General features: G+C 61.2%; 102 protein-coding genes and 8 pseudogenes (1 of these 110 cut by a window edge). 49 read left to right on the top strand and 61 right to left on the bottom strand.

What is annotated here, in order from left to right; all coding sequences use genetic code 11:
- Nucleotides 1-5057 (top strand): Ig-like domain-containing protein (locus HNQ71_RS07365; RefSeq protein ID WP_210333757.1); only part of this gene is annotated, 5057 nt, incomplete at its 5' end.
- 90 nt (nt 5058-5147) lie between these two features.
- On the opposite strand, the gene HNQ71_RS07370 is transcribed toward HNQ71_RS07365, so the two are convergent.
- Together HNQ71_RS07370 and HNQ71_RS07375 are read right to left on the bottom strand one after the other, a co-directional pair.
- Nucleotides 5148-6494 carry an HlyD family type I secretion periplasmic adaptor subunit gene (locus HNQ71_RS07370; RefSeq protein WP_184871854.1) on the bottom strand — a complete coding sequence of 449 codons (1347 nt, stop codon included), beginning with the start codon at nt 6492-6494 and terminating at the stop codon, nt 5148-5150.
- Nucleotides 6481-8250 carry a type I secretion system permease/ATPase gene (locus tag HNQ71_RS07375; RefSeq protein ID WP_281391360.1) on the bottom strand — a complete coding sequence of 590 codons (1770 nt, stop codon included), beginning with the start codon at nt 8248-8250 and terminating at the stop codon, nt 6481-6483. The genes HNQ71_RS07370 and HNQ71_RS07375 overlap by 14 nt, the downstream gene beginning before the upstream one ends.
- 369 nt (nt 8251-8619) lie before the next feature.
- On the opposite strand from HNQ71_RS07375, the gene HNQ71_RS07380 reads away from it, so the two are divergent.
- Together HNQ71_RS07380 and HNQ71_RS07385 are read left to right on the top strand one after the other, a co-directional pair.
- The gene (locus tag HNQ71_RS07380) at nt 8620-9288 is read left to right on the top strand and encodes an ankyrin repeat domain-containing protein (protein WP_246461246.1); all 669 of its coding nucleotides are present in this window, start codon (nt 8620-8622) and stop codon (nt 9286-9288) included.
- A 28-nt stretch (nt 9289-9316) separates the two neighbouring features.
- Nucleotides 9317-9829 carry a YHS domain-containing (seleno)protein gene (locus HNQ71_RS07385; RefSeq protein ID WP_246461248.1) on the top strand — a complete coding sequence of 171 codons (513 nt, stop codon included), beginning with the start codon at nt 9317-9319 and terminating at the stop codon, nt 9827-9829.
- 42 nt (nt 9830-9871) lie between these two features.
- Here HNQ71_RS07385 and HNQ71_RS07390 read toward each other — a convergent pair whose 3' ends face one another.
- Nucleotides 9872-12091 carry an adenylate/guanylate cyclase domain-containing protein gene (locus HNQ71_RS07390; protein WP_184871856.1) on the bottom strand — a complete coding sequence of 740 codons (2220 nt, stop codon included), beginning with the start codon at nt 12089-12091 and terminating at the stop codon, nt 9872-9874.
- A gap of 211 nt (nt 12092-12302) precedes the next feature.
- On the opposite strand from HNQ71_RS07390, the gene HNQ71_RS07395 reads away from it, so the two are divergent.
- A complete protein-coding gene (locus HNQ71_RS07395) occupies nt 12303-13274 on the top strand; it encodes an AI-2E family transporter (protein WP_184871857.1) in 972 nt (323 codons plus the stop codon).
- Nucleotides 13275-13776: 502 nt separating this feature from the next.
- On the top strand, nt 13777-14931 hold the full coding sequence (locus HNQ71_RS07400; RefSeq protein ID WP_184871858.1) for a sulfite oxidase: 1155 nt from the start codon (nt 13777-13779) through the stop codon (nt 14929-14931).
- Between the two features lie 192 nt (nt 14932-15123).
- On the opposite strand, the gene HNQ71_RS07405 is transcribed toward HNQ71_RS07400, so the two are convergent.
- The 10 genes and pseudogenes from HNQ71_RS07405 to HNQ71_RS35795 all read right to left on the bottom strand — a co-directional run.
- A complete protein-coding gene (locus tag HNQ71_RS07405) occupies nt 15124-15849 on the bottom strand; it encodes a YihY/virulence factor BrkB family protein (protein WP_425492184.1) in 726 nt (241 codons plus the stop codon).
- Between the two features lie 224 nt (nt 15850-16073).
- On the bottom strand, nt 16074-17762 hold the full coding sequence (locus HNQ71_RS07410; protein WP_184871859.1) for an ABC transporter ATP-binding protein: 1689 nt from the start codon (nt 17760-17762) through the stop codon (nt 16074-16076).
- Complete coding sequence (locus HNQ71_RS07415) at nt 17762-18706, bottom strand: acetamidase/formamidase family protein (RefSeq protein WP_184871860.1); 945 nt, start codon at nt 18704-18706, stop codon at nt 17762-17764. Before HNQ71_RS07415 ends, HNQ71_RS07410 begins: the two co-directional genes overlap by 1 nt.
- A gap of 97 nt (nt 18707-18803) precedes the next feature.
- A complete protein-coding gene (locus HNQ71_RS07420) occupies nt 18804-20432 on the bottom strand; it encodes an ABC transporter substrate-binding protein (protein WP_184871861.1) in 1629 nt (542 codons plus the stop codon).
- 28 nt (nt 20433-20460) lie between these two features.
- Nucleotides 20461-21381 (bottom strand): ABC transporter permease, encoded by a 921-nt coding sequence (locus tag HNQ71_RS07425; RefSeq protein ID WP_184871862.1) that lies wholly within the window; start codon nt 21379-21381, stop codon nt 20461-20463.
- Between the two features lie 2 nt (nt 21382-21383).
- Nucleotides 21384-22232 (bottom strand): ABC transporter permease, encoded by an 849-nt coding sequence (locus HNQ71_RS07430; RefSeq protein WP_184871863.1) that lies wholly within the window; start codon nt 22230-22232, stop codon nt 21384-21386.
- An 8-nt stretch (nt 22233-22240) separates the two neighbouring features.
- Nucleotides 22241-22825 carry an ANTAR domain-containing response regulator gene (locus tag HNQ71_RS07435; RefSeq protein WP_184871864.1) on the bottom strand — a complete coding sequence of 195 codons (585 nt, stop codon included), beginning with the start codon at nt 22823-22825 and terminating at the stop codon, nt 22241-22243.
- Complete coding sequence (locus tag HNQ71_RS07440; RefSeq protein WP_343068082.1) at nt 22822-23961, bottom strand: transporter substrate-binding protein; 1140 nt, start codon at nt 23959-23961, stop codon at nt 22822-22824. Before HNQ71_RS07440 ends, HNQ71_RS07435 begins: the two co-directional genes overlap by 4 nt.
- A 408-nt stretch (nt 23962-24369) precedes the next feature.
- The gene (locus HNQ71_RS34765; RefSeq protein ID WP_246461250.1) at nt 24370-24747 is read right to left on the bottom strand and encodes a hypothetical protein; all 378 of its coding nucleotides are present in this window, start codon (nt 24745-24747) and stop codon (nt 24370-24372) included.
- A 71-nt stretch (nt 24748-24818) separates the two neighbouring features.
- Nucleotides 24819-24992: pseudogene (locus tag HNQ71_RS35795) on the bottom strand (hypothetical protein); the annotation flags it as partial.
- 181 nt (nt 24993-25173) lie between these two features.
- Here HNQ71_RS35795 and HNQ71_RS07450 point away from each other — a divergent pair.
- The gene (locus HNQ71_RS07450; RefSeq protein ID WP_184871866.1) at nt 25174-25635 is read left to right on the top strand and encodes a phasin; all 462 of its coding nucleotides are present in this window, start codon (nt 25174-25176) and stop codon (nt 25633-25635) included.
- Nucleotides 25636-26021: 386 nt separating this feature from the next.
- Here the strand turns inward: HNQ71_RS07450 and HNQ71_RS07455 are convergent.
- The 4 genes and pseudogenes from HNQ71_RS07455 to HNQ71_RS35800 form a co-directional block, all read right to left on the bottom strand.
- Nucleotides 26022-26651, bottom strand: a pseudogene (locus tag HNQ71_RS07455) (oxidoreductase); the annotation flags it as partial.
- A 40-nt stretch (nt 26652-26691) separates the two neighbouring features.
- A complete protein-coding gene (locus HNQ71_RS07460; RefSeq protein ID WP_184871867.1) occupies nt 26692-27165 on the bottom strand; it encodes an SRPBCC family protein in 474 nt (157 codons plus the stop codon).
- Between the two features lie 37 nt (nt 27166-27202).
- Nucleotides 27203-28066, bottom strand: a complete 864-nt coding sequence (locus HNQ71_RS07465; RefSeq protein ID WP_184871868.1) for an SDR family oxidoreductase — start codon at nt 28064-28066, stop codon at nt 27203-27205.
- 423 nt (nt 28067-28489) lie between these two features.
- Entirely contained in the window at nt 28490-29044 is a 555-nt protein-coding gene (locus HNQ71_RS35800) for a histidine kinase dimerization/phosphoacceptor domain -containing protein (RefSeq protein WP_425492185.1), read from the bottom strand.
- Nucleotides 29045-29545: 501 nt separating this feature from the next.
- On the opposite strand from HNQ71_RS35800, the gene HNQ71_RS07475 reads away from it, so the two are divergent.
- Entirely contained in the window at nt 29546-29977 is a 432-nt protein-coding gene (locus HNQ71_RS07475) for a potassium channel family protein (protein WP_184871870.1), read from the top strand.
- 11 nt (nt 29978-29988) lie between these two features.
- Here HNQ71_RS07475 and hemN read toward each other — a convergent pair whose 3' ends face one another.
- Nucleotides 29989-31338, bottom strand: coding sequence for an oxygen-independent coproporphyrinogen III oxidase (gene hemN, locus HNQ71_RS07480; protein WP_184872274.1), 1350 nt, complete (start codon nt 31336-31338; stop codon nt 29989-29991).
- A gap of 156 nt (nt 31339-31494) precedes the next feature.
- Between hemN and HNQ71_RS07485 the strand changes: the two genes are divergently transcribed.
- Nucleotides 31495-32223 (top strand): Crp/Fnr family transcriptional regulator, encoded by a 729-nt coding sequence (locus HNQ71_RS07485; protein ID WP_184871871.1) that lies wholly within the window; start codon nt 31495-31497, stop codon nt 32221-32223.
- A gap of 67 nt (nt 32224-32290) precedes the next feature.
- On the opposite strand, the gene HNQ71_RS07490 is transcribed toward HNQ71_RS07485, so the two are convergent.
- On the bottom strand, nt 32291-32701 hold the full coding sequence (locus HNQ71_RS07490; RefSeq protein ID WP_184872275.1) for a hemerythrin domain-containing protein: 411 nt from the start codon (nt 32699-32701) through the stop codon (nt 32291-32293).
- Between the two features lie 253 nt (nt 32702-32954).
- On the opposite strand from HNQ71_RS07490, the gene ccoN reads away from it, so the two are divergent.
- From ccoN to HNQ71_RS07535, 9 genes are all read left to right on the top strand, one after another.
- The gene (gene ccoN, locus HNQ71_RS07495; RefSeq protein WP_184871872.1) at nt 32955-34565 is read left to right on the top strand and encodes a cytochrome-c oxidase, cbb3-type subunit I; all 1611 of its coding nucleotides are present in this window, start codon (nt 32955-32957) and stop codon (nt 34563-34565) included.
- Nucleotides 34566-34576: 11 nt separating this feature from the next.
- Nucleotides 34577-35308 (top strand): cytochrome-c oxidase, cbb3-type subunit II, encoded by a 732-nt coding sequence (gene ccoO / locus HNQ71_RS07500; protein ID WP_184871873.1) that lies wholly within the window; start codon nt 34577-34579, stop codon nt 35306-35308.
- A gap of 13 nt (nt 35309-35321) precedes the next feature.
- Complete coding sequence (locus HNQ71_RS07505) at nt 35322-35471, top strand: CcoQ/FixQ family Cbb3-type cytochrome c oxidase assembly chaperone (protein WP_023759205.1); 150 nt, start codon at nt 35322-35324, stop codon at nt 35469-35471.
- A gap of 2 nt (nt 35472-35473) precedes the next feature.
- Complete coding sequence (gene ccoP, locus HNQ71_RS07510) at nt 35474-36337, top strand: cytochrome-c oxidase, cbb3-type subunit III (RefSeq protein ID WP_184871874.1); 864 nt, start codon at nt 35474-35476, stop codon at nt 36335-36337.
- Nucleotides 36338-36547: 210 nt separating this feature from the next.
- On the top strand, nt 36548-38107 hold the full coding sequence (gene ccoG, locus HNQ71_RS07515) for a cytochrome c oxidase accessory protein CcoG (protein ID WP_184871875.1): 1560 nt from the start codon (nt 36548-36550) through the stop codon (nt 38105-38107).
- Nucleotides 38104-38601 carry a FixH family protein gene (locus HNQ71_RS07520; protein WP_184871876.1) on the top strand — a complete coding sequence of 166 codons (498 nt, stop codon included), beginning with the start codon at nt 38104-38106 and terminating at the stop codon, nt 38599-38601. The genes ccoG and HNQ71_RS07520 overlap by 4 nt, the downstream gene beginning before the upstream one ends.
- Nucleotides 38598-40886, top strand: coding sequence for a cation-translocating P-type ATPase (locus HNQ71_RS07525; RefSeq protein ID WP_184871877.1), 2289 nt, complete (start codon nt 38598-38600; stop codon nt 40884-40886). The genes HNQ71_RS07520 and HNQ71_RS07525 overlap by 4 nt, the downstream gene beginning before the upstream one ends.
- Entirely contained in the window at nt 40883-41038 is a 156-nt protein-coding gene (ccoS, locus tag HNQ71_RS07530) for a cbb3-type cytochrome oxidase assembly protein CcoS (RefSeq protein WP_184871878.1), read from the top strand. Before HNQ71_RS07525 ends, ccoS begins: the two co-directional genes overlap by 4 nt.
- A 96-nt stretch (nt 41039-41134) precedes the next feature.
- Nucleotides 41135-41836: a Crp/Fnr family transcriptional regulator gene (locus HNQ71_RS07535; protein WP_184871879.1), complete on the top strand. Its 702-nt coding sequence runs from the start codon at nt 41135-41137 to the stop codon at nt 41834-41836.
- A gap of 3 nt (nt 41837-41839) precedes the next feature.
- Here the strand turns inward: HNQ71_RS07535 and HNQ71_RS07540 are convergent, their stop codons facing one another.
- The 3 genes from HNQ71_RS07540 to HNQ71_RS07550 form a co-directional block, all read right to left on the bottom strand.
- Complete coding sequence (locus HNQ71_RS07540) at nt 41840-42055, bottom strand: DUF1858 domain-containing protein (protein ID WP_343068083.1); 216 nt, start codon at nt 42053-42055, stop codon at nt 41840-41842.
- 159 nt (nt 42056-42214) lie between these two features.
- Nucleotides 42215-42910, bottom strand: coding sequence for a VIT1/CCC1 transporter family protein (locus HNQ71_RS07545; RefSeq protein WP_184871880.1), 696 nt, complete (start codon nt 42908-42910; stop codon nt 42215-42217).
- Nucleotides 42907-43227, bottom strand: coding sequence for a cytochrome b/b6 domain-containing protein (locus HNQ71_RS07550; protein ID WP_246461255.1), 321 nt, complete (start codon nt 43225-43227; stop codon nt 42907-42909). Before HNQ71_RS07550 ends, HNQ71_RS07545 begins: the two co-directional genes overlap by 4 nt.
- A 655-nt stretch (nt 43228-43882) precedes the next feature.
- Between HNQ71_RS07550 and HNQ71_RS34775 the strand changes: the two genes are divergently transcribed.
- Genes HNQ71_RS34775 through HNQ71_RS07565 form a run of 3 tightly spaced genes read left to right on the top strand, consistent with a single transcriptional unit; the run spans nt 43883 to nt 46441 of the window.
- On the top strand, nt 43883-44185 hold the full coding sequence (locus HNQ71_RS34775) for an FMN-binding protein (protein ID WP_246461256.1): 303 nt from the start codon (nt 43883-43885) through the stop codon (nt 44183-44185).
- A 25-nt stretch (nt 44186-44210) separates the two neighbouring features.
- Nucleotides 44211-44933, top strand: coding sequence for an FAD:protein FMN transferase (locus HNQ71_RS07560; RefSeq protein WP_246461259.1), 723 nt, complete (start codon nt 44211-44213; stop codon nt 44931-44933).
- A complete protein-coding gene (locus tag HNQ71_RS07565; RefSeq protein ID WP_184871883.1) occupies nt 44930-46441 on the top strand; it encodes an RnfABCDGE type electron transport complex subunit D in 1512 nt (503 codons plus the stop codon). Before HNQ71_RS07560 ends, HNQ71_RS07565 begins: the two co-directional genes overlap by 4 nt.
- A gap of 7 nt (nt 46442-46448) precedes the next feature.
- Here the strand turns inward: HNQ71_RS07565 and HNQ71_RS07570 are convergent, their stop codons facing one another.
- Genes HNQ71_RS07570 through HNQ71_RS07580 form a run of 3 tightly spaced genes read right to left on the bottom strand, consistent with a single transcriptional unit; the run spans nt 46449 to nt 48771 of the window.
- On the bottom strand, nt 46449-47792 hold the full coding sequence (locus HNQ71_RS07570) for a sensor histidine kinase (RefSeq protein ID WP_184871884.1): 1344 nt from the start codon (nt 47790-47792) through the stop codon (nt 46449-46451).
- Entirely contained in the window at nt 47792-48457 is a 666-nt protein-coding gene (locus HNQ71_RS07575; RefSeq protein WP_184871885.1) for a response regulator transcription factor, read from the bottom strand. Before HNQ71_RS07575 ends, HNQ71_RS07570 begins: the two co-directional genes overlap by 1 nt.
- Entirely contained in the window at nt 48457-48771 is a 315-nt protein-coding gene (locus tag HNQ71_RS07580) for a PepSY domain-containing protein (RefSeq protein WP_246461261.1), read from the bottom strand. Before HNQ71_RS07580 ends, HNQ71_RS07575 begins: the two co-directional genes overlap by 1 nt.
- Nucleotides 48772-48911: 140 nt before the next feature.
- Between HNQ71_RS07580 and HNQ71_RS07585 the strand changes: the two genes are divergently transcribed.
- The 3 genes from HNQ71_RS07585 to HNQ71_RS07595 all read left to right on the top strand — a co-directional run bounded on the left by HNQ71_RS07585 (nt 48912) and on the right by HNQ71_RS07595 (nt 50561).
- Nucleotides 48912-49145 carry a hypothetical protein gene (locus HNQ71_RS07585; RefSeq protein WP_184871886.1) on the top strand — a complete coding sequence of 78 codons (234 nt, stop codon included), beginning with the start codon at nt 48912-48914 and terminating at the stop codon, nt 49143-49145.
- 119 nt (nt 49146-49264) lie between these two features.
- Entirely contained in the window at nt 49265-49732 is a 468-nt protein-coding gene (locus HNQ71_RS07590; RefSeq protein ID WP_184871887.1) for a DUF2231 domain-containing protein, read from the top strand.
- Between the two features lie 130 nt (nt 49733-49862).
- On the top strand, nt 49863-50561 hold the full coding sequence (locus HNQ71_RS07595; protein ID WP_184872278.1) for a CBS domain-containing protein: 699 nt from the start codon (nt 49863-49865) through the stop codon (nt 50559-50561).
- Between the two features lie 95 nt (nt 50562-50656).
- Here the strand turns inward: HNQ71_RS07595 and HNQ71_RS07600 are convergent, their stop codons facing one another.
- The 5 genes and pseudogenes from HNQ71_RS07600 to HNQ71_RS07620 all read right to left on the bottom strand — a co-directional run bounded on the left by HNQ71_RS07600 (nt 50657) and on the right by HNQ71_RS07620 (nt 55616).
- On the bottom strand, nt 50657-51205 hold the full coding sequence (locus tag HNQ71_RS07600) for a LysE family transporter (RefSeq protein ID WP_184871888.1): 549 nt from the start codon (nt 51203-51205) through the stop codon (nt 50657-50659).
- A gap of 111 nt (nt 51206-51316) precedes the next feature.
- Nucleotides 51317-51586 (bottom strand): DUF6455 family protein, encoded by a 270-nt coding sequence (locus HNQ71_RS07605; protein ID WP_184871889.1) that lies wholly within the window; start codon nt 51584-51586, stop codon nt 51317-51319.
- Nucleotides 51587-51707: 121 nt separating this feature from the next.
- Nucleotides 51708-52151 (bottom strand): annotated as a pseudogene (locus HNQ71_RS07610) (NUDIX hydrolase); the annotation flags it as partial.
- A gap of 23 nt (nt 52152-52174) precedes the next feature.
- A pseudogene (gene mgtA, locus HNQ71_RS07615) lies at nt 52175-54804 on the bottom strand (magnesium-translocating P-type ATPase).
- Nucleotides 54804-55616: a universal stress protein gene (locus HNQ71_RS07620; RefSeq protein WP_184871890.1), complete on the bottom strand. Its 813-nt coding sequence runs from the start codon at nt 55614-55616 to the stop codon at nt 54804-54806. Before HNQ71_RS07620 ends, mgtA begins: the two are co-directional and overlap by 1 nt.
- Nucleotides 55617-55883: 267 nt before the next feature.
- Here HNQ71_RS07620 and HNQ71_RS07625 point away from each other — a divergent pair, with 267 nt between their 5' ends.
- Together HNQ71_RS07625 and fixJ are read left to right on the top strand one after the other, a co-directional pair.
- Nucleotides 55884-57374, top strand: coding sequence for a PAS domain S-box protein (locus HNQ71_RS07625; RefSeq protein WP_246461377.1), 1491 nt, complete (start codon nt 55884-55886; stop codon nt 57372-57374).
- The gene (gene fixJ, locus HNQ71_RS07630; RefSeq protein ID WP_184871892.1) at nt 57361-57975 is read left to right on the top strand and encodes a response regulator FixJ; all 615 of its coding nucleotides are present in this window, start codon (nt 57361-57363) and stop codon (nt 57973-57975) included. Before HNQ71_RS07625 ends, fixJ begins: the two co-directional genes overlap by 14 nt.
- 338 nt (nt 57976-58313) lie before the next feature.
- On the opposite strand, the pseudogene HNQ71_RS34785 reads toward fixJ, so the two are convergent.
- Nucleotides 58314-58421: pseudogene (locus tag HNQ71_RS34785) on the bottom strand (short-chain dehydrogenase); the annotation flags it as partial.
- 265 nt (nt 58422-58686) lie between these two features.
- Here HNQ71_RS34785 and HNQ71_RS07635 point away from each other — a divergent pair.
- A complete protein-coding gene (locus tag HNQ71_RS07635) occupies nt 58687-58935 on the top strand; it encodes a lipoyl domain-containing protein (protein WP_184871893.1) in 249 nt (82 codons plus the stop codon).
- A gap of 65 nt (nt 58936-59000) precedes the next feature.
- Nucleotides 59001-59387, top strand: coding sequence for a translational machinery protein (locus HNQ71_RS07640; protein ID WP_184871894.1), 387 nt, complete (start codon nt 59001-59003; stop codon nt 59385-59387).
- 82 nt (nt 59388-59469) lie between these two features.
- Here the strand turns inward: HNQ71_RS07640 and HNQ71_RS07645 are convergent, their stop codons facing one another.
- Both HNQ71_RS07645 and HNQ71_RS07650 read right to left on the bottom strand, forming a co-directional pair.
- On the bottom strand, nt 59470-59823 hold the full coding sequence (locus tag HNQ71_RS07645) for a c-type cytochrome (RefSeq protein WP_246461264.1): 354 nt from the start codon (nt 59821-59823) through the stop codon (nt 59470-59472).
- A 24-nt stretch (nt 59824-59847) separates the two neighbouring features.
- Nucleotides 59848-60231: a phasin family protein gene (locus tag HNQ71_RS07650; protein ID WP_184871895.1), complete on the bottom strand. Its 384-nt coding sequence runs from the start codon at nt 60229-60231 to the stop codon at nt 59848-59850.
- Nucleotides 60232-60450: 219 nt separating this feature from the next.
- Between HNQ71_RS07650 and HNQ71_RS07655 the strand changes: the two genes are divergently transcribed.
- The 4 genes from HNQ71_RS07655 to HNQ71_RS07670 all read left to right on the top strand — a co-directional run bounded on the left by HNQ71_RS07655 (nt 60451) and on the right by HNQ71_RS07670 (nt 62967).
- Nucleotides 60451-61275, top strand: a complete 825-nt coding sequence (locus tag HNQ71_RS07655) for a universal stress protein (RefSeq protein ID WP_184871896.1) — start codon at nt 60451-60453, stop codon at nt 61273-61275.
- A 97-nt stretch (nt 61276-61372) separates the two neighbouring features.
- Nucleotides 61373-61807: a DUF2267 domain-containing protein gene (locus tag HNQ71_RS07660; protein ID WP_184871897.1), complete on the top strand. Its 435-nt coding sequence runs from the start codon at nt 61373-61375 to the stop codon at nt 61805-61807.
- Nucleotides 61808-61810: 3 nt separating this feature from the next.
- Nucleotides 61811-62500, top strand: a complete 690-nt coding sequence (locus HNQ71_RS07665) for a phosphoribosyltransferase (protein ID WP_184871898.1) — start codon at nt 61811-61813, stop codon at nt 62498-62500.
- 20 nt (nt 62501-62520) lie between these two features.
- A complete protein-coding gene (locus HNQ71_RS07670) occupies nt 62521-62967 on the top strand; it encodes a pyridoxamine 5'-phosphate oxidase family protein (RefSeq protein ID WP_184871899.1) in 447 nt (148 codons plus the stop codon).
- Nucleotides 62968-63039: 72 nt separating this feature from the next.
- On the opposite strand, the pseudogene HNQ71_RS07675 reads toward HNQ71_RS07670, so the two are convergent.
- Nucleotides 63040-63877 (bottom strand): annotated as a pseudogene (locus HNQ71_RS07675) (universal stress protein).
- A gap of 174 nt (nt 63878-64051) precedes the next feature.
- Here HNQ71_RS07675 and HNQ71_RS07680 point away from each other — a divergent pair.
- Together HNQ71_RS07680 and HNQ71_RS07685 are read left to right on the top strand one after the other, a co-directional pair.
- Nucleotides 64052-64447, top strand: a complete 396-nt coding sequence (locus tag HNQ71_RS07680; RefSeq protein ID WP_184871900.1) for a c-type cytochrome — start codon at nt 64052-64054, stop codon at nt 64445-64447.
- A gap of 48 nt (nt 64448-64495) precedes the next feature.
- Nucleotides 64496-66049, top strand: a complete 1554-nt coding sequence (locus HNQ71_RS07685) for a bifunctional aminoglycoside phosphotransferase/ATP-binding protein (protein ID WP_184871901.1) — start codon at nt 64496-64498, stop codon at nt 66047-66049.
- Nucleotides 66050-66072: 23 nt separating this feature from the next.
- Here the strand turns inward: HNQ71_RS07685 and HNQ71_RS07690 are convergent, their stop codons facing one another.
- Nucleotides 66073-68754: a GNAT family N-acetyltransferase gene (locus HNQ71_RS07690; RefSeq protein ID WP_184871902.1), complete on the bottom strand. Its 2682-nt coding sequence runs from the start codon at nt 68752-68754 to the stop codon at nt 66073-66075.
- A gap of 154 nt (nt 68755-68908) precedes the next feature.
- Here HNQ71_RS07690 and HNQ71_RS07695 point away from each other — a divergent pair, with 154 nt between their 5' ends.
- From HNQ71_RS07695 to HNQ71_RS07720, 6 genes and pseudogenes are all read left to right on the top strand, one after another.
- A complete protein-coding gene (locus tag HNQ71_RS07695; RefSeq protein WP_184871903.1) occupies nt 68909-69295 on the top strand; it encodes a DUF302 domain-containing protein in 387 nt (128 codons plus the stop codon).
- Nucleotides 69296-69326: 31 nt separating this feature from the next.
- On the top strand, nt 69327-71180 hold the full coding sequence (locus HNQ71_RS07700; protein WP_184871904.1) for a heavy metal translocating P-type ATPase: 1854 nt from the start codon (nt 69327-69329) through the stop codon (nt 71178-71180).
- 27 nt (nt 71181-71207) lie between these two features.
- The gene (gene trxC, locus HNQ71_RS07705; protein ID WP_184871905.1) at nt 71208-71657 is read left to right on the top strand and encodes a thioredoxin TrxC; all 450 of its coding nucleotides are present in this window, start codon (nt 71208-71210) and stop codon (nt 71655-71657) included.
- A 14-nt stretch (nt 71658-71671) separates the two neighbouring features.
- Nucleotides 71672-72925 (top strand): MgtC/SapB family protein, encoded by a 1254-nt coding sequence (locus HNQ71_RS07710; RefSeq protein WP_184871906.1) that lies wholly within the window; start codon nt 71672-71674, stop codon nt 72923-72925.
- Nucleotides 72926-73011: 86 nt separating this feature from the next.
- Nucleotides 73012-73398 carry a hypothetical protein gene (locus HNQ71_RS07715; protein ID WP_184871907.1) on the top strand — a complete coding sequence of 129 codons (387 nt, stop codon included), beginning with the start codon at nt 73012-73014 and terminating at the stop codon, nt 73396-73398.
- Between the two features lie 32 nt (nt 73399-73430).
- Nucleotides 73431-74020 (top strand): annotated as a pseudogene (locus HNQ71_RS07720) (NAD(P)H-dependent oxidoreductase).
- Between the two features lie 117 nt (nt 74021-74137).
- Here HNQ71_RS07720 and HNQ71_RS07725 read toward each other — a convergent pair.
- The 4 genes from HNQ71_RS07725 to HNQ71_RS07740 all read right to left on the bottom strand — a co-directional run bounded on the left by HNQ71_RS07725 (nt 74138) and on the right by HNQ71_RS07740 (nt 77456).
- Nucleotides 74138-74662, bottom strand: a complete 525-nt coding sequence (locus tag HNQ71_RS07725; RefSeq protein WP_246461266.1) for a cupredoxin domain-containing protein — start codon at nt 74660-74662, stop codon at nt 74138-74140.
- A gap of 287 nt (nt 74663-74949) precedes the next feature.
- Entirely contained in the window at nt 74950-76359 is a 1410-nt protein-coding gene (locus HNQ71_RS07730; RefSeq protein ID WP_246461268.1) for a bifunctional serine/threonine-protein kinase/universal stress protein, read from the bottom strand.
- A gap of 17 nt (nt 76360-76376) precedes the next feature.
- Nucleotides 76377-77120: a metallophosphoesterase family protein gene (locus tag HNQ71_RS07735; RefSeq protein ID WP_184871909.1), complete on the bottom strand. Its 744-nt coding sequence runs from the start codon at nt 77118-77120 to the stop codon at nt 76377-76379.
- 87 nt (nt 77121-77207) lie between these two features.
- The gene (locus tag HNQ71_RS07740; protein WP_184871910.1) at nt 77208-77456 is read right to left on the bottom strand and encodes a hypothetical protein; all 249 of its coding nucleotides are present in this window, start codon (nt 77454-77456) and stop codon (nt 77208-77210) included.
- A 214-nt stretch (nt 77457-77670) separates the two neighbouring features.
- Between HNQ71_RS07740 and HNQ71_RS07745 the strand changes: the two genes are divergently transcribed.
- Together HNQ71_RS07745 and HNQ71_RS07750 are read left to right on the top strand one after the other, a co-directional pair.
- Nucleotides 77671-78318: a helix-turn-helix domain-containing protein gene (locus HNQ71_RS07745; RefSeq protein ID WP_184871911.1), complete on the top strand. Its 648-nt coding sequence runs from the start codon at nt 77671-77673 to the stop codon at nt 78316-78318.
- Between the two features lie 71 nt (nt 78319-78389).
- Nucleotides 78390-78905: a GNAT family N-acetyltransferase gene (locus HNQ71_RS07750; RefSeq protein ID WP_184872281.1), complete on the top strand. Its 516-nt coding sequence runs from the start codon at nt 78390-78392 to the stop codon at nt 78903-78905.
- 463 nt (nt 78906-79368) lie between these two features.
- Here HNQ71_RS07750 and HNQ71_RS07755 read toward each other — a convergent pair whose 3' ends face one another.
- From HNQ71_RS07755 to HNQ71_RS07765, 3 genes are all read right to left on the bottom strand, one after another.
- A complete protein-coding gene (locus tag HNQ71_RS07755; protein WP_184871912.1) occupies nt 79369-80535 on the bottom strand; it encodes an acetate/propionate family kinase in 1167 nt (388 codons plus the stop codon).
- Between the two features lie 42 nt (nt 80536-80577).
- Nucleotides 80578-83001, bottom strand: a complete 2424-nt coding sequence (locus HNQ71_RS07760; protein ID WP_184871913.1) for a phosphoketolase family protein — start codon at nt 82999-83001, stop codon at nt 80578-80580.
- 125 nt (nt 83002-83126) lie between these two features.
- Nucleotides 83127-84728 carry an MBL fold metallo-hydrolase gene (locus HNQ71_RS07765; RefSeq protein WP_184871914.1) on the bottom strand — a complete coding sequence of 534 codons (1602 nt, stop codon included), beginning with the start codon at nt 84726-84728 and terminating at the stop codon, nt 83127-83129.
- Between the two features lie 976 nt (nt 84729-85704).
- Here HNQ71_RS07765 and HNQ71_RS07775 point away from each other — a divergent pair.
- Nucleotides 85705-86478, top strand: a complete 774-nt coding sequence (locus HNQ71_RS07775; protein ID WP_184871915.1) for a substrate binding domain-containing protein — start codon at nt 85705-85707, stop codon at nt 86476-86478.
- A gap of 6 nt (nt 86479-86484) precedes the next feature.
- On the opposite strand, the gene HNQ71_RS07780 is transcribed toward HNQ71_RS07775, so the two are convergent.
- Entirely contained in the window at nt 86485-87153 is a 669-nt protein-coding gene (locus HNQ71_RS07780) for an NAD(P)-dependent oxidoreductase (protein ID WP_184871916.1), read from the bottom strand.
- A 120-nt stretch (nt 87154-87273) separates the two neighbouring features.
- Between HNQ71_RS07780 and HNQ71_RS07785 the strand changes: the two genes are divergently transcribed.
- Nucleotides 87274-88164: a LysR family transcriptional regulator gene (locus HNQ71_RS07785; protein ID WP_184871917.1), complete on the top strand. Its 891-nt coding sequence runs from the start codon at nt 87274-87276 to the stop codon at nt 88162-88164.
- 466 nt (nt 88165-88630) lie between these two features.
- Here HNQ71_RS07785 and HNQ71_RS07790 read toward each other — a convergent pair whose 3' ends face one another.
- A complete protein-coding gene (locus HNQ71_RS07790) occupies nt 88631-89392 on the bottom strand; it encodes an SDR family oxidoreductase (RefSeq protein WP_184871918.1) in 762 nt (253 codons plus the stop codon).
- A gap of 80 nt (nt 89393-89472) precedes the next feature.
- Here HNQ71_RS07790 and HNQ71_RS07795 point away from each other — a divergent pair, with 80 nt between their 5' ends.
- A complete protein-coding gene (locus HNQ71_RS07795) occupies nt 89473-90402 on the top strand; it encodes a helix-turn-helix domain-containing protein (protein ID WP_343068086.1) in 930 nt (309 codons plus the stop codon).
- Between the two features lie 117 nt (nt 90403-90519).
- Here HNQ71_RS07795 and HNQ71_RS07800 read toward each other — a convergent pair whose 3' ends face one another.
- From HNQ71_RS07800 to HNQ71_RS07820, 5 genes are read right to left on the bottom strand one after another with little or no spacing between them, the layout of a single operon-like run.
- Entirely contained in the window at nt 90520-91524 is a 1005-nt protein-coding gene (locus HNQ71_RS07800) for an ABC transporter ATP-binding protein (protein WP_184871919.1), read from the bottom strand.
- 40 nt (nt 91525-91564) lie between these two features.
- Nucleotides 91565-92395 (bottom strand): carbohydrate ABC transporter permease, encoded by an 831-nt coding sequence (locus HNQ71_RS07805; RefSeq protein ID WP_184871920.1) that lies wholly within the window; start codon nt 92393-92395, stop codon nt 91565-91567.
- A complete protein-coding gene (locus tag HNQ71_RS07810; RefSeq protein WP_184871921.1) occupies nt 92392-93312 on the bottom strand; it encodes a carbohydrate ABC transporter permease in 921 nt (306 codons plus the stop codon). Before HNQ71_RS07810 ends, HNQ71_RS07805 begins: the two co-directional genes overlap by 4 nt.
- Nucleotides 93313-93372: 60 nt before the next feature.
- Nucleotides 93373-94641 carry an ABC transporter substrate-binding protein gene (locus HNQ71_RS07815; protein WP_184871922.1) on the bottom strand — a complete coding sequence of 423 codons (1269 nt, stop codon included), beginning with the start codon at nt 94639-94641 and terminating at the stop codon, nt 93373-93375.
- Between the two features lie 48 nt (nt 94642-94689).
- Nucleotides 94690-95880, bottom strand: a complete 1191-nt coding sequence (locus HNQ71_RS07820) for a glycoside hydrolase family 30 protein (protein WP_343068089.1) — start codon at nt 95878-95880, stop codon at nt 94690-94692.
- A gap of 352 nt (nt 95881-96232) precedes the next feature.
- Here HNQ71_RS07820 and HNQ71_RS07825 point away from each other — a divergent pair, with 352 nt between their 5' ends.
- Complete coding sequence (locus HNQ71_RS07825) at nt 96233-97450, top strand: ROK family transcriptional regulator (RefSeq protein WP_184871923.1); 1218 nt, start codon at nt 96233-96235, stop codon at nt 97448-97450.
- 80 nt (nt 97451-97530) lie between these two features.
- Here the strand turns inward: HNQ71_RS07825 and HNQ71_RS07830 are convergent, their stop codons facing one another.
- Nucleotides 97531-98520: a quinone oxidoreductase family protein gene (locus HNQ71_RS07830; protein ID WP_184871924.1), complete on the bottom strand. Its 990-nt coding sequence runs from the start codon at nt 98518-98520 to the stop codon at nt 97531-97533.
- Between the two features lie 17 nt (nt 98521-98537).
- Nucleotides 98538-100187, bottom strand: coding sequence for an ABC transporter substrate-binding protein (locus tag HNQ71_RS07835; protein ID WP_184871925.1), 1650 nt, complete (start codon nt 100185-100187; stop codon nt 98538-98540).
- 120 nt (nt 100188-100307) lie between these two features.
- Between HNQ71_RS07835 and HNQ71_RS07840 the strand changes: the two genes are divergently transcribed.
- Both HNQ71_RS07840 and HNQ71_RS07845 read left to right on the top strand, forming a co-directional pair.
- Nucleotides 100308-101192 (top strand): LysR family transcriptional regulator, encoded by an 885-nt coding sequence (locus tag HNQ71_RS07840; protein WP_184871926.1) that lies wholly within the window; start codon nt 100308-100310, stop codon nt 101190-101192.
- Between the two features lie 157 nt (nt 101193-101349).
- A complete protein-coding gene (locus HNQ71_RS07845; RefSeq protein ID WP_184871927.1) occupies nt 101350-101763 on the top strand; it encodes an ester cyclase in 414 nt (137 codons plus the stop codon).
- Between the two features lie 487 nt (nt 101764-102250).
- Here the strand turns inward: HNQ71_RS07845 and HNQ71_RS07850 are convergent, their stop codons facing one another.
- The 4 genes and pseudogenes from HNQ71_RS07850 to HNQ71_RS07865 form a co-directional block, all read right to left on the bottom strand.
- On the bottom strand, nt 102251-102463 hold the full coding sequence (locus HNQ71_RS07850; RefSeq protein ID WP_184871928.1) for a GntR family transcriptional regulator: 213 nt from the start codon (nt 102461-102463) through the stop codon (nt 102251-102253).
- Nucleotides 102463-102940 (bottom strand): annotated as a pseudogene (locus tag HNQ71_RS07855) (Arm DNA-binding domain-containing protein); the annotation flags it as partial. The pseudogene HNQ71_RS07855 and the gene HNQ71_RS07850, both read right to left, overlap by 1 nt.
- Nucleotides 102941-103233: 293 nt before the next feature.
- Nucleotides 103234-104796, bottom strand: coding sequence for a glutamine-hydrolyzing GMP synthase (guaA, locus tag HNQ71_RS07860; protein ID WP_184871929.1), 1563 nt, complete (start codon nt 104794-104796; stop codon nt 103234-103236).
- A gap of 55 nt (nt 104797-104851) precedes the next feature.
- Nucleotides 104852-105355: a MarR family winged helix-turn-helix transcriptional regulator gene (locus HNQ71_RS07865; RefSeq protein ID WP_184871930.1), complete on the bottom strand. Its 504-nt coding sequence runs from the start codon at nt 105353-105355 to the stop codon at nt 104852-104854.
- A gap of 85 nt (nt 105356-105440) precedes the next feature.
- On the opposite strand from HNQ71_RS07865, the gene HNQ71_RS07870 reads away from it, so the two are divergent.
- Nucleotides 105441-105758 carry a hypothetical protein gene (locus tag HNQ71_RS07870; protein WP_184871932.1) on the top strand — a complete coding sequence of 106 codons (318 nt, stop codon included), beginning with the start codon at nt 105441-105443 and terminating at the stop codon, nt 105756-105758.
- 12 nt (nt 105759-105770) lie between these two features.
- Here the strand turns inward: HNQ71_RS07870 and HNQ71_RS07875 are convergent, their stop codons facing one another.
- From HNQ71_RS07875 to HNQ71_RS07885, 3 genes are all read right to left on the bottom strand, one after another.
- Entirely contained in the window at nt 105771-106406 is a 636-nt protein-coding gene (locus tag HNQ71_RS07875) for a 5'-methylthioadenosine/S-adenosylhomocysteine nucleosidase (protein ID WP_184871934.1), read from the bottom strand.
- A gap of 4 nt (nt 106407-106410) precedes the next feature.
- A complete protein-coding gene (locus HNQ71_RS07880) occupies nt 106411-106869 on the bottom strand; it encodes a PaaI family thioesterase (protein ID WP_184871936.1) in 459 nt (152 codons plus the stop codon).
- Between the two features lie 141 nt (nt 106870-107010).
- Entirely contained in the window at nt 107011-108300 is a 1290-nt protein-coding gene (locus HNQ71_RS07885) for an RsmB/NOP family class I SAM-dependent RNA methyltransferase (RefSeq protein WP_184871938.1), read from the bottom strand.
- Nucleotides 108301-108623: 323 nt separating this feature from the next.
- Between HNQ71_RS07885 and HNQ71_RS07890 the strand changes: the two genes are divergently transcribed.
- The gene (locus HNQ71_RS07890) at nt 108624-109301 is read left to right on the top strand and encodes an MIP family channel protein (RefSeq protein ID WP_184871939.1); all 678 of its coding nucleotides are present in this window, start codon (nt 108624-108626) and stop codon (nt 109299-109301) included.
- 127 nt (nt 109302-109428) lie between these two features.
- Here the strand turns inward: HNQ71_RS07890 and HNQ71_RS07895 are convergent, their stop codons facing one another.
- The 3 genes from HNQ71_RS07895 to HNQ71_RS07905 all read right to left on the bottom strand — a co-directional run.
- Nucleotides 109429-110076, bottom strand: coding sequence for a class I SAM-dependent methyltransferase (locus tag HNQ71_RS07895; RefSeq protein WP_184871941.1), 648 nt, complete (start codon nt 110074-110076; stop codon nt 109429-109431).
- A gap of 66 nt (nt 110077-110142) precedes the next feature.
- Entirely contained in the window at nt 110143-111246 is a 1104-nt protein-coding gene (locus tag HNQ71_RS07900) for a calcium:cation antiporter (protein ID WP_184871943.1), read from the bottom strand.
- A 169-nt stretch (nt 111247-111415) separates the two neighbouring features.
- A protein-coding gene (locus tag HNQ71_RS07905; RefSeq protein WP_184871945.1) for an AMP-binding protein crosses the window boundary here: on the bottom strand, nt 111416-112085 show its 3' end. 1103 nt of this gene lie beyond the right edge of the window; only the last 670 of its 1773 coding nucleotides appear in the window; its start codon lies beyond the right edge, outside the window — the gene reads right to left on this strand; its stop codon occupies nt 111416-111418.

Consider the following 112085-nt stretch of genomic DNA (forward strand, 5'->3'; position numbering starts at 1 on the left):
ACGGCGGCACCAGCACCCATGTCGACACCTTCACGGTGACGGCCGCCGACGGCACCTCCCAGCTCGTCAGCTTCACCATCCACGGCACCAACGACGCCGCCGTGATCGGAACCCCGACGGTCGCCGACGTCACCGAAGACACGCCCAACAGCGCGGCCGTGACGCTCACCGCCGCGGGATCGATTTCGATCAGCGATGTCGACGCCGGCGAAGATCATTTCCAGACCACCGTCAGCGGCGCCGGCACCAATCTGGGCAGCCTCGTCCTGGCCGCCAACGGCTCCTACACCTACTCGGTCGCCAACGCCGCCGTGCAGTTCCTCGCCGCCAGCGACGCCAACGGCGGCACCAGCACCCATGTCGACACCTTCACGGTGACGGCCGCCGACGGCACCTCCCAGCTCGTCAGCTTCACCATCCACGGCACCAACGACGCGCCGGTCAATGGTGTGCCAGCTTCCCAATCAACCGACAGCAACATAGCAAAGGTGTTCAGTTCGGCGAACGGCAACGCGATCAGCATTTCCGACGTGGACAATTCAAGCCATACGGTAACGCTGACGTCGAGCAATGGTACACTAACGCTTAGCGGCCTCGCCGGCCTGTCCTTCTCAGTGGGCGACGGCAGCGCAGATGGGACGATGACTTTCAGTGGTACGGATGCGACCATCAACGCGGCGCTGAATGGCCTGAGCTTCGCACCTACGAACAACTTCCACGGTTTGGCGTCGATCCAGATCACCACGAATGATGGAAGCCTGTCCGATACGGATACGGTGAACATCACGGTCGTTGATACGGTCGCACCGAATGCGCCGGTCATCACCTCCGTCACGGACGACGTGTCTCCGGTCACGGCGACCTATGCGACCTCCGACGTGACAACCAATGACACTGATCTGACCGTCAAGGTTACGCTGCCGACCAGTGGTTCACCGGCCGAGGCGGGCGATACGATCCGGCTCTATAACGGCACTGGCACAGGCATCCCGCTGGGAGGCGCCTACACACTGACCGCAGCGGATATCGTCAGTGGCTTCGTCAGCCTCCAGACGGGCACGCTGACGAATGGGACCACTTACAACCTGACGGCCAGGATCACCGATGCAGCCACCAATCAGAGCGCGGCGTCGAACACCTTCGTGGTCACGGAAGACACGACCGCTCCGTCCGCGCCGACGGCCCTCGATCTGGCGGCAGTCGACGATAGCGGTTCGAGCAGCACCGACAACATCACCAAGAACACCTCAGCCCTGACCATCAGCGGCTCGGGCGAGAACGGTGCGACGGTCACCCTGTTCGACGACGCCAACAACAACGGCATAGTCGAAGGAGGCGAGAGCCTAGGGACCACGACGGTGAGCGGCGGTGCATTCAGCCTCGACGTCTCTCTTGCGCAAGGCACGCACAACGTGCGGGCGATCCAGACCGATGTCGCAGGCAACGCCAGCGCGGCCTCGACCTCGCATGCGCTCGACATCACCGTCGACACGACCGCTCCGGCGGCGCCGACCATCACTTCGGTGACGGACGATGTCCTGCCCGTGACCGGGACAGTGGCGAACGGCGGGACGAGCAACGACACGACGCCGACCTTGAATGGAACGGCCGAGGCGAATAGTACGGTCACGATCTTCGACGGTGTGACGCAACTCGGCACGGCAACGGCGGACGGCAGTGGCGCGTGGACCTTCACCACCTCCGCGCTGGGCCAGGGCAGCCACAGCTTCACGGCGACTGCCACCGACGCCGCCGGCAATGTGGGCTCGGTCTCGAGCGCCTACGCCGTCACCGTCGACACCACCGCTCCGGCGGCGCCGACCATCACCTCGGTGACCGATGATGTTCTGCCCGTGACCGGGACAGTGGTGAACGGCGGGACGAGCAACGACACGACGCCGACCTTGAACGGAACGGCCGAGGCAAACAGCATCGTGACCATAAAGGACGGCATCACCACACTTGGCACTGCAACGGCCAATGGCGCCGGTGCGTGGACCTTTACCACCTCTGCTCTGGGCCAGGGCAGCCACAGCTTCACGGCGACTGCCACCGACGCCGCCGGCAATGTGGGCTCGGCCTCGAGCGCCTACGCCGTCACCGTCGACACGACCGCTCCGGCGGCGCCGACTATCACTTCGGTGACGGACGATGTTCTGCCCGTGACCGGGACAGTGACGAACGGCGGGGCGAGCAACGACACGACGCCGACCTTGAACGGAACGGCCGAGGCAAACAGCATTGTGACCATCAAGGACGGCGCCACCACGCTTGGCACGGCAACGACCAACGGCGCCGGTGCGTGGACCTTCACCACCTCTGCGCTGGGCCAGGGCAGCCACAGCTTCACGGCGACTGCGACCGACGCCGCCGGCAATGTGGGCTCGGCCTCGAGCGCCTACGCCGTCACCGTCGACACCACCGCACCGGCGGCGCCGACCATCACTTCGGTGACGGACGATGTCCTGCCCGTGACCGGGACAGCGGCGAACGGCGGGACGAGCAACGACACGACGCCGACCTTGAATGGAACGGCCGAGGCGAATAGTACGGTCACGATCTTCGACGGTGTGACGCAACTCGGCACGGCAACGGCGGACGGCAGTGGCGCGTGGACCTTCACCACCTCCGCGCTGGGCCAGGGCAGCCACAGCTTCACGGCGACTGCCACCGACGCCGCCGGCAATGTGGGCTCGGTCTCGAGCGCCTACGCCGTCACCGTCGACACCACCGCTCCGGCGGCGCCGACCATCACCTCGGTGACCGATGATGTTCTGCCCGTGACCGGGACAGTGGTGAACGGCGGGGCGAGCAACGACACGACGCCGACCTTGAATGGAACGGCCGAGGCAAACAGCATTGTGACCATCAAGGACGGCGCCACCACGCTTGGCACGGCAACGACCAATGGCGCCGGTGCGTGGACCTTCACCACCTCCGCGCTGGGCCAGGGCAGCCACAGCTTCACGGCGACTGCGACCGACGCCGCCGGCAATGTGGGCTCGGTCTCGAGCGCCTACTCCGTCACCGTCGACACGACCGCTCCGGTGACGCCGACGGCCCTCGATCTGGCGGCCGCGGACGATACCGGTTCGAGCAGCACCGACAACATCACCAAGAACACCTCGGCCCTGACCATCAGTGGCTCGGGCGAGAACGGTGCGACGGTCACGCTCTTCGACGACGCCAACAACAACGGCATAGTTGATGGAGGCGAAAGCCTCGGGACCGCGACGGTGAGCGGCGGGGCATTCAGCCTCGACGTCTCTCTCGCGCAAGGCACACACAATGTGCGGGCGATCCAGACCGATGTCGCAGGCAACGCCAGCGCGGCCTCGACGTCGGGCGCGCTTTCCATTCTCGTTGACACGACTAATCCATCCACGACTTTGACAATCGGAAGTGGACGGAACTCAGCATCCGGAACCGCGTCGGACACCGGCGGCTCCGGTTTGTGGAAGGTGCAAGTCACATATGGGGCCGAATCGTACCTGATCACGAGTTTCAGTTCCGGCGCATGGAGTGTCACCTTTAACAGTCCAAAACCTACAAATGGGCAAACCGTCACCGCCACAATCTTTGATTTTGCCGGCAACACGAGTATTGCAACTGCGGTTGCTCCCGCCGGCGTCGCGGGCGAGGTTTTGAACTTGGCGCTCGGCGATCTGGTCCCGCATGGACTGGACGGGATCCACATCACCGTCTCCGGCGTCCCCGCTGGTTGGACGCTGAGCGAAGGCGCGCTGAACGCCGACGGCACTTGGACGGTAACGACAGCCGATCCTGGAGCGCTCACCGTCACCTCACGCGCCGACTTCACGGGCGCTATCGTCCTCGACGTGCACGCGACGTGGATCAATGCCGACGGCACCACAGGAAGCATGTCGGTTTCCGACAACGTCGAAGTCTTCGCGCCAGGCAATCCGATCTACGCCCTCTCGTCCGACGACCACCTCACCGGCTCCTCCGGCGCCGATCTGTTCGTCTTCGGTCAGCCGATTGCCGCGGATACACTGCACAATTTCGATGTGGCGGCAGACAGGATCGACCTGATCGGGTTCGACGGCGTCAACGGCTTCGGTGATCTCATCATCGCCGACGACGGCAACGGCAATGCCTTGATCACCGTCGGCACGGGTGAGACGATCACCGTGCAGGGCGTCTCGGCCTCAGGGCTCGGTGCCGGCAACTTCCTCTTCAATCAGGAGCCGGTCACCCACAATGCCGGCACGTTGTCGATCGCCGACGGCGCGGTCATGCCGCTCGGCGGCGCGGTCGACAACACGGGTACGATCGCCCTCAACGGTGCGGGCGCGACCACGCTGCTCGAGGTGATCGCCAGCGGCATCACGCTGCAAGGTGGTGGACAGATCGTCCTGTCCGACAGCGATGCGAACGTGATCTCCGGCACGGCTGCCGATGTCACCTTGACCAATGTCGACAACACCATCTCCGGCGCCGGTCAACTCGGCGGCGGTCTGCTGGGTCTGAACAATCAGGGCACGATCATCGCCACCGGCACCCATGCACTGGTTATCGACACCGGCAGCAGCACCGTCGTCAACTCGGGAACGCTTGAGGCGACGGGGTCCGGTGGCCTGACGATCAACGGTGCCGTCGCCAATTCCGGATTGATCTGGGCCAACGGCGGCAACGTCGCTATAGGTGGTCAGGTTACCGGCGACGGCGATGCCATCATCGGAAACATGTCGCAGCTGGAGTTTCACGCCGCCTCGTCCGCAGACGTCATTTTCGGGGCGGATGCAGCTGGCACATTGCGGCTGGACGATTCATTCGATTTCAGCGGCAGAATCGCGGGGATAACCAACGACGACAAAGTGGACCTCGGAGATATCTGGTACGGCACCGGAACATCCGCTGTCTATCAGGCAAACCAGGATGGGAGTGGAGGAACGTTGACCGTTTCGGACGGCACTCATGATGCCGCGCTCCACCTGGTCGGCGCTTACGATGCGGGCAGCTTCACCTTAGCCGACGACGGCACTGGGCGGACAGTAGTTGGTTATAATCCGGCGGACGACTTCCACTTCGTGTGACGTTGAAGGCCGCAGACCATGCGAAAGCGGGCGCCGGATCATTCCGGCGCCCGCTTCACATCCGGGTTTCCGATATCCAGAGGTGGGGGCCTACCTCTCCCGGAAGGCGCGTTGGAACGAATCCACCAGGGGTTTGGTCAGATAGGCCAGAAACGTTCGTTCGCCCGTTGAGATGAATGTTTCGACCGGCATGCCCGGATAGATCTGCTCGGGCTTGACCTGCGGTGGCAGCTTGTCGGCCATTTTCAGCCGGACGGTGAAGTAGGGCAGTCCCGTGCTGGGTGTGATCAGCCGATCCGCCGAAATGTAGAACACCTTTCCGGGCACCTTCGGCGTCGTACGCGCGTTGAGCGCCGTGAACATCATGTTCGCATCCTGCCCCACCCGGATTGAGTCGATGTCTTCGGGCTTTATCCTGGCCTCGATGATGAACTCGTTCGTGGTCGGCAGAAGCTCCATCACCACCTCCCCCGCTCGGATGACGCTGCCTTCGGAATTGTAGAGCGAGCGCACGATGATGCCGTCCACCGGGGCACGGATAGTTGTTCGGTCGAGGACCGATCGAGCAGCGTTGATTTGCTCCTCGAGGTCCGCGACCTGCGCCCGTGCTTTGTTCAGTTCCGTGACGGCATCCTCGACCCGGCTGGTTGTAAGCCTTTCAATCTGCTGGCGCGCTTCCACGGTCTGGGTCGCCGAGCTGGCAATCTGCGCTTCCAGAGATCCTGCCTGGCCGACCAGTTCGGCGGTGCTGCGCAGAAGATCGGTGTATTCAGAGCGATTTGTGAGCCCTTTTTTCAGCAGGTCTTTTTTTCTTTCCGTCTCCTCGTTGACGATCGCAAGCTGATTTTCCGCTGCCTCCTTCTGAGCCTTTAGCCCGACAACGGCGTCCTGAAGAGCTGCCACCCTTTGCTTCAGAATCCCCTGTTCCGCGCCATAACGCGCCAGCCGCGCCTGAAATTCCTTGTTTTGTTCTGCGAAAACACCGCTGTATTCGGAAGCGCCTGAATAGGCTCCGAGGTCACTGGACAAGACAATTTTCTCAAGGCCGTCGCGCTCCGCTTCGAGCCGAGAAATTTCAGCTTTTTGTGCCACCCACTGCTTGAGAACGCGGTTGAGCTGGGACTGCGCCACCGTCGGATCGAGCACGATCAGGGCCTGGCCTCTTAGTACCCGGTCGCCCTCCTTGACCTTGATGCTGCCGACCACGCCTCCTTCGAGGTGCTGGATCATCACATTCTGCCCAGCTGCTGCGACCACACCTGGCGCAATCGTTGCTCCAGCAATTGGTGCCATAGCTGCCCAGAATCCAAAGCCGAGCAAGAAAACCGCCACGCTTCCATATCCCATCAGCGTGATCCGATCTGTGCGGGTGTCGACGTTGCGTTGCCAGCGATACGTCTTGGCGTCCCTCTGAATGGGTTGGCTAGGAACCGTCATTCGCGACCTTTACCTCCACGCGAGCAGGGGACGGGAAAGGCACCACTCCTTCGCTATCATGCGACTGAGCGGCCGCGGCCGTCGCTGCTTGGCCCCGTCGCTCGGCTAGTTGGTCGAGCACGTCCTTGGTCAATCCGTAGATCTCGACCTGGCCATTGCGCAGCATGAGGATGCGATCGCATTTGGCTGCGAGCGAAGGCCGATGGGTTATGACAAGGACGGTCGTTTTTCGTGCACGCGCCTGGAGGATCGCCCGCTCGAGTGCGGCTTCGCCGTCGGAATCAAGATTTGCATTGGGTTCGTCGAGAACCAGTACCTTGGGATCGCCGTAAAACGCGCGCGCAAGTCCAATGCGCTGACGCTCGCCGCCCGAGAGTCGAACGCCGGTCGGGCCGATCACCGTCGAATATCCATCCCTTTGACCCAGGATGAGCTCATGCACTTGGGCCCGTTGGGCTGCCTGGATTAGTTTCTCATCAAGCGCATCCGGCTCAAAACGCGCAATGTTCTGGCCGATGGTTCCAGGGAAGAGTTCCACATCCTGCGGAAGGTAGCCAATATGACGGCCGAGTTCCTCCGGATCCCAGTTTCGAATATCGCCGCCATCGATACGGATTACCCCGGAACGCGGCTCAATGCCGCCGACTATGAGGCGCGCCAGCGTCGATTTTCCAGCCTGGCTTGGGCCAATGATCGCGACTGTTTCGCCAGCGGCGACTTCAAAGGTCAAGCGCTTTATCAACGGCAGCGACCCGTCGGCCGAACCTGGAACATGATAGACTATTTGATCTGCGCTCAACGCCCCTTGAGGCGTTGGCAAGGCAACATTCTCTTTTGGTCCGGACCTTGATTGGACAGCTGAAAGTCGCTTCCATGCAAGATTGGCGTCGATGACCTGCCGCCAACTTCCAATGATCTGATCAAGCGGCTGCAATGCCCGCGCCGAAATCATCGACGATGCAAATATCATACCGGCGGTTATCTCGTTGTGGAGAACCAGATAAGCACCGACGCCCAATATCGCGATTTGCAGTACCGATCGTGTGGTGCGGGACACACCGCCGTAAAATGCGTTGGTGCGAGCGAGCCCATCGGAGGCGTGCAGGGAACCGGCAAAACGACTGCCCCAGAACTCTATCGCATTGGACACCATGCCGAGTGCGCGGACCGTTTCGAAGTTTCGCGCGAAGGCCTGCGCCGAATTCATTGCCGCGCCGAGACTCTCCGCCGCCTCCTTGCTAGGCCGCGAACTCGCGACCTGGTTCAGCACGGCGATGGAAACCATGAGAACCGCTCCAACGACCGTTACAAGGAAGAGCAACGGGTGGATGAAATAAAGCAGGCCCACGAAGATGGGCCCAAAAGGGAGGTCGAAGAGAAAGAAAATCGTTCGTGAAGCGATGAAACCTCGCAGGGTGGCTAAGTCCCGCAAGGCCTGGACATCGCCGAGTCCAGCACGGGGCCCACTCATTGCGGCAAGAAAAGACGATGTGCCCAAAGATACATCCAGTCGCGCGGCGAGTCGGCTTGCATACACGCCACGAACGACTTCGAGCACTCCGAAAAGCAAAAGCGACGAAAGCGCAAGTAAGGTTAGGTAGGTGAGAGTATCCAGGTTGGCGGCGGGCAAAACTCGATCATATACCTGCAGCATATAGAGAGGCAGAATTAACACCAGGGTGTTCATCACCGCGGAGAAGAGGCCCATTTCGACCACGCTCCTCGACAGCACCGATCTGTTTGTAGAACTGGACATCCCCAAAATTGCCTCCCCCCCGGGATAAGCGGTCAAATTAGACAATCTTTATATATCATACGGGGTCGCCACGCTATCGGTTGGGATTCTTTCGATAGCCATAGTAAAGAGCGCCAACGCGAGCCGAGGCCCGATGTCATCACCCCTTTTGCGGACAAGAGCCGCGGCTCGATCGCGAAGCGACAGCGCGCGGCCACCGGCGTGGTGCAGGTGCTGCCCGATTAGCCCGCTGCTGGGGGTGACACAGGGCATCTCGCGCGACTTCGACTCGCGTACAACCTAGAACCCTATGGCTCCGCCGCGCCGAATGTATTAGACTTGTCTCATACACGTCCATCCGCGGGCGAGCGGCGCCCGGAGAGTTAGACGATGACGGTCTCTAGGCGATTGTTGCTGCCGAGGGCCTTCCCGATGCGGGTCCGGCCTTTTGGGACCGGCTGTCTTCGGACTTTCGGTCGGGCTCTCGTCGTTACTTTCATTTGCTGGTTTCTCGCCGGTGCGGTGATTGCCGGGCCGCTCCACGACGCTGCGCGGGAGGGCGATGCTGGCAAGGTCGCCGCGCTCCTGGCACACGGCGTCGATGTGAATGATCGCAACGAGAGTCGCGAGACCCCCCTGATCGATGCTGCGCTTGCCGGCAAGACCGAGGTCGTCGTTGCGTTGATCGGGGCTAAGGCCGACATCGAAGCCCGTAACGATCGCGGCTTCACCGCGCTTCATGCGGCAGCCTACTCAGGAAGCCTGGACATCGCAAAATTGCTGCTCGACCACGGGGCCGCGGTCGACGCGTTGAGCACGCACAAGATCACGCCCCTGCATGTGGCAGCAGAAGAGAACCAGACAGCCATCGCGGAGCTGTTGATCTCGCACGGCGCACAGGTCGAGGCAATCCAGGAATACGGGTACACGCCTCTCAGCCGAGCGACGTTCTATCAGAGCACCGACGTGATGGTTTTGCTCAAGAAGCACGGCGCAAAATGCCAACCCAAGGAAACAATGGGGTCGTCGTACAAGGTGTGCATCGCCCTCGGCAACTGACATCGAGAAAGGGTTACTGGAGGAGAACATGACAGAGAACCGTTCCAGAACGTTCGACAGTTTGCTTTGCGCGGGAGTAGCCGCTTCCTCCCTCCTCCTCTTCGGCACCGGTGGATCCCACGCCGGCGAGGGAGTGAACACCGGATACTTCGGCAATGTCGCCATCCTGGGTTATGATCCGGTAGCATATTTCACCGACGGTCGCGCGACGATGGGTTCGCCCAAGATCTCGAGGAAGTGGCTCGGAGCGACGTGGTACTTCGCCAGCGTCCAACACCGGGAAGCCTTTGTTTCCGAGCCGGTGCGCTATGCCCCTCAGTTCGGCGGCTTCTGCACCGGGGGAATGTCAGTTAAGGAGGCATCCGCGAACCTTGACCCGGAAGCCTTCCGCATCGTCGATGGCAAGCTCTTCCTGTTCTCCGGAAAGGAGGGCCTGGAGGAAGACTTCGATGCCAACCCGGCGCCTGTCATTGCGAAAGCGGAAGCCGAATGGCCCGCAGTAGAGGCGAAGGAATTCGAGGCTAGAGCGGCCGCCAACTAGCTCCGGCGCGATGTCGTGAGCCCGCAAGTTGAATGGCGCCCGTCACGGAGACACCGAGAAATACCAGACTGTGACGGAGTCTGGCCAAGCGTACTCGTCCTGCGTATCGCTGCTCCCTTGGGGATTGCGATAGACCGGGGCGCAGAACTTGCGGCCGAGCAAGGTCGCGGTGGATTGCGTGCAGAAGAGGTCGCCATCCACGCTGGACGTGCCGGTGATGATGCTGCTTTGCGAGCTCAGTGCGACATCTCCATTTGCACTCAGCTCCATGACGAACGCTGCGCCATTGTGTTGATGTCCTACCCATGTCCGATCGCCCGTTAGGGCTCGGATCGCGGCGGCGCCCAGGCGGTCCTCCTTCCGCCCGCGAAAATCGAAGCTCCGCTCGGGAATCCCCGCGGCGCGAAGGGCGCCCAGCCGGTGATCGAGGTCCTCTTGCCGCCGATGGTGGGCGTAAACGACACGATAACCAGCGAGGTTCTGTTCGGGCATCTTTTTCAGGATTGCTGCAGCCGCATCGTGCGCCTCGGCCATGCGTCCAAGCCGCGCATTTGTCATGGCCAGCGTTTCGAGACCAAGGTCGCTGCGCTCTCCCGGCTGAACCTCGCCCAGCGCCTGCAAAGCCTTCTCATACTGATGGTTCATGTAGAGCACGAAGCCGTAATAGTCGAAGACCTGAGCGCGCGGCTTTGGATCGAGCCGCAACACGCGTTCCATCGCTGCCAGCGCCTCCCGGTTCTGTCCTGCGTAGGTCAGCACGATCGCCCGATTGAGCTCCGCCTCCGCGCCGTTCGGGTCCAGCGCGACGGCTTTCTGGACCGACGCGATCGCCTGGTCCCATTCGCCGTCCAGCATCTGCAGGATGCCGAGCACGGCATAGGCGCGCGCAGATTGCGGATTGAGCTCCAGCGCCCGCCCTGCCGCTTCGTAGGAGCGCTGGCGAGCGACGGCGCTGAGCATGAGCACCTGGTAGTCGAAGCCGAGCACGTCCACCGTGGCGCGGGCATAGCCCGAGTAAGCATCTGCAAACGTAGGATCGAGCTTGATCGCCTTTTGATACAGGGACAGGGTCTCTCCGAGAGACCTGTTGTCGACCACATAAACCTTCTGCTCGGCTCGGGTGTAGAAATCGTATGCCTCCAGGCTTCGCGTGGGGAGGCGAGCAATCTGCGCTCGTTCGCCTTCCGTCAGACGCACCGAAAGTGCCTCAACGATACGCCCGATCACTTCGTCTTGAAGTGCAAATATCCTGGAGTAGTCGCGGTCGTATCGCTCGGCCCAGATGTTGCTCCCCGTTTGGGCATCGATGAGCTGGACATTGATGCGGACTAGATCTTCCTCCCGCCGGACGCTGCCCTCGACCACGTAACGGACGTTCAACTGAGCCGCGATCTCGTCGACGTCGAGGGATCGATCCTTGAAAGAGAACGCCGAGTTGCGTGCGATGACGAGGAGCCCCGAGATCTTCGAGAGATCGGTGATGAGATCGTCTGCGAGCCCTTCCGCAAAATAATCCTGGCCTGCCTTCTGGCTAAGATCAGTAAACGGTAGCACGGCGATGGAGGGCTTGCCGACCGACGAACCGACCGGGGTGGAACCGTGACCGGGCAGCAGGGCAATCGCTTGCGGCCAGAGCATCACCGCAATCCCCGCTATCAGAGCCAGAACGAGCACCGTGGCGCCGATCACAGGCCATCGCCGAGAGCGCGACTTCCTGGTTCCTCCGGTCTGTTCCAGCAGCACGCGATACGCACGGACCCGCTCTGGAATGTTCTTGAGGCGCTGTTCGCCGAGCGACTTGAAAGTCAGGCCGAGCTTGTTGTGGGCCTGGTCGTAGGCCGTTCCCGAGATGACGATGCCGCCCGGATCGCTCAGTCCTTCCAGGCGGGCTGCGATGTTGACGCCGTCGCCGTAGAAGTCGTCCTTGTCGGGGATCACGTCACCAAGGTTGATCCCGATGCGGAACACGATCTGGGTATCTTCGGGAATACCGAGGTTCTGCTGCGCGGTGACCCGTTGGATTTCAACGGCGCATGCTAAGGCATCGACGACGCTCTCGAACGCGACCAAAGCGCCGTCGCCCATGAGCTTGACGATGCGGCCATGGTAGCCCTCGATCGAGGGTTCGATGAATTCGCGCCGGAGCGCCTTGAGCCGCGAGAGTGTGCCCGTCTCGTCCAGCCCCATCAGCCGGCTGTACCCCACCACGTCGGCGGCGAGGATAGCGACCAGCTTCCGTTCGAGATGTTGTACCTGTTCCACAGCGCATGACTATACGGAAAGCCTTATGGCAAGACCATATGCCGGAGGTTAGCCGGGGCGGTGGCTATCGACCTGACTAGCGTCACAAACGTATTGGGCGCTTGTTTGCTTGCGCATCACCGGGTATCAAATTAATTGAAACCGAAGAGGACTTGGCTGCCTCTGCAGGTGAAAAGTGCTGACCTTCCCAGGGTTCTATCTCGCGTCGTGCATGCTCGCGCTTATTGCGCTCGTCGCCGTTCTCGAGCTCGGCCTGCTTCCGGCACTGCTTTCGGGCCTTCTCGTGTTCAACCTCGTTCATTTCGCCGCACCGATGCTCCATCGAATCGGGGTCTCCAGCAGCCTGACGAAAAGCCTTGCGCTGACCTTGGTGGCATTGATTTTCATGCTCCTGATAGCCGCTGCTATCTTTAGCGGCGTGTCGCAATTGACTGGCGGCTCGGAGAACGTCGTGACGCTCCTCAAGAAGATGGCCGAGATCATCGATACCGCGCGCGTCCATCTCCCAACTTGGGCGATGGACTATTTTCCGTCGAACATCGAGGAATTGGAAGTCTTCGCTGCCCGATGGCTCCGCGAGCATGCCGGCCAGCTTCAACTCGTCGGTCGGGATTTCGGCGTCCTGGTGGTCCACGTTATCGTCGGCATGGTGATCGGCGGCTTGATCGCGGTAAGCTCGGCGGCACCATCGGGCGAGCCCGGTCCATTGGCGGACGCGCTGGCGGATCGTGTCAACTTACTGAGCAAGGCCTTTCGCAACATCGTGTTCTCGCAAATCCGGATTTCGGCGTTGAATACGTTTCTAACTTCGATCTATCTCGTCGCTGTTCTGCCGTCCTTCGGCATCGATCTGCCATTTATCAGGACGATGATAGCGCTGACTTTCGTCGCCGGCCTTCTGCCGGTCATCGGCAATCTGATCTCCAACACGGTGATCGTGGTTGTCAGCCTCAGCATCTCCTTCCTTGCAGCGCTAGGCTCGCTTGCCTTTCTCATCGTCATTCACAAGCTCGAATACTTCGTAAACGCCAAGATTATCGGTTCGCGGATCAATGCGCGTGCCTGGGAGCTTCTTCTGGCGATGGTTTTCATGGAGGCCTGGTTCGGCATACCGGGTCTTGTTGCTGCGCCGATCTATTATGCCTATCTGAAGGCTGAACTGACGATGCGCGGGCTGATCTAGGATTACTGCAGCTGGCGATTTGGTGACGCAAGCATGCCGTGCGCGAAGACAGAGCTTGAGCTTGAACCACGATTGCCGTTCCATAGATTATGTTCTGCGACTTCAACGACCGGCTAAAGCGCCAGAAGCAGCCAATCGGATGCGACGTCGCACATGACGGCAATTGGCCGAAAGCGGAATGGCGGGCCTTGGGCGTCCGAAGAACGATAGCGGACGGTCTGCCCAGTCAGACCAAGTCTGGAGCTGAATCGGCGTAGAATGCCACAAAGTTATGATGTCCCGTCCAGGTTGTGGACACTTCCTCTTCGAAGGCGCACTCTCCTAGGACGAAACCCAAGCAGAGTTTCGTCCAATGCTTCACATGCTTGAGATGCCTCGCTGATGGCCTGACCTGTCCGGAGATCCGGGTGGAGCAGTCGTTCATTGTGCGCCTGTCCGTGATCAGGCTACGGCCCAATACGCACGCTGCAGCCCGTTCCGGATCAACTGGGAGGAAAACAGCATGCCTCATCTTCAACGCAGAGAACTTATTCAAGGGAGCGTGGCTCTTGCCGCAATCGCCGCCCTTCATGCCTCGCGGGCTTACGCTTTTCCGACACGGCCCGGCGAGGAAGTCGTCAAATGGCTCGATCAACTGCCACCGAACCCGGTGCCAGAGGTCATCAAGAATCAGATTGTCTGGGAGGACCTCGATTCATGGGTAACGCCCAATGACAAGTTCTTTTCAATCGCGCATTTCAACAGACCAATCATCGACGCAGGCACGTGGAAGCTCGAAATCGCCGGCCTGGTCAAAAAGCCGATGGCCCTGACGCTTGCCGACATCAAGGCCCGGCCGCGCGAGGAAGTCACCTTCACGATCGAATGTTCGGGCAATACCGGCCTGCCGTTTTTCAACGGCGGAATCGGCAATGCCCGCTGGGCGGGTACGCCGCTCGCCCCGATCCTGAAGGAGGCCGGGGTCCTCGACAGCGGCATCGAGGTCGTCTTCTGGGGCACCGACGAAGGCGAGATCAAACGAGCCGACGAGGTCACGTTCAAGCAGAATTTCGCGCGCAGCATGTCGCTGGCCGACGCCATGGATCCAAAGAACATCCTTTGCTACGAGATGAACGGAACTTCCTTGCCGGCCGACAACGGCTTCCCGCTGCGGTTGATAGCGCCGGGCTGGTACGGGATCGCGAACGCGAAATGGCTCAAGCGCATCGAGGTGCGCGACCAGCGCTTCGAGAGCCGGTTCATGGGACGCGACTACGTCACGGTCCGCGAGGAAGACCATAATGGCGAGACCGTGTGGGCGGAAACCTCCGTCGGACGGGCACGCCTCAAATCGGCGCCGGCTCGGGTGACCCATATCGGCAGCGATTATCGGATCGTCGGAGCCGCCTGGGGTGCGCCGATCGACCGGGTCGAGGTGAAGATCGACGATGGGCCGTGGATGCCGGCGACCGTGGACGGCACCGAAGAGGCGGAGTTCGCCTGGAAGATGTGGTCTCTGGACTGGCCCAAGCCGTCCGCCGGGGAGCACACAGTCACCTCGCGCGCTATCGATAAGAGCGGCAACATTCAGCCGGCGATGAGCGATCCATGGATTGCCAAAAAACACACTTATTGGGAGAGCAATGGACAGGTGACCCGCCGTATTCAGGTCAGTTGACGGCTCGGCGCCGCGAGCGAAGCCGCCTGGAAGCTGTGTGGCGACGGGATTGAGTGCGACCCCGTTGCGTCCGTGGCATAGCTTTGTAGGCTAACTTGAGAACGCAGCCGATAGCATTGCGGAACCTCGCTCGCGATCTGCAGATCGTACTGGCGCCGGACGGCACCGTCGCCGCGGTGGAGATGTTTCGGTTCAACAGGCCGTGAGTGCTTCAACACGCCACGGACGGCTAAGGACAAGCAAAAGCGCGGTCATCGTGGCGCTGGCGGACGCAACCGCTATCAGCGCTACAACGCCACTGGAGTTGGATCTTTGCGTCGCGTGAAAGGGGACGTCTGTTGCGGGCGAAGCTGCACTGTGAACCAGGGCGTCCAGATCGGACCTGCTGCCGTGTCGAACGGAATAGCCACGAGTGAATTCGGCTCCGAGAAGAAAGGTTTCCGATGAGTAGTAAACCCAGAGAAGGATGACGAGCAGTCCACCGGCGGCGCCATACGAGGATGCGATCGCGCTAGTGCCGATATACCAACCGATAAGAGATTTTCCAATCGTGAAGAGGGCGGCGGTGATAATTGCGCCAATCCCGACATCGCGCCATTCGAGCGCTCTGTCGGGCAAAACTTTGTAAATGGCAGCAAACAGCAGGGAGATAAGGGCAAACGAAACGATTGCGTTAATCATGCTGAGGATAAGCGTGCCGAAGGGCAGATAAGCGTTGATAAAATTGCCCAGAGCCGAAATCGCAGCACTTGCAATAAGAGAGACCAGCAATAGGAAACCGAGCGCGGCCACCAAGCCCAGACTGGCAGCGCGTGCCCGCATCAGACGCGACAAGGAACTGCCCTGCGGTTCGACCTTCCATATCGTATTCAGCGATTGCTGCATTTCACCAAAGACGCCAGACGCGGCTACCAACAAGGTGACTAGCCCGATTACTGCGGCCCAGGTTCCGTATAAGCGCTTTCTCGACTGAACTGAAAAGCTCGCCCTTGCCGTATCGCCTGATGAGCACCGCGGGCTTCGGAGCGCGAAGCACCGCTTCCACGGGAGGAACGCCCAGATACTGACCCGGTTGGGTTTTGGGCCGATAGCGGAATGGCGCCTTCCGGTTTGCGAGGAAGCTATCAGCAGTAGAAGTAACACTACTTGTGTAGGTTTGCGATGCGTGGGTCCGGTATGGGCACGGCGGCGATCAACTCCCGTGTGTACGCCTCGTGTGGCGACGACAACACTGCGCGGCGCGGGCCGGCTTCGACGATGCGGCCGGCGCGCATCACGGCGACGTTGTGGCTCATGCGCTCGACCACAGCCATGTCGTGCGAGATGAACAGATAGGAGAGCCCGAGCGTCTCCTGAAGCTCCAGCATCAGGTCGAGCACGCGCGCCCGCACCGACACGTCGAGCGCGGCAACGCTCTCGTCAGCGACGATCAGCTTCGGCTCGAGCGCCAGCGCCCTGGCGATACAGATACGCTGGCGCTGGCCGCCGGAAAATTCGTGCGGATAGCGCGAGGCATGATCGGCGGCGAGCCCCACGCGTCCGAGAAGCGAGGCCACTCGCTCGCGCCGCTCGCTCTTGGTGCCGATGCTATGAATGGCGAGCGGCTCGGCAATTGCCGCACCGACCGTCATGCGCGGGTCGAGCGAGGCGTAGGGATCCTGAAAGATCATCTGCGCGGCGCGCCGCACCGGCCGCATGGCGGCAGCGGAGAGGCCCTGAATGGCCTTGCCGCCGATGGTCACCGACCCAGTGAAAGGGACCAGGCCGAGCACGGCCTTGCCGGTGGTGGACTTGCCTGAACCGCTTTCGCCGACGAGGCCGAGCGTCTGGCCCGGCATGATGTCGAAGGAGACGTCCTGCACCGCCGGCGCCTCCGAGGCGCGGCGACTAAAAAGGCTGGAGGATGCGCCGTAGTCGACGACAAGGTTCTTGACCGCAAGCACCGGAGTGGCGCCGTTTGGTACAGGTGGCGGAGCGCTGGCCGTGATCCTGGGCGGCGCGTCGGTCGCCGCGAATGCGCCAAGACGCGGCACGGCGGCGAGCAGTTCGCGCGTGTAATCGGCTTGCGGCCGCTCGAAGATGTCGAGCACCGGGCCGGCCTCGACGATGCGTCCATCGCGCATGACGGCCACGCGGTCGGCCATCTCGGCGACGACGCCCATGTCGTGGGTGATGAGGATGATCGCGGTGCCGAACTCCCGCTTCAGCTCGCGCATCAGTTTCAGGATCTGCGCCTGCACGGTCACGTCTAGCGCCGTCGTCGGCTCGTCGGCCAGAAGCACCTTCGGCCGGCAGGAAAGCGCCATGGCGATCATGACGCGCTGGCGCATGCCACCGGAGAGTTCGTGCGGATATTGCTTCATGCGCCGCGCCGGGTCGTTGATCTGGACGACGTCGAGCATGGCGCGGGCGCGGTTTTCGACGCTGGCGCCTTCGGCGCCCTGATGGGTCCGGATCGCCTCGGTCAACTGCGCGCCGATCGAGTGGACCGGGTTGAGCGAGGTCATGGGCTCCTGGAAGATCATGGCGATCTCCCCGCCCCGTACGTCGCGCATGGCGCGCTCGGACAGGCGCGGCAAGCTCTGGCGTTCAAGCCTGATGTCGCCGCCGGCGATGCGCAGCGAAGTGCGCGGCAAGAGCCGCATGATCGAAAGCGCCGTCACCGACTTGCCCGAGCCGGATTCGCCGGCAATGCACAATGTCTCGCCCGGCGCCAAGGCAAAGCTGATGTCGTCGATGACGCGCCTGGCGCCTTCAGGCGTCAGCGCGTCCACCGACAGATTGTCGACGGTCAGGACGGCGTCCTGCTCCTGCCCAGAACCGTCCGGCATCAGTTGAAGACGATTCTGGGGAAATAGAACGAGACCACCCAGTTCGGCATGTCGACGATCTCGCTGATGCGCAGGTCGCCGCAGACCGAACAAAGCATGTAGGCGTCGACGGGCTTCAGCCCATGCTCCGCCGCAAGCAGATCGACCATGCGCATGACGCTTTCGCGCGCAGCGGTCATCAGGTCAGGCCCGATGCCGGTGGTAGCCTCATAGCCGGCCGCGTCGAGATGACGGGTCACCGGCCCCGGCGTGGTGAAGCGCGGGCTTTGCAGTCGCGCGTCCTTGACGAGCTCGATCGACGCCTCGACATCCATGCGGCTCTCGATGGCCGTGCCGCAGACCTCGCCGTCGCCCTGGGCGGCGTGGGTGTCGCCGATCGAAAACAGCGCGCCCTCGACCTCGACGGGCAGATAAAGCGTGGTGCCGGCCGCCAGGTCGCGGATGTCGAGATTGCCGCCGACACGGCGCGGCGGCACCACCGAGTGCAGGCCGGGTTCGGCAGGTGCCACGCCGATCGTGCCGGCGAAGGGTTTCAGCGGCACGCGGCCACCTGGACCATAGAGCGCCGGCGTCATCGAGGCGGCGTCATATTTCCAGATGTGCAGCGCCGGCTCCTCAAACTGGTCGGCAAGCAGGCCGAAGCCCGGAATGTTGGCGGTCCAGCCGAGGCCCGAAGGTTCGAAATGGCGCAGCGTGATCTTCAGCGCATCGCCCGGCATTGCGCCTTCGACATAGACCGGTCCGGTCACCGGATTGACCTTGCCGAAATCCATCGTCTTGACATGCTCGACCGTGGAGCTGGCGTTGAACTGCCCGCCCGAGGAATCGAGACATTCGAAATGGATGGTCGACCCCGGCTTGGCCGTCAGCACAGGCTCAAAATCACGGTTCCAGCCGAAATGATGGCTGGCGCGATGGATGGTGTAGTCGCACTTCACGCACATGGTTGCTTCTCATTTGTCTTGGGCAAGCCGCCTCCCGTTTGGGCGGCATTATGGAAAGGTCCCGGCGGTCGCCGAACGCTCGCCGCCGGGGAGCGGTCTATTTGTTGACGTAGATCGCTTCGTAATCGATGACGCGGGTGGGATCGATGTAGATCTCGTCCGGACCGCCCATGCGCTTGGACTTGGCCACCACGCGGCGCTCGTTGAAGACCGGGATCCAGGGCGCGTCATTGGTCTGGATGTCGGTGAATATCTGCGCCCAGGCCTTGTTGCGCTCCTCGGCCTTGGCCGGCACCGGCATGGCGTCAGCGGCCTGGCCGCGGGCGTCGATCTCCTTGTTGCAGTACCACGACCAGTTCCAGCCGCCGGCGACCGCGCTGCCGCAGCCGAGGATCGGCCCGTAGAAGTCGGAGGGATCCGGGAAGTCGGCGATCCAGCCGAGGCCGCCGGACCAGACCATCGGCGCCTGCCCCTGCGTGCCGCCGGCGGCAATCACGTTGGGGTTGGCCACCGCCTTGATCTCGGCCTTGACGCCGATCGCCGCCAGGTCCTGCTGGATCGCCTGGGTGATGCGCGGCTGCGGGTCGGTGTTGGAGGTGTAGATCTGGGTCGAGAAGCCATCCTTCAATCCGGCTTCGGCAAGCAGCGCCTTGGCCTTTTCGGGGTCGTAGGCGTAGCCCTTGTAACTCTGGTCATAGCCCGGCATCAGCGGCGGCAGCACCTGGCTGGCCGGCGTGGCGCGGCCGTTGATGATGCGCACGATGCGGTCCTTGTTGATGGCCATGTTGACGGCCTGCCGCACCTTGGCGTTGTCGAAGGGTTTTACCTGGGTGTTCAAGGTGACATAGCTCGTCTCGAGCTGCTGGCGGTCGACGATCATGCCCTCGAACTCGGGCGACTTCTTCATCTCTAGGTATTTGGCCGGCGGAATGCCGTCGCCGGCGATATCGACTTCGCCCTTCTGCAGGCGCAGCAGCGCCACCAGCGGCTCCTGGCCGACTTCGACCGTGAAGGAATCGACATGCGGACGCTCCTTGATGAAGTAGTCGGGGTTCTTCTGGAAGACGAGACGCTGGCCGATGGTCCATTCCTTCAGCGTGAAGGCGCCGCTGCCGACCGGGTGCTTGCCGAAATCGCCATTGGCGGCTTCCACGGCCTCCTTCGGCACGACGGACGCGAAGTTGAGCGCCAGCACGTTGAGGAAGGTGGCGTCGGGCTGCGACAAGGTGAACTTGACAGTGTGTTCGTCAACCGCGGTGATGCCGTCCATCGTGTCGGCGGTGCCGGCGGTCATCTTGTCGGCGCCGACGATGGAGTGGAAGAAGCCGGCACCCGGGCCTTGCGTCTTGGGATTGACCGCGCGCTCGATCGACCACTTCACGTCTGCCGCTATCACCTCGCGGCCGTTGGTGAACTTGACGCCGGGATGCAATTTGAACGTATAGATCTTGCCGTCGTCAGAGACATCGTAGCTATCGGCAAACGACGGGCCAAGCTCCGTCGTGCCCGGCTTGTAGTCGACCAGGCGCGAGAACAGCGCGTTGATCATCGACCAGTTCTGCCAGTCATAACCGACGGCCGGGTCGAGCGTGGCGATGTCGTCCTTGTAGGTGACGATGATGTCGCCGCCACTGGTCGGTGTGTCAGCGAAGGCGAGCTTTGCCGGCACCAGGGCAGAGGTGGCGAGCAAGGCCGCCAGGCCGATTCTTTTGACGAATTTATTCATGAGTTCATTCCTCTGTTGGTTTTGTTGGTTATTGGCTGCGTATGCGCGGGTCGACGAACGGAGCGACGAAGTCGGCAAGCAGGTTGCCGAGCACGATGGCCAGCGCTGAAACCAGCGTGACGCCCATGATGATGGGCACGTCGACCTGCTGGATGGCCTGCCAGGCAAGCTGGCCGATTCCGGGCCAGCCATAGACGGCCTCGACCACGACCACGCCGCTCATGAACTGGCCGATGTCGATGCCGACCATGGCGATAATCGGCAAAAGTGCGTTGGGCAGCGCGTGGCTGAGCACGACGCGACGACCGCTGAGGCCCTTGGCGTGGGCCGTGCGCACATAGTCCTGGCGCAGCACCTCGATCATGGCCGAGCGCACCATGCGCGCATACCATCCGGCGCCGAGCACGCCGAGCGTGAGCGCCGGCAGCACGACATGCCGCGCGGTGCCGAAACCGGACATCGGGAACCAGCCGAGCGTGGCGGCAAAGACGTATAAAAGCAGCAGCGCGACGACGAATTGCGGTGACGAGACGCCGACGAAGGACAGCATCATGATTGAGCGGTCGACGAAACCGCCGCGCCAGACCGCCGAAATGATGCCAAAGGTCAGACCAAGTGCCACCTCGACGACGATGCCGGCGGCCATGAGCAGCAGCGTCGCCGGCAGTCGCGCCAGGATCAGCGGCAGCACCTCGGTCTTCTGCGTATAGGAGCGGCCGAGATCGCCATGCAGCAAAGAGCCGACATAGTGCAGGAACTGCATGACCAAGGGCTGGTCGAGGCCGAGCTCATGCCGGATGGCGGCCACCATCTGCGGCGTCGCGGAGCGGCCGGCGATCAAGACGGCGGGGTCGGCCGGCAGGTAGTAGAGCAGAAGGAAAGTGATGGCGGCGACGCCGAGCAGGATCAGCACGGCCTGGACGAGACGGCGAGCTAGGAAGACGGTCATCGTCACAGCCTCCCGCGCTGCGTCGGGTCAAGGATGTCGCGCAACGCGTCGCCGATCAGGTTGAAGGACAAGGCTGTGGCAAGGATGATCGCGCCGGGGATGAACACCAGCCAGGGCGCATCCTGGAAATAGCTCTGACTTTCGAAGATGATGTTGCCCCAGGAGGGCTGTGGCGGCTGCACGCCGATGCCGAGGAAGGACAAGGTCGCTTCCAAAAGCACCGTGGTGGCGATGCCGAGCGTGCCCCAGACGATTGCCGTCGGCATCAGATGGGGAAGGATGTGCAGAAAGATGATGCGGCCGTTGCCGGCGCCGAGCGAACGCTCGGCGACGATGAAGTCGCGTTCCACCAGGCCGCGCGTTTCGGTGTAGACGATGCGGGCGACCTGCACCCAGTTGACCAGGGCGATCACCATGGCGACGATCCACAGGCTGGGCTTGAGCAGCGCCGCGAGCGCGATGGCTAGCAGCAGAGCCGGGAATGCCATCATCAAGTCGGTGAAGCGCATCAGCAAATTGCCGACAGTGCCGCGCAAATAGCCAGCGAGAAGCCCGACCAGAAGCCCGATCGCAACGGCCACGCCATTGGCGACGAGACCGATGATCAGCGACGTGCGGGCGCCGAACAGCACGCGAGAGAAGAGATCGCGGCCGAGCGTGTCGGTGCCGAACAAATGCTCGCCGCTGGGTGGCAGCGGCGCGCCTTCGAGCGACAGGCCGTCGGTGAGCTGGTTGTCTGGCGAAAAGTGCACGATCCACGGCGCGAACAGCGCCGCCAGCAAAACGATCGCGACCACGATCAGCCCGAACAGGGCGGATGGCCGTCTGATAAGTTCGCGCAAAACCCGCATACCGGCGCCTACATCGCCCGCGGCACGGGCTCATGCCCGGCGACGATGGCGGCCGCGACATGCTCGACGATGAGCCGGCGCTGCATGGCGAGGTGACACAGGATGCGATAGGCGCCGGCCTCATCCGTGCCCTGCGCGGCCATGATCGAGCGCATCGCGTCATAGACGATCGGCCGCAGCCGTAGGCGCTCCTCAAGGCCGGCGATGCGCGCCTGTACAGCCGTGCGTTCGTGGTGCGCGTGCGTGGCGAGTACCAGCGCCGGGTAGACCGAGGAGGCGATGACCGGCTTTGCCATGATCGCGCCGGCGCCCTTTGCCAGCGCCCAGGCGATGCGGCCCGGCGCTTCAGAGCCCAAGAGCGCGACCATCGGAACCGGCGCGTCGTCGCCATCCCATGGCAACAGATCGTCCCAGCCCTGGTCGGCGTCGACGAGGACGATATCGGCCGGCGTCTCGGCAAGCTCGAGCGGCTTCCACTGTACCAGCACGGTGACGCCGAGACGTTCGAGCTGCCGCTTCAGGCGCTCGATATTGTCGTCGGCGCGATGCAGGATCGCGGCGCGCCAGGAAACGAAACTCGGTGTGCGCGTCATTGCACCACCCTCAGATGCGGGGCGTGCTGGATGGGCAGCGTACCGACGAGATAAGGGTCGGCGGCGATGGCGCCATGCGAAGCGATGATGTCGAAGCCCGCCCGCTCGTTGATGCGGCCAAGGTGGAAGGGCAGGGCGGCATGGTTGGTGCGCGGATCGATGGCTAGGGCCCCGAGCACGGTCTGCCGCGGCCGGGCATGCAGGAAGCCGCGCACGCTGGCGGGGTCGTCGCGGTCGGCCTCCGACACCGCCTCGGCGCAAAGTTTCACGGCGGCGTAGGCGCCGGCAAAGAAGCTGGAGACGCGCCGCTCGGCGCCGAAACGGGCGGCGACGCGTTGCTTGAAGGCGCGGTTCTCGAACGACGCCAGGCTTTCGAAATAAGAGGCCGTGGAGAGCTGGCCGATGGCCACGCCCGGCTCGATCTCGCCGAGCTCGCATTCCGTCAGATCGCAGCTCAGCACCGGACAGCGTTCCGGCGCGAAGGCGGGATCGCGCTCGGCCAGCCGCTTGACGGCGGCAAGGAAGGCATAGCTCGAAGGGCCGACCATGTTGTTGAGGATGAAGTCCGGCCGGTGGCGCTCCAGATCGGTGATCAGCAGGCCGACATCGGTCTCCTCGATCGGCAGATAGCGTTCGCCCAACACCGCGCCGCCGGCGCGCAGCAGCAGCTCGCGCGCCAGCCGGTTCATCTCCCAGCCCCAGACATAGTTGGCGCCGGCAAGATAGACGCGCTTGCCGTGGCGCGGCAGCATATAGTCGAACAGCGGTATCAGATGCTGGTTGGGACAGGCGCCGGTGTAGATGACGTTCTCGTTGGCCTCGAAACCCTCGTAGGGGCAGATGTACCAGAGCAGCCCGTCATATTTCTCGACCAGCGGGATGACGTCCTTGCGCGACAGCGAGGTGATGGTGCCGATGACATTGCGGCAGCCCTCGTCGCGCAGCATGGTGCGGATCAGATCGAGGTAGCGTTCCGGCTGTCCGGCGGGATCGCCGAACACCAGCTCGATGCGCACGGGGCTGCCGGCCTTCTCGAGTTCCTCGATGGCGAACTCGGCCCCGGCGCGGCAATCGCGGCCGATCGCCCCGTAGGGGCCGGTGGTCGAATAGAGGATACCGACCCTGAACGTCTTCACCCGGACCTCAAAAAACAAAGGCCCCACACGCATCTCATGCTCCATGAGACGCGGCGAGGCCATGCTGCCCTTGCCCGGCCAAGCCGGACGCGATGTGTTACGCGGAAAAATGTGCGCTTGCGAAATAGAACACGAGCAGGCGCACGCTTGTCAACGGCGACTTGCTCGAATCGGCCGGGCTACTGAAGGCCGCCGGTTAGAATGCGAGCCGATCGACTGCCTTCAATCCGGCAAGGGGAATGCCCGATCCTGGCGTAGTCACGACCTCCAAGTGGTCGCAAGCATGTCCGCTTTCGTGAAGCAGCGAGGCTGACCTCTACGACCGAGATGAGGCGCGAAGCAGTCGTTCGAGATGGGTGGCCAGGAAAGGATTGGTACGGACTACCTGTCGCTCCAGTCTTGTTGTGGCTAGTTCGAGGCATGCGACCAGGCGCCCACTTCCGAGCGACTCACGATCACACTACCCGCCTCGATTTCGCGCTGCATGCGCTGTCCCAAAGTTTCAATATCGACCTCAGCGACCGTCGCAACTCCCCGGCTTTGGATTTCCAGCAGCATCGTGACAATGAGTTCGGCGGTCTGGTGTGACCATTCGAATCCGCCCTTGGTTCCCCGACGACCGCCTCCATGTGCATTGAGGGCGCGGGCAATACAGCCGCACGGAATGCTGCATCGAGCTTGATGCCCATATTGGTCTCGATACCGCTGTGCCGAAACGTGTCGACGATCCATGGACAGCAATGGTGGTAGGTCGGCGCCGGCGGGCTGGATCGACAGCCGTCCCAATCCCGCTCATGGAAGACGATGGTCCCTCCAGGCCTGACATGACGAGCGACGCCACGCACCATAGCGACAGGATCAGGTTGAAACATCAGAACGTAGCGGCCGATCACGGCGTCGAACGGTCGGTCGAACGTGAGTGCCGCGGGATCGCCTTCACGAAAGCTGACATTCTGGATCGGATGCTCCGCCGCGCGCCAAATAGGGACATCGCGTTCGTCGACGACACTATGCGCCGATGCGGCAGCCAGTCAACGAGACTCGCTGAACCGGCCGGGGCCGGGTAGTCCGTTCCGCTCCGTGCGGGACGGGTGGTCAAAAGTCATGGTGCAGCGCAACAAAGATGTTGCATTGCACACAAACTTCCGTTAGGTAATGCTAATACAAATGCGAAGGCTTCTTAAAAGTCGCCCCCAAACAAAGGATGGAACGATGTCCAAGACCACTGAAAAGACCGCTGAATTTATCGAAAACGCGTACCCCGCTTTTGATGCATCCAAGGCCATCGAGCAGGTCAGCGCTTTCACGGAAAAGGGCGTTGAGCAGTCGAAAGAAGTTCTCGCCAAATTCAAGGCGGATTCGGAGACGACCCAGAAGGCTCTCGAGACGAGCTTCGCATCCGCCAAAGCCGCTTCCAGCAACCTGTCGCTCAAGACAATTGCCGTTCTGCGCGCCAACACTGAAGCCGCCTTCTCGCATTTCGAAGCCCTAATTGCCGTAAAGTCGCCTTCCGAATTCGTTGAACTGCAGGCCGCCTTCGTCCGTAAGCAGGTTGAAAGTGCCGTCGAGCAGACCAGGGAACTTCAGGCCGTCACGACCAAAGCCGTCGAGGACGTATCCAAGCCGATCAAGTCCGCCTTCGAGAAGGCGGTCAAGGACCTCAAGGTCGCCTAGCTTTTTCTGGGGCGGATAGAGCGGGGCGGGTTGTCGCGGCTCTCCATTAGGAGAGCCGCGACTACCTTAAGAGCGGCGTCCGCCAGCATACCTATTTGCCTCCTGAAAAGTACCAGTACAATTTCGAGGCTCAGTGGCAGGCAATTCCCTTTTCCTTCAATGCCTTAAGGCGCAAAAAAGTACCGTCACGAGCCTCATTGGCTCTGACGGTACTTAGAAAAATTCGGGTGGGCAATATGCGGGAGGTCCGTCAGACGGTCCGTCAAAGCCAATCTCTGCGTGCCGATTGTCGCTGATTGTCCCTGAAGAGATTTATTTTTGTTTTCAGTGTGTTACGTCGCAGATTGGCGTATTTTCGGCGGCGTTCGAGCGGGTCTGAATCATTCCACCTCAATCGCGAACCGTGCGCGGTTCTCAAGAGAACCACCGAATTCGTCGGTGCGCTTATTGGCGTTCGGCGCAAGAAACTGGTGCACCAGATACCCATTCGCACCGTGAACTTCGACACCGTCGGCTCCCGCTTCGATCGCGCGCTTGGCGGCGTTTGCGAAATCGGCGATGGTCTGCCGAACTTCAGCGGTTGTGAGCTCGCGAGGTTCCGGAACCGGCAGCATGCCTTTAACCGTGAACATGTTTTCACCGGAGGCAATCGCCGAAGGCGCAACCGGCTGGCGATGGTGCGGCGTGTTTTCCGGATGGGATCTGCGGCCGACATGCATGAGCTGGATGAACAGACGACCGCCCGCCTCATGGACGGCGTCGGCAACCTTCCGCCACCCTGCCACGTGATTGTCGTTGTAGATCCCTGGTGTGGCCAGATAACCCTGCCCGTCTTCGGACGGCTGGGTGCCCTCGGTGATCAGAAGACCCATCGTGGCGCGCTGTGCGTAATACTCGGGAGCCAGATCACCGGGTGTTCCGGCGGGCTTGGCCCGGCTTCGGGTCATCGGCGCCATGGCGAGGCGATGCGGCAGTTGCCGGTTGCCGAGTTTGAATGTGGACCAGACATAGGTCACGTGTTTTCTCCTCGTTGTTGGGTTTGTCGGGGGCTGAGAATTAGAGTCTGCCTGCGGCAAGCAGCTCACGGGTGCGTTTCAGCGTCGACAGCAGAGCGGATTTGTAACCCTTCTCGCTATCCAACTGCGTTTGCTCAGCCTGCTCCTCGGGGCCATTCGGTTCTTTGCCGCGAAGACCGATGTAACAATAGAACTTGAGCTGCAACTCACCGGCATCATCCTCGAACAGCTCGTTGATGATCGCGCCTTCGCGTGGGCCGGTCGCCTGGAAGAAGGTGACCTTGCTTTGCGGCTCAAGGGTGATGATTTCGCGGAGGTCGGCGCCAGCGATCGTGGCTTCGCGCACGAAGTGGGTCGCGCTCTCTTCCACGACGTCGCAGCGCGTGCAGAGGCCGGGCGGGAGGAACAGGCGCGCATCACGCGCCTTCAGCTCAAGGCCCTTCCAGACCTGTTCGCGCGTGAGCGTGGTCTCGCCGGCGGGGTTCACCGGAACGGTTGCAGTTGAGTAGATCATAGTGTGTTCCTTGGTTGGGTGTTGTGGACAGCACCGCTCATGCAGCGATCTGAGCGGCGTAGTCGCGGTACGACCGCAGCGGGCGGCCCAGCAGGGTGGTCAGTCGATCGACATCGCCGGTTTCCGGGATCATTCCGTCGGTCAGGAAGCGCTCGGCCATCAGCCGCATGTCGAGGGCCATCCAGCTCGGCATGAACTGTCGCAGGTTCTGCTCAAATCCCGCGGTGTCATCGCCGGGGTAGGCGATCGGGCGGCCGAGGACGCCCGTCCAGATCGCCGCGGCATCGGCGCCCGTGAGCGTATCCGGGCCGACCAGGTTGATGCGGTTGAGCGGGAGCGGCGTGGACGACCGCTCGCGGCGGATGAGCTCGATCGCAGCGATCTCGCCAACGTCGCGGGCGTCGATCATGGCAAGGCCCTTGCTGCCGACCGGCATGGGGTAGATGCCGTAGCCGGTGATCACGTCCTTAATGGTGATGTCGTTGTCCATGAAGTAGGCGGGGCGCAGAATGGTGGCGTTGAGGCCCATCTGCTCGATCATCCGTTCGACGCCGAACTTGCCCGCGAAGTGCGGCACGTTCACGTAGATGTCGCTGTGGATCACCGAGAGATAAACAATCCGCTCGATGCCGAGTTCGCGAGCAACGGCCAAGGCGACGAGCGCCTGGGTATATTCGTCGGCCACGACCCCGTTCAGCAGGAACAGCGTGGATACGCCTGAGAAGGCGCTGCGCAGCGCGTCGACGTCGAGCAGGTCGCCTTGGGCGACTTCGACGCCGGCCGGGAAATTGGCCTTGGACGGGTCGCGAACCAGAACGCGCACGTCGGCGCCGCGGTTCACAAGTTGTTCGACAACGTTGCGGCCTACATTGCCGGTCGCGCCAGTTACGAGGATGGTCATAGAGGTTACTCCTGGTTGGTTGTTAAGTCTGGTAACAATCTAACGACCCAAATTTATACCCACTAGCCGACTAATGTAGACGCACCGTCTCACTGGTGGAACGATAGAAGCCTTGATCGGAGGAACGAGGCGGCAGCGTCGAGTGCTGCGGCTTGGGCGTCCAGCATGGCAAAGTTTGCCGGGAACACCTGGACCATGCCTGCCCAAACGTGCACTTCGCATGTGGATGGGCCACAAACGGTTTCATGGAGTTCTGGTGCGCAATGCTTCAGCTCAGGTCACCAGAGGAACGGTGAGTGTGACGTTCGTTCCTGGATGCACGTCTGACCAGATCACCTCGGCCTGGATTTGCCGCAGCATTCGGACGAGACCATCCTGCTTGGGCTCGCGGGAGCCTTCATGCCGGGTCCGTCGTCACAGATGTCAAGGATGCCTCGGCGGCCCTCGGATCGGCTGACGATTGTGAGCATGCCGGCGCGAACGTTGGCATAGGCGTGCTTGATCGCGTTGGCCACCACCTCGTTGGGGATTAGCCCGACGGCGGAGGATTCGGCCGATGAGGGGAGCAGCCGTGGCGACGAGGCTAGCGTCCGTGCGCCCGCTAATATCGGTGACGTCGCTCCCAAGATTTTCGGCGAAAGCGGAGACGTCGAAACGCCGCATGTCATCCGACTGATAGGCCCGCCGATGAACGGTCGCTACGACATCGACGCGCTCCAGCATTGTTTCGAGCTTTGCGGACATCGCAGGACCTTCGATGGTGTGCGCCTGCAAGCGCAGCGCGCTGATCAGCGTCAGACTGTTCTTAACGCGGTGATCGAGTTGCTGGAGCAGTAGGATCTTCGGCTCAAGCACAGCGGTCAGCTCCGCAATGGCGCCAGCGGCCGCGTACGCGCTCACTCGAGAAGTGGCTTCATAGGTTGCACCGGTCCGCTCGACGAGCCCGGCGCAAAGTGCACGTGGGCCCTCACGATGCATTCCAGCAACGCGCCGCTACAAGATCGGCGCAATGCACCGCAGTGTCCCTATATCGCGACAATTAGCCGGCCTTGCTGTTGAGTGTCGTGGGCAGCAACGCGCCGACGTCAAAGTCGCCGTCCGTTTCTGCCCTTTCGTGTGCCAGATTTGTTTCGCACGATGGATTGACGCCGCATGTCAGATCCGGTGTTTCCGCCATATATTCAATATTATCTACTAAAAACAGGAACTTAATTCAGATTGTTCCTGGGACCAACCATTGGACCCACCATAAATCCAGCAGTTGCGTGCTGGTTTCTGAATAGCATCGTCGACGTCCGATTTTGGAGCTGATCGAGCTCGATCGAGGAGCTCAGGTACGTGCCTAGTGCTTGCTTGGGCGTACCGGTCAATTAAAAGCTCACGCTCCCATCGCCAGTGCGTGTCTGAAAACCACAGTTCGGTCTATCGAACTTGATCCGGCACAATGTAATCAACGATACTCACCGGTACGGTCCGCGCATGATCCTCAATCTGCTCATCGGCACCATCGTCATAAGCCTGACGGTCCTGATCCATACCTTTGGTCTGATCGCCGTCACACATGCGATGGGGCACCTGGTCGCCCGGTTTCGTATGCACGGGCGCCGCAGCCGAATTATCGCGATGATCAGCGTTGTGATGGGTCTCTTTGCGGTGATGACCGCAGAGGTGTGGCTCTGGGCAGGACTATATCGATTGCTCGATATCTTCGCCGATTTCGAAACCGCCCTTTACTTTTCCACCATCACCTTCTCGACGGTTGGCTACGGCGACATTGTGCCCGCTCACGCGTGGCGTGTCCTGGCGGCGCTCGAGGGTGTGAACGGGTTCCTGCTCATTGGCTGGTCGACCGCCTATCTGATCGCGGCAGGCACCCGCATCGGTCCGTTCAAGGCCGGCGAGCATTTCTGACCGCTCGATGTTCAGACCGCGACCGAATGCCTGGCCTTGCCAGTTTCGAAATATTTGTCGAACTTTGCCGCGATGCTCCTGACAAAGGGCCGGCTTTCCGCAGGCACGACGAAGCGATCACCATCAAGTTCAAGCAAGCGTGCAGGATCGTGAAGAGCCGTGGAACTCGCTTTGGCGAGGAGTCTTTGTCCGGCTTCGCCAAAGCGTTCCACCAGCTCGATCGCCGAAAACCCGAAATCGCACATCAGTCGCTCGATGATCCAGCCGCGAACGCGGTCATCGTCGGAAAACGCAATCCCACGGACCGCGGCCAACCCGCCATCTGCGACCATGCGCCCATACTCGGTGGTCGAAGGCATGTTCTGTGCATAGCCTTGCCGGAACTTGCTGATGGACGACGGGCCGAAGCCGATCAAGGTTTCGCAACGATCCTCGGTGTAACCCTGAAAGTTCCGGTGCAAAGTCCCGGCGCGTGCCGCAATCGCCAGCGCATCGCCCGGTTTGGCGAAATGGTCGAGCCCGATTGCCTCGTATCCATTGTCTACAATCGCCTGGGCAGCCAGTTGCGACTGGGCAAAGCGCTCCGCGGGACCCGGCAGCCAGGCATCGTCGATCATCGTCTGATGTTTCTTGAACCACGGTACATGCGCGTAGCCAAAGAGCGCGATCCGATCCGGTTCCAGGGTCAGTGCCTGCGTGACCGTAGAAGCGACGCTCTCCCTGGTCTGGTGCGGCAGACCGTAGAGCAGGTCGAGATTGACCGATTCGACGCCGCGCGAACGAACGCCGTCGACTACCGTCTTGGTCTGCAGGAAGCTCTGCTCGCGGTTGATCGCCTTTTGCACCTTCGGATCGAAATCCTGAACGCCGAGGCTCGCCCTTGTCATGCCGATTTCCGCAAGCGCATCGAGGCGGGCATCGTCCATATCGTTGGGTTCGATTTCAACGCTGATCTTGGCGCCGGGAAGCAAGGAGAAGCTGTTGCGCAGGGCGGTTCCCAGCGCCACCATATCTTCGGGTTTGAGCATCGTCGGGGAACCGCCGCCGAAATGGATGGCACGCACGCGGCCCTTGCCTGCGACAAGACCGGCGACGGTGGCGATCTCCGCATGCAGCGAGCGCAGATACGTGGTCACCGGCTCGTAATGGCGTGTCTGCTTGGTATGGCAGGCACAGAACCAACAGAGCTTGTCGCAGTACGGGATGTGCAGATAGAGCGAGATTTCGTCGCCCTCGTCGAGCGCCCGCAGCCAGTCACGGCAGACGGCAGCATCAATACCTGAATGAAAATGCGGCGTTGTCGGGTAGCTGGTGTAGCGCGGCACGTTCTCACCAAGTCTGGCAACTAATTCTGGCCGCATGTCGCTATTCGCTCCCCTTTGCATGGCGCGATATTGGCCACATTGGATGCCCGCGGCCTTGATTTCGGTCAAAGCTTCCCCCGGACAAACTGCCACAACGTTTTCTTGTCCGCCGATGTTACTTTGCGGGCACATGGAATCCTTTGGACGATCAAGATGACGGTGCGCCAAGACGTTCACAGTTCCGGCATCCCAGTGCTCTGCCAATCTTGCGAGGCACGGCATCGCGGTGTTTGCGGCGCGCTCGATCCCGATCAACTGGCAGGCCTGGCCAAGACCTCGTCGAAACATACCGTTGAACCGGGCGCAGAACTGATAGGCGACACTGAGACCGTCGACAGTTATTCCAACGTGCTTTCCGGCGTGGTGAAGCTCACCAAGAGCCTGCCGGACGGACGCCAGCAGATCGTCGGCCTCCAGTTCGCGCCCGATTTTCTGGGGCGGCCGTTCAAGGTGGAAAGCGCAATCAACGCCGAAGCCGCCACCTCCGTTTCCGTGTGTTCGTTTCCAAAGGCCGCCATCGAACGGATGATGAAGGAATCGCCGGAACTCGAGCATCGTCTGCTCAAGCAGACGCTGAACGAACTCGATGAAGCCCGCGACTGGATGGTGACGTTGGGGCGCAAGAGCGCTTCGGAAAAGGTGGCGAGCTTTCTCCTGATGATCGCCAGGAACATCGACCCCACACTTGACCCAGCCGCCCAGTCGACAAGTTTCGATCTGCCGCTGACCCGCGCCGACATCGCCGATTTCCTGGGTCTGACGATCGAGACGGTGAGCCGCCAGCTGACCAGGTTGCGGTCGGATGGCGTGATCCGGATCGAGAACAACCGGGAAGTCACCGTCGACAACTTGACCCGGCTGCAGCGACGCTCTGGCGTCTAGAACAATTCCAGGAAAGTGTGAAACGGGTTTCCCCGGGAAAAGCGCATGGCGCTTTCCCTAGCTAGGATCAGTCCACGACCCCTATCATCGGCAAGACGTGCTCGCGTTCAAAGGCGATATGCCGGCGCAAGCTTTCGAAGAAGCCGCGCAGCATGAAGCCGACAGCCTCGGCATTCTCGACCGTCTCGCCATGGCCGATTGCCAGCAGAATTTCTGTCACCTCGCTGGCAAAGCATTCGTCCTCGACGTGCTCGGCGCGCAACCGCCGGGTTGAAGCAAGGTTGGCATCGCTACCGGTCAAAACAGCCTCGTAGACCGGAAAGATGACCCTCTCTTCGTATTGATGGATGCTTCGCAACAGCGGCACAATTGCGTTTGCCGTGCTCAGGCATTTCAAACGATCAACCTTCGGCAAGGTGTCGGCGATTCTTTCGAGGGCCTCGCAGAGTTGCAGCTTTTCCAGATGGGCACGTTTCATCACCGCCGCCGGGACCGCCTCCCGGCCAGATCGACCTACCAGTATCGAATTCTCGCGGCTTGTTTCGCTCGCCGACGATCCCAGTTCCTTCTCCCTGTTCAACGGCAGCCTCCTGATCGCTTGTGCGACCGACGCTGCTCAATCCAAAGTCAAATGGCCTTGACATAAATCAAGGCGGCGATGGGCCGACTGCTGAATTTGTGTCGACGCGGATTGGCGTCCGCACATCACAATCCGAGGTCGGGGACATCTCATGAAGTTCGGCACTCAAATCTTTGCTTTGGGCCTGTTCACGTTTGCAGCTCTTGTGGCCGCTGGCTTCGGGGTGGACGAGCCTTTCCGGCAGCATATGTGGGTGCTGTTTTTTGTGCTGCTTGGCTTTGTCGCCATCCTCATTCGCAACACGAGCTTCGAAGCTGCCGCTCCGATCGACCCTTCCGCCTATATGGACGGGCCAGTCCGCTACGGCACCATCGCCACCATGTTCTGGGGTGTTGTCGGCATGCTTGTCGGCGTAGTCATCGCGCTGCAGCTTGCCTATCCCGATCTCAACATTCAGCCCTGGTTCAATTTCGGCCGCCTCCGTCCGCTGCACACATCCGGGGTTGTCTTCGCTTTCGGCGGCAATGCTCTGCTTTGCACATCGATGTATGTCGTCCAACGCACCTGCCGCGCCAGGTTGTTCGGCGGCGATCTCGCCTGGTTCGTGTTCTGGGGTTACCAGCTCTTCATCGTCATGGCCGCGACCGGCTACCTGCTCGGCATCACCGAGAGCCGCGAATATGCGGAACCCGAATGGTATGTCGACATCTGGCTGACCATCGTGTGGGTCGCCTATCTCGTCCTGTTCCTCGGCACGATCCTGAAGCGCAAGGAACCGCACATCTACGTCGCCAACTGGTTCTACCTCTCCTTCATCGTCACCATCGCGATGCTGCATGTGATCAACAACCTGTCGATGCCGGCCTCCTTCCTCGGCTCCAAGAGCTACTCCGCCTTTTCCGGGGTCCAGGACGCCTTGACGCAGTGGTGGTACGGCCACAACGCCGTCGGCTTCTTCCTGACCGCGGGCTTCCTCGGCATGATGTATTATTTCGTGCCCAAGCAGGCGAACCGGCCGGTCTATTCCTACCGCCTGTCGATCGTCCATTTCTGGGCAATCATCTTTCTCTACATCTGGGCCGGGCCCCATCACCTGCACTACACCGCCCTGCCCGACTGGGCGCAGACGCTCGGCATGGTGTTCTCGATCATGCTGTGGATGCCGTCATGGGGCGGCATGATCAACGGTCTAATGACGCTGTCGGGCGCCTGGGACAAGCTGCGCACCGATCCCATCATCCGGATGATGGTGATGGCCATCGCCTTCTACGGCATGTCGACCTTCGAAGGCCCGATGATGTCGATCAAGACGGTCAATTCGCTGTCGCACTATACCGACTGGACCATTGGCCACGTGCACTCCGGTGCGCTCGGCTGGGTCGGCATGATCTCGTTCGGCGCAATCTACTTCATGGTGCCGAAGCTGTGGAACCGTCAACGTCTCTACTCGCTGCGGCTCGTCACCTGGCACTTCTGGCTGGCGACGCTCGGCATCGTTGTCTACGCCGCGGTCATGTGGGTCTCCGGCATCATGCAGGGCCTGATGTGGCGCGAATACGACGAGCAGGGCTTCCTGGTCTACTCTTTCGCCGAAACAGTAGCCGCCATGCACCCCTACTATGTCATGCGCGCCATCGGCGGAGCCATGTACCTCTCCGGCGCCCTGATCATGGCCTGGAACATCACCATGACGATTCTTGGATACCAGCGCGAGGAGGAGCCTCTACCCGGCTCCGTTCCCGCCCTTCAGCCTGCCGAATGAGGAGCCAGAAAATGGGCTTGATGGACAAACACGCACTGATCGAGAAGAACGCTACACTTCTTCTCGTCGGCTCCCTCCTTGTGGTGACCGTCGGCGGCATCGTCGAGATCGCACCGCTCTTCTATCTCGACAACACGATCGAGAAGGTGGAAGGCATGCGGCCTTACTCACCGCTCGAACTTGCCGGGCGCAACATCTATGTGCGCGAGGGTTGCTACCTCTGCCACAGCCAGATGATCAGGCCGTTCCGCGACGAAGTCGAGCGCTATGGCCACTACAGCCTGGCGGCCGAGTCGATGTACGATCATCCTTTCCAGTGGGGATCGAAGCGCACCGGACCGGACCTCGCCCGGGTTGGCGACCGCTACTCGAATGTCTGGCACGTAGATCACCTTTCCGATCCACGTTCGGTCGTGCCGGAATCGATCATGCCGAGCTACGCGTTCCTCAAAGACGCGCCGATCGACGTGAAGGACTTCTCGACGCATCTGGTAGCCAACGCGCGCGTCGGCGTCCCCTACACAGACGACATGATCGCGCACGCCAACGCCGATCTGATGGCACAGGCCGACCCGAACGCCGACAGTTCGGGCCTGGAGGCGCGCTATCCAAAAGCCAAGGTCGGCGACTTCGACGGCAACCCGCAACAGGTCACCGAAATGGATGCCCTCGTAGCCTATCTGCAGATGCTTGGCACGCTGGTGGATTTCAAGAATTACGACGAAGCCGCCGGCTACCGCTGAGGGAGTTTTATCCATGGATTACAATTTGATGCGAGAGTTTGCTGACAGCTGGGGTTTGGTCGCCATGGCGCTTTTCTTTGTCGGCGCAATTGCCTTCGCCCTTCGCCCCGGCAGCCGCAAGCTGGCCGACGAAGCTGCCCGGATTCCCCTTGAGGACGAGTGATCATGAGCGACGAGCATATCGATGAAATCTCTGGCATCTCGACCACCGGCCACGAATGGGACGGCATAAGGGAGCTGAACAACCCGCTTCCGCGCTGGTGGGTCTGGACATTTTACATCACTGTGGTCTGGGCCATCGGCTACACCATCGCCTACCCGGCATGGCCGCTGCTGCACTCGGCGACCACGGGTGTGCTCGGCTATTCCAGCCGCCACGATGTCGGGAACGAGTTGGCCGCGGCTGAAGTCGCGAAGGGCAAATATGTCGCGGCGGTAGAGTCGAAGACCGTTTCGGAGATTGCCGCGGACGATGCCTTGCGCGAATTCGCCGTCGCTGCCGGCGGCGCCGCCTTCAAGGTCAATTGCGTGCAGTGCCATGGCTCGGGCGCCCAAGGCTCAGCAGGCTTCCCAAACCTCAACGACGACGACTGGCTGTGGGGCGGCAAGACCGGGCAGATCCAGCAGACGATCACGCATGGCATCCGCTTCGCGACCGACCCCGACACGCGCCTGTCGGAAATGCCGGCCTTCGGTGACATCATAACTGCTGACCAGATCGCCCAGGTCAGTGCCTACGTCGCCAGCCTCTCCGGCAAGGTCAAGGACGCCAGTCTGATCGAGCCTGGCGCCAAGGTCTTTGCCGAAAATTGCGTGGCCTGTCATGGCGACAACGCAAAAGGCAACAAGGAATTCGGGGCCCCCGATCTGACCGATGCGATCTGGCTCTACGGGTCCGGGGAGGCAGCCATTGCCGCCCAGATCCACGCGCCGAAACAGGGCGTGATGCCGGCCTGGGGCGAACGCCTGGGCGAGACCAAGGTCAAGGAACTGGCGGTCTACATTCATTCGCTTGGCGGTGGGGAATAGGAACGGGAGGCCTACTCCCTGCCCTTCACCGTCAAGGCGACGAGGCCCGGTTCTGCCGGGCCTCGACTTGATTTGCGGCCGCGGTGATTGACCTGCATCAACGCGGCGCAATCCAGTCCGCGGCAAAGTCTCCACGCTTGGCATACCTAACTGAGTGAAATCAGGCCGATTGCCCAGGCGACATGAGAAGCGGCGCGACTGGAGACACCGGTGCTGGACAATACGCAGGTAGAACGGCTCGAAGCAGAGGCGGTCAACTCCGCCCGAGTGCGCCAGCCAATGTATGCCGCGCGCAAGAAGATCTTTCCAAAGCGCGCCGCGGGCAGCTTTCGCCAGTTCAAATGGATCGTGATGGCGATCACGCTCGGCATCTATTATCTGACGCCGTGGTTGCGTTGGGATCGGGGTCCGTTTGCCCCGGACCAGGCGGTGTTGCTCGATCTCGCCAACCGGCGCTTCTACTTCTTCTTCATCGAGATCTGGCCCCAAGAATTCTACTATGTGGCGGGCCTTCTGGTGATGGCCGGCGTCGGTCTTTTCCTGATCACGTCGACCGTTGGCCGTGCCTGGTGCGGCTACGCATGTCCCCAAACCGTGTGGGTCGATCTGTTTCTGGTCGTCGAGCGTGCCATCGAGGGCGACCGCAATGCTCGTATCAAGCTCGATGCCGGCCCCTGGACCGCCCGCAAGCTCGTGCTGCGGGTGTCGAAACACGCCATATGGCTGGTCATAGGCGCGGCGACCGGCGGCGCCTGGATCTTCTATTTCGCCGACGCGCCGACGCTGGTCGGCGAGCTCTTCACCGGCACCGCGGCACCCGTCGCCTACATCACCGTCGCCGTGCTGACGGCGACGACCTATACGTTCGGCGGGCTGATGCGTGAGCAGGTCTGCACCTATATGTGCCCATGGCCGCGCATTCAGGCGGCCATGCTCGACGAGAGTTCGCTCACCGTCACCTACAATGACTGGCGCGGCGAACCGCGCTCACGTCACGCCAAGAAGGTGCTTGCCGCAGGGCAGTCCGTTGGCGACTGCGTCGACTGCAATGCCTGTGTCGCCGTCTGTCCGATGGGGATCGACATTCGCGATGGCCAGCAGCTCGAATGCATCACCTGCGCGCTTTGTATCGACGCCTGCGACGGCGTCATGGACAAGCTCGGCAAGGAGCGCGGGCTGATCTCCTACGCGACGCTGTCCGACTACAATGCCAACATGATGCTGGCGACCGCTGGCGGCGCCAGTTCGGTCAATCCGTCGCTGGTCAGAACAGCTGATGGCCTGTTCTCCGATAAGGTTTCGCATTTCCATATCCGCAAGATCTTTCGGCCGCGCACCTACGTATACATGGGTTTGTGGTCGCTGATTGGCCTGGGCCTGCTCTATTCGCTCCTGGCGCGCGACCGGCTCGAAGTCAACGTGCTGCATGACCGCAATCCGCAATTCGTCACGCTGTCCGACGGTTCGATCCGAAACGGTTACACGGTCAAGCTGCTCAACATGATCCCCGAGCCGCGGACGATCGTCGTCACGATTCAAGGCTTGTACGGGGCTGACATGAGCGTTGTCGGCGACGACATCCCGGCAGGCCGCTCTTTCACCATTCCGGTCGAGCCCGACCGCCTGAAGATGCTGAAGGTCTTTGTACGCCAGCCGGCGGAGCAGATCCGAGGCACGGCGCAAACCTTCACGTTCCGAGTCGAGGACAAGGCGAGCTTCGAGGCGGACGAATACACCGCCACGTTCAACGCACCGGAGATCGCCAAATGACCGCCAAGGCGCAAAAGTCCCGGGAATTCACAGGCAGGCACATGTTGGCGATCATCCTTGCCTTTTTCGGGGTGGTCATCGCGGTCAATCTGACGATGGCAACGCTCGCCAACACGAGCTGGACCGGCCTTGTTGTCGAAAACACCTATGTCGCGAGCCAGCAGTTCAACAAGAAGGCCGAGGAAGGGCGCGCGCAGGCAGCCCTCGGCTGGACCGGCAAGCTGACCATCGCATGGGGCGAGGTCCGCTATAGCCTTACCGACGCCGGCGGCAAGCCGGTTGCCTTGCATGGCGTCAAGGTGCTGTTTCGCCATCCCGCCTACGAGAAGGAGGACAAGGCCATCACGCTTGCCGTCGCCTCGGGCCAGGAATTTGCTGCCCAGCACATCCCCAAGGACGGCGTCTGGATCGTCGAAGTCGACGCCGACGCCGGTCTGGCAGAGCCATACCGCGATGTCCGCAGGATCATGATTTCCCATGGAGCGCTGAAATGAGCTGTTGTGCACCGGGTGCTGAAATGGCGCTGGATCTGGCCAGCACCACATCGGTCCTTCCGTCCAGCCAGGAGATCAGGCTGGCAAGCCGATCGCTTGGCGGTGATCTTCACCAAACCGACCTTTCGGTGCCGACTGTTCATTGCGCCACCTGCATCCAGGCGATCGAGACGGCGCTTGGAAAGCTCGATCACGTCGAGGGCGCTCGCGTGAACCTGTCGACAAAGCGGGTCGCGGTCCGCTGGCGTGGAAACGAAGTACCACCATTTGTCGCCGCGCTGGGACGGCTGGGTTATGAGGCGCATCTGTTCGAACCGGAGGTCGGTGACAAGGACAAGACGCTTTCGGAGTTGATCCGCGCCGTCGCTGTTGCCGGCTTTGCGGCTGGCAACATCATGCTGCTCTCGGTCTCGGTCTGGTCCGGAGCCGAAGGCGCGACCCGCGACCTGTTCCATTGGGTCTCGGCGCTGATCGCCATTCCTGCGCTGGCCTTCGCCGGCGGCATCTTCTTCCGCTCGGCCTGGAACGCGCTGCGCCACGGCCGCATGAACATGGACGTGCCGATCGCGGTCGGGGTGTCGCTCGCCTACGCCATGAGCCTCTACGAGACGATCAACCATGGCGACCACGCCTATTTCGACGCGTCGGTGTCGTTGCTGTTCTTCCTGTTGATCGGCCGCACGCTGGATCATGTGATGCGGGAGCGTGCCCGGACTGCGGTGAAAGGCCTGTCACAGCTGGCCGCGCGCGGCGCCATGGTGCTGCGCGGCGACGGCGCCCGCGACTATCTGCCGGTTGGCGAGATCGAACCGGGAATGCAGATGCTGATCGCAGCCGGCGAAAGAATCCCCGTCGACGGCAAGATCATTCAGGGGGCGTCGGATCTGGACTGTTCACTGGTCTCCGGCGAGAGCACGCCCCGAAACGTGGCGCCGGGCGAAACCGTGCAAGCCGGTGTCCTCAATCTTACCGGCTCGCTGACGATCGAGGCGACAGCTGCCGCCAAGGAATCGTTCCTGGCGCAAATGGTTCGCCTGATGGAGGCCGCGGAGGGCGGGCGGGCGCACTATCGCCGGATCGCCGATCGCGTTTCAGCACTCTATGCTCCGGTGGTTCATCTGACCGCCTTCGCGACATTCCTTGGCTGGATGGCGGCGACTGGCGACTGGCACCGGGCGATTACCATCGCCATTGCCGTTCTGATCATCACATGCCCGTGCGCGCTCGGCCTCGCCGTGCCGATCGTGCAGGTGGTCGCCGCGCGGCGGCTGTTCGAGAACGGCATCATGGTCAAGGATGGTTCGGCCATGGAGCGCCTGGCGACGATTGATACCACAGTGTTCGACAAGACCGGAACGCTCACGCTCGGACAGCCCCGGCTGGTCAATGCGGGCTCGATCGATCCGGCCATGCTGGCAATCGCTGCAGACATGGCCGCGCATTCCCGCCACCCGTTTTCCAAGGCCATAGCCGGCTTTGCCGCTCCTAGTGGGCAACACAAATTCGATGCCGTCACCGAGCACCCGGGATTTGGTATCGAAGCGACTAACGCAGGAAGCGCCTGGCGGCTGGGCCGGCGCGGGTGGGCTGGATGGAAGGCCCGGACCGGTGGCGAAGGCAAGCATGGCTATGGCGGAACGGTCCTGACAAAAGACGGCTTCATTGTCGCGACCTTCGATTTCGAGGACGCGCTGCGTGCCGACGCCAGGACGGCGATCGGGCAATTGAACGACGCCGGGGTGTTGGTGGAAATGCTGTCGGGTGACACCGCAGGCGCCTGCGGCGAAGTTGCAAAAATGCTCGGTGTCGACGACTTCGTTCCGTGCCTGCTGCCGTCCGGCAAGGTCGAACGCATCGAGACCATGGCGAAAGACGGACATAAGGTTCTGATGGTTGGCGATGGCCTCAACGACACGCCGGCGCTGAACGCGGCGCATGTCTCGATCGCACCGGCCACCGCCGCCGACATTGGCCGCAACGCGGCCGATTTCGTCTTCCTGCGCGAAAGCCTTCTGGCTGTGCCGCTGGCGCTTGACGTCTCGCGCAAGGCGGGACACCTGATCCGCCAGAACATCGCGATCGCGATCATCTACAACGCTGTCGCCGTGCCGATCGCCATCCTTGGGCACGTGACGCCATTGATAGCGGCGATCGCCATGTCCGCCTCATCGCTGCTTGTCATTGGAAATGCGCTGCGATTGCAAACATCGATGCCAAATTCACCGGCGAAGGAGGTTCGCCGAAACAGGCAATCCGACTTCAACGAACTGGCCCGATCGTCATGACAAACCTCACCTACCTCATACCCGTAGCCCTTTCCCTTGGGGCACTTGGACTTGGGGGCTTCCTGTGGGCTTTGAAAAGTGGCCAGTATGAAGATCTTGATGGAGCCGCCGAGAGGATCCTCATCGATCTGGAAGACAAGAGCGAGCGCTGATGCAGAACGAAGTAGGATCAGGGCGGGAGTCAGCCAAACTGCGCTACGATGCCTGAGCCCGTAGGAAAGAAACCGTAGGCCTGTGAGGAAATCCGCTTGGTTGCGCTGGACCGATCGCTGATATCGCAGCTGCAGCTCTTCCAGGGGATGGCGCCCCAGGAGCAAAGCGAGATTCTCAAAGGCGCTCGATCGTCACGCTACGCCAAGGACTCCGCCATCTTCGAGCAGGAAACCGAGGCCCATTCGTTTTTCGTGCTGATCTCTGGCCACATACGCGTCGTCCGCACCACGCCGGATGGGCAGCAGGTCATCGCCAGATACATCAGCGAAGGCGAGATTTTTGGTGTCGCCGCAGCCCTCGGCCGGACGACCTATCCCGCCAGCGCAGTCGCGGCGGTCGACTGCGTGGTGCTGGCCTGGCCCAACGCTCTTTGGCCGGAGTTGGCGCGACGGTTTCCGGTGTTTGGAGCAACCACCTACAGGACAGTCGGAAACAGGCTGCAGGAGGCCCAGACGCGGGTGGTGGAGATGTCCACGGAGCAGGTGGAGCAGAGGGTCGCGCATGCCTTGTTGCGATTGGCAAACCAGACCGGCCGAAAGACCGACAGCGGCATCGAAATCGATTTCCCGATTTCAAGGCAGGACATTGCCGAGATGACGGGAACGACGCTGCACACCGTCAGCCGCCTGCTCAGCAAGTGGGAAGACAATGGAATCATCGTCAGCGGGCGCCAGAAAGTCACCGTGAAGGATGCGCATCGCCTTGTGGTTCTGGCCGAGAACCGGAACAAGGGATGATGCTTACCGTTCGCCTCGAACAGCCGACTCCAGGTCCAAAATGAAGCGGGCCTCGTCGATCCGATGTTCGCGGCATGCTTCGGCAACGGTATGGAAAGTGCCTATCGGGCAGCCAACGCAAAGCATCCTGTAGCTCAGCATCACCGCTACCGTTGCCGGCCATTTACGCATGATCTCGTCGACGATCATGTCCCGACCGATCGAACTGAGTTCCTTCACGATAGGGTCTCCGCGGTTTGCGAAGCCTCGTGATATATCCCGCGCGCGCCGCCTTCGTTGTGCTTGCGCAACTTCGTAGAATGGGCCGAACCCTCTCGAGACTATCTTGCGGGAGGAAAAGCGCCGTTGGCGTAGGTCGGGATCGAGGTCGCAAAACCGTCAGATGGCAGTACCGACGACGGCACCGATGCCGGCGGTCAGCGCCATTGCCAGCGCCCCCCAGAAGGTGACGCGAACCGTTGCCCTCAACACATTGGCGCCGCCGGCCTTGGCCCCAATGGCGCCCAGAACCGCCAGGAACAGGAGCGAGGCAACAGACACCGTTGCGGCAAGCCAGTCGGCCGGCGAAACAAACACCATCGCCAATGGCATGGCCGCGCCAACCGAAAATGCCGCCGCAGAGGTCAGCGCGGCCTGGATTGGTTTGGCCGTCGTCACCTCCGAAATACCGAGTTCGTCACGTGCGTGGGCGCCCAGCGCGTCCTTCGCCATCAATTGGTCGGCGACCTGCAAGGCCAGCGTTGGCTCCACGCCACGTTTGACATAGATCTCCGCAAGTTCATGTCGCTCGAAATCTGGCTGCGTCGCCAATTCCCCTCTCTCACGCGCAAGGTCGGCTTGTTCGGTATCGGACTGCGAACTGACCGAGACATACTCGCCGGCCGCCATCGACATCGCACCGGCGACCAATCCGGCCACGCCGGCCACCAGCACATTGGAGGCCGCTGCATTGGCCGCTGCCACGCCAACGATCAGGCTGGCCGTCGAGACTATGCCGTCATTGGCGCCGAGCACGGCAGCGCGCAGCCAGCCGACGCGCGACACGAGATGGTTTTCACTGTGCAAGCGGCTCATGACATCACGGCGAGATGGGCGGCCGCAGCAACCCGCTTTTGCAGGACGCTTTTTTCGGGAGGCGCCGCCGGCACACCTTCCCAGAGACGGACTGCAAACCGCCAGATCGTCAGCACCAGAACGGCCAAACCGACATAGACATGGATGTTCGCGTTGAAGATGTCGCCAGCTGCCGACTCGGTGCCGCGCGAGAACGCCCGGTAAGCCGGCTTGATGTCCTCACCGATCACAAGCTGCAGGACGATCAGCACCGCGATAGTGAAATGCAGCAATATCTGGGCTCCGGTGTATGCGGCAGGCTCGTGGGCAACAGTCATAGGCAGCTATCTCGCTTGAGAGAACCTTCCTACATTGCTGCTTATGCGACGATCTTGATCTAGGACAAGTCACCTTGTCGTCCCTTGAGCTTTCACGACCCCTCGGAGTTCGTCCCTGGCTGACAGCCAGTTGTCAGCTTGGTCGTGGGATATTGCATCCGAAGCGTACTAGATGGGTCGCCTCTGCAAGGTTCAACGTGGAAGCACAATTCCGATGAAACAGATTGCCCTTTCACTTCTGGTGATCGCCGCCTCCGGCGCCTATGTCTGGGATCAAGCCGGCAAACGGCCAGCCGAAGATGTGCTTGGTTCGGCGCTGCCGGCAGACGCGACAGAGGCGCCAGGCTCAGCCGCGCCGGTGTTCCGGACCTTGCCGGCGCCCTCACCCCAGTTCAGGACAAGGTTCCCGATCGCAAGGGAAACGACGGCGAGCATAGCAGTTGACGCCAGACGGCCAAATGATCCCGTGAAGCAGACAGCAGTTCGGGTGGCACCACAACCATCGCCGGCGCCACCGAAGCAGCCAGTAGCGCCGGCTGTCACCGATCCTGCGTCGTCAACGCCTTCATTCGCCTTGACTCCAGCCGTCTACATACCTGTCCCGGAGCCGAGGCCGGCATATCCGGACGCGCCCGCACGTCTTGTCCCGGCGGGTATGAAGGTCGCGACACAGAGTTATGCCGACGGCGTCTACACCGGCCCGCCCGCCGATGCCTATTACGGCATCATCCAGCTTCAAGCCCTCGTGCAGGGTGGGCAGCTTACGGCGCTGAAGGTGCTGAAATACCCATCCGACCGCCGCACCTCCATCAACATCAACAGACAAGCGCTGCCCATGCTGCGCGACGAAGCGATCCGCGCGCAAAGCGCCAATGTCGACATTATTTCGGGCGCGACGCTGACCAGCAGGGCCTTCATCCAGTCGCTGCGCGGCGCGCTGAAGAAAGCATCTTCCTAGGTCCATGCGTTACACGCGCATTTTGATGGGAATGCCCATTACGATCGAAGTCTGTGGCGCGTCGAACGATGAGCTGATCGAGACGGTCTTCGACTATTTCGACCATATCGACCGGCGCTTCAGCACATACCGGGCCGACAGCGAGATCACGGCCATCAATCGCGGCGACGTTCCGGTCGTCGCGTGGAGCGGCGAGATGACCGAAGTGTTTGCTCTCGCGCAGCAGACGAAAGACGAGACGGACGGATACTTCGATATTCGCAAGCCCGACGGGTCGCTCGATCCTTCCGGCATTGTCAAGGGCTGGGCCATCCGCAACGCGGCCGCCATTGTTCAGCGAGCCGGCATCCGCGATTTCTTCATCGAGGCGGGAGGCGACGTCCAGTCCTGCGGCAAGAATGCCTCGGGCCGGGACTGGAGCGTCGGCATCCGCAATCCCTTCAACACCCAAGAGATCGTGAAAATCGTCTATCCCCGTGGTCGCGGAGTGGCGACCTCCGGAAGCTATGTGCGGGGTCAACACATATACAACCCGCATGCAGTCGGCAGTCCGATCCAGGAGATCGTCAGCCTGACTGTCATCGGCGCCGATGTGCTCGAAGCCGATCGTTTCGCCACGGCTGCCTTCGCCATGGGTCGGGACGGCATTCTCTTCATCGAGCAGACGCCTGGCCTGGAGGGCTATGTCATAGACACCAATGGCCGCGCCACGCCGACAACCGGGTTCGGAGCCCTTTGCCTGCCATGATCAAAACCATCGACCGATTTCTCGATCATCTGACCATGTACCGGCTGGTCCTCTACTATCTGATGGCGCTCGTCAGCGCCGCGTTGGTGCTCTGCTTGGCTAAGCTCGTGCCACATGATCCGATTGCGCTCGCCTTCACGACGGCTTTGGCGCTGGCCGCCTGCTGGCTCGCCAACAAGGTCTTTGCGCATGTCTTCGCGGTCCCGGCCAACAACGAGTCCGTCTACATCACCGCGCTCATCCTTGCGCTCATTCTCGATCCGGTAGCCACCACGGACATCAAGGGAATCGCGGCGGTGGCATTCGCGTCCGTCTGGGCAATTTCATCCAAATTCATCCTCGCGGTCGGCCGGAAACACCTTTTCAATCCGGCTGCGCTGGGCGTGGCGCTGTCCGCGCTGCTGCTCGACCAACCAGCCACCTGGTGGGTTGGCGGCAATCTGCCGTTGCTTCCACTCGTGCTTTTCGGCGGCATGCTCATTGTCCGCAAACTGCGCCGGCTTGATCTTGTCTCGACCTTTGTTGTCGTGGCGCTGGCGACCATTCTGGCAACCAGCGATCCGTCGCAATACTGGACCGCGCTTACGGAGACACTGATTTCGTCGCCTCTGTTGTTCTTTGCCTTTGTGATGCTGACCGAGCCGCTGACGGCACCGACGATGCGTTGGCCGCGCATCGCCTTTGCCGCCATCGTCGGCCTTCTGTTTGCTCCCAACATCCATATCGGCTCGTTCTATTTCACACCGGAACTGGCGCTGCTCGCCGGCAACCTGTTTGCCTATGCGGCTGGACCCAAGGGGCGCTTCGTGCTGACGCTCGAACGCATCGAGCAATCGGCCGTCGACAGCTTTGACTTCATCTTCCAGTCGCCGCGCAAGCTTGCCTTCGAGGCCGGCCAATATCTTGAATGGACGCTTGGCCTCGATCGTGCCGACAATCGCGGCAACCGCCGCTATTTCACGGTGGCCTCGGCGCCGACGGAGGAAACGGTCCGCCTCGGCGTCAAGTTCTATCCGCAATCAAGCGCCTTCAAGCGCGAATTGATGGCCATGAAGCCAGGCAGCACGATCCACGCTGCGCAACTGGCTGGCAACTTCACGCTGCCCGCCCGGCGCGAAACCAAGATCGCTTTCCTGGCTGGAGGCATCGGCATCACGCCGTTCCGCTCGATGCTCCAATATCTTCTCGACCGCAAGGAGCGGCGACCGATCGTCATCCTCTACGGAACAGAGGGGCAGCAGGACATCGCTTATCGCGACGTGCTTGGCGCGGCCAGGCAGGAACTTGGTATCAAGACGGTCCACGCTGTGGCGCGCGGGGGCGAGCGCGGGCAGTATCCCGGCTACATCGACGAGCGCCTGTTACGTTTGGCCATACCCGACTACCTTGAGCGCACCTTCTACATTTCAGGCCCGCAGGCCATGGTCAAGGTGCTGCGCCAGAAGCTGCTGGCCATGGGCGTGCGTCGCTCGAAGATAAAGGTCGACTATTTCCCGGGTTTTGCCTGAAGCACGCTTAGCTGAGTCGCGGCAAGGAAACGGTCACGACCAGGCCCGGATCGGCGTTTGCCATGGCAAGGCGTCCGCCATAGGCTTCGATGATGTCGGAAACGATGGCGAGGCCAAGCCCGCTGCTGCCGCCCTTGCTGTCGAGCTGGACGCCACGCGACAAGGCGGTCTCCCGATCGGCATCCGCTATACCTGGGCCATTATCAGCGACGGTGACGGTCACCTCGCCGGCGGTGGCGGATGCATCGACGCGGACTGACGACTTTGCATAGCGCGCGGCGTTCTCGACCAGATTGCCGAGGATTTCTGACAGGTCGCCTTCATCGATTGGCGCCATCAGATCCTCCGCGACCTCCATCGTGAAAGAAAGCTGCTTGCCGCTTGGCGTCCGTTTGACGACGGCAATGACACCAGCCGCGACATCCGACACAAGGCAGGATGCCTTGCCGGAGACTCCGGGCGCGAGGCGGGCGCGGGCGAGCTCCCGCTCGACATGGCGCCGGATCGCTCCGGTGCTCTTCTCGATCTCGTCGGCCAGATCCGTCTCGCCTTTCTTGCGCAAGGCACGGATGTCGGCCGACAGCACTTGCAACGGCGTCTTGAGGCCGTGCGCCAGATCTGTGGCGCGCGAGCGCGCTCGCGCCAGAGCCTTCTCCTGGGCATCGAGAAGGCGATTGATTTCGTCAGCGAGCGGCTGCACCTCGCTTGGTGCCACCACATCGAGCCGTGCCGCTCGCTGCGCAACTACGCTTCCGACGGCGACCCGCAAGGTCTCCAGCGGTGCAAGGCCGATGGTAATCTGGATAAAAAACGCGGCCATGAGAACTGCAGCGAGCATCAAGAGAGCCGGCGCGAGATCTCGAACATATTCGCTCACAGACACCTGAACGGTTCGATGATCTTCCGCCACGATGGCGCGAAAGGAACGGCCTCCGGCATCGATGATCGTACGCTCGACCGCAATACTGAGTTCTCCGCCCGGGCCCGTGAACTCCTCGACCGTTCGCAGCCCACCACTTGCGCTCCGGGCAGGCAGGAGCAGCTTGGCGTCCCACAATGATCGCGAACGCTCGAGGCTGCCGGTGGCGATGTCCTCCACCTGCCAGTAGTAACCGGACAGTGGATTGGCAAACCGCGGGTCGGTCAGCACCGGGGTCACGACAAGGCGGCCATCGCTTGTAAAGGTCGTTGCACCGATCAATTCGTTGAGGTCGACCGTCAGCTCGCCCACCACGCGCCGCTCGACATGGAGTTCGAACAGATAACGCAAGCCGGCGCCGGCGACGCCGAGTGCGACAAGAAGCGAGATGGTTGCCGCCAACCACAGCCGGAAGCGGATCGAGTTGCCCATCAGGCGGGATCATCGGGCATCAGATACCCGAACCCTCGTCTTGTCTCGATGACATCGCTGCCGAGCTTGCGTCGCAGCCGCGCTACAATGACCTCGATCGCGTTCGGATCACGGTCGTTGCCTGAATCGTAAAGATGCTCAGCCAGTTCGGTCGGCGCCACCACCCGTCCTGCATGATGCATCAGAAACGCCAGGAGCCGGTACTCCAGCGGCGACAGGGAAACGGGAATGCCGCGCAGCGAAATGCGCATCTGGCGCGTGTCCAGAAGGAGCGGGCCAGACCTCAGAACGGGTGCCGCCTGCCCCGCCGAGCGACGCAGGATGGCCCGCAACCGGGCGAGCAGTTCTTCCATTTCAAAAGGCTTGGGAAGATAGTCGTCAGCACCGGAATTGATGCCCTCGACGCGCTCCGTCCACATCCCCCTTGCGGTCAGGATCAGAACCGGAAAACGGCGGGCGTTGGCCCGCCAACGTTTCAAGATCGTGAGGCCATCGAGCTTGGGCAATCCGAGATCCAGAATCGCGGCGTCATAATTCTCGACATCGCCCGCGAACCACGCGGCTTCACCATCCTTTACAACATCGACCGCCATTCCGGACGCCTTAAGGGCAGTCGCGATATCGGCAGCGATACGGGGCTCGTCTTCGGCGAGGAGTATCTTCATCAGTCACCCTCCCCATCGCGCATGATGACACCGGCTCCGGCGTCGACGTCGACGGTCTTTCGCCGGCCATCGGCACCGACGACCTGGAACCGGTAGACCCATTTGTTGGCCTTGCGGATGAGATCGACCGCCACGACATCGCCAGGAGCCCGGGCGCGGACAACGTCCAGTATATCGGCAAGGCCCTTGATTTCGCCGTGCTCGTACAAATCCCGCGCCCGGTCATGGTCGCCATCATCGTCCTCGTCGGCACGGGCAGCGAGTGGCATAGCCAGGACAAGTCCAGCGAGAACCAGCACTGCCAAACGCTTCAACTGGCTTTTCATCGGCAAGGCATGTCGCACGTTGAAGCTTTCAATTTGCTGTCAGTCATCCTCAGCCCGCAGCAAGCAAAGGGTCCATATCAAGGCATCATCGCGTCCAATCATGGCCGCGCCGAGAAGGATACCGGACCATGCGCAATTCCATGTTTGTCTTTGCAGCACTTGCAGGCCTCACGATCTTTGCCCTGCCAGCGGCCGCTGAATCGGACGAAGGAGCATGTGGGGCCCCAGCGTCTGTTGACCCGTCCGGTCCGATCGACCTGCAGGCCATCCCGATGCAGGACGCCGCCACCCCGAAAGCCATCAAGGGTGATGACGATGCGTGCGACGACCGGCAGGGCGATGAGGCCGACGAAAACGACTAGATCTTTCGTTGGCAGTGCCTGGCCCGCCACAGCACATAACGCGCGCAAATGTCGTCGGCCAAGGCCCGCTGCAAGGCCGGCAATGTCCAAAGTCCCCTACCAATTTCTGGAGAGTTTTCGTGGTCCCCATTCAACACATCCACCCCGTTCTTGTTCATTTTCCTATTGTTCTGATCTACACGCTCGCGGCTATCGACCTTGTGGCGTTGGCTGGTGGCAGCGCCGTCACCAAGAAATCGGGCGCTGGCACGATCTCTACTTTTGTGGCCCTGGCTGCCGGAGTGTTCGCCATTGGGACCTGGTTCTTCGGCGGTCTTGCCCTGGATCACGCCGAAGCGGCCGGCTTCAGCAGCGATGTCGCGGAAATCCACGAAAGCCTGGGGGGTATCACCGCCTTTGCCTTTCTGATTTGGGGACTTGTGCGGCTCACGCTTTGGATACGGAATCGCGAGTTTCGGGCTGTAACGATCGCCATCCCTTTGATCGAAATTGGCGGAGCGGTGCTGGTCACGGCGACGGCCTACTATGGTGGACTGCTTGTCTACGAGCTTGGCGTGAATGTCGCCAAGACCGCGATCGCTGGTTGACCGGCAGGTGCCCGTCATTCGCGACCCACATTTGGACCATCTGCCTCGATGGCAAAATGATTCAGATCAAGGCGCTTCATGCATGGGAATTCTAAGAAGCCGGAGGTTTGGAAAACTCCGGAGAGCGAACATGCAAGCCGAAGCCATCATGAGCAAGCCAGTCGTAGGCATAGACCCATCCGCATCGATCGCCGAGGCGGCCGCGATGATGCTCTTCAAGAAGATCAGCGGCTTTCCCGTCATTCGCGGCGACGGCACCCTGGTCGGGATCGTCAGCGAGGGCGATTTCCTGCGTCGCGGGGAATTGGGCACGCAGCGCAAGCGCTCGCGCTGGCTGGAGTTTCTCGTCAGCCCCGGAAAGGCCGCCGATGAATATGTCCACGCCAACGGGCGACGGATCGAGGAGGTGATGTCGCAAGATGTCGTCACGGCATCCCGCACCGCATCGCTCGCCGAGGTCGTCGAGCTCATGACGCGTCACCATGTCAAACGCATTCCGGTCGTCGACGCAGGGAAAGTCGTCGGCATCATCACCCGCTCCGATCTTCTGCGGGCATTGCTCAGCGTCCTTCCGGATGCAGCCCCTGCAGCCATCGACGACGAACAGATTCGGCAGAACATCATGACCGAGCTGGCGTCCCGTAAATGGGCCGGCAAGGACTTGATCAACGTGACGGTGAACAATGGCGTGGTGAAACTGAGCGGCGCCATCTTCGACGAACGCGAGCGTCAGGCGGCCATTGTTGCGGCCGAAAACGTCACCGGCGTCAAAGCGGTCGAGGATGGTCTCTTCTGCGCCGATCCCGTGTCCGTCCTCCTTGTTTCGTAGTGAAGTCGAGAGAAGTCACGTCATAAAACTCCTGCGCCGAGGCGAGGCACCATTGCGACGGTGACCTGCCAGTTCTCGCCCAGGCCTCGCCGCGCTCAGGTCGCGACCAAAGGTATCAATGGTCGAAGGAGCAACAGGGCGAATGCAACAAGCGCCGTGCCCACAACTCTTTCTGCCATCCTTTTGCCTCCGCTGAAGCGCCGACCTAGCAGAAGCCACACCGATCCGGTGGCAGCTGTCATCACCAAGAGCGCAAGCCAGAAGATCCCTAGCGCGCGCGGTTCGATGTTAATCGGCACGATAGCCAGGCAATAAATAAAGGCCTTCGGGTTTAGGGCGCTGGTCGCCGCAACAGAAATAGCGTCGCCGTTTTGGGACGCGTTGATCCGAGCACTCGCCGTCAGACGCAGGCCAAGAAACACGAGCCATGCGGCTGCAACCAGCCTAAGTATCTGAATGGCATCTGGCGACACAACGGGACGTAGCGAAAACCAGCACGCGGATGCAATCCCGTATCCGCATGCCTGAGCGGCCAAAAGTTTGATCGCATTCGCTCGTTTGACCGACCCAGCCATCAAAAGAGCGTTGGTGGGCCCTGGTGCAACAAAGAGCAGAAACGCTTCTAGTAAAAATAGATTGTCCAAACTGCCTGGCCCCGCGGGATGCAAACCTATCAACTGCAAAATGCCGGTTTGCGTTGACTCTCGTCAAGACACGGGCGGCACGACTTCCTCGACGCTGAGCCGCACGATGCACTACCGCTGGCCGGCCGCGTGCTGCAGTCGTGCGATCAGGTCGCGGTTACGGCAGTAATCTGGCGGGACATCGGCCTGCTGATGTTCGTCAAGCCAGGTCGAGCATTCATCCTGGTGCCCGCAGGAACGGCAGCGGTCCACCGCCCGATTGGTAACGCCCGCATGGTCAGGCACCGATTTCAATTGTCTGTCGACGCCGAGCTTCTGCATCATGCGACCCATGAGAGCGGTTCTGGCGTCGACTGAAATCAGGTAGTCGAGAAAAGTCATGTTGATCACTCCTGCTTAGGAGCCATCATTGCCATATTGGCGGCCGGCAGCGTTGATCTCGATCAACAAGCGGTATCGTTGCCAGCCCCTGAGTCCTAAACGGAAGCATGGCGCCAACCCAAGCGACAAGGCGGTCGAGAAAGGGCCGCTAACCGGCAAGCAGTTTTCCTGTGCCAGGTCTAGATCCAGCCATTCACAACGATCCACCTCGGGAAACGACTGCACGCGGCCGCTGCGTCGTGGCCATTCCATCTCAAACTGTTTCTGCGCAACGTCGCGGTATCGAAATCGCCTTCCAGCGCGAAAGCAGTGATGACTTTGCTCCTTCGCTGGCGCAACTCACCCAAGTAGAGCAGGGCTCCGTTGGGTTCCCAGCCTGCCTCTTCCGTGAATTCGCGCCGCGCCGCGACTTCTGGCAGATCGCCTTCGTCATACTCGCCCTTGGCGATGGACCGGCGCCAAGATCGCGGCTTTGCCAGAACGGGCCGCCTGGGTGGACGAGCAGCACCTGCAGCCCCTTGTTCGATCTCCGATAGGGCAGAATGCCGACGCTTCTTTTCATCATCGCTCGAAGCCTCCCCACGCGACCTACGATCTCGGGTAGGCCGCATGAGGCTTGGGTCCTCTGTCGATCAACTGCCCCGCCCTCTTCCGGTGCGACTGGCGGCTCTCTTGCCCGAAGAACCAGCGCTTGGTCGCCTCCGAGGCCAATAGATAGAGCGCAGTGATTGCGACAAGACCGGCAAGCACGGGCAGCGGCAAAGGCACGAAGCCGAACCAGCCGGCAAACGGCAGATAGGGGATCATGATCGCGACAACCCCGACACCCAATGTAAGCCAGGCAAGCAACGGGCTTGGACGGCTCGCCCAGAAAGCCTGTGCGTGCGCACAATGAGCACAATGGCAAGCTCTGTCAGCAACGACTCGACAAACCAGGCAGTCTGGAATGCGGCTTCCGTGACATGCGCGAAGAACAGAAGGAACGCGAAGGTCGCGAAGTCGAACAGCGAACTGACCAGGCCAAAGCTGATCATGAACCGCCGCACAAATCGGATGTCCCAGTGGCGAGGCCGGAGCAGTTGGTCGGCATCGACGTTGTCGCTTGCGATGGCGAGCGAAGGAACGTCAGAAAGGAAATTGTTGAGCAGGATCTGCTTTGCCAGAAGCGGCAGGAAGGGCAGGAACAGCGAGGCGACAGCCATGCTGATCATGTTGCCGAAATTGGCGCTGGTGGTGATTGAAATGTATTTCATCGTGTTGGCGAATGTCTTGCGGCCGTCGTCGACGCCGCTCACGAGCACGCCCAGATCTTGCTTGAGAAGGATGATATCGGCCGCCTCGCGCGCGACATCGACAGCGGTGTCGACTGAGATGCCTATGTCTGCCTCATGAAGGGCGGGCGCATCATTGATGCCGTCGCCAAGATAACCGACGACATGGCCCCTGCTCCGCAGTGCCTGAACGATGCGCTCCTTCTGGTTGGGGTCGATCTCGACGAAGAGATCGGTGTGCTGGACGCCCGCAAAGAGCGCGCTCTTGGTCAATTTCGACAGATCCTCGCCGGTCATGATCCTGTCGGCGCGCAAGCCGACCGCCTGGGCAAGATGCGCGGCGACGTAACGGTTGTCGCCCGAAATGACTTTTACCGCGATGCCGCGGTGGGCGAGCTCGGCAAGCGTCTCCTTGACGCCTTCCTTTGGCGGATCGAGGAAAAGCAAGAAGCCCACGAAGGCGAGATCGATTTCGTCTTTCCTGCTGAACGTTTTCCGGCTCTCAAATCGACGGATTGCCAGGCCCAGAACGCGGTAACCGTCCGCGCTCCAGCGCCGGAATTTTTCGTCGATCGCCGCACGCTGCTTCTCATCGAGGGGCTCCAGCCCTTTCGCCGTGCTGACGAAGCCGCACGTTTCGAGGACATTTAGTACGGCGCCTTTGGTGATCAGAAGATCTTCGGCATCCTTGGTCCGCACGACAACGGACAGGCGCTTGCGAATGAAATCATAGGGGATCTCGTCGACCTTGGTGAAAGCAGCCAATGATGCGCCCTCGCCCGGCGCACCGGCGATCGCTTCGTCGAGCGGGTTCTTCAATCCGGTCTGCAGGGTCGCGTTGAGACGTGCCCAAAGCAGGATGTCGGTTGACGGATTGCCGTCAACATCAAGCCATCCGTCGAGGTGGATCACGCCTTCCGTCAGCGTGCCGGTCTTGTCGGTGCACAGGACGTCCATGCTGCCCAGATTCTCGATGGCGTCGAGACGGCGCACTATGACGCCATTGGCAGCCATCGCGCGAGCCCCTCTAGCCAGCGTCACACTGATGATGGCCGGAAGCAGTTCCGGCGTAAGACCAACCGCCAGTGCCAGCGAAAACAGCAGCGATTCAATCAGCGGTCGATGCAGCATGAGGTTGGCGAAGAACACCAGGATGACAATCGCCAGCATGATCTCGGTCATCAGGTAGCCGAACAGTCTTATCCCCCGGGCAAACCCTGTTTCAGGGATTTGTCGTTCCAGGGCGGCAGCAATTGACGCGAATTCGGTGCGGGCACCGGTCGCCGCCGCAAGCACGGTTGCAGTGCCGCTGCGGACCGATGTGCCCGTGAAGACCGCATTGCTGCGCTGTGCGACCGAAGCCTCGGGCGCCGACCGCCCCGGCGCCTTCACAACGGGAAAGGTTTCGCCGGTCAGCACGGCCTCGCTGACATTGAAATCGCGCGCGTCCAGAATGATACCGTCTGCGGGAATAAGGTTTCCGGCCGCCAGGCGGATCAAGTCGCCCGGCACGATATCTTCGGCAGCAACCGAGCACTCGACGCCATCACGCAACACAATAGCCTTGCGCGAAATACGCTGTTTCAGTGCATCGATCGCCCGCGACGCACCGTACTCCTGGGTGAAGCTCAGGACGCAGCTTGCCAGCACGATCGCGCCGATGATCGCTGCCTCCTGGCCCTCTCCGACGAAGGCCGATACGGTGGCCGCGAAAATGAGGATCAGGACCAGCGGGCTACGGAACTGGCGGGCAAACACGACCAGGGCCGACGCGCTTGCCTTCGACGCAGGTGTGTTTAGGCCGAATTTTGCGAGCCTCGATGCGGCCTCCGGAGCTGCAAGCCCCGAGGCAGACGTCTCAAGGCGTCGCAGGAGGTCATTAGTCTCGATCGACCAATAGGCACCGCCATCTGGCGGGAGGGATTGCTGGTCAGCTTCGCCTATCATCAATACGACATGAAGCGGTTGATGCTGTTCTCTTCGATCAGTGTACGGGTGACGCCGCCAAACGCCCATTCCCGGAGGCGGCTGTGGCCATAGGCGCCCGAGACGATCAGGTCCGCATGGATGGAGCGTGCGAATGTCAGCAACCGGTCGCCGTCAGCCTCGCCGGCGATCAGCTCGGTCTGCGCCTTGATGCCATGGTGTTCAAGAAAGACGGCGACATCGTCGAGGCTGTCACGACTGGTTTCGTTGCGGTTGGTGTCTATCGTGGCGACGACAACTTCGTTGGCCTTGGCCAGAAATGGCAGTGCATCTGCTATCGCACGCCGTGCCTCCCTGGTGTCCTTCCAGGCAACCAGTACGGTTTTTGCGCGGATGTGCTCGATGTTGCCCGCGGTGACCAGGACTGGCCGTCCGGCACCCAGCGCGAGGCTGCCGATATCCACAGCGCGAAAGACATTGTCTCCATCCACGCCGCCGGTGACGATGAGGTCGGCCGCTCTGGCGGAAACGCTGAGGAACCGGGTCGGACTGCAGACCGCTTGCCCCCATTCGCTGGTAATCGAAGCTGGCACCAGCCTCTCGAACTCGGCACGCAATTCCGCAAGCCGCTTTTCGATTTCCGTCCGCTGGATCTGCATGATCTCGCCTTCATAGACCATGCCGTCGCCTGTCGCGACGAGAGGCGGGACGTCAGCTGCAGCCAAGCCGATGAGATGAGTTCCAAATCGTTCGGCAAGTTCGATCCCCACCCGCACGATAGGCGCAGGCGTCGCATCAATGGCGAGATTGACGATGATTGACTTGTAGGACATTGCGGGTGCCTTTTGCTGAAACGGTGCAATGCGTGATGAATCGCATTCGCGAGCGCCCGATGCCTTGATGCGCGTCAAAGACCGCCTATTGCAACCGCCAACTGCATCTGCGTCCGAAAGCGTCGTCTCGATCCGTTTTGCGTGTGCGGCGAGTAGTGATAATTAGCCCTGATAGCACCGTCTCGAACCTAGGAACTCCAGGTGATCAAAGACGAAGAGCTCAGTCTGTCGCCCGGCGGGACGACGCTGAAATCACTTTTGTCACGAATGTTCGATCAGGCTCCGGGCTTTATAGCTCTCATGCGCGAGCCAGGTCACGTTTTCGAACTGACCAATGCCGCCTACCAGCGATTGATCGGCAACAGGCAAGTGATTGGAAAGTCAGTGCGGGAGGCCTTTCCCGAGCTCGAAGGAGATGAATTTTTCGAACATCTGGACCACGTGTACACGACCGGCGAGACATACAGGGGCCAGGGCGTGAAGGTCGGCCTTCGCAACAAAGCCGACGGGCCGGTTGAAGAACGCATCCTGGATTTTGTCTATCAGCCGATCAAGGCCGACGATGGCCGTATCACCGCGATCTTCATTGAAGGCACGGATGTCAGCGACCTCTCCTATGCAAACGCAGCGCTTCGGCTGCGTGAGGACCATCTGCGATCGATCCTGGCCACAGTGCCGGACGCAATGGTCGTCATCGACGAACAGGGCCGGATCCAGTCCTTCAGCACCGCTGCCGAAACGCTATTCGGCTATCAGTCAGGCGAAGTCATTGGCAAAAACGTCAATATGCTGATGCCGCCGCCCTATCGCGACGAGCATGATGCCTATCTGCTTCGCTACCTGACGACGGGAGAGCGGCGGATCATCGGGCTCGGCCGCACTGTTACCGGGGCGCGCAAGGATGGCACGACGTTCCCGATGGAGCTTTCCGTCGGCGAGATGCATCCGGGAACCGGGCGCTTCTTTACCGGCTTTTGCCGCGACCTGACCGAACGGCACCGGGCAGAAGCGAGAATCCAGGAGCAGCAGCAGGAGCTCCTCCACATGGCGCGGTTTACCGCGCTCGGCGAAATGGCCTCGACACTTGCCCATGAGATCAACCAGCCGCTCACCGCCATCACGAACTACCTCAAGGGCAGTCGTCGGCTGCTCGAGAAGAGCACGGAAGAGAACGCGCCCATGTTGCGGGATGCCGTGGACAAGGCAGCTGAGCAGGCCCTGCGGGCAGGAGACGTCATCCGTCATCTGAGGGATTTTGTTGCAAGGGGCGAAAGCGAGCGTCAGGTCGAACGACTGCCATCACTGATCGAGGAAGCCTCGTCCCTCGCCCTGGTCGGCGCAAGGGAGATAAATGTCCTGGTTAGCTACAAGCTTGACCCTGCCGCCGAACTGGTCTTGACCGACCGTATCCAGATTCAGCAGGTTCTGCTCAACCTGATGCGCAACGCGGTGGAGGCCATGCAGGGCGCACCGCGCCGCGAATTGACAGTCACAACAATTGCCCGGGATGATGGGATGGCCGAGGTGAGCGTGATCGATACTGGCCCAGGCCTCGCGCCGGAGGTCGCGGCACAGCTTTTTCAACCATTTGTAACGACCAAGAAACAGGGCATGGGTGTCGGACTTTCCATTTGCCGCACCATCGTTGAATCGCACGGCGGCCACATATGGGCCGAGACAGTGCCGGCTGGGGGGACCGCCTTTCGGTTCACCTTGCGCATCGTGGGGAAAGACGAGGTCTCCAATGGCCGACAGTGATCTGGTGCACGTGGTCGACGACGACGTCGATGTTCGCAAGTCGCTCGGGTTTCTTCTGGCGACGGCAGATTTTGCAGTGCGCCTGTACGAATCGGCCACAGCTTTTCTCTCGACAGCTCCGACCAGTCTCGACGGCTGCATTGTCACCGACGTACGCATGCCGGGCATAGACGGCATCGAGTTCCTGCGCCAGCTCAGAACAAGCGGACATACAATCCCGGTTATTGTTATGACGGGCCATGCCGATGTGGCGCTCGCCGTACAGGCAATGAAGGAAGGCGCTTCAGATTTCATCGAAAAGCCGTTCGACGACGAAATGCTGATCGAAGCGATCCGCTCGGCGCTGGCCAACCGCAACCAGGCGAATGCGGCGCATCCGCAGTCAGCGGATATCCGCGGGCGTCTGTCGACCTTGTCGGAGCGCGAGCGACAGGTGCTGGACGGGCTTGTGTCGGGTCTGCCGAACAAGACGATAGCCTATGACCTTGGAATCAGCCCGCGCACGGTCGAGATCCATCGTGCCAATGTCATGAGCAAGATGGGCGCGGGCAGCCTTTCACATCTTGTGCGCATGGCGTTGATCGTGGAATCCAGGCCCTAGGGAGAGCCTTCGAGAGGTTTGTCAAATCTGGCCTTGGCCTGCTCCGGCTCCCAATCGCGCCAGTGGGTCGGTCTGATGTCAACACGGGCGCCAGTAGTGGCATTCCTCCAGCCTTCGCGACCCCTTATGCAAGGAAATACGAGCGCATGCTCCCCCTCCTCGTCGAAGACGGCCAGTTCGAGGTCGCGACCGTACGGTGCGCTTAGGATTGGGCTCCACATCGTCCAATGATCCCTCAAGCGCAGGTTCGCGCCTTGATCTGGATCATTTTTGAAATCGCGCGATGCGATTGTGGGCAAGTATGCGTGTCAGTCGTTCCGAGCGGACGAGGGTTACAATCATTTGTCTGTGTGGCCGCCATCCACGAGGTGGTAGCTGCCGGTGATGAAGCTGGCATTGGCAGACTGCAGGAAGCATGTCAGCACCCAGACTTCCTCTGGTGTTCCCAAGGGTCGGTTGGATGCAAGGCCGCCAGCTGGCCGATCGTTTCGGCGTCCAGAGCTCTCCCGATATCGGCTTTGACGCGAATGTTGTGGCCGGGGGCTACATCACCGGCCTGTTCGTCAGCCCAGCCAGCGCGTGCTTGGTCGAGACATAGACGCAGGGCGCCGATCGGCGCCCGCGCACGGGCTTGCGTCCTGTCTGCTCCTTGATCGTGATCAATGCCCAGTTTGGCGACTGGCCTATCATTCGACGCAAAGGAAAATTGCGATGCAGTACATCAAAGTCGACGAAGCGCTATGGGCGTCCAGCATGTTGCCTGAGGGCATTCTGGAGCGCTGGTTCATTGCCAGTGGCGACACAGTCAAGGCCGGTGAGCGAATAGCCGAAGTTCGCGTTGAAGACGCGCTGCACGAGATCGTCGCTCCGGCAGATGGCCGCGCAACGATAGTCGCCACAGCAAATGCCGTCATCGAACCCGGCTCGATCCTGGCAACGCTGGAGTCACAGTCCGCGTGAGGCATTCGCCGCCTCGCGGCGAAGTTTGCGCCCATCTCTCAACAATAACTCAAGGATGTATCAGTATGCAGACCCAACATGCCGTCGCCTGGCTGGACCATCGAGAAGCCAAGGTGTTCTTCTTCGACCGTGAGACAGTCGAGGGCCTGAGGCTTGCCACCACGCTGGCGCATCATCAGACCCATAACAAGGCAGGCACCGTCGACGGCAAACATGCGCCGGAAAACAATGCCTTCTACCACGAAGTCGTCAAGGCCCTGGAGCCGGCGCAGGAATGGCTGATCGTGGGGCCAGGATCAGCAAAGGATGAACTGGCCAAGCATATCCGCGACCACCATCCCCACTTGAAGGATCGCATCGTCGGCGTCGAACCGGCGGACCATCCTACGCAGGCCCAGATAGTGGCGCATGCGCGGACGTTCTACCGTGCCGCCGACCGGATGTTGCTCTAGATCATTCTGGGCCAGCCTGCTGGCGCCGCAATCGGCCCGCGGAGCCGTCAGGCTCGGGCGCCTGCCGTCTCAGTGGCCTCGATCACGGTTGCTGCAAGCTGCTGATGTAGGCGATGATTGCCTCGACCTGCTCGGGGCTGGCAATCCACTCAGGCATGTCCGGGTGGCCGGTCGAAATGCCTTCGGCGAGGGCTTCCTCAAGATCCGTGATCGGATAGCGCTTTGACAGGGTGCGAAAGGCGGGCGCGTCGGGATGGCTGCTCTTGTCGGTTTTTCCAACGGCATGGCAGCGGGCGCAATTGACTTCCACCAACGCCTTTCCGTGTTCCGTTACGCCATCGGCCAAGGCTGGCAGCACGGAACCGAGCAACAGCGCTGCCAGCGCGGAAACCCGTAGACGACGGCCGTGACCAGTACTCCTCATACAGGCGCTCATGGTTGCTGGCCCCGCATTTCCAATCTACGCGACTGTCTTCGCCGCCACGTCCTCGATAGCGGTTCTGGCTTCCTTGCGCACGCGCCTGGCCGTTTCCGAAGCGAGCTTGGAAGTCAGTGCCGCAACCTTGCCGGCTTCCGTGGCGTATTCCGATGCTGCATTCTGCAGGAAGGTGGAGAAGATGTCGAAGGCGTCGTTGAACTCCGAACCGTCGATGAGATCCTCGGCCAGCTTCACATCCTGCTCATAACGATGTTTCAAAAACGCGAGCGCCTCGATCTGATGGCGCATCATCGCCTTGAAGGTATGCGCCTGAAGAGACGCGGCAGCGAGGATGAGTTTCTGGCCATTTTCGGCCATCGCCAAGGGTTGCATGCCGAATTGCGACGGCTCCGGATGGGTCTGCATGATCGGTTACTCCTTTGTGAGGCGGCAAACAAAGTGCCCGCCAGAAAACGCTACCGCCATTCGCTGTCAGGTCGTTGATCAGGATCAACAGTCGCATGACCTTTGCCGGAATGCACGGGCATCGAGCGCCGTCTTGTCTCGTTGCCATGTTTGACACGCATCAAGGCCCTTTCCCCTTCTTCGTGGCTAGCTCACTTCAACCGCAAATGGGCTGAAGCGATGGCTTTCAAGACGATCATGGTTCAACTGGACGTGGACGCCATCGTCGCGCCGCTCATCTCGATGGCGTGGGATCTCGCTCAACGGCATGAGGCCGATCTGATCGGCTTCTGTGTGGCCGAGCCGCATTTTGTCATGCCAACTGGCGTCGACGACAGGGCCGCGACGAAGGCGACGTGGTCCCAGGTGGAGGATATAGAAGGTCGCCTCAACTGCTTGAGCGAGGAATTCCTAAGCGCTGTCAACGGCAGCAATCGCGCCTCGTGGCGCGGCGCAATAGGAAATCCGACCCGGCAGCTTGCGCTCAATGCACGTGCCGCCGACCTGATCGTAACTGGCTCGCCGACGAGCGATCTGCTGGTCGACCATCACCGCACCCTGGACACCGCAAGCCTGATCCTTGCAGCTGGCCGTCCGATACTTGCGGCATCGGAGACCCCTGCCCCGATCAGGGCCGAAACCATCCTGATTGCATGGAATGACACCCGGGAAGCACGACGTGCCGTCGTCGACGCCATGCCCTTCCTGATCAACGCCAGGGATGTCGTGATCGCCACCGTGGACAATGGAGGTCCTGCACCTCAGGAAAATGTTGCGGATATCGAACTCTTCCTGACACGCCACGGGGTGAAGGCGCGATCGGAAGTCTCGGATGCGCGCCGCTCCGAACCGGCGGAAATCCTGCTCCAGATCGGACAGGAGATTGCGGCCGATCTCATTGTGCTCGGCGGCTATGGTCATAGCCGTGTGCGGGAAACGACTTTTGGTGGTGTGACGCGCTCGGTACTCCAGAGCGGGTCGTTCCATCGGCTCATCTCAAATTGAGATAGCGCACCGCTGAGTTGCGGGCCAATTGATCCGGCGCAATGCAGAGACGTCCTCGACGCTTCAGGATGAAGATGGAAACTTCAAGGAGTACGTTATGAGCCAGATGTCCCATACCTCCTTTTCCGGCTTCACCCACGCTGCTCAACAGGCGCAACAGTGGGTCAACGAGCTTGCCAGGGATCTTTGCTGGAGCGAACCGAGCGCGTGTCGCCTTCTGAGGTCCGTTCTGCACACGGTGCGAGACTGGCTGTCGCCAGCGGAGATGGCCGATCTTTCGGCGCAACTGCCTGTTTTGATTCGTGGCATCTACTTCGAAGGCTGGAATCCATCGGTGCCTGCGTGCGAGCGCAAGAAAAGTGATTTTGTCCTCAGCGTCAGAACCAGTTTCGGCTACGATGACGACGTCGATTTCGATGTCGCGATCAACGCGGTGTTCAAGCTACTCGACCGTCATATTTCGCATGGCGAAATTGTGCAGGTCAGAAATTCGATGAAGAAGTCGCTTCGAAAATTGTGGCCGGTGGATTGACCGATGTTCCGCGACCGGGAAGAGGCTGGAGCGAAGCTCGGCATGGAGCTGAGCAAGCTTCAACTGCACCAGCCTGTCGTGCTGGCATTGCCGCGAGGTGGGGTTCCTGTCGCGGCGGAAGTGGCTAAGGCTCTCAATGCTCCTCTCGATCTGCTCATCGTCCGCAAGGTCGGCGCCCCAGGCAATTCCGAACTGGCCGTTGCCGCAATCGTCGATGGCGATCCCGGGGACGTGGTGTTGAACCGTGAGATCGTCGAGGCTTATTCGCTCGACGACGATGAGCTTCGTGTCTTGATAGCTCAAGAACGTCCTGAACTCGAGCGCCGGTGCATTGCCTACCGAGGCAACCGGCGGCCCCTGCCGATCGCTGGCAAGACTGCGATCATAGTGGATGACGGTGCAGCGACCGGCACAACCATGAAGGTCGCGATCCGTGCGCTGCGGCATCGCTTGCCACGGGAAATCATCGTTGCAGTTCCCGTTTCTCCGCCGGACACGGTGGCTGATTTGGCAATGGAAGCGGATCGCGTGGTATGCCTTAGCCAGCCAGGGCGGTTCCGTACCCTGGGTTACCATTACCTGCACTTTCCGCAGCTCTTTGACAGCGAAGTGATCGCCGCGATGGAGGAGGCTGCCCAGTTGTACAAGGCCGGCCAGCGGCACGTCGCTGGCCATGGTTCAAAAGCTAGATAGAAGAACAGGAGATCGCACTGATGCTGGTCCGCACGCTTTCCGCCTTAGAGTGCACGAAAATCCTGACAACCAATCGCGTTGGCCACCTGGCATGTGCGAAGGACGGGCAGCCCTACGTCGTGCCCTTCCACTACGCCCATTCGGATGCTCATCTTTACGCGTTTTCCATGCCGGGCAAGAAGATCGAATGGATGCGGGCCAATCCGTTGGTCTGCGTCCAGGTTGACGAACATGGCCAGGGGCGAGGATGGAGAAGCGTCGTTGTTGATGGCCGATACGAAGAACTGCCTGACCGGATCGGCCACAAGCTTCAGCGAGATCATGCCTGGTCGGTCTTGAGCAAGCACTCCGACTGGTGGGAACCTGGCGCGCTCAAGCCCGCCGTTCCTCCTACAGCCGGCAGTGCACCGCACGTTTTCTTCCGGCTCCTGATCGAGAAGGTATCCGGACGAGAAGCGAGCGAGTAGTCGCCCCATCAAGCCCTGCGAGAAATGAAAGGGCCGGCGCAACCCGCACGGGGCCTTTTCCCATTGAAAATGCTATCGCGCCATCAAGACCGGCAGCGCTTGCCCCTCAAGCATTGACTTGGTGACGCCGCCGAAAATCCGCTCGCGCAGCCGGGAATGACCATAGGCGCCCATGACCATCAGCTCGGCCGCAACGTCGCCCGCATGCTGGCGAAGCACGTCGGCGACCGAATGGTTCGCGCTCGGCAGTCGTTCGACGGTAACCTTCACGCCGTGCCGGGCAAGATAGGTCGCTGCATCTGCTCCGGGTTCCGCACCGTGATGGAACTCGTCCTCGATCGGGTCGACCATGACGAGGTGAACTTCTTCGGCGCTTTTCAGCATGTCGAGCGACTCGCGAACGGCGCGCGATGACTCAATGCGGGCGTCCCAAGCAACGAAGATGCGTTTCGGCCTCAGCGTTGGGCCGCGCGCCCTCGGGAACTAGCAGGATAGGCTTTCCCGATGAGAACAGCGCGCCCTGGATGACTTTATCCCTCAGCGTCGGGCTTGTGAGCAGATCTGGGCCAAGAATGGTCAGATCGGCATAGCGGGCGCGCCTTCCTATGACTTCGTCCGCCCACGCCGTATCGGGGTAGTCGTCGCTCAGATCAGCCGATACCGGACTCTTCGAAAGAAAGGCGCCGACTGCGGAGATTCGCTTCTTGAGCCTTTTGACCTCGGCCTGGCGCTCCTCAAGCCAGGCTGGCGAGACGACGGCGGCATACGCACCGCCTGAGGGCGGTGCGGCCAGTTCAAGAACGAGCACGGAGAGATGGGCGCCGATCTGTTCGCACAGGCCGGCGGCGAGCTTCAGATCGCCCTCGCCCTGGTTCGGTCCGGTAACCGTAGGCAGTGTCTTGAAAGTCACGGCAACAACTCCTCATTTCCGCGTGAAGGTTCAATCGTTGCTGAAGCTTAGGCGCGAGGGGCCGGTGCGTTCATTGCGCTGAATCAAACCCCTGGGTGCGGCCCCATTTGATCCGTATCAACGTCCTCGCGAGCCAAGGCTGTAGGCTTCCGCCAATCAATCGGGGAAACGCAGATGAAATTCCTGGTCGCGGCAGCTCTCGCAGGTTTGGCCTTCAATGCCGCCGCCCAGGAGTTGGGCAACGGCAAGGCGGAATACATGAATTCCTGTGCCGTCTGCCATGGTCCCGAAGGTAGAGGCGATGGTCCGCTCGGCGACGAATTGGTGAAGCGCCCAGCTGACCTGACCCGGCTTTCGAGAGACAATGGCGGCTCGTTCCCCTACTGGCGCGTTTTCGCGATGATCGACGGCCGCACCATCGTGCCGGAGCATGGCGATCGCCACATGCCGGTCTGGGGCCGCCAGTTCCTTCCCGGCGACGCCAGGAAATACGGCCCGAAAGCCGGCGAAATCGTCACCACTGAACGTATCCATGAGTTGGCCGGTTATGTGCAGACGCTGCAGCAATAGCACCCGAAGGCGGAATGCATCGATGGTGCAGACACGAACGAGGCGGACATGATCGTCGAAGACCAACAAGCCACTGCCGCGTTTCTGCTCGATCCCGCATCATATGGCGCTGCCGGGGCTGTCGAGGCGATCGAGACCCATATCTCGCGCATTTTTCTGACAGGCGAACGCGCCTACAAGATGAAACGAGCGGTCAAGCTGCCCTATGTCGATTTCTCGGCGCCGGCCCTCAGGCTAACCGCTTGCGAGAAAGAGGTGGAACTCAACTCAAGGACCGCACCCGGCCTTTATCTGGGGGTCCGGCGCATCACGCGGCAAGCCGACGGCAAGTTGGCTTTTGACGGTACGGGGCAAATGGTCGACGCGGCGATCGAGATGGTCCGCTTTGATCAGTCCAAGCTTCTCGATCGGATGGCGACCGCTGGAGAACTGACGCCTGGGCTGATGACCGCCGTCGCACGCATGATCGTGGGCTACCACCGTGCTGCGCCGACGATTCACAATGGCAGCGGGTCGTCCAATATGGCAGGTGTGCTTGACATCAACGAGGCCGGCTTTGCCACCAGTCATGTTTTCGCAAAAGCAGAGGTCACGAGCTTTGCCGAGGCCTTCCGCACCACCCTCGCCCGGCATTCCGGACTGCTCGATCGTCGCGAAGCCGCAGGCAAGATCCGTCGGTGCCATGGCGATCTGCACCTGCGCAACATCTGCCTTTTCGACGGCGAGCCCCGCCTCTTCGATTGCATCGAATTCAACGACCAGATCGCCAGCATCGACGTTTTGTACGACCTTGCCTTCCTGCTGATGGACCTTTGGCACCGTGGTTTTCCGCAATTCGCCAATCTTGTGATGAACCGCTACCTCGACGAAGCCGACGATGAGGACGGTTTCATCCTGCTACCCTTTTTTATGGCGGTGCGAGCTGCTGTTCGTGCGCATGTCACCGCAACGCAGGTCGCGGAGGGCAGTGCCGATTCCGACAAGTTGACTGCCGAGGCCAGATCCTATTTCGAACTTGCCCGAAGCTTTCTCCAGGAAACTCCGCCGCGACTCGTTGCCATCGGTGGCTTCAGTGGCTCCGGCAAGACGACCGTTGCAGAAGCGCTCGCCGCCCATGTCGGGGTGCCGCCCGGCGCCCGCATTGTCGAAAGCGACCGCATTCGCAAAGCCATGCATGGAGTACCCGCCGAGACCAGATTGCCGAACAAGGCTTACCGGCCGGAGGTCTCCGACCGCGTCTACCGGGAAATGGCATGGCGGGCCGGCCTGATCCTTTCCGAGGGTCGTTCGGTTGTTGCCGATGCTGTGTTTGACCGATCAGCCGATCGCGACCGCATCGAGAAGGCGGCACGTGACAGAGGCGTAGCTGTCGCCGGGTTCTGGCTGGAAGCGGATCCGCTTGTTCTCTGGCAACGGGTCAGCGGCCGCAAGGGGGGCCCTTCTGACGCCACCATAGATATCCTCTCGCGCCAATTGCAGCGAAATGCCACCCAGGCCACTTGGCGCAAGATCAACGCCGATCGAAAGCTCGTCGACATTGTCGAGGAATTGAGAGGGCTTTCAGAGAACGATACTGCTAAGACCCTGCGCACGGCCTCCTGACTGTTGCGGCAGGGCGATCGGCTTCAACGGAGTTCGAGAGTTGCCTCGACAAGGCCGGGCTCACTCGGATGACGCCTTATCGAGAAGCCAAACTCGCGGCACATGGCAAGCATCTTGCTGTTTTCGCTGAGCATGATGCCTTCGATCCGGCCGATCCCGTCTGCCTTTGCGTAGTCGACGATTCGGCTGAGCAATTCCCAACCCAGGCCATGACCCTGCAGATCCGTACGCACAAGCAAGGCGTATTCGGCGACAGTGTGGTCCGGATCGCAAGATAGGCGGCTGATACCCGCCAGCACGCCAGTGCTGGTCTCCAGAGCGACGAAAGCCATGTTGCGATCGTAGTCGAGTTGGGTGAGCCGCTTCAACATCTGGTCGGAGAAGCTTTTGCGCGGCGACAGAAAACGCAGGCGCAGATCATCAGGAGAAATCCTGGCAAGGAATTCGGGATAGAGAGCGATGTCGGCCGGCTTGATAGGGCGGATGTGATAGTGCGTTCCGCCTCCCAAAAACGCCTTTTCCCAACCCGACGGATAAGGCCTGATGGCAAGTGCCGGGTTCGGCCCCGTCTCCTCCACGCGTTCCGGCTTGATCTCGATGCGAGCGTCAAGCACAATCACGCCCTCGGCGTCGGCCAGCAGCGGATTGATGTCCAACGAAACAAGGCACGGAAAGTCAACGATCATCTGCGATAGACCGTTAAGTGCTGCAATGATCGATTGCCGATCGGCCGGCTTGCGATCGCGGAACCCGGCAAGCAGGCGGCCGATCCGCGTTTGCGCGATCAGGTCACCGGCAAGAACATCGTCGAGCGGTGGCAAGGCAATCGCTGTGTCATCCATCACCTCGACCGCGACGCCGCCTGCGCCAAACAGGATGGTCGGCCCGAAGATCGGATCACGGCTCATACCGAGGATGAGCTCCTGCGCCCGTTCTCGAACCACCATCGGCTGAACGGCATAGCCTTCAATATCGGCTTGCGGTGCGCGCTTACGCACACGCGCCTCGATTGCGCGTGCTGCCGCTCCGGCGGCAGCGGCATCGGCAATGTTAAGGACCACCCCGCCAATGTCCGATTTGTGCGAGATCGCGTTGGACAGCAGCTTGACGACGATGTGTTCAGACGTCTTCAGGAGCTTGCCGGCCGCCACTTCCGCTTCGGCAGGAGATCTGGCGACGACCGTCTTGGGCACCGTGATGCCGTAAGCGGAAATTGCTGCCTTGGCTTCGGGCTCGGTCAGCATTCGCCGCCCCTCCCTCGCGACCTGCCTGAATATGGCGAGCACGGCTTCCCGGTCGCGCGTTATGTCCTCGCTGCGGCTCGACGGTGTGCGCATCAATGCCCGCTGGGCACGCGACCATTCGCTGAGGTAGGAGACGGCCGTTGCCGCGTCGGCCGGCGTTTCAAAACTGGCAATGCCGGCATCCTGAAGGATTTGCCGCCCGGAGCGCGCCGTGTGCTCCCCGAGCCAGCAGGTCAGGACCGGTTTGCCGGCGATCATCCCTTCCCTTGCGAGTTCCGCAACCGCGCGTGCCGCGGCAAGCGGCGAACCCAGCCCCGTTGGACAATTCATCACCAGGACGACGTCCGTTCCGGGGTCGGCCGCCACGGCTTCGACGGCGGCCTTGTACCGCTCAGGCGGGGCGTCACCGATGATGTCGACCGGATTGGCGTGCGACCATGTCGGCGGCAATACGGCGTTCAGGGTGTCGATGGTGGCTGGTGAAAGCGCGGCCAGTTCCCCTTTGCAGTCGATGAGTTGATCGATGACCAGTACACCTGCCCCGCCGCCATTGGTGACAATGCCGACGCGGGCTCGTTTGAGGGGAGTGAAGCGGGCGATCGTTGCAGCGGCATCAAACAGCTCGGTCAAGCCTTTGACGCGCAGGATGCCTGCGCGCAGCAATGCCGCATCGACGACACGGTCAGCCCCCGAAAGCGCGCCGGTGTGGGTCGCGGCCGCTTTGGCCGCTTGCTCGTGCCGACCCGACTTGATCGCGATCACCGGCTTGACCCGTGCCGCCGCACGGGCGGCCGAGATGAACTTGCGCGGATTGGGAATTGTTTCGAGATACATCACGATGGCGCGTGTGTGCATGTCGCCCGCCAGCATGTCGAGACAATCCCCCACGTCGACATCCGCCATGTCACCCAGGGAGACGATCTGCGAGAAGCCGACATTGTTGTCGACCGCCCAGTCGATCAACGACGTGGCAATGGCGCCGGATTGCGACAGCAGCGCGATGTTACCCGGCTTGGCGGCCATATGCGCAAATCCGGCATTGAGCCTCAGTGGCGGGATCATCAGCCCGACCGTATTCGGCCCGATGACGCGCAAAAGAGTGGGCTTGGCAGCGTCGAGCATCGCGTGACGCAGGCCGTTCTCGCGCGTAAGCCCGGCGGTAATCACGACAGCCGCCCCTGTGCCCTTGTCACCAAGATCGCGCACGATGCCGGAAACCGTGTCCGGCGGCGTAACGATGACACCGAGGTCAGGTATGCCTGGCAGGTCGGCCGCCTTCGCGTAGCAGCGTCGGCCAGCCACTTGCGAATATTTCGGGTTGACCGGCCAGATGTCGCCTTCGAAGCCGCCATTGACGATGTTGTCGAAGACGACACGCCCGACAGAGCCGTCGCGCACCGATGCCCCAAACACGGCAACCGACTTCGGAGCGAACGCATGTTCGAGATTTCGGATCGTCACCCTCTGTGTCTCCTGTTCGTGGCGATAATCGCCAGTCGATCTTGCCCGTTCGTTGCGTTGGATCAAAGCGTTCTCCGGTCATCGCGATTAGCTCCTACGCAAGGTCACTCGCAAAGTGGCGACGAGCGGTTGCGATCAACGATTGGAGAGTTGGATGAGTTACTATTTCAGCAAGATCATCGCCATGCCGTTCACGGCGGCAATCGACCACGTGACCGACAAGCTCGCAAGCAAGGGGTTTGGCGTTCTGACCTCGATCGACGTCCAGCAGACCATGGAGGCTAAGCTTGGTGCAGAGTTCAGGCCCTATGTTATTCTGGGCGCGTGCAATCCGCATTTCGCATGGCGGGCGCTTCAGGCCGAAGACAAGATCGGAACCATGCTGCCTTGCAACGTAATCGTCACGGAGGTTGGACCAGGAAAGGTAGAGGTCGCAGCGGTGGATCCGGTCGCTTCAATGGGGGCTATCGGCAATCGTGAGCTTGCGCAGGTCGCGAACGATGTGCGGCGCCTGCTCGAGGAGATGGTCCGCGAACTCTAGCGCCAGGGCCATCAGGGTTGTGGGACATTGTATGAACGAGTCGGCTCTGCGGCGCGCATTGCTGGTCATTGCCATACTGGGTCTCGCCGTTGGAATCGGAGCCTGGCGAACAGGGCTCGGCCCCCTTGAAGCCGACACGATCTGGGCGGTGGCGACCTTGCCCGTGGTGGCGGCTCTCGCCATCTCCATTCTGCGTGATTTCTGGATAGGCCGCTTCGGTGTCGATGCGATTGCCTTGGTGTCGATGTCCGCCGCGCTGCTGCTCGGCCAACCCCTGGCGGCAATAGTGGTCGCGATCATGTATGCCGGCGGCACGGTGCTTGAGGATTTCGCCCGCGGCCGCGCGGAACGGAACCTCAAGGCATTGACCGACCGGTCACCGCGTGTCGCACACCGGACGTCAACGCTGGGGACAGAGACCATCTCCGTCGAAGACGTTTCTGTTGGCGACGAGCTTTTGGTCCGGGCCGGCGAACTGCTTCCCGTCGATGGCATCCTGCTCGATGCTTCGGCCTCTCTCGACGAGTCCGCGGTGAGCGGAGAACCGTTGCCGGAACGGCGGACAGCGGGCGATATGCTGCGCAGCGGCACCATCAATGCGGGCGAGACCTTCAGCATGCAGGCTTCTGCCTTGGCAGAGCAAAGCACCTATGCCGCGATCGTTCGCATGGTGGCTGCAGCGCAAACCGCAAAATCCCCGTTCATCCGCATGGCCGACCGCTTTGCACTGTTCCTGCTGCCAGCCACGTTGCTGGTCTCAGGTGCCGCCTGGTACATGTCCGGCGATCCAATCCGGGCGCTGGCCGTGCTGGTCGTTGCGACACCTTGCCCGCTCATCCTTGCGGCCCCGGTTGCCTTTATCGGCGGCGTGTCCCGCGCCGCGCGTGCCGGCATCCTGATGAAAGGCAGCGCGGCTTTGGAGGCGCTTGCGCAAGTCCGAACCGCGATCTTCGACAAGACGGGGACCTTGACCATCGGCGGCGCCGAACTGATCGAAATCGAAGCCGCACCCGGCCGTGAAGCGAACCAATTGCTGCAGTTGTTGGCGTCCCTGGAACAGGCCTCGCACCATGTGCTCGCCGACTCGATCATCCGGGCGGCGCGCGGCAGACAGCTGATGCTTTCGCATCCGCGTGATGTCCGCGAGCATCGCGGTGCGGGCCTGAAGGGCCGGGTCGACAACATGTCGATCGCCGCCGGATCGCGGGCTCTCGTGCTCGCCAACAAGGCGCTGCCCGGCTGGGCGAAAAGCGGCGAAGAAAAATACCGGGACGAGCCGGTGCTCAGGGTTTTTGTAGCACTCGGCGGACAGCTTGCCGGTATTTTCACGTTCGGAGACGCCCTGCGTGTTGATGGACCCGACGCACTCAGCAAGCTACGCTCGGCCGGCATCACGCGCACGATTATGCTCACAGGCGACGACAGAGTGGCGGCCAAGCGCATCTCCGCCTTGCTCGACCTCGACGCCATTGTCGCCGATGCGACCCCTGCCGAAAAAGTCGCGACGGTCGAAGCCGAGAAGGCCTTGGCACCGACGATGATGGTCGGCGACGGCATCAACGATGCCCCTGCCCTAGCCGCCGCAACGGTCGGTGTCGCCATGGGCGCACGTGGTGCCACCGCCTCCTCCGAGGCAGCGGACGTCATCGTGCTGACCGACAGGCTGCAGCCCGTCGCCGGTGCAGTTCGGATTGCACGGCGAACGCGATCGATCGCCTTGCAAAGCATCATCGCCGGGCTGGCGCTGTCGGGGCTGGCAATGATCGCGGCGGCCATGGGGCAGATCACCCCGGTTGCCGGAGCGCTGCTTCAGGAAGGGATTGACGTGGCGGTTATCCTGAACGCGTTGCGCACCCTTGGCGATGGACATCCGTGGCGCGCATAGTAGACGACAGCTGATCGGTGAATGACCATGGCACAGCAGAATCTGGTGGTTTGCAGCAAGTGCGGTGGGGTCAACCGCTTGCCGCCGGTCCGCAATGCCATGGAGGCGAAATGCGGAAAGTGCGGGAATCGGCTGTTTTCGGGTCACCCGGAAGACGTCGACACCCGAGTTTTCGATTGTCAGATCGCTCGCAGCAGCCTTCCAGTTGTCGTCGACGTCTGGGCACCGTGGTGTGGCCCCTGCAAGATGATGGCGCCGGCTTACAATGCGGCAGCAAATGAACTGGAGCCGCATGTTCGCCTGGTCAAACTCAATTCCGACAATGAGCAGGCTGTTGCGGCCAGGCTCGGCATTCGCAGCATCCCGACCATGATCCTCTTTCACGGCGGACGCGAAATCGCGCGCACATCCGGCGCAATGACGGCAGGCCAGATCGTCAGGTGGGTTCGCGACCGCCTGCCGACGGTCGCCGCCTGAACGTCGCCGCGCCAATGGATCCGCTCATCGCCCGGCTCGGACTTGCCCTCGCGATAGGTCTCCTCGTCGGCTTGGAGCGTGGCTGGCAGGAGCGGGATGCGCCCGCTCGCAGTCGCACGGCCGGCATCCGGACATTCGGCATATCCGGCCTGCTCGGCGGCGTTCTCGCCGCGCTCGCCAACGCACTCGGAGCAGTATCCGTGCTGGTCGGTGGATTCATCGCCTTTGCGGCAATCTTCGCTTGGTACAAGGCCCGCGAGGCCGCCCATGATGAGGATTTCAGTGTCACGAGCGTGATCGCCGGCCTTGGCGTTTTCGCTCTTGGGTCGCTTGCCGTCGCCGGCGATTATCGGGCTGCTGCTGCCGGTGGGGCGGCATTGGCAGCAATCCTGGCCAGCCGCGAGGTCCTGCACGGTCTTTTGAAGCGACTGACCTGGGTTGAACTGCGCTCGGCGCTGATCCTGGCGGTGATGACGGCGATCGTTCTGCCCCTGCTGCCAAACCGGACGATGGACCCGTGGGGCGGTTTCAATCCTTGGGAAGTCTGGTTCCTGACAGTGCTGATGGCCTCGATTTCGTTCGCCGGCTATGTGGCTGTTCGCATCCTGGGCAATACGCGTGGTCTCCTCGTCAGCTCGCTCGCTGGTGCGATCGTCTCTTCCACCGCCGTGACCCTGGCACTTGCCCGCAATGCGGTGTCGACAAGCAATCCGCTGCCGCTCGCAGGCGCGGCATCGCTGGCCGCCATGGTTTCGGTACTGCGCGTCTGCACTGTGGTTCTGATCATCGAGCCAAGCGTGTTGGCCTCGGTCGCCATTCCGACAATTGCCGCGGCCCTCGCATTCGCTGCCAGCGGAACACTGCTGCTCACTCGCGACAGAGGGTATGGCGAAGGGAGCGCTATCGCGCGCAATCCATTCGAACTGGGCCCGCTACTGCTATTCGCCTTGCTCTTTGCGATCGTCGCGACCGCGAGTGCCGGGTTGGCCGCTCAATTTGGAGGGCGCGGCTTGCTGGCGAGTTCTGCGCTGGCAGGCACATTCGATGTCGATGTCTCGGTGCTTGGCGCGCTGCGGCTGGTCAAGCATTCCGTATCTGTCGAGACCGTGGGCCAAGCCGTTCTCGCAGCGCTGGCAGCAAACGCGATCGGCCGCCTGTCGCTCGCAATATTTGCCGGGCGGGTCAGATTCTGGCTGCCACTGGCCGTCGCAACCCTGATCGCCGCGACCGCAGGCTACGGCGCGATGCTGCTGCTGCCGAGCCTCTGAGAGAAACGAGACTTTCAAGCCTTCTTGATGCGGATCAAGGCCAGGTTCCGTGGTCACTCTATGAAACTTCCTGAAAGGAGTTCGCCATGACCAGTTTGAAGGACCTCACCCCAAAGTTTCGCAATGTCCGGCTGCTGCTCGCGCGCGAGAAAGGCCACCCGGAGGGCGACCGCGAAGAGGGCTATGACGTGCTGGCTCCATTGACCGGCGAAGGCCGGATCGATGCGGAAGAGTGGAAATCGCATAGGGCCGCTTGCCGTGTTCGCCGGTTTCGCCCCGATGAGGAGGATCTGATCGGCCAGCTGAAGCGCAAGCCCGGCGGACAGTGGTATTTTGACTACGCCGAAGGCGACCGCGACGACGAAATCGGCTTTCATCTCGGGGACGAACGGTTCGTGACCGGTGAATATGTGTCGATCGAGCGCAACGGTGCCATGCACACCTTCCAGGTGGCACGGGTCGAACGGCCTTGACGCCTCGGGGCCAGGCTCCCTGGGAGTAGACCATGTCGCGACGCATCCTGATTGTGGTCGGCCATCCCGACCCGTCGCCAGACCGGCTCTGCCGCGGTCTTGCCAACGCCTATGGCGAAGGCGCGGAAAAGGCGCGGCACGCTGTCCGCCGGGTCGATCTGGCAGCACTTGATTTTCCGATGCTGCGGACGATGCAGGATTTCGAACATGGTGCGGTTCCCGACGAGTTGAAGGATGCAGCCGAGGCGATCGTGTGGGCGGAGTACATCGTCTTTGTCTTCCCACTGTGGCTCGGAACCATGCCGGCAATGCTCAAGGCATTTCTGGAACAGGTCATGCGGCCGGGCACGGCCTTTGCGTACCCGGACAAGAGCGGCGGCTTCACCAGGACACTGTTCGCGGCCGCTCGGCGCGCGTGGTGGTGACGATGGGCATGCCTTCCGCTCTTTACCGGCTATGGTTCCTCGGACACGGCATCGCCGGCATGCGGCGAAGTATTCTCCGTTTTGTCGGCATCAGTCCGGTGCGCGAGACCTTGTACGGCATGGTCGCTGGCGCCAGCGATGCGACCCGCGCGAAGTGGATCAGCCAGATGCGCAGTCTCGGCGAGCGAGCGCTTTAGCGCGGCGATCCGAACCCAGCACTCAGACACTTCGTGCGGTGCGCCGCCGGCAAAACTAGCGACCCGCAAGCATCGAAAAGGCGACAGCGCAGCTTTCCGGCCAAGGCGCTCCCTGCTTCATGGAGTGACGGTAAATTCAGCCCACATGCCGGCACCATAGTGGCCTGGCACGTTGCAGATAAGCAGGTACTTTCCAGCCTTCAGATCGACGGTCAATGTGCCTGATTTGCCGGGATCGAGCTCCGACACCTCGCCCTTATCGCCGGATTTGTCTTCGTCGACCCGGTTCTCGGCCTCAAGGTAAGGAAGTGGCTTGCCGGGTTCGGCTAGGTACATCACGATCATTTCGTGGACGGTGTCCTTGGAGTCGTTGATCACTTTGAATGTGACCTCCCCGGCCTTCACGGCACCCGGCGAAGCCTTGATGCCCATCGTCGCCTTGGCGAGATCGAGTCCGGCCGCCGCATAGGCGAGCCCCATCGGCATCTCCATACTCGCGCCCTTGTCCCACAGCGAGATCTGGACAAGCGAAGCAGCTTGGACGACGCCGGCACTGCCGGCCATGAGCATCGCCGCGGCAAACCCGAGCGCTGCTCTCCTCAACATGGTTCTCATGGCAATCTCCTTCAGGACGGCAGCCAAAGTGCTCTACGTCCCAGCCGTCATCCTGCTCGCGGCGTCACCCCGCCGTCGTTGCGCCAGATCAAACCGACCGGCGCCAGCCCATCTGCGGCGCGGATGCAGCTGTCAGGTTGAATTGGCTATGTCGCACCAACGACGGTGAAACCGCAGGCGCAACATTCGCGCCCAACCTCCCCGACGGGAGCCATCATGTATCGTACACTCATTCTCGCCGCTCTCGCTGGCGGCAATGACCTAAGCCATCATTGATCCTGATCAAGACGCCCCTGAATCCTGATCAAAGCGCATCAAAGCGGCCGTTGTCGTTGTTCCTCGACCGCCTTCAATCGGACCACTGAAACCGAGCAAAGGGCCTGTGCCACGACCTTGGTCGAGACGCTGCCGAGGTGGCGGCGGATTGCCGAGGATGCCCGCGCTCCAACGACGATGTGCCCGACGTCATTGTGCTCGGCATAGTTGAGGATCGCATCGGCGGGGCTGACCGCCTCAAGCACATGATAGCTGATGCGGTCTTCCGGCAACTGCAGTGGATGGGCCCAATCCTTGAGAGCGACGAGCCGCTTCAAATAGACCGAGCGCCCTGTTTCGTCGGTGGCCGGCGTCTCGCCGATGATTTCGGTCTTCAAGACCGTCACGCAGGCCAGCCGCGTATCGTCCCGCGAGGCCAGCACGCGGGCGGCTTCGTTGCGAACCTCGCCCGCCAGCGCATCGCTGCCATTGGCCAGGTCGACTGCGGCAAGAACAATCGACGGTCCGGCCTGTGTCCTTGTCGAACTCGGCCTGCCAACGAGCGACCTGTCGTCCGTCTTGCGAAAAAGGCTGGTGATCGCAGCCCACCCCCCCTCGTTCTGGGGCTTGCGCTTGGCAACGACCACCTGATCGGGGCTCCTCAGATCGGACAGGATGTGTGCTGCCTCGATGTATCGTTGAGACCTGTCCACTTCCATACATTTCAGAATGATGGCTTCCAACCACCGCGGAATGGCGTCGTTGATATCCCGCGGCAACCTAGGTGCATGATAGAGCCTGCGCTTCATTCCCGCCAAAGTCGCCGGCCGCCCGAACGGCTCCTCACCCGTAGCCAGCTGATAGAGGATGCAACCCAGCGCGAACAGGTCACTTGCGGGATCGGATCGCTCCCCGAGCACCTGTTCAGGTGAAATATAGGCGGCGGTGCCCATCGGCACTGAGCTTTCCGCGCCGAGAAGGTCGGGAAGCTCTGCATGTCGGGCGAGCCCGAAGTCGAGGAGCACCGCACCGCGCTTGGCGAGAATGACATTCTCTGGCTTGAGATCGAGATGTACGACCTTCTGCCGGTGCAGGGCGGCGAGCGCCGTCGCTATCTCGATGCCGATCCTTGCCACCTCGTCGACAGGCAGAGGCGCGTTACCGACGATATCTGCAAGGCCCTTTCCGACCACGAACTCCATGGCTATGTAGGGAACCTGCGCCAGGCTGCCGGATGCAGCGAAACGCGGCACATGCGGTCCCGACAGGCGTTTCAGGATCAACTCCTCCACCTCGAAACCAATAATGACGGAAACATCCGCGCCCGGATCGAGAAAAGGGATCTTCAGCACTAGCGGAAAATCGTACCGCAGGTTGGTCGCCCGCCAAAGCGAGGCCATGCCGCCGGAGGGTAGCTTTTCGACCAGCTCGAAATCATCGATGACTGCCCCTGCGTCAAACCTTTGCATCAAGTACGTATCCTTGCCTAGCGGCCGATCTTCAGCCGCATGCCAAGCCATCCAGGCAGGCCGGCTGCGTGAATCTTGCGGGCTGTTTCTTCGTGATCATAGGGAACACGAACCATCGTGACCTCTTGCCGCTGCGTGTCGACAAGAACAAAGCACGCCGCCGGGTTGCCGTCGCGCGGTTGGCCGATCGCGCCGGTTATCACCAGGTGCCGCCTCATCTCCGACAGGGGTGCGGCCACATTGTCATGCGGCTGAAAATGCATCGGCCGGCGACCGGGCAGCGCGTAGTAGATGGCGGGAATGTGGGTGTGGCCGCAGAAAACGAAGCGGGCGTCGCTTGCCGAGAGGCAGCGTTCCGCTGAGTCCACGTCGCGTATATAGGGCCACTTTCCCGGTCGCTCCGCACTTGCGTGCACATACAGGCGGTCGTCGGATCGCAGCGAGAGCGTCAATCGCGCCAGGAAATCGAGATGTGCCGGAGCGATGCGTTCGCGAGTCCATTGGACGGCGAACCGCGCGTTCTCAGTCAAGTTGCTTAGATTCAACGCCACTGCCTCGTCGTGGTTGCCCATGATACAAAGCGCGCCGTCAGCCACCAGATGGGCAGCCTTCTCGATCACATAGACGGGATCAGGACCGTAGCCGACCAGATCGCCGAGCAATACCAACTCGTCTGGACGACCGCGTTCGTGGACAGCTTCCAGCACCGCGTCGAACGCCTCGCGATTGGCATGGATGTCAGACAGGATTGCAATGCGCATTCAACCTTGTCCCAGAGATTGGCAAAGCATGGCAAGGCGCGTGCCGTGAGTGATTTGATAGGGCTGCGTCGCGATCATAGGGGACGGCTATAGCAACGTACCGTCTCTTTGGGGTGGCGCAACATGGCTGAGTGACGCCGAGTCTGCTTCAGCGTCTGCCGTCGCGCCTTTGAAAACCAGGCGTATGACAAAGACGAAGTATCCGACCTGCAGAACGACCAAGTCGATAATCGCCCAGCCCAGTGCTGTCCAGACCGAGCCCGTTGCCGCGCAGGTCCACACCGCGACCATGATCGCGGTGACAAACATTCCCACCAGGAATTGCGGAAGATACATCGCTGCCCACCAGCCGTTTCGATGCAAGAATTCGAAACGACTCCCTATTGCTATCGCCCAAAGCGAAGGAAGGCATAAGCGACCGGCGCGCCTGGACACTTGATGTAGATCAACAATCCGCACGACTAGGTAGTTTCCCGTAGGGACAAAACCTAATTTCGCGGTCCCCGGATTCGCGCGATTTCTGTGCCACGGAACAACCGGGAAAACAGCCATGCACGCCTACATCGCCTCCAGAATTTCATTGCCGTCGCATTCTGCTCAGCCAGGCCTGCCGAACGTGTTCGACCCGGCGCCGCTGCAACCGGTGAGCTTTTTTCCCGCCGGCGCGGAAATTTATGCCCAAGGCGAGACGGCTGGGGCCCTCTATCAGGTCGAGTTCGGCGCGGTGCGCATCTACCGTCTGCTTGCCGACGGCCGTCGGCAGATCAGCGCCTTTCACCTTGCCGGAGAGACATTCGGGTTCGAGGCAGACGCAACACATCATTTCTTCGCAGAGGCCGTCAACGCCACAGCTGTCCGCGTTTTGCGGCTCTCTGGCGGGGCGGATATGTCCCATCAACTATTGCCTTTGGCGCTGAAGGGTTTGACCCGCGCACAGGAGCACCTCCTGGTCCTCGGCCGCCAGAACGCCATCGAACGCGTCGCCGCTTTCCTCGTCGACATGGCGGAGCGGCAGGGCGGGTTGCGGCAGGTCGAGTTGCCAATGTCGCGGATGGACATAGGCGACTATCTCGGCCTCACCATCGAGACCGTGTCGCGGGTCTTCACCCGGCTGAAGGACAAGGGCGTCATCCGCCTGATCAACCTGCGCAGCATCGAAATCGTCAAGCAGGAGGTGTTGCAAACCTTGGGCGAATGAGGGCGCCTGCCTGCGCAAGAGAGACGACAATGACGCCGCAGAACCGACCCCAACTCAAGGACCAGATGACGATGGACAACACACTTACCACCCATACCGGCTTTCACTTCGAAGTGCGCCGCGCGCGCCCTGAAGATGAGCCGACGCTGGCCGAGTTCTTCACTCATGTGACCCCGGACGACCTGCGCTTCCGCTTTCTCGGCGCTGTGAAGGAAGTCTCGCATGATCGGCTGGTGGCGATGACGCGTTCAGACGACGCCCATATCCACAATTTTCTGGCGTTCTCGACAGACGGGATGCTGATCGCGGTTGCGACGCTGGCAAGCGATCGAGCCGATCGAAACGGCGAGGTTGCGATCTGCATTCGCCAGGATCGCAAGCATTTGGGCGTTGGCTGGGAGCTGCTCACCTATATTGCGAAATATGGCGAGGAACTCGGCCTCAAAGCGATCGAGTCGATCGAGAGCCGTGAAAACCGTGCTGCGATCGAGGTCGAGCGCGACATGGGTTTCACCGTCACGACCGATCCCGACGATGCAACGCTTGTCCTGGTTCGGCGGGAGCTGGGGGCGCGGTCAGCCGCCTAGCTTTCGGTCACAGGCAAGATGACAAGTCACCGTGCAAAACATGCGATCAATCGCTAGTTGCCCCAAGGCGCCACCTCGGGAACCTGCGGAGGGAGGCACGTCGCCTCACGCAGTTCTAGGGCCTTCTCGAGTATCCGCGCCTCACGTAAGAGCGACGACCCGTTGTACGGTACAAGCAGGCCCGACCAACTCCTCTTCATCACCTCCCCAGAACTTAGTTTCGCCGGCGAGCGCCTGGCGTAGCGGGTCGGTTATAAGTGATCTGTCCAAATGCCAATATGGCCGAAAAGAACACGAATGCGAGGACTATAGAGGTTATGACTACGGTCGATTCGATAGGCATTGCGAGCTTCTCCATTTATGAGAAAGCTAAGCCAAGCCGCGTTTCATTGCCTTGATCCAAGTCAACAGGTTGAAGCGCTGGTCAGGAGCGGTCGAACTGCTAGATCAACCCGCACCTGGTTCAGAAGACGAGCATCTCGCTAGCCACCGCGCTTTCTTCATTCGCGGGGATGACAAGGACATCGACCCGAGAATTCGGGGCACTCACCAAATCGTCGCCACGCAGATTGTGATCATCATCGACCGTGACGCCAAGCCATCCAGCCTCGACACATATCCTGCGCCGAATCTGAGCTGCGTGCTCGCCGATTCCGGCGGTAAACACCAGCGTGTCGAGCCCTCCGAGCGCGGCTGCCAGAGAGCCCATCTCACGCCCGACGCGATAAATGAAGAGGTCAAGGGCTTGTGCCGCCGCCGGGTCTTTCGACCCAAGCAGCGTCTGCATATCTCCGGAAACACCGGACACACCCAGCAGGCCGGAGCTCTCGTAAAGCAGCGTCGTGAGTTCTTTAGGCGACAGCTTCTGATCCTGCAGAAGATAGAGAATGGCCCCAGGATCGATTGCGCCACAACGGGTACTCATAACGAGACCATCGAGTGTCGAAAATCCCATGGTGGTGGCGACACTTGCCCCTGCTCTCATCGCGCACAGGCTGGCGCCGCTGCCGAGATGGGCGACGATCGTCCGGCCGCCGGCGCCCACGCCGTATCGGTCTCGCAGCTTCGAAGCGATATGGCTGTAGGACAGCCCATGAAACCCGTAGGAAATGATACCCGCCTCGGTCATCGCGCGTGGCAGCCCGTAGATTCTGGCAAGCGCCGGCCGGGTCGAATGAAACGCCGTGTCGAAGCACCCGATCTGGGGGGCCTGAGGCAGGAGTTCAGTGGCAAGAGCGACAATCTCGATATTGATCCGTTGGTGGATGGGCGCCAGGGGTTCGAGCAAGCGCAGTGCTTTGAGCGTGCCTTCGTCGAGAAGCGTCGCCCCTGTGAAATCGCGCCCGCCGTGAACGATCCTATGCCCGACACTGTCGATGCGACGCAGGAGATCGTTTTCGGCGAGCACAGAGGCAACCGCCGCGAACGCCTTGTCCATATCGATCGGTGATTCGCCCAGGCTCCTGTCGATCTTGGACCTGCCGGCCGCAGCCTCGACGCGCAGCCGTGGTTGATGGCCGAGAGAGGAGACGTTGCCGCGCAGCAGCAGCGGTAGCTGGTCGCGTCGCTCGAAGACGGCGAACTTCAGGCTCGAAGAACCACCGTTCAGGACAAGGATCGCATCGGTCATGAAGCCATCCGAAATATAGCCACCCCAAGGACGGGCAATCGCTCAGTCTGGACGCTTCTGCGCCGCATCAGGATCCTGCCCCCACCTCCAGTCACGGATCTCCGGCATATCCTGCCCATGGGCGCGAATATAGGCTCGATGTTCAAGCAGCTTGCCGTCCATCGCCTGCTTCAGCGCGACCCGAACGGTCCTGAGTTGCGGAACCCAGTCGAGGACGCTCTGGACGAGATGAAAGCGGTCGAGGCCGTTCAGCACCGTCATGTCGAAGGGCGTCGTGGTCGTACCCTCCTCATTATAGCCGCGCACATGGATGTTGTCGTGGTTAGTACGACGATAGGTCAGGCGATGGATGGTCCAGGGATAGCCGTGATAGGCAAAGATGACCGGCTTGTCTGCGGTGAACAGCGCATCGAACTCGCGATCCGACAGGCCGTGCGGATGGTGTTCCTTTGGCTGAAGAGTCATCAGGTCGACGACATTGACCACCCTGATCCTCAGATCAGGAACCTGTTGCCTGAGGATTTGCACTGCGGCCAGCGTTTCGAGGGTCGGGACGTCGCCAGCGCAAGCCATCACCACGTCGGGCTCAGCCCCATCGTCCGTTGACGCCCAGTCCCAGATGCCGATCCCTGCCCGGCAGTGAACGATTGCCCTGTCCATCGACAGCCACTGCCATGATGGCGGCTTGCCGGCGACGACGATGTTGATGCGGTTCCAGGTCTGCAGCACATGGTCGGTCACGCACAGCAGGGTGTTGGCGTCCGGTGGCAGGTAGACCCGCACAATGTCGGCCTTCTTGTTGAGGGCGACGTCGATGAAGCCAGGGTCCTGATGGCTGAAGCCGTTGTGTTCCTGATGCCAAACATGGCTGGACAACAGATAATTCAGCGATGCGATCGGCCGCCGCCACGGGATATCGCGGCAGGCATCCAGCCATTTCGCGTGCTGATTGAACATGGAATCGATGATGTGGATAAACGCCTCATAGCAGGAAAACAGGCCATGGCGCCCGGTTAACAGGTAGCCTTCCAGCCAGCCTTGGCAGGTGTGTTCGGAGAGGATTTCGAGCACCCGGCCATCGCGCCCGAGATGAACGTCTTCGGGCAGGATCTTTTCCATCCAGCCACGCTCGGTCACTTCAAACACGTCCTGAAGGCGGTTCGAGGCAGTCTCGTCCGGGCCGACGATCCGGAAGTTCTTCGAGGCCTCGTTCAGCTGCATGACATCACGAAGGAAACTGCCCATGACCCGCGTCGACTCCGCCTTTGCGCCGCCGGGGTGCTTGAGCGCAATCGCGTAATCATGCAACCCGGGCAGTTCGAGCGACCTGCGCAGCAAGCCGCCATTGGCATGCGGGTTGGCGCTCATGCGTCTCGTCGCCTGGGGTGCCGTAGCGCGGATCGAGGCGACAGGAGCGCCGCTGGCATCAAACAGTTCCTCGGGCCGATAGCTTTTCAGCCACTCCTCGAGCAGCTTGAGATGGGCGGGATTTTCCGCAAGGCCAGACAAGGGAACCTGGTGCGAGCGCCAGAAGCCCTCGGTCTTCAGACCGTCGACCTCTTTCGGTCCCGTCCAGCCCTTGGGGCTGCGCAGCACGATCATCGGCCATTTTGGTCGTGGCGCGGTCGCCGCAGGTCCGTTGCGTGCGGCGTGCTGGATAGAATGGATCCGATCAAACGCATCGTCGAGCACGCTCGCCATCCGCTCATGCATCAGGGCTGGCTCGTGGCCTTCCACGAACAGCGGCTCATAGCCGTAGCCGGCAAACAGCGCACGCAATTCGTCTTCGGGAATGCGGGCCAGAATGGTTGGATTGGCGATCTTGTAGCCGTTCAGGTGCAGGATCGGCAGCACCGCCCCGTCGCGCGCCGGGTTGAGGAATTTGTTGGAATGCCACGCGGCTGCAAGTGGTCCCGTTTCAGCCTCGCCGTCACCGACGATACAGGCGACCACGAGATCCGGATTGTCAAAGGCGGCGCCATAGGCATGCGAAAGCGAATAGCCCAACTCGCCGCCTTCATGGATCGAACCGGGCACATCCGGTGCTGCATGGCTCGGTATACCGCCGGGAAACGAAAACTGCCGGAACAGCTTGCGCATCCCCTGCTCGTCCATAGCAATGTCGGGATTGAGCTCGCTGTAGGTGCCTTCCAGATAGGTATTGGCCACCATTGCCGGGCCGCCATGGCCGGGGCCGCAGACATAGATCACATTTGCGTCCCTGAGCCGGATCGCGCGATTGAGGTGCGCATATATGAAACTTAGGCCGGGCGACGTTCCCCAATGGCCGAGGAGGCGCGGCTTGACGTGCTCCCGCCGCAACGGCTCGCGCAGCAGCGGATTGTCGAGCAGGTAGATCTGGCCAATCGTCAGATAGTTGGCAGCGCGCCAATAGGCATCGATGTCGCGCAACTCGTGGTCGGACAGCCGGCTACCGGAAGCTGCTTCTGTCGTATGATCGTTCATGTCTGGCTCCCATCGCCTGTTAGGGCGCCCTGTCGCCTGGATTGCGGCATGGGCTTGTGTTCGTCGGTCTGTAGCGAATGGACACCAACGCGCTCGCGCGCTTTCAGTTCATCGCTTCGCAGCCCCTATGCGTCCTTGTACTCAAGCGCCCTGCGCATGCGCCTGATCACCGCTGCGCGACTGCGTTCGTCGGCTGCGGCGCTGACTGCCTCGTTTACGTTCAGGAGAAGCTTCGAAAGGTCATTGTGCCAGTCGAGGCGGGCAATCTTTTCCGGCCTCAAACGGCGGGGCTCGTTGACCTCGACCGGCAAACTGCGACCGGGGGTCAATTGGAAAGCATCATCCAGCCTCGGGATGATTATCTTGTCTTGGGGTATCAGGCCTGCAAGCCTTCCGCGCAGGCCACCGAGACCGGCTTCCTCTCCATGCGTCAAGAACACCTGCTGCTTCACCGGAGTTCGGGCCTTGAGCCAGGCGACCAGTTCGCTGGCGTCGGCGTGGCCGGAATAGAGGTCGAACAGGCTGATGCGCGCCTTGACCTCGACTTCCTCACCCTGGATGCGCACACGCTGCGCGCCGTCGAGCAGGATCCTGCCAAGCGAGCCTTGGGCCTGATATCCGGCCATCATCACCGTGGCGTTCCGGCGCCAGAGATTGGTCTTGAGATGGTGGCGGATACGCCCCGCGTCGCACATGCCGCTGGCGGCGATCACCACGAAGAAGCCGCTCAGGCGGTTGATCGCCTTGCTCTGTTCCATCGTCTCGGTGAAGCGCAGCTCCTTCGCGTTGAGGGCTTGGCGCAGCGCGTTGCCCTGTTCGATCTCATTGGCATGCCGCTCGAAAATTGCACTGGCGCGTGTTGCCAGCGGCGAGTCGACGAAGACCGGGGCTGACGGCACCTCCCCTGCTTTCATGAGCAAATACAGATCAACCAGCAGTTCTTGCGTCCTCTCGACGGCGAAGGACGGGATGATGAGGGGGCCGCCGGCCTCGGCGGCGCCACGCACGATGTCACCGAGCTGGGATCGCCGCTGTTCGGGCGAAACGTCCGGCCGATCGCGGTCGCCATAGGTCGACTCGCAGATCAGATAGTCAACGCCTGCCGGCCCCTCGGGATCGGTCTGAAGCAGCTTGTGGCCTGGGCCGATGTCGCCCGAAAACATGATGCGCAGCGGCGCATCATGTCGGTCGATCTCGAGCTCCACCGATGCCGAACCAAGCAGATGGCCCGCGTTCCAGAAGCGGGCGCGAAGGCCATCGGCGATGGTGGTCCATTCGCCATATTCCAAAGCCCGGAACAAAGTCATGCACGCGGCGGCATCCTGCTGACTGTAGATCGGCTCAACGGGCGGGCGACCGCGCTGCGTGTTTCGACGATTCAGGTGCTCGACCTCCATTTCCTGGATATGCGCCGAATCCGGCAGCATGACCGAGCAAAGATCGATGGAGGCGCGGGTCGTATGGATGGGACCAGAAAAGCCCTGTTTGACCAGTTTCGGCAAAAGGCCGCTGTGATCAATATGCGCGTGCGTCAGGATGACGGCGTCAATCGCGTCCGGGGGAAACGGGAACGCACCGTAGTTCAATTCCCGTTCGGACTTCGATCCCTGGAACAGGCCGCAGTCGATGAGGATGCGCGAGTGCGGCGTCTCGATCTCATAACATGAGCCGGTGACGCCATGGGCTGCGCCGTGGAAACGCAGGATAGGATCCGTGCCGCCTCTCATCTCGCCACGACCTAATGCGACAGGAGGACTGGCAGGCGCAGATCCGCGAGAATGCCTTCGGTGGCACCGCCAAGCACGGTCCCTGACGCGGGAGTGGCCGTATCCGCCCATGACAAGCAGGTTGCCGCCGATCTTGAGAGCATGCTCCTGAAGAGCTGTCCCGATTGAACTGTCCCCTGCCTGGATAGAGACAGCCTCGGCCACCAGCCCACGCGTCCTCAAGCCCAGGGCAAGGCGTTCGCCGGTTCCCTGTCCCGGAAACGGCTTTTCGTCGGTCACGGTCACAACGGTGACCATGGAGGCTCGTTCGAGAAAGGCCCGTGCGTCGGCAATAGCCCGTGCGGCCACACGGCTGCCGTCCCAGGCGACAACGACATGTCCAAGGGTCCCAACGTCCGTGGAGTCGGGAAGAAGCAGGGTCGGTCGACCCGAGCCGAACAGAATCGCCTCAGCTAACATCCTCGCCGTCTGGTTGGCCGGCGCCCAGCCGACCAGGCAGACATCGAAATAGCGGGAGTACTCCGCGGCCACATCGCCCATCAAAGCCGGTTGTGCGGTCAACTCCTGCGTGGTGAGGATTACACCGCCGTTCGCGGCTCCTTGGTTGATTGTCTCGAGCAGTTCTTTGCCGCGCTTGCGACTGGTCGCCTCGACCTCTTGTATCTTATAGGGAAGGTCCAGCAAATAATTTGAGAGAGCGTTCGAAACGTCGGGAATGTCGACATTGATGGCAACGGCATGCAGCGCCGCGTCGATATTCTTGGCGAGTGCGACTGCATTCGATGCGATCTTTGGTGTGTTCGCATCCGGGTATGTGGCCATGGAGAGGGATGCCATGAGCTTCATCAGATTTCGGCTCCGTTGCGACAAGGTAGCGCCACCGTCATGCCAGCGCTTCGACACTTTGGAGGCAATCGACAGCGCGGGCATTGATCCACCGCAAATGCTGCGATCGGTGGGAACCGCGGAGTAAAGTTTGCGCACGTACGCTCGCGAGGTCGCACTGACCGAGGCCGGGCGGGCGTTGCTCGGTCATTTTAACGAGATCGTTACACGTGTTGACGAGGTCGTCGATATGGCCGCCAGCTTGGCGTCGCATCCACGCGGCCGGCTGCGGCTTACCGCTGGAATCGGCTTTGGCATGGAGGTGCTGACCGAAATTCTTCCTGTGTTTTCACTCGCGTTTTCTGCCGTCGATGTGTCTCTGGAACTGACGAGCAGGACGGTTGACCTTGTCGCCGAACAGACTGATGTGGCCTTCCGCATGGGCCCGATGCTCGATTCAAATCTGGTCGCGACAAGGCTTGGAGCAATCGCCTGCCTGTTATGCGCCGCACCCTCCTACCTCGAACGGCGCGGTTGGCCCAGGTCGATCGACGAGCTGCGCACCCACGATCTGCTCCTCATCCCCCGGGGCGATGGTCTCCCACGGCGTTTGTCGCTTCGCGACAAGGACGGTGTGGAGCACCAGGTCGAGGCCGCCGCTCGGCTCACAGCCAATGACCCCAAGGCAATAGATCGCATGGTGCTTAACGGGGCTGGGATCGCGGCTACGGCGAGATATGTGGCTGCGCCTGAGATCGAGGCCGGCAATCTCGTTCGCGTTCTGCCAGACTGGAGCGTTCCAGCCGTCGATGTCGGTCTAGTCATGCCTGCCGGCAAGGAACGCAGCCCGGCTGCCAGAGCCTTCGTCGACTTTATGCGCCAACGGGTTGCCGGCAACCGCCGCTGGTTTGACGACGGGGCGTGACGACCTTCACCATGTAATCAGTGGCGAACGATGCCCCCAGGCGTCGCTATGCACCTGGTCGAGGACAAATTTCGCAACGTCCTCCCGCGCTATAGTCCCGCCATTGAATCCGGACAGATCGGTCAGGGTGCGGACGGTGCCGCGCCCCGGCTTTTTGTTCAAAACGGATGGCCGGATGATAGTCCAATCGAGCTCGGACTCACGGATGACGGCTTCCTGCCGGTTCTTGTCCGCATAAACGTTGCGCAGGAGCAGCGGGAAAATCACGTTATCGAACAGGAACCCGCCATGGCCGGCGCTGTCGCCCGCGCCCATCCCGGTGATGGTGATCAGGCGCGAGATGTGTTCCGTCTTCATTGCCTTGACGAGCGCGCGGGTCGCGGTTGAGAGCAGCGTCACCTGCTTGAATGGGCTGGCCGGAGTGCCCAGGGCACTGATGACGGCATCCTGCCCGATGACTGCCTGGCGCATGGTCTTCTCGTCGCGGGCGTCGCCGGCAACAAGCCGAACGCCCTTCATCTCCGCCGCTTTTTCGGGGGACCGGACCAGTGCCGTCACCTCATATCCGCGTGCCAATGCCTGGCTGACGACGAGACGGCCAGTCGGCCCCGTCGCCCCCAAAACCAATATCTTGGTCTGCGCGGCGCGGGGATTGTCGTTTGTGGACTTGGTCATGGCTTTGTTCCTCGTTGGGTGAGACGTTTGCAGTGGGTAGGTTGTTGTCGTGAATATGAGTGGTTCACATATGATGCGATAGACGCTAATATTGGACACAACGTCTCATTGGTGGAACGGATGGATTTGCTGGCTCTCGCGGATTTCGTGCTCGTGGCCCGCCACGGCGGCTTCGGCCGTGCAGCACGGGCCGCCACACGCCCCAAGGCGACTTTATCGCGACGGGTGGCAGAACTTGAGGCTGGCCTGGGATTGCGACTTGTCGAGCGTGGCGCGCGGGCACTCAAACTGACCGAGGAAGGGCGGGCGCTCTACGAACGGGCAGGCCATTTGCTGACCGAACTGGACGAAACCGCAGCAGCGATTGCCTCGGGCGGACAGAGGCCGCGAGGCAAACTGCGGATAAGTGCACCATTGCTTTTTTCTCAAACCGCAATGGGCAAGATCGCCGCCGGTTTTGCGCTGAAGTACCCGGAAGTTCGGCTCGAGGTCTCCACGGATGACCGCGCTGTGGATATGATCGAGGAGGGGTTTGATCTGGTGATCCGGGTAAACCCGGATCCGGATGAAACCCTTGTCGGGCGAGCGTTCCTGCACGATCGACTGGTGGTCGCCGCTAGCCCGGGTCTCGCCCGGCCGACGGCGAACACGACAGCGCCCGCCGTCGTACGATCGGCGAGCGATCGACTGACTTGGCAAGTGATGACCGCCACCGGCCCGACCCCAATTATGATCGATCCCGTTCTGGCGCTAACATCCCTTCTCATGGTCCGGGACGCGGTGCGAGCCGGCGTTGGCGCCGGCCGCCTACCTTTGTCGCTCGTAAGCCACGATCTCGCAGACGGCACGCTGGTAGAATGGGGCGAGGTCGACGGACCTGACATTGTTCTTTGGACGCTCTACCCGTCCAAGCGGCTCCTGAGCGCTCGGGTGTCAGCTTTTCTGAACTATCTCAAAGAGGCCTTCCCAATGGGGACGCCTGACGAACTGGCGGCTTATATCAGCAAATAGGGTGAGAGCAGTGTGTGTGCCCGGAAACGACCGTTTTCGGCACGACCGACGGCTATTGGGTATATCCGATCCCACGCGCTTATCTGAAATCCCGTGTCTTCACCTCGATCTGGTCGATGTGCGGATAGGGATCCCATCCCGAATCGGAGACTATGCCGATCAAGCTGCCTAAACCACGGGACTTTCGGTAAAAACGCCTCTGCGGCTCGGCATAGTCACGGTGTTCCGCGTCGCGAATGTTTCAGTTGGGGTGGGATGCGGACTGACGGGTCTTGGATCAAACGAAAAGAAAGCAGACACTCCTCGATTGACAACTTCGGACCTGACCGCGGCGAGAGAAAGACGGCAGCGGCAGGCATGGCTTCAGGCGTTGGTATGGAGCGCGACATATCGATGAGATTATTCATGTGTTGTCATCCTTTTTTTGGCGCCCCAGCGGGTCGCCGGGTCAAAGAGAGCAGCGCACTCAGCCGTTGGCCTGGGTGGTTGTTTGGCTGAAGATTGTTTCTGCATCGGCACCTGCGGGCAGGCGCATCGGCGCATCCGGCTCCGTCACGGCTCGCCATACGGCCTGCGCCACGTCGTCAGCCTGTGTTTTCTCGGTCGAGCTGCGCATCGTTGCAAAATAGTCTTGTACGAAAGCTTCATAGGGCGCCGGGACGTTCATCCCCATGCGTGCCACGGCGTTCTTTCCAAAGGCGGTCGTCGGGGCTGAACCTGGCAGGACAAGCCGGGTACGGATGCCGAATTGCGCCGCCTCGAGGGCGAGGCTTTCCGTGAACGCATTGATGGCGGCCTTGCTGGCGCTATAGACCGACAGTGCCGGAAACGGGCGCAGCGTGACACTGGAACTGATGTTGACGATGACGCCGGTTTGTCGCGCGCGCATGCCCGGCAGGACAGCCTGGGTCATAGCCATTGTGCCGAGGACATTGGTCTCGAAAAGTTCGCGGGCCTTGGCGATGTCTACGCCCTCCAGCACGTTCAACATGCCGACCCCGGCATTGTTGACGAGCGCATCGACAACACCGGCGTCTGCGACGGCCTGCGCGATGCTGGCTGCATCTGTGACGTCGAGCGCCAGGATTTGCAGGCGATCGTGCACCGGCATTGTGTGTGCCTGCGGGGTGCGCATGGTCGCGACGACCTCCCAACCCAGAGCAAGGAAGAGTTCTGCCGTGGCGAGACCGAAACCCGACGAAGCACCGGTGATAAGAATTTTGGGCATTGATGTATTTCCTGTCGTTGCTACGACGAGATATGGACGAAATGCCGGACTTCCTATATTCGTAAGTCCAAAATCTTTCAGTGAAAGTCCGAATTGTGGCTATTTTGACAACTGACCCCCTCGCCAGTGTTGTCGCGCTGCTCAAGCCGGAGCCCTCGATCGCCAAGCTTGTCAACGGCGGCGGCCGCTGGCGCGTCGAGCGGACAAACATGGCAAGTCCGTTCTACTGCGCCATGGTCGAGGGCACTTGCCTGCTGACTATTCGGGACCGTGCGCCGCTTGTCCTTGAAGCGGGTGACTTCGTGCTGGTGCCGGAAGTTTTCGATTTCACCATGTCGAGCATTAATCCGCCGCCAAGCGGCGCCCCGCACCTGCCGCTGGAGACCGGTCCAGGCATGTTCCGCCTGGGCGAACAGGACGCACCGACCGAGGTGCGGTGCCTGGTGGGCCACTGCAGCTTTGCCTCGCCGGACCGGGAACTGCTCGTTTCGCTCCTGCCGGCGGTCATCCATGTGCGCGCACAGGGACGCCTGATCGCGCTCGTTCAGATGATCCAGGAAGAGACGCAAAGCGATCGTGCGGCCCGCGACATGGTGCTCGGGCGGCTTTTGGAACTGCTGCTGGTCGAGGCCTTGCGCTCCGTCGAAAGCACGATGGCAGAACCCGGTTTGCTCCGTGGCCTTGCCGATCCACAACTTGCCTTGGCGCTGCGGCAGATCCATGCAGACCCCGGTGCGAGTTTGTCCGTTCAAGGCCTGGCCGTTGCAGCAGGCATGTCGCGCTCCACCTTCTTTGACCGCTTTCACGGCGAGGTCGGATCCACGCCCATGGAATATGTAGCGGCTTGGCGGATGGCAGTGGCAAAGGACATGCTGATGAGGGGAAACATCGCGATGGCCGAACTCGCGCGGCGTGTCGGCTACGGGTCGGTCAGTTCATTCAGCATGGCCTTTTCGCGGCATGTCGGAACACCACCCGGCGCTTTCGCCGCTAGACGCCAGGCCGCGTAAGTCGCACCTCGATCAGTTCCGAGTCGATTACCAAAATCGACGCGTATCGCTCACAGGAAGCGCGGATCCTGGGGCAAAACTTGAACGTTCGGATCAACAATGATCCGGCAATGGGTTTCAGTTTACAGCCGAAATTCGCCGACCGTTCTCATCAAAGCGATGCAGGTGGAGCCGGTCAGGTGTCATGCGTAGTGTCCCTTCCTTGAGGCCATGGTGCCCTGCGAGGCGTATGATAATTTCGCCTACATCCGACTCCACATAGGCGATCGTCTCGTTGCCGAGATGCTCGGCGAAACGCAACCTGCCCGACCAGATGCCATTGGCATCGTCTACCGCAATATGTTCGGGGCGTATGCCGATCGTGGTTGCGCCTTCTGCTTTTGCGCTCTGTCCCGATATCAAATTCATGCGCGGGGACCCGATGAAGGTGGCGACAAACAAGGTGTTCGGCGTGTCGTAGAGTTCCATCGGCGACCCGACTTGCTCGATACGTCCGGCATTCATCACGACGATCTGGTCTGCCAGCGTCATCGCCTCGACCTGGTCGTGGGTGACATAGATCATCGTCGCGTTAAGCCGCTTGTGCAGATCTGCGAGCTCAACGCGCATTTGGGTACGCAGTGCCGCGTCGAGATTGGAAAGCGGTTCATCGAACAGGAAGACCTCCGGGTTACGGACGATCGAGCGCCCGATGGCGACGCGCTGGCGCTGGCCGCCGGAGAGTGCCGCCGGCTTGCGTTTCAGCAGCGGCTTGAGGTGCAGCACCTCGGCAGCCGCTGCGACGCGAGCTTCACGTTCCGCCTGCGGAACCTTGGCGAGCCGCAGACCGAAGTCGATGTTCTGTTCGACGGTCATGTGTGGAAACAACGCATAGGACTGGAACACCATCGAGATGCCGCGTTTTGACGGTTCCTCGTGGGTGACGTCCCGATTGCCGATGGCGATCGACCCTTTCGTCGGGCTCTCCAGGCCGGCGACCATCCTGAGCAGGGTGGACTTGCCACAACCGGACGGACCGACCAGCACGGTGAAAGAGCCGTGAGGAATTGAGAGCGTCAGGTTGGGTATGGTCTCGACAGCGCCAAAGGTCTTGTTGATGCTTGATAGTTCAACGTTGGCCATGAATTCCTCCCTTGGTTTCTTTGGTGTCCAACAGAAACAGTCAGCCTTTGACCGCCCCTCCCGTCAGTCCGGCAACGATGTATTTCTGAGCCACGATGAAGAAGGCGACCGCAGGCAGGATGGTCAGCGATATGAAAGCCAGGGTGCGGTTCCACTCGGCGAGATATTCGCCTCGAAACTGCATCATTCCGAGCGGCCAGGTGAACAGTTCCCGCGAGTTGATGACGACGAGCGGCAGCAGGAAATTGTTCCAGCTTTGGACAAAGACGAACACCCCCACGGTCGCCAGGATCGGCGTCGAGAGTGGCAGCGTGAATTGCCAGAAGAACCTGACATAGCCGCAGCCTTCGACATGCGCCGCCTCGAAGAGATCCTTCGGCAACTGTTCGAAGAATGTCTTGAACAGCATGATCGAGAGCGAGAGGCCAAAAGCTGTCTGGGGCAGGATAACGGCCCAGTAGCTGTCGAGCAGTCCGAGGTCACGCACCTTGATGAACAGCGGCAGGATTGCGGTGGCGAACGGAAAGACAAGGCCCGCCAGCAGATAGGCTTGCATCATTCTCGATCCGAGAAAGCGGATCTGGGCGAAGACATAAGCCGCCGCCGCTGAGACGATCAGGGTCAGAAACACGGTCGACAGCGAGATGATCAGCGAGTTTCCCATGTAGCGCCAGAAGGCCGGATCGCCCAGCATGGCGGCGTAAAACTCGAAGTCCCATTGTTGCGGAATGCCGAAGGGATTGACGCGCAGTTCGCCATTGCTCTTGAAGCCGCCAAAGACGGCGACCGTCAACGGCCCGAGCACGAAGCCGGTGAAAAGCAGCAGGACGACGGCCTTTCCAAGCGCTGGAAGAAATCTGAACGCATTCATGACCGGCCCCCTTTGCTTATCTGGCGTTGGTAGAGAACGGCGACAGCGACAGCAGTGACGAACAGCATGACACCGACGGCACTGCCGAAGCCGATACGCGTTCGGGTGAGACCAAACGTGTAGAGATAGGTGACAATCGTATGCGTGGAGTTGGATGGGCCACCATTGGTGAGCGGGATCACAACGTCGAAAAGTTGCAGCGAGCCGACGATGGAGAAAAACACCGACACGCCGATGGCCGAGGCGATCATCGGCACCTGAACATGGCGCACGATAGCCCAGCGCCCGCCACCTTCCAGCCGAGCGGCCTCAAGCATTTCCTTGGGCACGCCTTGCAGAGCGGCGATATAGATCATCATGTGAAACCCAAAGTATTTCCACACGATAACCAGCGTAATGGCCGCGAAGGCCCAGTGGCGATCTGCGAGGATGAAGACTGGCTCCATTCCCAGCGCATGGAAGAGAGCGGCAGCCACCCCGGTGTTGCCGTCGAACACGAAACTCCAAATCAGACCCGAAGCTACCTCGGCCAGGATGAAAGGCAGAAAGAAGATGAGGCGAAACAGCGTATTGGCAGGGGTCTTTTCGTAGATCAACAAGGCGAGACCCAGCGCGACGGGCAGTTGAACGAAAACGGAAACCGCAAGCACGATCAACGTATTGCGCACCGCTTGCCAGAAGACGGCATGGCCAAGGGCCTGCTTGAAATTGTCCAGACCTATGAAATCGGTCGGTGTGCCGTAGCCGTCCCACTTGAACAGGCTGTAGTACGCAGCGTCGAACAGAGGTAACGCCACGAACAATGTGAAAAGCACCAGCGCTGGCGGCAACATCAGAAGGAGTGCGCTGGTTTGGCTGGTGAAGCGCCTTCCACTACGCATGCTCGGAGCCAGTCCGGGCGCAGCAAGCTCGGTCATTTTCATCCTCCCTGGATGGATTGGAAGACCGGGCGCGGAGTTCGCGCCCGGCCGAAGCCATCAGCGCATTGACCAGGCGTCCTGCACGGTCTTTGCAGCCGCCTCTGGCGTGACGACGCCTTGGGCCAAATCCGCGGCTACGTCTGTGACCGTGGCCCCGACATCGGATCCGAGCGCTTGATCGAGAAAGATCTGATGGAATTTGGAGACAGCGAGCGCCTCGGACATCTTGCGGAAGAAGGGATTGGCGATGCTTCCTTCCACGCCCTTGGCGATCGGTATGAAGAGGCCCTGCGCGCCCGCCAGCTTCTGATTTTCGGCGTCGGTCATGTATTTCAGGAATTCGACCGCCTCCGGTGGTGCGCCGGCAATGACCGCATAGCCGTTGATGCCCCCGAACGTGTCGGTCGCCTCGCCGGCTCCACCTGCAACCGCGGGGAAGCTGATGGTTCCGAGCTTGTCGTCCGGAATGCCCTTGCCGCTGACCGAATTTTGCTTCTCGGTCCCGTACTCCCAGTCACCCATTAGATGAAACAGGGCCTTGCCGTCGCCGAACTGGCCCGTTGCCTGCTCGAAGGTGGTATCCATGAAACCCGGCTCGAAGGGCTGCAGATCGACGAGTTTCTTGAAGTCCTCGCCAGCCTTCACGAAGGAGGCCGAAGCAAAACCGTCGCCTTCGCCACCCATAGCTGCGGCCATGCCGTCCTTGCCGGCCTCGCGCACCCACAGATAGCCGTAGTAGAAGTGCAGTGGCCATTTGTCCTTGCCGCCAACCATGATCGGAGTGATGCCGGCAGCCTGTGCCTTCTTGACCGCTGTAAGAAAATCGTCCCAAGTCTTGATGCTTTCGGGGTCAACGCCGGCCTTCTTTGCGAGATCGAGATTGGTCCAAAATACCACGTCGCTCGCATTGACTGGCATGCCATAGACTTTTCCGTCGACAGTGAACGCCGACAAGCCGGCGTTCGCGATCGACGCCGACCAATCGCTGGTGACGGATGCGGAGATGTCCTGGAGAACGCCGGCTTTGGCCTGTTGCGTGAGGACGCCCCCCGCCCAACTGAAGATAAGGTCCGGCTTCTGATCCGACTGCAGCAGCGTTGTGAGCTTCTGCTTATAGGCCTCGTTGGCGATGTATTCGAAAGCGATATCAACACCTGGATGCGACTTCTCGAAGTCTGCGACCATTTTTTGATGGTAGGCCTTTTCGGTGTTCGGTACCTCCGGCCGAAGAACGTGGACCGTCACGTCCGCGAACGCCGTAGAGGCAAAGAGCGTCGCCAACAGCGATGCTGCCCCCAGCATGGGCAAGCCTGAAAATCTCTTCATTTCGATTTCCTCCCTATGGGGCGGAGGGCGCGTCGCCCGCCGCTTGGTTCAAAGAGTGAGCGTACTGATGGAAAAGGGGGCGAGGTTCACAGTTGCCGATTCACGGCTGCCCCGGACCGTGATCGTCCTCTCGGTAGCCTGCGCGTTCTGCACGACGAAGACTTCGCCGCCGTCGAGATTGCGGAAAGCCAGGGTGTTTGCGGCCATCGGGCCACCAGTCCTCAATACGGCCGCGCCAGGTCGCACGAAGCCGGCAAAGTGCTTCATCACGTAGAACTCGGGATTGAAAGTGGCGCTGCGCGTGGTGGGATCGACCGTCACCATCGCGTTCTGGCGCCAGCCCCAGGTGCTTACGCCTCCGGGCTCCAGCACCATGTTCCAGTAGAGATAAGCCTCGGCTCCGTTGCTCAGGTAGTGCTGAATCAAGTCGAAGACGTAGTGGGCTTGATCCCAACTGTTGGCGCCGTCACCGCATTCGTTCTCGGTCTGAATAATCGGCAGGTCTGGAAAAGCCTGGCGCGTTCGTTGCACGCCGTGCTTGCCAGCCCACTGGAATCCCATCCCCTTGACGAAGGCGGCCGCAACCTGATCGGACAGGATCGTACCCGCCCAGCCGTTGAAGTCGCCGCGTTCGATCGTGCCCGCCCAGATTTCGGCGTCGAGGCCTGCAGACCTGAAGGCAGGTCCCAGATCGTCGCGGATAAAGTCGCGCATCTTCGCGCCGGTCCAAACGCAGGACGGAAATTTCTGATCCGAGTCTGGCTCGTTCTGGACGTGCACCGCATTGATCGGGATCCCCTCGTCCTCGTATGCCTTGACGAAGCGAGCGAAGTAGTTTGCATAGGCGCTGCGATAGCGCGGTTCCCAGACCAGTGTTCCATTGTTGTGCGCCCGCGGGAACTTCATCCAGGTCGGAGGGCTCCACGGCGAGGCGAAGAGATAGAAGTCGTCGCCGCGCACCGCGCGCGCGGCCCTGATGTATGGGATCAAATATTGTCGGTCGCGGGCTATCGAGAAGGTCTCCATGGCGAAGTCCCCCTCGGTTTCGTTGTGGCTGTACCAGCTCTCCGCATAGTCGTTGGCGCCGATCGGCAGCCGGCAATAGTTGAAGGCGCAGCCATCGGTGGAGAACAGGGCACCGAGCACCTCGCCGCGTTCGTTTTCGTCGAGATGCGAAAGGGCCTTCCACCCAAGCTCGTTGAAGCAGCCGCCAAAACCCTTGAAGTCGGGGGTGACCACGCCATCCGTCCAGACGGACGGACTGCTCGACGCCTGGTGCGCGTCGACGCGGACCATAGCCCATTGGGCGCTTGGCGAAGACGACCTCAGTTGTGGTACCATACCTGCCTGTCCTCCCCGCACAGCTCCGCCGTCGGGCAAACAGGAGGCGATGCTCCGTGCCCTCGCGGGAAAGAGGCGTGCGTTGCAATAATTGGCTGCCGCTGCCGCCCCTCGGCGCCAGCAGTCGTGTAAAATCGGTCCGGAACCCCTCCCCGGGAGCGATCAGCCAGATCGTTACGCGGCTTGATCTCGTCAACGTTCATAGGGCATCATGCGCGCGCAATACTTAATTCACAGAATGAAGTAAGTCATGAGACTCAAGGCGGATCAAAATACGACACGGGCGATGAACCGGCGCCTGATCCTCAACTGCCTCCGGCGGGAAGGTGACCTAAGCCGGGTCGAGATAGCTGCGATGACTGGCCTGAGCCCGGCTGCCGTGACGGGCGTCACGGCCGAATTGATCGACGAAGGCATCGTCGTGGAAGGCAAGAGCACCCAAAGCAGCGGCGGCCGACGGCCGACACCACTCAGCATCGACTATGCCAGACATTGGTCGATTGGATTCAAGCTGACGGAGGGCCGGCTGGAGGGCACGCTCACGGATCTTTCCACCCGTGCACTAGGCGCCTTCGAGTTGTCCCTTTCTGACCACGGCCCCGTGGCCGTCGCCCATGCGGTCAAGGATGGCGTGGCCATGCTCTTGCGTGATCGGCGCGAGGGTCGACAGAAACTCGTCGGCATCGGTATGGCGATGCCGGGAATGGTCGACGTCAATCGCGGCGTCTGCCTGGTCTCTCAGCGCCTGGGCTGGAGGGACGTGCCTATCGCGGAAATGATCACGTCACAGATCAGCGTACCGGTCTGGGTGGACAATGACGTGAATGCGTTTGCCATAGCCCAGCAGCTCTTCGGGCACGGACGGCGACGAAATTCGGTTCTGGTGTTGATCGTGGGCACGGGTGTCGGTGCGGCACTGATCTTCAATGGTCAGATCCATCGTGGGGCGCGTTTCGCTGCCGGCGAGATCGGTTTCCCTGTCGAGGACGGTGGTGGTTCGACCGCGACTCAGGACCGGTTGGACTGGGATCGGCGTCTCACCGAACCGGCCATGGTGAGCGCGTGGATGGAGATCCGCAAGCGCTCCCGCAGGGCGCCGGCGGAGCTGCAGCAGGCCGCCGAAGCCGGCGAAGGACTTGCGCTCGACTATCTGAGCGAAGTCGGCCGTGAGATCGGTCGTCGGCTCAGCGGCCTGATCGATCTCATCGACCCGGAAGTCGTTATCGTCGGCGGAGAAGCAGTCCGCTTTGGCCCAGCGCTCATCGACCCCCTCGTTGCCACCGTCAAGGAATCCTCATTCGCAACACCGCCGCCGATCGAGATTGACTGGGACAATAACGTCTGGTCGCGCGGTGCCTCGGCGCTCGCGATCCAGCAGTTCTTCGACTTCGAAAGCATCGCTGGGTTTGAGCGCGAGAGCGGAACCCACCCAACCGGACACGAACCCTTCACCGCAAGGCGTAGGTAGCAAAACGCTTAGGCGTCAAGATGAACCATCTCTCGCGCTAAAGTTAACCTGCGGGATCGCCGCGCCGGTATCGGCAGCCTTTAAGGAACCAGCAGGATACGCCCCTTGATCCCCCCCTGTTCGAGTGCGGTATGGGCACGGGAAGCATCAGAGAGTGGCATCGTTGTCCATTTGGGCGTCTGCATAGCGTGTTGTGCAGCGAGGCGTGCCAGCGTTGCGACGGCAACTTCAAGGGCCGCCCCGTCAAGGCTCTCCGATGAATAACCAGTCAGCGATACCGGCCGGATCAGGTTCCAGAGATCGAACCGGACATCACTACCCCCTACCGCGCCAACAAGGGACAACGTCCCGTCAGGTTTCAGGGCGGAGAGCGATGTTTCAAAGACGGCACCTCCCACCGTATCGAAAACGCCATCGACGCTTTCCGGCTCGACCAGAGACAGTTCACCGGCTCTTGAAGCCAGGACGCGTCCTGCCCCCAGCGAGCGAACATAATCAGCCTGCTCCGGCCGCGACACGATGCCCAGAACATGTGCGCCCAGTGCGCTGGCAAGTGAAACCGCCGCCGAACCCACGCCGCCCGCCGCGCCGGTGACCATGACTTGCCGCCCCTTGAGAGGTCCAAGAGGGCGTAAACCCTCGTGCGCGGTGACGCCGGCCAGCCCAATCGCTGCCATAGCAACCGGATCCGTGCCAACGGGCAGTTGAGCAGCCGCATCGGCTTTGACCGTGACGAACTCGGCATAGCCTCCGGGCCGATCGGCCCGGACCCCGCCGAGGCCCTGCATCATCGTGATCACTTTTTGGCCGATAAGCGCACGCGCCACCAGGCCTCCGGTCTCAACGACCTCGCCGACGACTTCAACGCCCGGCACGTATGGAAAGGGGTCTGGCTTGCGGATAGGCCAATTGCCCGCCCTTACCTCGAGGTCGGTGTGGTTGACCGCGGCGGCGATGGTCCTGATCCTGATCTCCGATGCGCCTAGCGCAAGGACCGGAACGGCCTTCCACTCAAGGACGTCCGGACCGCCGTAGCGGCTGACGACGATCGATCGCATTTCGCTTTGCATGACAGCGGGTTCCGGGTTCAGCCTTCATCCAGCCAAGCATCGAAGTATTCGTGTTCCTGCGTCGGATGGACCCGCACACCCTTAAGGGCGGGGACCCAGTGCTTGTAGAGTTTTCGCCAGTAGGGCTGGATCAGAATTCCAGCATCCTGCAGCATGGCCTCAATTTCTTTCATCGAAATTTTGCGCTTCTCGGCATCTGGAATGGCCAATGCTGCATTAAGCTTGGTGTCGAATTCAGGATTTGACCATGCACTCTCGTTCCACGCCTCGCCCGTCCGGTATGCGACGGCAAGGACCTGGACGCCAAGTGGCCGCATGTTCCAAGTCGTCATTGAAAACGGGTACTTCGTCCAATCGTTCCAGAAGGTTGAACCCGGCAGGACGGTCCGCTTGATCTTGATCTTCGCTTCACGCAGCTGGGCCGCGATAGCGTCGCCCGTGTTGCGGTGAAAGTCCTCGTCGGCCGTGATCAGCTCGAACTCAAAGTCCGTGCGACCGGCCTCCTGAAGCAAGCGGGCGGCCTTGTCGATGTCACGGCTGATTGCGGGCAGTTCGACGTACTCGGGATGGATCGGCGAGACATGGTGGTTGTGGGCCACGTCGCGGGCGCCGCTGTAGCCAAGATCGAGCACAACCTTGTTGTCAACGGCCAACTGCAGCGCATTGCGCACCCGCTGATCGTCAAAAGGTTTATTGGTGACATTCATTCGAGCCAGCAGAGTCCCCGCGGTCGTCGCCTCACCTTTTACCAGCCCAAGTCCATCCAAGCCTGCCAGCTGGTCTACGGGAGACTCGTAATTCGTGTGGATCTCGTGCGCTTCGAATGCCCCGAAGGTTGCGTTCGGGTCCGTCCCATAATCAATGAACTCGATGCCATCGAGGTGAGGCTCGCCACCCCACCAGTTTCCATGTGTACGACGTTTCAAGACAACGCGAACGCCGACATCGTAGGAAATCAACTCAAACGGTCCGGTTCCGATCGGGCATCCGCTGAAGGTTGCCCCTTTTTCGTCGAAGCTTTTGTGAACCAGCAGTGCCGGGTAATCGGCCAGATTGGGGATGAACGTGATATCCGGCCGCTGAAGCGTAATGCGCAGGGTCATGTCATCGAGGCGTTCGATCGCTGTTTCGCGCAATTTGCCGGTCGCCTGGTCGATGAGCGTGCCCATCCGCCCGGCCATGGAGTTGCCCGCAGCATCCCGCTCGCACCAACGCCGCAAATTGAAGATAACGTCATCGACCGTGAACGCGTCGCCATTATTCCAGGTCGCGCCGCGCCGGCAATGCAACACAAACTGCGTCGCATCGGCGTTCACCTCCCACGATTCGAGCAGGCGGCCTTCAAACGTGTAGTCGGCAGTGTATTTGACGAGCGGCTCGAGCGTCTGGCGCTGTGCATTGGCAATCTCCGACCAGTCCGCGGTCCGCGGGTCCTTCGGATCCTTGACGAACATCGCGACCTTTAAGGTGCCACCGCGTTTGGGCTCCGCCGCCAGGGCCGGCGTCAACGACGCACCGATAAGCCCGTAAGCCATCGGCGCCGATGCACCGAACGCGCTTGCCAGTGCCAGGAATTCGCGACGATCCAGCTGGCCATTCCGACAAGATGCCGCCGAGGCATAGACGTGTTCAGGAACCTTGTCGGAATTGCTCGTAAACATTGGCATTTTGCTTCGCCACAGTCCCATGCGGGATTTTCAGACCGAACCGGCCGCGACTCTTCCATATGAAACGTATTCGCGATAAGTGGGCGTAAGAGAGCAACACTTGAAACGAATTGTATGGAAATGGACCGCTTCGCCGGCATGACCGTCTTCGTTAAGGCTGTGGAGCTCGGCTCCTTTTCAGCCGCAGCGGAAGCCATGTCGACCTCGCCGCAGCTCGTCGGAAAATACGTTCGCGCGTTGGAGGACCACCTTGGTGTCCGCCTTCTAAACCGAACCACACGCCGGCAAAGCCTAACGGACTTCGGCCGTGGCTATTATGAGCGAGCCAAGCACATCCTCGCCGAAGTTGAGATGGCAGAGGGGTTAGCCGAGGAAACAAAGTCGGTTCCAACTGGCAGGCTGAGGATAAACGCACCGGTCAGCTTCGGCATACGCAGCCTAAGTCCTAGTCTGCCGGAATACCTGAAGGCCCATCCGCAGATTTCTGTGGAATTGACGCTTTCCAATCGAGCGGTCGATGTTATTGACGAGGGATATGATGCGGTCTTTCGAACCGGCGAACTTGGCGATAGCGGCCTCATTGCCAGACCTTTGGCTGACTACCGACTGGTTCTGTGCGCCTCTCCTGCATACCTTAAGACACATCCAGCCATCAGGCACCCTCTCGATCTCCAACAGCATGAGTGTCTTGGCTTTTCCTTCACCGAGTTGAGGACGCACTGGACGTTCGACGGCCCGGACGGAAGGGTTGTGGTTCCGGTATCTGGCCGTGTGATGGCCGATCACGGCGAGCCCCTGCTATGCGCGGCTGTGGCGGGGATAGGCGTCTTGCTACAGCCGAGCGAAATCGTGAGTGAGGCCCTGGCAAGCGGCGAACTTGTTGGGGTTTTACCGGACTATCTCCCGCCGACCCGGCCGCTCAACGTGATTTACGCTCCCGATCGCCGCATAACCGCCAAGCTTCGGAGCTTTTTGGATTTCGCCGTAGCCAAATTTGGACGGTAGCGCCGCGATTACTAGACCTACATAAGGCGACGGGGCCTAATTCGAGCGAATTTGTTGTAGGTCAGCAACCATTGGCGCGGTTTATCCCGCCCTGTTTCAACCGTACATCTGTCAGTATCGCCGCTACCGCGGCTGCAGCCAAATTGGGACGTTTGTTATGAGCAGCACCGCCACCTCTTTCATGGCCAGGTTCGTCGAATTCATCAACTCGGCGGATGAAAAGCTGGCGAACGAGCTCGTCTCGCCGAATGCCATCTTCCATGTCCCCGGTAGGCCAGAGCCGATGACCGGACCTGCCGGCTACATGGCGATCGTCGCAATGATGCGAGGAGGCTTTTCCGACATCCAATGGACGTTGGAAGAGGCGATCACCGAGGAGAACAAGATCGCGGCCCGCTTCACGATGAACGGCACCCATACCGGACCATTCATGGGCGTGCCGCCAACTCGCAAGACGATCCGCGTCCAGGCTCTGAACATTTATCACCTTGAGAATGGCAAGATCGTCAAAGAATACGGTCAGCCCGACCTCCTCGGCCTCTTGATGCAGCTAGGCGCGTTTCCCTCCTAGCTTCGGGGGGAGGCCATAGGCAGGCCGCGTTTGATGAATCGTTGGCTGCAGTCGGGCCGCCACGCTCAACAGTGTGGGATAAGCTCCTTGGCGTTTAACCACACCGGCATAGCGTTGCCTCCCGAGAAGATTGCCCGCAGAGGACTGGCATTTGGGCGCCTTCCTCACATTCTGCCCGAAAAGCAAGGCACGCCGGCGCTTATCCAGCCTCTCGCTGGATAATTCTTCATTGCGACCCACCCCTCAGACATGAGGCGACCCGAGGGCATCACTTTCTCTCTCATCTGATTGGAAAGCAGGCGCCTGCGCGAAACGCGGGACAAGCACGAGTGCTGGGTTCGCCTGTCGCGACCAACTGGTATCGAGCACTGGATGTCAAATTGCATCCTGCTGCTGGCGCAGGCGATCGCTGAGCAGCTTGTTGCGTGATGTAGCCTGCATTGACGCTCGGAATCGAGCGTCGTTAGCAACAATTGAGCCTGCGGACTTAAACGGCCAGACCCGGTCGCGTCTGCAACTCGTCGTTTCGGGATAGATACAGGTCGCGCATATCCCGCTGTCTGAGCATGAGGTCCAGGCTGCCATCCCTCGATTCCCGGATATGACGGCGGGATTCGCGGCAGGCCGTGTCGGCGTCCCTGGCAGCGATCGCTTCCACAATCAGGTGATGATCGTCACGCGCCGTCTTCCAGTCATTCAACTGGGACAATTCCGCTCAACGATAGCGCCGCAATGGGCCCGCAGGTCATCCGGCGTAATCTCCGTCAGCAGGCGATTGCGCCAAGATGGAAGAAGCTCCCGCTCGAAGATGGCGCGCCGCATGGCGCGCGTGCTGTCGGCCATCGGTGCGGAAGTGAGCCACTTCTCCCCGAATTCGCCAAAGCTCTTCGCCTCTTTCAGGCGACGCTTGTCGCGCTGCTTCTCGATCGCCGGCGATCGGCCATCGGCAATAGCGCGCTTTGCGTCGAGGCACTTTTTCTCGCGCCAACGCGAGCGAGATTCCATCTCTCCCATATCTGCCTAGATAGACCGTCTCGCGGCGTCCATTCAGCCTGTAATCCAGCCGAAACGAGATCGCGCCACTGGGCATGACGCGGACGTACATGCCGTCACGGTCAGCAATCTTGTAGATTTTATCTTTTGGTTTCAGCGCTTTAAGAGCGATGTCCGTCAACATTCCCATTGCCTCCTGAAAAGTACCGTCAGTACAATTTCGAGGCTCCGTCGCAGGCATTTCCCTTTTCCTTCAATGCCTTAAGGCACAAAAAAGTACCGTCACGAGCCTCATTGGCTCTGACGGTACTTAGAAAAATTCGGGTGGGCAATATGCGGGAGGTCCGTCAGACGGTCCGTCAAAGCCAATCTCTGCGTGCCGATTGTCGCTGATTGTCCCTGAAGGGACTTATTTTTGTTTTCAGTGTGTTACGTCGCAGATTGGCGTATTTTCGGCGGCGTTTGAGTGGGTCTGAATCACTCCCACTCAATCGTGCCGGGCGGCTTCGAGGTGACGTCGTAGACGACGCGGTTGATGCCGCGCACTTCGTTGATGATGCGGGTGGCGGCCGCACCCAGGAACGCCATGTCGTAGTGGTAGAAATCCGCCGTCATGCCGTCGACCGAGGTCACGGCGCGCAATGCGCAGACGAACTCGTAGGTGCGGCCATCGCCCATCACGCCGACAGTCTGCACCGGCAAGAGTACGGCGAAGGCCTGCCAGATGGCGTCGTAGAGGCCGGCCTTGCGGATCTCGTCGAGATAGATGGCGTCGGCCTCGCGCAGGATCTCCAGCTTTTCGCGGGTGATGCCGCCCGGGCAGCGGATGGCAAGACCAGGGCCTGGGAACGGATGCCGGCCGATGAAGCTTTCGGGCAGGCCGAGCTCCTTGCCGAGCGCCCTCACCTCGTCCTTGAACAGTTCGCGCAGCGGCTCGACCAGCTGCATGTCCATGCGCGCGGGCAGGCCGCCGACATTGTGGTGCGACTTGATGGTCACCGACGGGCCGCCGGTGAAGGAGACACTTTCGATGACGTCGGGATAGAGCGTGCCCTGCGCCAGGAAATCGGCGCCGCCGAGTTTCTTCGCCTCCTCCTCGAACACCTCGATGAACAGCCGGCCGATAGTCTTGCGCTTCTTCTCGGGGTCCGATTCTCCTTCCAGCGCCGAGATGAACTTGTCCGACGCATCGACCAGGATCAGCGGCAGATTGTAGTGCTGGCGGAACATCGCCACCACGCCAGCCGCCTCGTCCTTGCGCATCAGCCCGTGGTCGACAAGGATGCAGGTGAGCTGGTCGCCGACCGCTTCGTGGATCAGAAGGGCGGCGACCGACGAGTCGACCCCGCCCGACAGCGCGCAGATGACCTTGCCCTTGCCGACCTGCTTGCGGATCGTCTCGACCGCGTGTTCGCGGTAGGCGCGCATGGTCCAGTCGCCCTCGATGCCGGCGATGTTGTGGACGAAGTTGCGCAGCAGTCTTGCGCCATCCGGGGTGTGCACCACTTCGGGGTGGAACATGATGCCGTACATCTTGCGCTCGATATTGCCGAAGATGGCGAAGGGCGAGCCTTCGGACTTGCCGAACACTTCGAAGCCCTTGGGCAAGGAGATGACCCGGTCGCCATGGCTCATCCACACCTGGTGGCGCTGGCCGGGCGCCCACAGGCCCTCGAACAGCGGGCTGTCCTTCTCGATTTCGACGAAGGCGCGGCCGAATTCGCGATGATCGGAGCTTTCGGCGACGCCACCCATTTGCACGCACATCGCCATCTGGCCGTAGCAGATGCCGAGCACCGGCACGCCGGCATCGAAGACGATCTGTGGCGCGCGCGGGCTGCCGATGTCCGACGTCGAGGCGGGGCCGCCGGACAGGATCACGGCTTTCGGATTGATGCGCTTGAAAGCCGCCTCGGCCGACTGGAACGGCACGATCTCGGAAAACACGCCGGCCTCGCGGATGCGGCGGGCGATGAGTTGCGTAAACTGGCTGCCGAAATCGACAATCAGGACGGTGTCGGGATGATTGGCTGTTTTCATGGCGAGCGTTTAGAGAAAGAAATGAGTCGACGCAATGGGTTGCGAGGCCTTGCTGTCACTTCGATTCCACGACTTCACCTTCAGCGCCAGCGTCTTCATCCATCGCCGCAGCCTCTCGGGCCGCGAGCGCCCGCAAAGCGCCCATCAGTGCCGTGAACCGCTCCTCGCCAATGCGACTGACATAGCGCCGCTCGATCTCCATCTTGACCCGATCGCCGTCGCGCAAGGCATCCAGCCCCCTGCTGGTGTAGCGCACCAGCTTGCCGCGGCCGTCTTGCGGATCGGGCATTCGCTCGACGATCCCCTCCGCCTCGAGGCCGTCGAGCAGTTGCTGGATCGCCTGCTTGGAGATTGCCGAGCGTTCGATCAACGCCGACTGGCGCATGCCGTTCCTGCCGATGTACCCAAGCAGTCCGGCGCGCGCTTCGGTGAACCAGCCGTGACCGGCGGCGCGCATCGCGGCGGCGAATTCGGCCTGCCAGGCACGGCTCGCCTGCCAAAGGCGCCAGCCGACGTGATCGGGAAGGGTGTCGATTTTTTCGTCAAGCTCCTTGACCATTTTCTTCAAACTCCATATAGTCAAGATACTTGACGACATTCACCTCGTCGAGCCTCTATCGAACTCAAGCACGCGGACAGAGACCATGACAATTCTCGACAGGAACACGCTGGCCGTTATCATGGTTGGCACCACGCATGTCATCGACATGGGCGGCAAGGATGCCTTCATCCACTACGAAAACGAGAACCGGGCGCATATGCTGCTGCCCGACGGTACTCGTTTCCATGGGATCTGGACGCTGCTCGACGACGGCTACAAGGTCGAATGGAGAGATGGCCCCACCGGCTCCTGGAAACTCGATCATTCGCCGGGAGCAATCGACTATGTCGATGCGACCGGCGCCGTACGCGGGCGCATTTCGCGCATCGATTTCGGCGATCCGGCAAGCTTGGCGGCCTGATGCTGTTTGCCGTCAGGCGCCCAGCAAGCCATCGCCGATCGCCTGTTCCAGCCGCCTGACCGCATCCGCCAGCTTCTCGTCGATGACGTGCAGATACTCCGTCCAGTCGCCGACATGCCGCAGATCCGCCGCGCCGTCGGAAATGCCGCGCAGCCCGATCAGCGGAATGTCGAACAACTGGCAGGCGCGCAGGCAGGCGAAGGTCTCCATGTCGACCATGTCGGCAGCGATCGCGTCATAGGCGGCGCCGGTAACGATCGCGCCACCGGTCGACAGCGTTGCCTCCCTCACGCCAGGAATCCTGAACGGCAGCGGCACGGTTACCGGCAGGTCAAGGAAGGGCGTCGCGCCCTTTTCGAAGCCGAGTGGCGAGGCGTCGATGTCGCGGTAGCTGACCGAGACGGCCTGGTAGATTTCCGTCTGCTCCAGCGTCCGGCTGCCGGCCGAGCCGAGCGACACGACGAGGTCCGGCAGGGCTGTCTGCGACTTCAGCAGGGAGAGTTCGGCGCCCAGCCTGACGCCGGCCTCGACCGGTCCGACACCCGTCATGAGAGGTGCGAACAATCGCTTCAGGTGCGGACCATATTCAGCCTCGGCAGCCATCACGAAAAGGACGCCCTTGCCGCCAAGCCGCCCAATCCTACCCATCGGATCAGCCTTCGATGCCATCACGCCCGACCACCGTCATCATCGTTCCGGTCATGGTGGCGATCAGCCTGGCCTCGCCGTCGGCGGCGAAGGCATAGGCCTGGCCGTCGGCGACGATGATGGTGCGGCCGGGTTTTGTCACCGAGCCGCGGAACAGGAAGCGCTCGCCCCTGCCCGGCGCTAACAGATTGACCTTGAATTCGATGGTCAGCACGCCGGAGTTTTCCGGCATCAGCGAGAAGGCAGCATAGCCACAGGCCGAGTCCAGCGCCGTCGAAATGACGCCGGCGTGCAGGAAACCATGCTGCTGGGTCAGTGCCGCCGAATAAGGCATCTCGATCTCGATGATGCCCGGCGTCACCAGCGTCAGTTCGGCGCCGATCGTGGCCATGGCCTTCTGACGCGCGAAGGAGGTTCTGACGCGATCCTCATAGTCCGGGGCGGGTACGATCTTTGCTGCCATGGCCGCTGCCTTCCTTTATGCGGATAAGCTTATTGCAGAGGCATGGGCGGCAGGCAAATGCTTTTGCTGCACTGCAACAATCGGCCTCGGCCGCCGGCTGAGGTCCGGCACACGTCAAGGATTGGCGATATCGGATGGGGCTCAGGCCGACCTGCGCAGCGCACAGAAGTAGAATCCGTCAGTGCCGCTCAGCGCCGGGGACAGCGAGACGTCCCCGGCCGGACCGATCCGCGCGGCTGCCGCATGGCCGGGAAAACGGCTGTCCCAGAGCGCGCGATGATCGACCGGGACAAAGCCACTGTTGCGATGCCGGAACGCCGCGACCTGTTCGCCATTCTCTTCGTCGAACACCGAGCAGGTGATGTAGACCAGCAGGCCGCCTGACTTGACATAGGCTTTGGTCGCTTCGAGGATCGCCGACTGCTCGCTTTTGCGGGCGTCGAGTTGTCTTTGCGTCAGCCGCCATTTGGCATCGGGACGGCGCCGCCAGGTGCCGCTGCCGGTACAAGGCGCGTCGACCAGCACGATGTCCATATGGTTGCCGAGCGGCGCGAGTTCTGCCGGCTTGGTGACGACCTGCACATTGCGGTTTCCAGAGCGACGGATGCGGTCGAAGATCGGCGCCAGCCGCGCCTTTTCGGCATCGTGGGCAAAGATCTGGCCCCGATTGTCCATCGCAGCCGACAGCGCCAGTGTCTTGCCGCCGGCGCCGGCGCAGTAGTCGAGCACCTGCATGCCGGCCTCGGCGCCGGAAAGGGCAGCCGCGACCTGCGAGCCTTCGTCCTGGACCTCGAACCAGCCTTTCTGGAAAGCCGGCTCGGCCTGCACGTTCGGATGCCTGCCGTCGCCATCGATCGGCGGGATGCGGATGCCTTGCGGCGCGATTGCGGCTGGTTTGGCGCCGGTTCCCGTCAACTCGGCCAGCACCTTGTCACGGTTAGCCTGCAATGTGTTGACCCTGATGTCGAGCGGCGGGCGCGTCGCCAGCGCCGCACCCTCGTCGGCCCAGGTGGCGCCGAAGGTTTTCTCGAAAAGCGGCGCGCACCAATCCGGTATGTCGGCCCGCACCGCGTCCGGCGCATCGGCGAGCCGGCGTTCGGCAATTGCCTCAAGCTCGGGTGCGGTCAGCAGCGGCGGCGCGAATTTGTCACCGTCGAGTGCATCGTTGAGCGACTGCGCCGTCTGGCCCCATTCGAGCAACAGCGCGCCGAAGCCGATGGCGCGTGGCGTGTCTTCGCCGAGCAGCCATCCGGCGGAACGTTTTCGGCGCAAGGCGTCATAGACGATGTTGCCGATCGCGGCGCGGTCGCCGCCGCCGGCGAAACGGTGCGACAGGCCCCAATCCTTCAGCGCGTCCGCAACCGGCCGGTGACGCCGGCCGATGTCTTCCAGAACTTCGATGGCTGCTGCCAGCCGTCCGCCCAGTCGCATTCGTCATCCCATCTAATCGAGCACATGATCTTCGGGCCTGCTCTTAGAGCCTTTCTCGACCGGATTGAACCCCGCTTCCGTCTCACGGCGACGAGGTTATCCCGACCGAGGCCAGCTGATCTGCGCGACAAGTAAATGTCTCCGGCCGGGAACAACAGATCGATCAATAGATGACAGATCTCTAATGTTCGTGACTGGGGCGAGCAAGCACCGCATGTGGCGCAACCGCTCTGCTTTCCAAGTTTTTCGGTTGGGAATACTCTTGCCGCCATGATTCGCGGCACGGAAAACGTGGACCGGCGGATCGATACGAGGAGAGGGCAATGAAGACTTATCTGGCGGAAGTTCTAGGCACATTTCTGTTGGTGTTCATCGGTACGGCTTCTGTGGTGACGGGCGGCTTCGGCGGTGCGCTGCCGCTCGGCCAGGAAGGCATCGGATTGGCATTCGGCATCGGCCTTATTGCGGCGGCCTATGCGATCGGCCCGATTTCAGGCGCGCATCTCAATCCGGCGGTGACGCTGGGTGTCTTCCTTGCCGGCCGGCTGCCGGCCAAGGACGTCATCCCTTATTGGATCGCGCAGATCATCGGCGCCATCCTGGCTTCGCTGGCATTGTGGATCATCGTCTCCGGCCAGGCCGGCGGACACACTGGCGGCTTCGGCGCCAATGGCTGGGACGTGGCGAAATGGGGCGTCAGCTCGGCGTTCCTGTGGGAATTGATCGGCACTTTCACCTTCGTCACCGTGATCCTCGGTGTCACCGCTGAAAAGCACTCGACGGCGTTCGCCGGGCTTGTCATCGGCCTGACGCTGGCAGGGTTGCACTTCGCCATCATCCCGGTCACCGGCACCTCGCTCAATCCGGCCCGCTCGATTGGCCCGGCGCTGTTTTCCGGCACTGCGGCGATCGGCCAGCTCTGGCTGTTCATCGTCGCACCATTGATCGGCGGCGCCCTTGCCGGCGTCGTCGCCAAGGCGCGCGTCTTCGAGAAGGACTGAGGTTTAGATGCTTGAATACGAAAAAGGCGCGGGCCGTGGCCCGCGCCTTTCTTGCCGATCCTGTCGCGTCCCAACGACAAGCCCATACCTGACTCGCCCGTTTGGTCGAGCCCTCGGGGAAATCGGGCTATAGCTTTCTAAAGAAGCCCGACAGAATATTCGGACCCGCTTCGCCGGGCCGCAGTCTAATTCCGTCCTCGAAGCCGTTCAGTGTCACGCACTGGAAGCCGTTGTGTGCGAGGAGCGCCCCCAGCGAGTCACGGTCGAAGTGGTGCAGGTGCTCGTTGGGGAGACGCATACGCCACGTCCGGAACCACGCGTCGCCGTCGGCGCCGAGCTCGCGCCAGCGGCAATAAGGGACGGCCACGGCCAGGTAACGGGCCTGAAGGCGGGCGAGGAAACCCAAATCCGGGATGTGCTCCAGCACGTCGAACATGGCGACGAGATCCCACGAGTTGGCGAGCGCCTCATCCCAATCGACAAAGCGAACGCCCTTGGGCAGCGGAAACCTGGCGATGTCGCAGCCGGCGCAGTCGGCGACCCCGGTTATTTTCGCGGCTTCGACAAATGTCCCCGTCCCATATCCAATCTCCAGCACGGACCGGGGAATCTCGCCGGTGATTCCCAGCACCCAGCCAAGTCGCTGATATCCGAGCTTGATGGTCCGGTCACTCAGGTCCTCGTAATAGGAAATGTATTGCTTGTCGTATTTGATCGGGGTGAAGTCGATCTGGTGGATCACGCCAAACCCGTCCACCTCGTAGTTGTCCAACATCAGCGTGCCGCCTCCGATTCCGAATTCCTTAAATCACAGCCAACTGCGGATGTGGGCGCAAATCGGTCATGGTACAAATATAAGAAATATATACGTAAAAAATACCACGATATGGACCATGCCAGTCAGGAATGTTGTTCTTTCGGTACTAAAGCTCACATTGCATATGAAGAGTGCTAAGACTAGAAGTACTGTGTCGGTTGCAGGAAGCCCCAGGGTCAACCCTCTCCCCGTCAGCAGGCTGGCGGCTGCGACTGCCGGTATTGTCAAACCAATTGTAGCGCAGGCGGAACCCATCGCAACATTCAAGCCGCGTTGCAGCTCATTGTGAAGTGAAGCGCGAACCGCCGAAATGGCCTCCGGCATCAAAACCAACCCGGCGATCAATGCTCCCACAATACTGTCGGACTGAGTCACCTGGTAGGCAACGAGCGTATCTTCAACACTTGCGGCGACTTGCTCGGCGAGCATGACAATTCCAATCAGCCCGATCAACAGGAGCAAAGTGCCGGCAGCGACGCTTTCATGAGGGACGGTCCGCGTCGAAACGTCGTGTTCTAGTCCTTGGACGAAGTCGTCTCGGTGCCGGACAGTCTGTGCGAACACAAAACTTGCGTAAAGCAGCACTGAAAGCACGCTTACGAAGCCAAGTTGAGCGGCTGAAAATGTGCCGGGCCCTGTAGTTTGTGTGTAGGTTGGCAGAACAAGCGTCATGACGGTCAGTGCGGCCAGAACCGCCAAATATGCGCTGGTCCCTTGTCGAACAATTGCCTGCTTGCGATGACGCCAGCCGCCAAGCGCGAGACACATGCCGACGACGCCGGTAGATGTAATCATTACCGTTGAAAAGACGGACTCACGTGCAAGCGTGGGGTTGTTCTCTCCATGCAGCATCATGGAGACGATGATCGACACTTCGATTGCCGTCACGGCGAAAGTCAGCACCAATGTGCCGTAGGGCTCTCCTACTCGCCGAGCCACCGCCTCAGCGTGGTCGAGCACCACGAAAATGGTGGTGAACATAATCGCACACGAAAGCGCTCCGACAAGGATCCTGATGCTCAGCGAACCTTGATCCACCGACAGCCCGCTTGCCCTGACAGCGACAGCCATCACCAAAGCGGCCAAGGGCATTGCATAAGAGGTCACCGATCGCCCGAAACCACTCATTCAAGCCCCCATGCGAAACTTGCGGAAAACTCATGGAGCGCCTTCGCCAATGTCCGGCAGACGCCCATTCGACCCTCACAAACAACGTCAACCCGCGGCTCCAAACGATGCCGCGGGATCGCGACCTTGGCTGCATTCAGTGCACTGACAAATCGAAGCGCTGTTCCCCTTACGCCGTCTTCTGCGTCACCAATCCCAGTTCCTTGACCATCGCCTCGCGCATCAAAAACTTCTGCGGTTTGCCGGTCACCGTCATCGGCAGTTCGGTGCGGAAGCGGATGTGGCGCGGGATCTTGTAGTGGGCGATCTGGCCGGCGCAGAAGGCCTTGATCTCCTGTTCGGTGGCGATCTGGCCTGGCTTGAGCACGATCCAGGCGCACAACTCCTCGCCATATTTTGGGTCTGGAATGCCGAAGACCTGCACTTCCCTAACCTTGGGATGGCGGTAGAGGAATTCCTCGACCTCGCGCGGATAGACGTTCTCGCCGCCGCAGATGACCATGTCCTTGACCCGGCCGACAATGTTGCAATAGCCCTCGCCATCGATGGTGGCGAGATCGCCGGTGTGCATCCAGCCATCGGTGTCGATCGCCTCGCGGGTCTTGTCGTCGTCGTCCCAATAGCCCTTCATCACTGAATAGCCGCGCGTGCACAGTTCGCCCGGCGCGCCGACGGCGACGGTGGCGCCATCGGCATCGATCGCCTTGACCTCGACATGAGGGTGGATGCGGCCGACCGTCGAGACGCGTTTTTCCAGCGGGTCGTCGACGCCACTCTGGAACGACACCGGACTGGTCTCGGTCATGCCGTAGGCGATCGTCACTTCTGACATATGCATC

Source organism: Mesorhizobium sangaii, assembly GCF_014207355.1.
Taxonomy (GTDB): domain Bacteria; phylum Pseudomonadota; class Alphaproteobacteria; order Rhizobiales; family Rhizobiaceae; genus Mesorhizobium; species Mesorhizobium sangaii.

What these genes read in the sequence shown, in the direction of transcription:
- HNQ71_RS07370 (WP_184871854.1), bottom strand. Translation starts at nt 6,494, where the DNA reads ATGACGGTTCCTAGCCAACCCATTCAGAGGGACGCCAAGACGTATCGC.
- HNQ71_RS07375 (WP_281391360.1), bottom strand. Translation starts at nt 8,250, where the DNA reads ATGTCCAGTTCTACAAACAGATCGGTGCTGTCGAGGAGCGTGGTCGAA.
- HNQ71_RS07380 (WP_246461246.1), top strand. Translation starts at nt 8,620, where the DNA reads ATGACGGTCTCTAGGCGATTGTTGCTGCCGAGGGCCTTCCCGATGCGG.
- HNQ71_RS07385 (WP_246461248.1), top strand. Translation starts at nt 9,317, where the DNA reads ATGACAGAGAACCGTTCCAGAACGTTCGACAGTTTGCTTTGCGCGGGA.
- HNQ71_RS07395 (WP_184871857.1), top strand. Translation starts at nt 12,303, where the DNA reads ATGCTCGCGCTTATTGCGCTCGTCGCCGTTCTCGAGCTCGGCCTGCTT.
- HNQ71_RS07400 (WP_184871858.1), top strand. Translation starts at nt 13,777, where the DNA reads ATGCCTCATCTTCAACGCAGAGAACTTATTCAAGGGAGCGTGGCTCTT.
- HNQ71_RS07410 (WP_184871859.1), bottom strand. Translation starts at nt 17,762, where the DNA reads ATGCCGGACGGTTCTGGGCAGGAGCAGGACGCCGTCCTGACCGTCGAC.
- HNQ71_RS07415 (WP_184871860.1), bottom strand. Translation starts at nt 18,706, where the DNA reads ATGTGCGTGAAGTGCGACTACACCATCCATCGCGCCAGCCATCATTTC.
- HNQ71_RS07420 (WP_184871861.1), bottom strand. Translation starts at nt 20,432, where the DNA reads ATGAATAAATTCGTCAAAAGAATCGGCCTGGCGGCCTTGCTCGCCACC.
- HNQ71_RS07425 (WP_184871862.1), bottom strand. Translation starts at nt 21,381, where the DNA reads ATGACCGTCTTCCTAGCTCGCCGTCTCGTCCAGGCCGTGCTGATCCTG.
- HNQ71_RS07430 (WP_184871863.1), bottom strand. Translation starts at nt 22,232, where the DNA reads ATGCGGGTTTTGCGCGAACTTATCAGACGGCCATCCGCCCTGTTCGGG.
- HNQ71_RS07435 (WP_184871864.1), bottom strand. Translation starts at nt 22,825, where the DNA reads ATGACGCGCACACCGAGTTTCGTTTCCTGGCGCGCCGCGATCCTGCAT.
- HNQ71_RS07450 (WP_184871866.1), top strand. Translation starts at nt 25,174, where the DNA reads ATGTCCAAGACCACTGAAAAGACCGCTGAATTTATCGAAAACGCGTAC.
- HNQ71_RS07460 (WP_184871867.1), bottom strand. Translation starts at nt 27,165, where the DNA reads ATGATCTACTCAACTGCAACCGTTCCGGTGAACCCCGCCGGCGAGACC.
- HNQ71_RS07465 (WP_184871868.1), bottom strand. Translation starts at nt 28,066, where the DNA reads ATGACCATCCTCGTAACTGGCGCGACCGGCAATGTAGGCCGCAACGTT.
- HNQ71_RS35800 (WP_425492185.1), bottom strand. Translation starts at nt 29,044, where the DNA reads ATGCATCGTGAGGGCCCACGTGCACTTTGCGCCGGGCTCGTCGAGCGG.
- HNQ71_RS07475 (WP_184871870.1), top strand. Translation starts at nt 29,546, where the DNA reads ATGATCCTCAATCTGCTCATCGGCACCATCGTCATAAGCCTGACGGTC.
- hemN (WP_184872274.1), bottom strand. Translation starts at nt 31,338, where the DNA reads ATGCGGCCAGAATTAGTTGCCAGACTTGGTGAGAACGTGCCGCGCTAC.
- HNQ71_RS07485 (WP_184871871.1), top strand. Translation starts at nt 31,495, where the DNA reads ATGACGGTGCGCCAAGACGTTCACAGTTCCGGCATCCCAGTGCTCTGC.
- HNQ71_RS07490 (WP_184872275.1), bottom strand. Translation starts at nt 32,701, where the DNA reads ATGAAACGTGCCCATCTGGAAAAGCTGCAACTCTGCGAGGCCCTCGAA.
- ccoN (WP_184871872.1), top strand. Translation starts at nt 32,955, where the DNA reads ATGAAGTTCGGCACTCAAATCTTTGCTTTGGGCCTGTTCACGTTTGCA.
- ccoO (WP_184871873.1), top strand. Translation starts at nt 34,577, where the DNA reads ATGGGCTTGATGGACAAACACGCACTGATCGAGAAGAACGCTACACTT.
- HNQ71_RS07505 (WP_023759205.1), top strand. Translation starts at nt 35,322, where the DNA reads ATGGATTACAATTTGATGCGAGAGTTTGCTGACAGCTGGGGTTTGGTC.
- ccoP (WP_184871874.1), top strand. Translation starts at nt 35,474, where the DNA reads ATGAGCGACGAGCATATCGATGAAATCTCTGGCATCTCGACCACCGGC.
- HNQ71_RS07520 (WP_184871876.1), top strand. Translation starts at nt 38,104, where the DNA reads ATGACCGCCAAGGCGCAAAAGTCCCGGGAATTCACAGGCAGGCACATG.
- HNQ71_RS07525 (WP_184871877.1), top strand. Translation starts at nt 38,598, where the DNA reads ATGAGCTGTTGTGCACCGGGTGCTGAAATGGCGCTGGATCTGGCCAGC.
- ccoS (WP_184871878.1), top strand. Translation starts at nt 40,883, where the DNA reads ATGACAAACCTCACCTACCTCATACCCGTAGCCCTTTCCCTTGGGGCA.
- HNQ71_RS07545 (WP_184871880.1), bottom strand. Translation starts at nt 42,910, where the DNA reads ATGAGCCGCTTGCACAGTGAAAACCATCTCGTGTCGCGCGTCGGCTGG.
- HNQ71_RS07550 (WP_246461255.1), bottom strand. Translation starts at nt 43,227, where the DNA reads ATGACTGTTGCCCACGAGCCTGCCGCATACACCGGAGCCCAGATATTG.
- HNQ71_RS34775 (WP_246461256.1), top strand. Translation starts at nt 43,883, where the DNA reads ATGAAGGTCGCGACACAGAGTTATGCCGACGGCGTCTACACCGGCCCG.
- HNQ71_RS07560 (WP_246461259.1), top strand. Translation starts at nt 44,211, where the DNA reads ATGGGAATGCCCATTACGATCGAAGTCTGTGGCGCGTCGAACGATGAG.
- HNQ71_RS07565 (WP_184871883.1), top strand. Translation starts at nt 44,930, where the DNA reads ATGATCAAAACCATCGACCGATTTCTCGATCATCTGACCATGTACCGG.
- HNQ71_RS07570 (WP_184871884.1), bottom strand. Translation starts at nt 47,792, where the DNA reads ATGGGCAACTCGATCCGCTTCCGGCTGTGGTTGGCGGCAACCATCTCG.
- HNQ71_RS07575 (WP_184871885.1), bottom strand. Translation starts at nt 48,457, where the DNA reads ATGAAGATACTCCTCGCCGAAGACGAGCCCCGTATCGCTGCCGATATC.
- HNQ71_RS07585 (WP_184871886.1), top strand. Translation starts at nt 48,912, where the DNA reads ATGCGCAATTCCATGTTTGTCTTTGCAGCACTTGCAGGCCTCACGATC.
- HNQ71_RS07595 (WP_184872278.1), top strand. Translation starts at nt 49,863, where the DNA reads ATGCAAGCCGAAGCCATCATGAGCAAGCCAGTCGTAGGCATAGACCCA.
- HNQ71_RS07605 (WP_184871889.1), bottom strand. Translation starts at nt 51,586, where the DNA reads ATGACTTTTCTCGACTACCTGATTTCAGTCGACGCCAGAACCGCTCTC.
- HNQ71_RS07620 (WP_184871890.1), bottom strand. Translation starts at nt 55,616, where the DNA reads ATGTCCTACAAGTCAATCATCGTCAATCTCGCCATTGATGCGACGCCT.
- HNQ71_RS07625 (WP_246461377.1), top strand. Translation starts at nt 55,884, where the DNA reads ATGTTCGATCAGGCTCCGGGCTTTATAGCTCTCATGCGCGAGCCAGGT.
- fixJ (WP_184871892.1), top strand. Translation starts at nt 57,361, where the DNA reads ATGGCCGACAGTGATCTGGTGCACGTGGTCGACGACGACGTCGATGTT.
- HNQ71_RS07635 (WP_184871893.1), top strand. Translation starts at nt 58,687, where the DNA reads ATGCAGTACATCAAAGTCGACGAAGCGCTATGGGCGTCCAGCATGTTG.
- HNQ71_RS07640 (WP_184871894.1), top strand. Translation starts at nt 59,001, where the DNA reads ATGCAGACCCAACATGCCGTCGCCTGGCTGGACCATCGAGAAGCCAAG.
- HNQ71_RS07645 (WP_246461264.1), bottom strand. Translation starts at nt 59,823, where the DNA reads ATGAGCGCCTGTATGAGGAGTACTGGTCACGGCCGTCGTCTACGGGTT.
- HNQ71_RS07650 (WP_184871895.1), bottom strand. Translation starts at nt 60,231, where the DNA reads ATGCAGACCCATCCGGAGCCGTCGCAATTCGGCATGCAACCCTTGGCG.
- HNQ71_RS07655 (WP_184871896.1), top strand. Translation starts at nt 60,451, where the DNA reads ATGGCTTTCAAGACGATCATGGTTCAACTGGACGTGGACGCCATCGTC.
- HNQ71_RS07660 (WP_184871897.1), top strand. Translation starts at nt 61,373, where the DNA reads ATGAGCCAGATGTCCCATACCTCCTTTTCCGGCTTCACCCACGCTGCT.
- HNQ71_RS07665 (WP_184871898.1), top strand. Translation starts at nt 61,811, where the DNA reads ATGTTCCGCGACCGGGAAGAGGCTGGAGCGAAGCTCGGCATGGAGCTG.
- HNQ71_RS07670 (WP_184871899.1), top strand. Translation starts at nt 62,521, where the DNA reads ATGCTGGTCCGCACGCTTTCCGCCTTAGAGTGCACGAAAATCCTGACA.
- HNQ71_RS07680 (WP_184871900.1), top strand. Translation starts at nt 64,052, where the DNA reads ATGAAATTCCTGGTCGCGGCAGCTCTCGCAGGTTTGGCCTTCAATGCC.
- HNQ71_RS07685 (WP_184871901.1), top strand. Translation starts at nt 64,496, where the DNA reads ATGATCGTCGAAGACCAACAAGCCACTGCCGCGTTTCTGCTCGATCCC.
- HNQ71_RS07695 (WP_184871903.1), top strand. Translation starts at nt 68,909, where the DNA reads ATGAGTTACTATTTCAGCAAGATCATCGCCATGCCGTTCACGGCGGCA.
- HNQ71_RS07700 (WP_184871904.1), top strand. Translation starts at nt 69,327, where the DNA reads ATGAACGAGTCGGCTCTGCGGCGCGCATTGCTGGTCATTGCCATACTG.
- trxC (WP_184871905.1), top strand. Translation starts at nt 71,208, where the DNA reads ATGGCACAGCAGAATCTGGTGGTTTGCAGCAAGTGCGGTGGGGTCAAC.
- HNQ71_RS07710 (WP_184871906.1), top strand. Translation starts at nt 71,672, where the DNA reads ATGGATCCGCTCATCGCCCGGCTCGGACTTGCCCTCGCGATAGGTCTC.
- HNQ71_RS07715 (WP_184871907.1), top strand. Translation starts at nt 73,012, where the DNA reads ATGACCAGTTTGAAGGACCTCACCCCAAAGTTTCGCAATGTCCGGCTG.
- HNQ71_RS07730 (WP_246461268.1), bottom strand. Translation starts at nt 76,359, where the DNA reads ATGCAAAGGTTTGACGCAGGGGCAGTCATCGATGATTTCGAGCTGGTC.
- HNQ71_RS07735 (WP_184871909.1), bottom strand. Translation starts at nt 77,120, where the DNA reads ATGCGCATTGCAATCCTGTCTGACATCCATGCCAATCGCGAGGCGTTC.
- HNQ71_RS07740 (WP_184871910.1), bottom strand. Translation starts at nt 77,456, where the DNA reads ATGTATCTTCCGCAATTCCTGGTGGGAATGTTTGTCACCGCGATCATG.
- HNQ71_RS07745 (WP_184871911.1), top strand. Translation starts at nt 77,671, where the DNA reads ATGCACGCCTACATCGCCTCCAGAATTTCATTGCCGTCGCATTCTGCT.
- HNQ71_RS07750 (WP_184872281.1), top strand. Translation starts at nt 78,390, where the DNA reads ATGGACAACACACTTACCACCCATACCGGCTTTCACTTCGAAGTGCGC.
- HNQ71_RS07755 (WP_184871912.1), bottom strand. Translation starts at nt 80,535, where the DNA reads ATGACCGATGCGATCCTTGTCCTGAACGGTGGTTCTTCGAGCCTGAAG.
- HNQ71_RS07760 (WP_184871913.1), bottom strand. Translation starts at nt 83,001, where the DNA reads ATGAACGATCATACGACAGAAGCAGCTTCCGGTAGCCGGCTGTCCGAC.
- HNQ71_RS07765 (WP_184871914.1), bottom strand. Translation starts at nt 84,728, where the DNA reads ATGAGAGGCGGCACGGATCCTATCCTGCGTTTCCACGGCGCAGCCCAT.
- HNQ71_RS07780 (WP_184871916.1), bottom strand. Translation starts at nt 87,153, where the DNA reads ATGACCAAGTCCACAAACGACAATCCCCGCGCCGCGCAGACCAAGATA.
- HNQ71_RS07785 (WP_184871917.1), top strand. Translation starts at nt 87,274, where the DNA reads ATGGATTTGCTGGCTCTCGCGGATTTCGTGCTCGTGGCCCGCCACGGC.
- HNQ71_RS07790 (WP_184871918.1), bottom strand. Translation starts at nt 89,392, where the DNA reads ATGCCCAAAATTCTTATCACCGGTGCTTCGTCGGGTTTCGGTCTCGCC.
- HNQ71_RS07800 (WP_184871919.1), bottom strand. Translation starts at nt 91,524, where the DNA reads ATGGCCAACGTTGAACTATCAAGCATCAACAAGACCTTTGGCGCTGTC.
- HNQ71_RS07805 (WP_184871920.1), bottom strand. Translation starts at nt 92,395, where the DNA reads ATGAATGCGTTCAGATTTCTTCCAGCGCTTGGAAAGGCCGTCGTCCTG.
- HNQ71_RS07810 (WP_184871921.1), bottom strand. Translation starts at nt 93,312, where the DNA reads ATGACCGAGCTTGCTGCGCCCGGACTGGCTCCGAGCATGCGTAGTGGA.
- HNQ71_RS07815 (WP_184871922.1), bottom strand. Translation starts at nt 94,641, where the DNA reads ATGAAGAGATTTTCAGGCTTGCCCATGCTGGGGGCAGCATCGCTGTTG.
- HNQ71_RS07825 (WP_184871923.1), top strand. Translation starts at nt 96,233, where the DNA reads ATGAGACTCAAGGCGGATCAAAATACGACACGGGCGATGAACCGGCGC.
- HNQ71_RS07830 (WP_184871924.1), bottom strand. Translation starts at nt 98,520, where the DNA reads ATGCAAAGCGAAATGCGATCGATCGTCGTCAGCCGCTACGGCGGTCCG.
- HNQ71_RS07835 (WP_184871925.1), bottom strand. Translation starts at nt 100,187, where the DNA reads ATGCCAATGTTTACGAGCAATTCCGACAAGGTTCCTGAACACGTCTAT.
- HNQ71_RS07840 (WP_184871926.1), top strand. Translation starts at nt 100,308, where the DNA reads ATGGACCGCTTCGCCGGCATGACCGTCTTCGTTAAGGCTGTGGAGCTC.
- HNQ71_RS07845 (WP_184871927.1), top strand. Translation starts at nt 101,350, where the DNA reads ATGAGCAGCACCGCCACCTCTTTCATGGCCAGGTTCGTCGAATTCATC.
- guaA (WP_184871929.1), bottom strand. Translation starts at nt 104,796, where the DNA reads ATGAAAACAGCCAATCATCCCGACACCGTCCTGATTGTCGATTTCGGC.
- HNQ71_RS07865 (WP_184871930.1), bottom strand. Translation starts at nt 105,355, where the DNA reads ATGGTCAAGGAGCTTGACGAAAAAATCGACACCCTTCCCGATCACGTC.
- HNQ71_RS07870 (WP_184871932.1), top strand. Translation starts at nt 105,441, where the DNA reads ATGACAATTCTCGACAGGAACACGCTGGCCGTTATCATGGTTGGCACC.
- HNQ71_RS07875 (WP_184871934.1), bottom strand. Translation starts at nt 106,406, where the DNA reads ATGGGTAGGATTGGGCGGCTTGGCGGCAAGGGCGTCCTTTTCGTGATG.
- HNQ71_RS07880 (WP_184871936.1), bottom strand. Translation starts at nt 106,869, where the DNA reads ATGGCAGCAAAGATCGTACCCGCCCCGGACTATGAGGATCGCGTCAGA.
- HNQ71_RS07885 (WP_184871938.1), bottom strand. Translation starts at nt 108,300, where the DNA reads ATGCGACTGGGCGGACGGCTGGCAGCAGCCATCGAAGTTCTGGAAGAC.
- HNQ71_RS07890 (WP_184871939.1), top strand. Translation starts at nt 108,624, where the DNA reads ATGAAGACTTATCTGGCGGAAGTTCTAGGCACATTTCTGTTGGTGTTC.
- HNQ71_RS07895 (WP_184871941.1), bottom strand. Translation starts at nt 110,076, where the DNA reads ATGTTGGACAACTACGAGGTGGACGGGTTTGGCGTGATCCACCAGATC.
- HNQ71_RS07900 (WP_184871943.1), bottom strand. Translation starts at nt 111,246, where the DNA reads ATGAGTGGTTTCGGGCGATCGGTGACCTCTTATGCAATGCCCTTGGCC.